The sequence below is a fragment of the Alistipes montrealensis genome (genome assembly GCF_018362775.1).
In the GTDB taxonomy this organism is placed as follows: Bacteria; Bacteroidota; Bacteroidia; order Bacteroidales; family Rikenellaceae; genus Alistipes; species Alistipes montrealensis.
Window position 1 is genome coordinate 566,873 of record NZ_JAGYXY010000003.1, and the last position, 115,343, is coordinate 682,215.

The following is a 115,343-nucleotide window of genomic DNA, read 5'->3' on the forward strand; positions in this document are numbered from 1 at the left end:
AGCAGCCCCATGTCGAGGCTGTCGACATCCAGCCGGGCGTAGTAACGGTTGCGGTCGGGAGCATAGAAGCCGCGGATGAGCGTGTCGCGTTTGACCCGGTTGGTCACCGTCACCCCGGCGCGGCTGCGGGCAAAATCCCAGCGCGAATCGAGGCGCATCGGCGGCGCGGGAATGTCGTTGACCTCCACGCTGTCGAGCAGGATGTCGGCCGTGACCTCACCGCCCCGAAGCACCGATTTCATCGTCGCCGAACCGTTCGTGCGGCCTTCGATCGAGTAACCCATGTGGGCGGCAAGCTGGGCGAAGGGCGCCAGGTCGAAGTTGCGCAGCGAGAGCGTCACCGAATCCTCGCGGCTGCGCGAAGCGACGCCGTTGAGCAGCAACTCCTGCTCGCGGTTCATCACGTAGAACTTGTCGATCACGACCTGCGCGGTATCCAGCAGGATTTTGTGGGCGAAAATCTGCCACGTCTTGTTGCCGCGGGTGATGTGCGAGGGAAGTATACGCAGATCGACGACGCGGCCGTTCGGACCGTACTCCTCAGCCACCGAAGCGCGGAACCCGACGAGTCCCGAGACGCTGCGCGTCGTATCGTCGAAGCCCGCCGAAAGCTGCATGCGGCCCTGTCGTGCGCCGCCCGTCAGCGAGAGGCGCGGGAGGTGCAGCACCCCGGCATAAAGGTCCTCGGCCGAGGCGTAGACCGCCAGCGAGTCGCCGCGGTTCGAGGCGTTGACCGACAGGCGCGTGGCAAGCATGCGCCTGCGCTCGATGTATTCCGACGTGGCTTTCAGCGACAACTGGTCGCTGGCGGGATTGAACAGCAGTTGCAGCGACGAACCGTCGGCAATCTGCAGTCCTGCGGAGACGGCGTCGGCCACCGGGTTGAAATTACGGATATTGACCGACAGCAGCGAGAAGTCGTTGGCCACGGCGGCTTTGCGCTCCGAAGGGCCCTCTTCCAGCCCTTCGCGGCTCAGCATGGGCAGGTATTTCCACGCGCTCCGGCGCAGGTACTCGAAGACGGTACGGTAACTGGTTTTCGACCGGAACGTGACATCGGCGAAGTCCGAACGCAACTCCACGAGTTTGCTCCGCTCGGAGTTCTCGCCCGTAACGGTCATGTTCGAAGCCGTGATCTCCTTGTCGTTGTATTTGTAACGGGCGTCGGTCACCTGGATACGGCCGTTCAGGTCGTCCAGCGAACGCCCTCCGGCATTGGCGACGATACGGGCCGAGAGCTGCGACACCGAGTCGCGGCGGTTGACGTGCAGCCGGGCCAGGTCGGCATGCCGCAGGTCCATCGTAAAGTCGTAACGCGGCACGGAATCGTTCAGGTCGACCATGCCGAAGAAATCGAAGTCGAGGTTGGGGTCGCGGGCCGTGATGCGGCCGTCGAACTCCCGGTTGCGCAGGCGGCCGTCGAGGCGCAGCGAGTCGTAAACATAGCCGTTGAAACCCAACTGCGAGATGTTGCCCACAACCCGGGCGTCGGCTGTTCCCTTTCCGATCACGCCGTCGACATAAGCCGTGAGAGTGGCATTGCCCAGCAGGTCCCGGCGGTCGAGCAGGTCGCCCAGCCGGAGGTTGCGGGTCTCGACATCGCCCCGCACGCTGCTCAGGCCTCCCCGGACAGGGGCCATCTTCAGGTTGCAGGAGATGTTGCCCACGCCCGTCGCCGCGCCCAACTGCATGTCGAACGACGAGAGCAGACCCCGGAAGCGGGCATTGAGGTCGATCTGCCCCGAGTTGCCCAGCACATCGACCAGTTTATCCGAAAGTTTGCGCCCTGCGATGCCGAGGGCCAGTTTGTCGACCGCATCGGCCGTGGAGCGCAGGCGGGGAACCGACAGGTCGAAATGGGTTTTCCGGATGTCGGGAAGCCCCTTCACCGCAGCGTCGGCCACAAGCGTCGTCCCCTCGCCGATCTGCATGCTCTTGATCTTGCCCGTAAAATCGGACACCACGCCGGCAACCTCGATGTTGACGTTCGTGAAATCCACATGCCAGTCCCGCAGTTTAGGCGCGAAATAGGCGATGTCGTCGGTTGCGACCGTCGTATTGCGCATCAGGGCGTCGATGCGCACCTCGCCGATAAAATCCTTATACTGAGACCACGAGTCGCCCACCAGCGAGACGTAGGGAAGGTTGACGTTCGAATACGGCGTGATGATCGAAGCGTTCTCGAAGCCCAGGCAGCCCTGCGTCATGTAGAACCGCCCGGCGAGGTGGTCCAGCACGAACCCGCTGCGTTCCCGGGCCGAGAAGGCCGCAATGGAGGTATAGATGGCCGAGCCGTCGATCGTGAAGTCGTCCACGCGGGCCGTGATGCCGTAGAGGTGCATGTGCGAAAAGTCGATGCCGTATTCCGGGTCGCGGCGGTCGAGGCGTTCGAGGCAGAGGTCCATGTTCTCGATCGAAGCCTTCCGGAGCGAGAGCTTGAAGTTGCCCTTCTTGGGCTTGTCGGGGTCGGAGATGCGGTCGACGATCTGCTTGATGTTCATCTCCCCGTCGGGCGTCTGCCGCAGGTAAAGCCTCGCGTCGGCGATCTCGCCGCGGCTGAGCTCCAGCCCGCCGCCGAAGATGCCGAAACTCGTGATGTAGGCATCCAGCTTCCCGACATACAACAGCGTATCGCGCTGGTAATCCTCGACATAGAAGCCCTTTACCTTGACCTTCGAGAAGATGCCGATGTCCACGCGGTCGATCGCCACGGTGGTCTCCAGCTTGCGCGAAATGACGGCTGCGGCCTTGTGCACCACGAAGTTCTGCACGACGGGAATGTCGAGCAGCAGCGAGAGCACCACGGGAACAATTATCAGCAACAAAACCGCCGCCGAGAACACCTTTCCCAATATTTTTATACCTTTGCGCATCAGGACTTCTATATAACCTGCAAATTTAGCTAAAATAGTTAAAAAATAACGAAAAACCGGATGGATATTACAATTCTCGGCATCGAATCTTCGTGTGACGACACCTCGGCGGCCGTACTGCGCAACCACGTATTGCTGTCGAACGTCATTGCCTCGCAGGCCGTTCACGTCAAATACGGCGGCGTAATCCCCGAACTGGCGTCGCGGGCCCACCAGCAGAACATCATCCCCGTCGTAGACACGGCGCTCAGGGATGCGGGCATCACCGCCGACCAGATCGACGCCATCGCCTTCACGCGCGGCCCGGGACTGGTCGGCTCGCTGCTCGTCGGCGTGTCGTTCACCAAAGGGCTTTCGATCGCCCATAACATCCCGATGGTCGAGGTCAACCACCTGCAGGGGCACATCCTCTCGCACTTCATCGACCTGCCGGACCGCGCGCTGCCCCATCCCGATTTTCCGTTCCTGTGCCTCCTGGTAAGCGGCGGCCATACGCAGATCGTGCGCGTGGATTCCCCGCTCGAAATGGAGATCATCGGCTCGACGATCGACGACGCCGCAGGCGAAGCCTTCGACAAATGCGCCAAGGTGATGGGACTCCCCTACCCGGGCGGCCCGGTGATCGACCGCCTCGCCAAGGAGGGCGACCCGAAGGCGTTCCGTTTCGCACACCCCCGCGTCGACGGTTACGACTACTCGTTCTCAGGACTGAAAACCTCGTTTCTCTACACGCTGCGCGACGCCGTGGCCCAGGACCCCGACTTCATCGAAAAACACAAGGCCGACCTCTGCGCATCGCTGCAATCGACCATCATCGAGATACTTCTGGACAAACTGATCCGCGCCTCGAAGGAGACCGGCATCCGCGACATCGCCATTGCGGGCGGCGTTTCGGCCAACTCGGGCCTTCGCAACGGCATTACCGAAACGGGCCGCCGGCGCGGCTGGCGAACCTTCATCCCGGAGTTCAAATTCACGACCGACAACGCCGCGATGATCGCCATGGCGGGGTATTACCACTACCGCGAAGGCGAATTTGCCGCATTGGACGTTTCGCCCGTGGCACGCCTCGAAGAGTTGTAAGCTACTCACTCACAAAAAAATAATTTATGCAAACATCCAAATTCATGCGGGTCCTCGCGGGCCTGTTGCTGCTGGCCTCCGCCTCCGTCCTGCCCACCGCCTGCGGCAGCGACGACGACAAGGAAACGGCCACACTGACCGTCAGCACAGACAACCTCGTACTGGGCGGCGAGGCCGGGGAGTCCGAAACCTTCACCATCACTACGACCGCCGCGTGGAAGGCCGTCCCCTCGGGCGAAGGCTTCACGCTCGACAAGACCGAGGGCACGGGTGACGCTACCGTCCGCGTAACCGCCGCGGCGGGCAACTGGGACGGCTATGTGAAGCAGCTGGGCAGCATCGTGATCGCGGCCACGGGCGTCGACGGAGTGAAAACCGTCAGCGTCAGCCAGGACGAAATCACCCCGGTGCTGCCGGCCGAGGTAACCCTGATAGTCGATTTTACGCTGGGAGTTTCGGTCGCCACGCCGGCACTGCCGAACCAAAAAGCCGAAGCGGCAACCGGCCTCAAGGAGTACACGATCCAGGGCCACACCTTTACCTTTTTTGCCGACACGGAGGAAAACGGAGTCTTCTACTGGATCGACAACACCGTGTTCCAGCCCTCGCTCCCCGAACCGAACAAGGGCCTTTACATCAGCAAACTCGGTGCATACGTCAAATTCCCGGTCATCGCAGGCAAAATACTGACCAAAGTAAGTTACCTGTCCACGAGCAGCCAGAGCGGCGACACGCAGATCGACCTGCTGGGCGCTGACGGCGAGGATATTCAATATACGTTCGACGCGACCACCTCCACCTATGAACTGATCGACGCGGTTCAGACCGCGCGGCTCGAAATCACCAACTCGAAGAACGCGCAATTCGCCAAGTTGATGCTTACCTACAACGCTGAATAGGGCGCGACCGACCCGGCCAGCAACACAAACCCCTCCCGGCCAAATGGCCAGGAGGGGTTTGTCATTATAGTAGACGGCGGTTATTTCGCGCCGAAGAGCTTTTCCTTGAGCGAGAAACCCTCGCACCGGGCCGAAAAGTTGTCGTACTCGGCACGCAGCGAGGCCATCAGGTCCTTCACCGACTGGATTTTCTCGGCCCGCCAGGCATTGGCGCCGCAGAAGGCATAGCCGTTGCGGAGTTTACCCTTGAAAGCGTTGTAGAGGGCCAGCATGATACAATAGGGGCTGTGCGTCACGTCGCACGTCTTGATGCAGTCGAACGGGCACGCCCTGGGGACCTTCAGCCCCTCCTTCACCCGGTCGAGGAACGAGTTGTGGATAGCCCGGCCCGGCATGCCGACGGGGCTCTGGATAATCTCGATATCCTCCTGCCGTGCCTCGATGTAGCTCTGCTTGAAAGCCGGATCGGCGTCGCATTCGTCGGTGGTGACGAAACGCGTACCCATCTGCACGCCGTCGGCGCCCAGTTCCATGATGCGGTAGATGTCCTCGCCCGTGTAGATGCCGCCGCCGGCGATCACCGGAATATGGCAGTTGTGCTCGGCCTCGAAGGCGCGGACTTCGGCCACGATCTCGGGAACGATTGCTTCCAGCGAATAGTGTTCGTCGGTGAGCTGATCGGCCTTGTAACCCAGATGGCCGCCTGCCTTGGGGCCCTCGACCACGATGGCGTCGGGAATGTATTTATACTCCGAAAACCATTTCTGACACAACACCTTCGCTGCGCGCGCCGACGAAACGATCGGGGCCAGTTTGGTCTTGGCGCCTTCGGTCAGGAACGACGGCAGGTTGAGCGGAAGCCCCGCGCCCGAGAAGATAATGTCGGCCTTCTCGGCGATGGCGGTCTTCACCATATCAGCGAAGTTCGACATGGCGACCATGACGTTGACGCCGATGATGCCGTGCGTGGCTTCGCGGGCCTTGCGAAGTTCCTCCTTCAGTCCCCAGATCGAAGCGGCGCGGTAGTCCTTCGAGTAGTTGTTATAAATTGCCCCGAGGCCGGCCGACGAGATAACGCCGACGCCGCCCTGCTCGGCCACGGCCGAAGCCAGGCCCGCGAGGGACACTCCTACGCCCATGCCACCCTGGACAATGGGCATCGAAGCGCATAAATTTCCGATTTTCAGTGATTTCATTTTGCTTGCATTAAGATGGAAGTAACGATCTTCCGCGCCAAAGATAGGTAATATCCAACGAAAAGTTGCGCAAAACAGCACAATTTAACGAAAACATTACATTGCCGCGGACCGGAGACGCGGCCGCGGCGCACATACGGCACATCCGGAGCTTCGGCCGCCGGACGCTCCGCTCACAGAAACCGCACGCCGCGGACCCGTTTGCGGTCGCGGCCCGGGGCCTCGCGCTCGACGATGCCCGTCACCACGTCGGCCGCATCGTGCCAGCGGTTGACGCGGAACTTCCGGCGGTAGGTCGTCAGGTGGGCGTAGAGTTCGGGCCAGCGGAGGTTCCAGCCGCGGGGGAAACGCACGAGGTGGAGCGCCGTGGCCGAATTGGAGAGAATGCGCGCCTCCTTGTTGCCGCCCTGATGGAACCACTCGACGCGCACGCCCGGCGCAAGGGCCTGCACGGCCCGGGCGAAACCGCGGCCGCCGTTGTTGCTCTCGACGGCCGCCTGCCGCGTGTCCGAACGCACGAGCATCTCCGCAACGAGCGGCTCGGTCGCCTCCATCGGTTCGCGCGAGTAGACCGCATCGGTGATGTAAACCACCCCGTCGGCATCGACCGCATACGAAAGCGAACAGAGGTAGTCGTCGCCCGTATCGGCGGTGTCGGTGTAATTGGCCCGGCGGACGATCTCGTGCGGCAGGTCGTCGTATTCGCCAAAATTCAGCCCGTAGAGCAATCCCTCGCGGGCCGAAGGACGGCCCTGGTACATCGCCTCGAATTGCAGCGGGTCCAACCGCCGTTTGGCGGCCAGCAGCGCGGCGCCGTGCTGCTCCTCCCAGAGCGCCTCGCCCGGCCGGCGGGGATCGACCTCCGTGGGCGGCGAAGTTTTGAGGGCTTCGAAATTGAGATGCAGCCACACCCCGGAAGGCAGCGCGTCGACCTGCGACCACGTGCGCAGCTCCTCGACCGGCTCGCGCGCCGTGAGCGTGCCGATCAGGTCCTCTTCATGCCAGCGGGTGAAGACGATGAGCTCGCGCGAAGCGTTGTGCATGCGGGTGCGGACCACCGAAGTATACCACTCCCAGCAGTTGGCGCGGACAAGCGGCGAATTGGCTTCAAGCGCATCTTTATATAAATCGTCCAAAATAAAGCAGTCCACGCGGTTGCCCGTCAGCGAACCCTCACGGCCGACGGAGAGCAGACTGCCCCGGCGGCCGATGATCTCGACCTCGTCGGCCGTGCGGATGTAGCTGGGCGGCTTCGCACCCTTCTTGATTGTCGTTTCGGGAAAAAAGGCCGCATATTCCTGCGATTCGAGGATGCGCTGCACGCGGCGGTTGAACTTCGAAGCCAGCGTCCCCGAATAGGAAGCGATGGCCACCCGCTGGTCGGGATCGAGACCCAGCACATAGGCGGGAAGCAGGGTCGTCGCCCCGACGCTCTTGCCGTGCTGGGGCGGCATGGTGACTATCAGCCGCCGGATACGCCCTGCGGCAAAGGCCTCCAGCACACGGTAGTAGGCCCGGTGGAAGAATTGCAGTTCGAGGAAGGGATAGACCCCGAGGGCGAAGTCGGCGAAAGGAGGAGGTGCAGCGGATTCCGCGGCATCGGGGAGTACCAGCCCCTCGGGGAACGGCGAATCGCCGGAGAAAACCGAAAAGTCCGGGAATGCGGCATCGGACTCCAAAGGTTCCGGAGAGAGGTCGAAGGAAGATACTGCCGGGGAGCGGTTTTCGGGGCAGGACACCCGCGAAAGGCTCTCGGCAGCAGCCAGAGAAGTGTTTTCGGGGCAGGACGCCGGGGATGAATTGCCGCACGAAGAGGCTGAAACGGTGTTTCCGGGACAGGCTGCGGCGTCAGGGAACACCGCCCCGCCGTTTACAAAAACCTCTGCGGAGGAAAGCTCCGCAGAGGTCGATTCGGTTGGTTTGACCATTTTACTGATTTTTTTAGAAAAACCCTTGCGCGGCGCCGCGGCGGGCAGGTTTTTTGTCGGGGTGCGCTCCGGCGGCAGCGCCGTGCCGGGAAAGGAGGGCCGGAGCGCGGGCGGGCGTCAGAGATACGCCCGCAGGCCGGCGAACGAAAAGTCGTTCAGCACCTCGCCGCAGTCGCCGGCGGTGTGGAACTCCCACCAGACGGGGACCAGGTCCGCAATCGCGTCCCGGTCGCCTTCGGGGAGCCGCTCACGCCGCCGGTAGACGATCACCGAGGCCGTAAGCCGGCACTCCATGTCGCCGAAAGGGAACACGAGCGAGCCTGAAAAGTAACTTTCGCCGCCGACGGCCTCCGCAAGACGCGCGGCCACTTCAAGGTAAAGTTCCGATGAAACCGAATACATCATTGATAATTAATCGTTTTTTTGCAAAAGAGTTTGCAGAAGAGAATAAATTGTTTAACTTTGCAGAACAAAGATAAGTTCAAAATTTGAATTTCACGCAATAAAGTTCAAATATTTTATATAGAAAAATCCGATAACAAAGCGATGAACGAACGGGTAAAACTGATACGCAAACAGCTCGGCATGACGCAGGAGCAATTGGCTCAACGACTTGGGATCGGCAAGGCGGCCCTGTCGATGATCGAAACCGGCAAGGCGGGACTCTCGGCCCGCAACCGCAACATACTGGTTCAGGAATTGAACGTAAATCCCGAATGGCTCGAAGCCGGAAAGGGCAATATGTTCAACGCCGAACCCGACCTGACGGCCTACATGCACCGCACGGACAATTCGCTGCCGCTGCAAAGCGTGCCCCTCTACTCGATCGAGGGCACGGCGGGACTGGTTCCGCTGTTCGCCGACCAGGCGCAGACCAAACCGGTCAACTTCATCCACATCCCCAACCTCCCGAAATGCGACGGGGCGATCTACATCGTCGGCGACTCGATGTACCCGCTGCTCAAGAGCGGCGACATCGTACTGTACAAGCAACTGCGCGACATCGACGACATTTTCTGGGGCGACATGTACCTGCTGTCGATCGACATCGACGGCGAAGAGTACGTGACGGTGAAATACATCCAGAAATCCGACCGCGCGGGTTATGTGAAACTCGTGAGCCAGAACCAGCACCACGCCGACAAGGACGTGGAGATTTCGCGCATCCGCGCCATTGCGCTCGTGAAGGCAAGTATCAGGATGAATTCGATCCGTTAGCAAGAGCAGCGAAAAATCGCGCAATCTTCGATTGCCGGAAATACGGGGAGCGACAGCGGGCTTGCACGCAATGTCGCTCCCCGCTGTTTCCGGGTTCGCCGTGCGACGCGATTTTTCTTTGCCGCCGCCAGGACCGAATCGCCGACGCGGGGCGAGCGGGAACGCGAGCGAAGCAAGGTAATTCGGAGAAACACACCGCCGCCCGCAGGGAAAAGGCGAAGCGGTGCGAAACGGATGTGCGGCGAAGCGAGGCAAAAAATCGGGTCCAGTCCTGCATTTTCCCGCCCGAAGGCCCGCAAAACGCAATCAAACGGGACAACACAAATAAAATCCGATTTTGGGCAACCAATTTCGGATTTTTTTAATATCTTTGCAAAGATGAAATTGGTTTGCCAATTTAAACGCCGGTAAATATCCGCTATTTCAGCATATGACAATTATAATATAACGACCAATTATGAAAACCAATTATGAAATCCGCTATGCGGCGCATCCCGAGGATGCGAAAAACTACGACACGGCGCGCCTGCGCCGCGACTTCCTGATCGAAAAGGTATTCGCTGCCGATGAAGTGAACATGGTCTACTCGATGTACGACCGTATGGTCGTCGGAGGCGCCATGCCGGTTGCCGAGACACTCCGCCTCGAAGCCATCGATCCGCTGAAGGCCCCGTTCTTCCTGACCCGCCGCGAGATGGGTATTTACAACGTCGGAGGTCCCGGCGTGGTAAAGGCCGGTGACGCCGAATTCGAGCTCGGCTACAAAGAGGCCCTCTACCTCGGTTCGGGCGACCGCGAAGTGACCTTCGCGAGCAAGGATGCCAAGAACCCGGCGAAATTCTATTTCAACTCGCTGACGGCACACCGCAACTATCCGGACAAGAAGGTGACGAAAGCCGACGCCGTGGTGGCGCACATGGGTTCGCTCGAAGGATCGAACGACCGCAACATCAACAAGATGCTCGTAAACCAGGTGCTGCCGACCTGCCAGTTGCAGATGGGCATGACCGAGCTGCTGCCCGGAAGCGTGTGGAACACGATGCCCGCGCACGTGCACTCGCGCCGCATGGAGGCTTACTTCTATTTCGAGGTTCCCGAAGACCAGGCCGTGTGCCACTTCATGGGTGAAGTCGACGAGACGCGCCACATCTGGATGAAGGGCGACCAGGCCGTGCTGTCGCCCGAATGGTCGATCCACAGCGCCGCCGCCACGCACAACTACACCTTTATCTGGGGCATGGGCGGAGAAAACCTCGACTACGGCGACCAGGATTTCTCGAAAATCACAGACCTGAAATAACGGTCAAAAGTCCATTCCGCCCCGGTTCACAGCCTTAACATAGCAGTACGTCCCGGCCGACCGGACAAAACGTACGCCATCTCCCTCCCCGAGGGAGGGTCGGGGTGGGGTCGGCATTTGCAAATGCCGCCAAAGGCGGCAAAAACGGCGGTCCGAAACAGGATTGCAAAGAGATATAGACTGACAACCGAATAACAAAACCTAACAAAATTCTGTAACAATGGTAGACTTTTCTTTGAAAGGTAAGGTAGCGCTCGTAACGGGCGCCTCCTACGGCATCGGATTCGCGCTGGCGACGGCTTTCGCCAAGCAGGGCGCAAAGATCGTTTTCAACGACATCAAACAGGAACTCGTAGACAAAGGCCTGGCCGCTTACAAAGCCGAGGGAATCGAAGCCCACGGATACGTCTGCGACGTGACCAACGAGGAGCAGGTAAACGCCATGGTGGCGCAGATCGAAAAGGAGGTCGGCGTGGTGGACATCCTCGTGAACAACGCCGGCATCATCAAGCGCATTCCGATGATCGAGATGACCGCCGCGGAGTTCCGCCAGGTGATCGACATCGACCTCAACGGTCCGTTCATCGTTTCGAAAGCCGTCATCCCCTCGATGATCAAGAAGGGCAAGGGCAAGATCATCAACATCTGCTCGATGATGTCGGAGCTGGGCCGCGAGACCGTGTCGGCGTACGCAGCAGCCAAGGGCGGCCTGAAGATGCTGACCCGCAACATCGCATCGGAATACGGCGAATACAACATCCAGTGCAACGGCATCGGCCCGGGCTACATCGCAACGCCCCAGACCGCACCGCTGCGCGAGCGTCAGGCCGACGGATCGCGCCACCCGTTCGATTCGTTCATCGTAGCCAAGACCCCCGCAGCGCGCTGGGGCACGCCCGAAGACCTGATGGGTCCCGCGGTATTCCTCGCATCGGACGCTTCGGACTTCGTCAACGGCCACATTCTCTACGTCGACGGCGGTATCCTGGCTTACATCGGCAAGCAGCCGCAGTAAACCGGCCCTTCCTCAAGGAGAAAGACGGCACACTCCCCGGACAGTAATACATGCCGTAAAGAAACCCCTGCCTTTTCGAGGCAGGGGTTTTTACATATCACGCGCCGCGGCTTCAGGCCCACAACGCTTCGAGACGCTGTGCGACGATCTCGTCGGTGATGTAGTCGTCGTACTCCATATAGCGGTCGACCATGCCGTTGGGTGTGAGTTCGATGATGCGGTTGGCAACCGTATTCACAAATTCGTGGTCGTGGGAACTCATCAGCACATTGCCCTTGAAGTTGATCAGCGAGTTGTTGAACGCCTGGATGGATTCGAGGTCGAGGTGGTTGGTCGGAGAGTCCAGCACGAGCGTGTTGGGCTGCTGGATCATCATCTTCGAGATCATACAGCGGACCTTTTCACCGCCGGAGAGCACGCTGACCTTCTTATAGATCTCCTCGCCGCTGAACAGCATCTTGCCCAGATAACCCCGCAGGTACAACTCCGTGGTGTCGGACGAGAACTGGGCCAGCCAGTCGACGATCGAAAGCTGGCTCTCGAAATAGGGGGCATTGTTGAGCGGCAGGTAAGCGTAATTGATCGTCGTTCCCCATTCGACGACACCCTCGTCGGCCTTATCGTCGCCGACAAGTATATCGAACAGGGCCGAAACCGCACGCTGGTCGCGCGCAAGGAACGCTATTTTATCGCCCTTCTCGACCGTAAAACTGATATCGCTGAAAAGCCGTTCGCCATTGACCGTCTTGCTGAGAGAGTCGACCCCGAGAATTTTCGTGCCGGCTTCGCGTTCGGGCTGGAAAATAATGCCTGGATATTTACGCATCGAGGGCTTGATCTCCTCGATATTGAGCCGCTCGATCATCTTCTTGCGCGATGTCGTCTGCTTGGATTTGGCCACGTTGGCACTGAACCGCTGGATAAATTCTAACAACTCCTTTTTCTTCTCCTCGGCTTTCTTGTTCTGCTGCTGCTGCTGGCGCAGAGCGAGCTGGCTCGACTCGTACCAGAAACTGTAATTACCCGAGAAAAGGTTTATGTCGCTGTAATCGATATCGACCGTATGCGTACACACCGAGTCGAGGAAGTGGCGGTCGTGCGAGACGACGAGCACCGTGTTTTCGTAATTCGACAGGTAGTTTTCCAGCCACGCAATCGTCGTCCGGTCGAGGTCGTTGGTCGGCTCGTCGAGCAGCAGGTTGTCGGGTTTGCCGAACAGGGCCTGCGCCAGCAACACGCGCACCTTCTCCTTGGCGCTCAGATCGGCCATCAACTGATAATGCAGCGCCTCTTTGATGCCCAGGCTGCTCAACAGATTGGCGGCGTCGCTCTCGGCGTTCCAGCCCTGCATCTCCGCAAACTTTTCCTCCAGTTCGCCGGCCCGGAGCCCGTCCTCCTCCGAAAAATCGGGTTTGGCATACAACTCCTCTTTTTCCTTCATCGTATTCCACAACGGCTGATGCCCCATCAGCACCGTGTCGAGAACCGTATATTCGTCATACTCGAAGTGATCCTGTTTGAGCACCGACAACCGTTCGCCGGCGCCGAAAGCCACGCTGCCCCGCGACGGGGTCACCTCGCCGCTGAGCACTTTCAGAAACGTCGACTTCCCCGCACCGTTGGCGCCGATCACACCGTAGCAGTTGCCCGGCGTGAATTTGAGATTGATATCTTTGAAAAGAACCCGTTTTCCGTACTGTACCTCTAAATTTGAAACTGTAATCATCCTGAAATTCTAAATTTGAAGCTACAAAAGTAACCCAAAAGAATGAGTAAACCGAGCCGAAGCGGAAAAATCGGCAAAATTAAATCCCCGCTGTATGCCGGAATACACCCGAAGACCCCGAATCTCCGACGGAATCGGGGCCGGCGTTTGCAAAAAATTTTAATAAAGTTTCCGGTTTCAGTTGTGACGCCGGGAACGGCTTTTAATTAACGGCCGGCCGGAAAAGGTTTTATTTGAATTACAAACTGTTAGCATTCCGGAACAAAAAGAATTTGCAAACAGCCGGCAAAAACCTAAAAAATCGACTGAAAAAGACTAATTTAACAATTTATTTAATATATTTGCATAATATAGGATGCGGTTCGGCATAGAGTGCGAACGAGTTCGCCGCTTTGCCCTTACCTTTCGCTATATGTGTGAAATCGTTGTTATAAACATCTAATCTGAAACCAAAAATCATGGAACAATCAAAAGTGCGGGAGTTGCAGGATGTCGTTATACGCTTTTCGGGCGATTCGGGCGACGGCATGCAGCTTACGGGCACGCTCTTTTCCGACACTTCGGCACTGCTGGGAAACGGTATCTCGACCTTCCCCGACTACCCCGCCGAGATTCGCGCCCCGCAGGGAACCGTTGCAGGCGTTTCGGGCTTTCAGGTACATTTCGGCGACCACCGCGAGCTGAATCCCGGCGATTACTGCGACGTACTGGTGGCGATGAACCCCGCGGCGCTCAAGGCCAACCGCAAATGGCTCAAACCGGGTGCGACGGTCATCCTCGACGGCGATTCGATCACCGAAGAACATCTCAAAAAAGCGGGATTCGCAACCCTCGACCCGCTGGCGGAGCTCAAGTTAGACGAATATAACGTCGTGATCCCCGACATCACTTCCATGACGCGCGAGGCGCTCAAAGAGACCGGGCTCGACAACAAGGCGATCGTCAAGTGCAAAAACATGTTCGCACTGGGCATCTGCTTCTGGCTGTTCGACCGTCCGGAGGAGTACGCCCTCAAATACCTCGACGGCAAATTCGCCAAGAAAAACCCCGCCGTGGCCCAGGCCAACAAGCTGGCCATCGCGGCAGGTTACAACTATGCGGCCAACACCCACCAGTTCGCCAATAACTACACCGTAGCCCCAGCTCCCCGGGAGAAGGGAACCTATCGCTCGATCAACGGCAACGTAGCCACGGCATGGGGCCTGTGCGCCGCCGCCGAAAAGGCGGGGCTGCCGCTCTTCTGCGGTTCGTATCCCATCACCCCGGCCACGGTGATCCTCGAAGAGCTGGCCAAGCGCAAGGATCTCGGGGTCAAGACCGTGCAGGCCGAGGACGAGATCGCCGGCATCTGCACCGCCATCGGTGCGGCGTTCGCGGGCAATTTCGCCGTGACGACCACTTCGGGCCCCGGCCTGTCGCTCAAGAGCGAGGCGCTGGGCCTGGCGGTGATGACCGAACTGCCGCTGGTCGTCGTGGACGTACAGCGCGGAGGTCCCTCGACGGGTCTTCCGACGAAAACCGAGCAGAGCGACCTTTCGCAGGCCCTGTACGGCCGTAACGGCGAATGCCCGGTAATCGTCGTAGCGGCATCGTCGCCCAGCGACTGTTTCCACTACGCATTCGAAGCCGGACGCCTCGCCATGGAGCACATGACGCCCGTTATCCTTTTGACCGACGGATTCATCGCCAACGGTTCGGAGCCGTGGCGCATCCCCGAGATGAAGGACTACCCCGCTATCTGCCCGCCGATCGTCGACGAAGCCCCTGAAGGCGGATTCATGCCCTACGTGCGCAACGAAAAACTGGCCCGCGGCTGGGCATTCCCCGGCAAAAAGGGACTGGAGCACCGCGTGGGCGGCCTAGAGAAAGACTGTGTGAAGGGCTGTATCTCGCACGATCCGTCCAACCACCAGAAGATGACCGACACCCGTTCGGCGAAGGTGGCGAAAGTGGCCGAGGACATCCCCGCACAGGGAGTCTGGGGCGACGCAGAGGGCGACCTGCTGGTCGTAGGCTGGGGTGGTACGCGCGGCCACCTGCAGAACGCCGTGGACGAGATGCGCAAGGAAGGCAGGAAAGTTTCGCTGTGCCACTTCAACTACATCAACCCGCTGCCGAAAGGCGTGCGCGAGATTTTCGCCCGGTTCGGGAAGATCGTGGTCTGCGAACTCAACGAAGGCCAGTTCGCCAACTACCTGCGCCAGAACTTCCAGGAGTTCAGCTACGAACAGTACAACAAGTGCGAGGGACTCCCCTTCACGGTTGTAGAACTTAAAAAGAAATTCGAATCCTTACTGAAGTAACCATGGCAGACTACAAATACACCCCTGCGGATTTCAAAAGCGACCAGGAGGTACGCTGGTGTCCCGGATGCGGCGACCACGCCATCCTGAGTGCCGTGCAGCGCGCACTGCCCGAAATAGCCGACGCGCTCGACACGCCCCACAACCTGTTTACGTTCGTCTCGGGCATCGGATGCTCGTCGCGTTTCATCTACTACATGAAGACCTTCGGGTTCCACTCCGTGCACGGACGCGCCAATGCCATAGCGACGGGCGTGAAGACGGCGAACCCGCGCCTGAGCGTCTGGGTGACGACAGGCGACGGCGACTCGCTGGCCATCGGCGGCAACCACTTTATCCACGCCATCCGCCGCAACGTGGACCTCAACGTCATCCTGTTCAACAACGAGATTTACGGTCTTACCAAAGGCCAGTACTCGCCCACGTCGAAACTGGGCAAGATCACGAAGACCTCGCCTTACGGAACGGTCGAGAAGCCGTTCAACCCCGGCGAACTGGTGATCGGCTCGAAAGGCACGTTCTTCGCCCGTTCGATCGACATGGAAGTCGGGCTTTCGAAGGAATGTATGATCGCCGCAGCCAAGCACAAAGGCATGTCGGTGATCGAAGTCCTGCAAAACTGCGTGATCTTCAACGACAAAACACACTATGCGTTTGCGGCCGACAAGGCTACGCGCGCCGAGCACACCGTGACGCTGCGCCACGGCGAGAAGATGCTGTTCGGGGCCAACAACGAAAAGGGAATCGTCTTCGAGAACATGAAACTCAAAGTCGTGACCGTAGGCCAGGACGGCTACACGCTGGACAATGTGCTGACGCACGACGCCCACGAACGCGACACGACGCTGCACTCGATGCTCGCAGGCATGAAATACCCCGAATACCCGGTTGCCCTGGGTGTAATCCGTGCAGTCGAGGACGACACGGTTTACGACCGCGCCGTAGAAAAGCAGGTCGAGGAGGTCAAAGCGGCCAGCAAGATTCACTGCATGGACGACCTGCTCCGCTCGGGAGCGACATGGGAGGTGGAATAAACACCCGATATATCGATGAAAAAAGCGTCGGAACTTCTCGGAGTTCCGGCGCTTTTTCAAATTTCAAATTTCAAATTTCGGATTGTCCGGATTGTCCGGATTGTCCGGATTGTCCGGATTGCCGGTTACCGTTTGCCGGCGGTTGCACGGAACCCTTTACCCGGTAACCGCGTTACTGTTTTTTGCCGAGCAGAGTACCGTCGATAATCTTGCGCATCTCCTCGATGCCCATGGCCCCGTTGGCATGCTGCGGCTCGCCGTTCATCGGGATAAAGATAAAGGTCGGGATGCTGCGGATCTTAAACAGTGCAGCGAGACGTTTTTCCTTGTCGACATCCACCTTATAAACCCGCACGCGGCCCTCGTACTCCCCGGCCAGGGTCTCCATAACCGGAGACATCATCTTGCAGGGACCGCACCAAGTGGCATAAAAATCAATGACGGCAGGCAGGTCGCCGTTGTACTTCCAGGCTTCGTTTGCGGAGAAATCGAAGATTTGCGTCTTGAACTCCGCGGTCGTCAGTTCGATTGCTTTCATATTTTTCGTTTTTTGAGTGTCGTCGGATCGTTGTGCGGCAACAGGCAGGCCAAGCAGCACAGCCGCCGCAAGAAAGGTTGTTTTCAGGGTTGCGGTTATCCGCCGCCGTAAGGTCGCGGCTCCGGGATTCAGCTCTTTTTGCGTTTTCATAATCATATCGTTTTTTGATAATGCAAAGATCGTGACCGAATGCCCTGCGGGAAATAGCCAAACCACCGGAAAGATTGGCAAAATTTCCTTTGCGGCCATTTCACGGCATTCCGACAACCCTTCCGGAGTATTGCGGAAAGTGGTTCGGAGCGTTTTTTCGAAAAAAATTCGTCAATAAAACGGATTTTCCGGGCCGAAAATTGTGGAAATAAAAAAATCCGATTATCTTTGCACCCACAACAAGGGGGATTAGCTCAGTTGGCTAGAGCGCTTGCATGGCATGCAAGAGGTCACCAGTTCGACCCTGGTATTCTCCACCACTCAAAAAGCCTCGAAATATAGCCTTCAAAGGCATATTGAGGAGATTTCAGGAGAGATCATCGGAAGATGGTCTCTCTTTCTTTTTCCAAAATGGAGTAAAAATTTCGCCATTTTTCATATATTTGTTTTACGATTGTTTTACGAAAACGGGGGAAATCTATGCCAACTTTCAAAATTTCTGTACTAAAACATCAGTTGCGACGTGATGGGAAACTACCAGTGTCAATCAGGGTAACACATAATCGTGAATCTGCATATTTAAAAACTGATTTCTACGTTTTACCCAAACAAGTATCTCCGGACTATAAAAGTATACATGATGCTAACGTAGTGCGCCAGATTGATCGTGATATTATTGAATATGAGAGAATTTATTACTTAGTGGAAAAAACGGCTAAAGTGACCCCTTAAAAACGGGGAAAGATGACCTCCTAAAGTTGCTGAGCAAAAATAGTAAAAAGTTGTTGTCCGGATTGGGGTCTAAAAGGATGTGATTTTGCCCGGGTTAAACAACATTTTTCTGTAGGTCTTTTATCCCGGTTTATTGCGAGAACCCTACTTAGTTCTCGCCCATAAAACGGTCGGGATTGTGTCGACCAACACTACAAAGATAATAATGGGCTATAAAAGAACAAGAGTAGATCTTTTACACGTCGCAGGCGTCTATCCATAGGCATTTTCTGATTTAGATTTTCTTTTCCTTATCGACTCGCCGAAGAGTTCGACGCGAAGCGAGTGGTGTACGATGCGGTCGAGTACGGCGTCGGCGATAGTCTTCTCGCCGATCACGTCGTACCAGTCCTTGACTGGGATCTGCCATGTGATCATTGTCGACCGACGCTGATGCCGGTCTTCGATGATGTCCATCAGTATGCCGCGCGACTGAGCGTCGAGCGGTTGCATACAGAAGTCGTCGAGGATCAGCATGTCGACCCGCTCGATGCGTTTGAGGTCGGCCAGTATAGTGCCCTTAGCCTTGGATATCTTGAGTTGGCTCATCAGTTTGGCCGTACTTGCATACATTGCCCGGAAGCCGTCCTGGCAGGCCTTATAGCCGAGCGCGGTGGCCAGATAACTCTTACCTGTCCCGGTTGGACCGGTAATGATTAGGTCCTTGTGGTCGCGCACGAACTCCATAGCGGCAAGCCGCTCGACCTGATTACGGTCGAGGCCCCGTTCGAAGGTATAGTCGACATCATCCAGTGCAGCGTTGTAACGGAACTGGGCGGCTCTGACCGCACGCTCCACAGCCCGGTTTTTACGATTATCGAACTCGCTTTGAACCAGGTGCGATACGAACTGGTCTTGGGTCATCTTTTCTTTGATGGTGTTCTCCAGCGAGGTCTTAAAAGCGTCATGCATGCCGAACAGGCGCATCTGGCGCAGTTTCTCTAAGGTCTGATTGTTCATAGTTTTATGGATTAAGTATTTATTTATAGTACTCTTTGCCTCTGATGTTCTCGTGTTCAGGCATATCGGCAGGCTCCTCCGGAAGGTCTATCGCTTCGGATTTATTCTGAAGTATATCCTGTATCTCCCGGAAACTGTACTTGCCGTAACTGTCGGCCAGTCGGCAAGCCGCTGCCAGACGGTCGGGCCCCACTTTACGGGCGAAGTTCAGGATGCCCGAACATATCTTGTTGGCCTGATCCTGATAGCGGGTTTTCTCCAGTATTCTGCGGATATAATGCTCCACGTCTTCATGTATGGCGGCAGCCTGCTGGATGAACCGCTCGGGCGACCACTCCATCACCGCGCGATGCTTTGGACAAAGGTGTTCGGTAACGGTAGTGTAGCGGTAGTTATGGCGGTCGCGGGTATGATGGGCTATGATGTCGTAGTTGTAGCGAATCTCCACGTCGGTAGCTGTATAAGACAACTGTACTTTCTTGCCGATGTAGGTGTGTGGAACGCTGTAGTAGTGGATGTCTTCGTGAAGACGAGCATAGCCGTATTTGTCGACCGTAGTCATGATATGCTTCTTCATCTGGTAACGGATAGGGTTCAGAGGCCCGAGAGCTTCCTGTTCTACATCCTCGAAGTAATCCCGACGGGAGTAGTTGCGCCGTGGACGGTTCTGGTTGTTATGTTTCTCAAGAGCCGCACGGATAGCTATGTTAAGTGACCGCAGATCGGGACAGTTTGCTCCGTTTTTGGTGGGTCATTTTCGACCGTTTTATAGTGGTCACTTTTATCCGTTTTCGGCGGGTCATTTTAAACCGTCGCTACTGGGTCAATTTTACCGTGTTTTCCACTTACGGACTTGCAGGCCAAGTTCTTTAGCCTGCTTGAAGGTTACGAATACAGGACTCTGGTAGCCCTTAACCTCCGTAAGCATGAGCAACGTCAGAATGTTCGCGCCAGTATAATTCCTTCCGGAAACAATGTTGTAGGGAAGAATACCCTGCCCGAAGATCCACGGTTTCTGCCAGGATTCGGTCATGGACTCGATCTTTGCGATCATCAGCTCCGCGAAATGAGAAGAGATCTTCTCGATAACTTCAGAATGTGACATAACGTAAATGCAGACTTTATCCTCCTGCGCTGGAGTTCTACACTGCCTGAAACGCTCAGAACAGCGATGCGGCTCCAGCCGATCCGGGCGACTGCTCTGAAGGCAAGGACCCGGAAGGAAATATTTGCCGTCGAGGCATCGACGAGCGTAGCGGACCAATATTTCCGCATCGGGCCAGGCAACCAGCCTTACCAGGCTGGTCGATCCTTGCCGCTGTCGCCGGGATTTCGGTTACCTTCGCATCTATGTTGTGAGTGAGTAATACCGCTCTCCCCCGGACGACGAGTTCGCTTGCCGATCGCTGTCGGCCGCGAGCTGGGCCCGGCAGCATGGTCGCCGGGCTGCGCGAGTTCAGGGGGCTCGGAGGCCGTGCATCAAGATCGCAGATCCGAACGGCAAAATAACCGGCAGTTGCCGGCAGCCGGTCATGGCCAGAACCGTTGACTAACACAAACAAGCATAATATACCCCACACAAATCTTAATAAATGAACCCATGAAATTTGGCTATATCAGTTCTTAGCAAATAAAACTGTAAAAAATACGACTCATTTGTATGTCTATTATTAGAGTTAAAGGTCTTTTATAAAACAGATAAAGTATTTTTAGGTAAAATACTATTTCAAAAACCACAAATAACCTAAAAACATTTGCCTATGAAAAACATTTTACTACGCATGTCATTGATAATTTGGACTGCGTTGCTGATTTCATGTTCTGAAGACAGAACAGAAATACCCGACAAGAAAAAAAAGAAAGATCGGGATAATATATCCCTAACCATTGAGGATGCACATGCTTGTTTCTCACAAACTCTTTTAGGTTTAAAGGCTCAAACACGAATTTCAACTCATTCAATAGAGAGTTCCGCTCAAAGCTTTGAGCCTGGAAATTATACTCCAGACTGGTCTAAAGCTATTATTTCCGCTAATGATAGTATAGAAAGTGTTGATGTGCCTATCCTTGCAGAATATTTATATACTGTTACCATTTATGACAAATTAAGAGATTCGGTGAAACACACAAAATTATACAATACAGCTATCGCTCAAAAGCTAGTTACCGTTCGGAATAAAAAAGATAGTGTTACAGGTTGTTATATTATGACAATAATTCCGGCTAAAATATCTGCTAGTTCTGATTACAATAAAGTAAATGATTCTTTTTTTAACGGCGGGGTTAACTCAAGTTTTTCCGGGTTAATTCATTACGCATCAATAAAAGACAATTCAACAGTAAGGGTGGATTATTACGAACAAGGCGATAAAAGGCTTGCGGCATCCTGCTACGATACAGAAACAACTGAAACAGATAAAATAACTTTTATATCATCAATACTTTCAGGAGCTGAGTTTTATCAATTAAATTCCACTCCTATCGAAGAAGTTGTTATCCCCGGGTGGCGGCCCCATAAACCAGATATCGTATTACCATGGCACCCAACCTACCCTGATCCAAACCCAGGCGGTGGCGGCGGAACGACTGGCGGGAGTCTGGTCGGAGGTGGTGGTACTGGCTCTGGTAGTGAAAATGAAGACGACTATAATGACGATATTAAACATCATACTGACTACAAAATTCAGTTCTCCGTTTCTGCTACTACAATTGAAGTTCTTGACAAAATGTATTTATCTGCAACTGTAGAACCCATTAAAACAATAGAACAGTCAGTACCCTCGAATATTTACTACGATTGGCAGATTGCGTATAATAATGATTGGAAATCGATACTTGGTGATGGTTCGAATTGGGTAAGGTTTGCCCCTCCTTTGCCTGGCAAATTTCGTTTCCGGGTTATCGTTACTATCGATTACACTGATAAATACGTCAGTGATCCTATTGAGGTAGATGTAATTTTCCCATCATTCGATGACATCATAGGAGCAAATGCTCAACTTATTGATGAATTGTGGACTAAATCAAAAAACGCATGCAATCCAAGAACATTCCGTGAATATGGAACTGTCATATACTTAGATACTCGCACCGAAGAAAAAGGATTATATGATTACGAGCTATTCACAGGTCCAGAGGCTCCATCCGATGGTACACAAGGAGCCCATGTTCAAGTGAAGTATTCAATATATACAAATCCTGATCCTCGGAATGGGATGCGGATACCAGTCGTGGCAATCCATACTCATCCGCCTTTAGTTTATGTCAATTCTGCAATATATAGAACCCCTGGTCCCTCACCAGCCGATATTCAAGAAGGAGATGTCTCTGAAATATCACAGATGGTATATGATTATACAAGTGGACAAGGAGGTACACCAATAGACGCTCCTGCAAAGTTGTATGCTTACGGCAAACATTATAATGGAAGACCGGTTATGCCTAAATATTAATATATTATAATTTATAATCCTCAAGAATATGAAACGTCATTACTTCCTTTTACTATTGTATAGTATCACAATTTTTAGCACAAAATACATCATCGCGCAGACGATGAACACACCTTCTGAAAGAACGGCTCTTACAGATAGCATCCTAATTGTCAAAGCACAGACAGCTTTACTAAAACATGGCCCCGACTATTATCAAAAAGGACAAAAACCATCAATTGCGCAAGAACCGATATCAAATGATATAACTCAATCATTATTGTATTGTGTTACTTTTCCAAATGATAAATTTGTTACGAAATACGGTGCAAAAGTTTATATTCGGGCAAACGGGAATGTAACAAATATCCTTTTCGGAAATGGCTTAGGATTCGATTTCACACGAGCGACTCCCCAAGAAATCGATAAACTTTACATGCCATTTCATCTTGGAGAGCGAGCCGCTATAGAAAGAATTGATAAAGGTCAAGCACCCGTTTCCGAGAAATCAATAAAATGGGACTCTATGGCGAAAGAACGAGAAAATCAACGACTTCAAAAGTTGAACGAGATTAAGAATTGATATAATGCTATGGGATAACTATATTAATCGAAGTATTACATGCTTTTTTTGCATTGTATTAATGGCATTTCCCTTAGCAGAAAAAATTAATCAGAGTATTATTTTCGGGAATTATCAATTTGTACTTATATTTTGGTGTTTCTGTGGATTATTATGTGCGGGATTACTCATCCCGCACTTTTTTCAAAACATAAGACCCAAGGTTATACATATTACACTCACTGATCTTTGGATTATTTGTTTTTTCACTATTGGAGTTATAAATGCATTTTACTCTTGCACTTCAGAAAATGATCCAGTTTTATATTGGACATGGGGAACTGTGCTCATGGGATATATTTTCATCCGCAATAATAATATTAACTCTCATCTTATTTTACATGTAATCGTCTGGGCTGGTATTCTGCAGGCCATTACTGTCATAAGTCAACAAATTGGAATAATATCCAGTAATCAAAAAATTTTTAAAATAACGGGCACTTTCTATAACCCAGGACCATTAGGAGGATTTCTTGCAATTTGCACTGTCATATCAAGTGGGATGGTTTTGGAATACCGGAAAAAGAATAAGATATTGGCAGCAATCTATATCATTGCATTTTTTTTTAATGGTTATGCATTGGTCCTTGCTGATTCTCGCGCTGCATATTTGGGGCTCATTACAGGTTTTTTGATTTTATTTTGGAATTTTTTGCCCAAGAAGATAAAGTATATGCATACTATTACAGGATTCTGCTTATCTGCATTATTCTTTATGCTGACTATATTTCTATCATATTATCGGCCTGATTCTGCAAAAGCTCGGTTACTAATTTGGAAAGTCTCGGTCAACATGATTGAAGATAAGCCAATTACAGGACATGGCATCGGCTCATTTAAGCAAAAATATATGCTTTATCAAGCAGACTATTTTGCGAAACAGCCAACCTCAGAATATGTTCAAGTCGCGGATAATGTGGCATATCCATATAATGAATTCATTCATATTTTTGTCGAGTTAGGAATCATCGGGGCTATACTTCTAATCATATTGTACGTATTTCTTTATTTGACTCCTGCTCTAAATCTGTCACAACGAATCATTCGCGGGGCATTTGCCTCTTTATCTGTATTTGGATTGTTTTCTTATCCAAGCGAGGTATATACACTATTATTTCTATATTTCGCATTAATAGGACTCATGCATAACAAAGTTTTGTTTTCGGTTTCTATATCATCTCGGTTACAAATAGTATTGCTTACAATGCCACTTTTACTATCTACCGTTGCTCTGGCAGATCTCAAATTCTATCATTCTGTATCCAAAATAATGAATCTATTTTTCTCGGGGTCAACGAAATCGGCAAATATTTTTTTTAAAACATATTACGAAAAACTAAGCCAAAACAAGACATTCAATTATTATTGGGCGACATATCTACAAGACAATCCTTCTTTAGAGGATCTACAGAAACTTCCAGCTAGTTGTGAGACATACTGTACGATCGGAACCCATTATACACTTGATTCTCTTTATAATAAAGCTGAAGAATATTATAAAATTGCCCATAATATGATTCCAACCCGACAACGGCCTTTATATTTATTGTGGAGACTCTCAATACAACAGAATGATTCACTACGGGCCATATCTCAAGCAAAAGCTTTGCTTGAGCAACCGTTAAAAACCGAATCATCACTTAACTTGAAAATAAAAGGCGAAGCTTTGCTTTTTTTGTCTCAAAAATCCGATAACTACAAATATCATGAATAAGCTACTACCACTTTTGACCATTGTTATTTTGGCCGGATCTTGTTGCAAAAAATATTCTCCTGAGATTCAGCAGGCATTGGTTGCAAGCCAGGATAACAGGTCAGAGATTGAATCGGTCCTTGAGCATTACCGAAATACTTCCAATCCTCAAAAATTGAAAGCTGCGGAGTTCCTCATCACCAATATGCCCGGTCACTATAGTTACAAAGGGGAACTATACGAATCATACAAAAACGAGTTATCCGGATTATATCCTGATATGAAATTTTATATACTGCATTACTTTGATAATCAATACCTATCATTTTATACCCGTACGTTGCAATTAGAGAAAATTGAAGATATCAAGACTCTATCTGCAGAATATATTATACAACATATCGATAATAAATTCAAATTAAAAGAGGTCGTTCCTTGGGGTAAGGATATATCATTCGAGAACTTCTGCGAATATGTACTACCTTATAGACAAAATAAAGAGAGCATTGACATATCCGATAACAATTCGCTGAGCGTATATATAAACAAAATTCAGGAGGCAGTTAAATATCCGATTTATAGTAATTACTCGATTTTATCACATCGAGGAACTATTATCAACAAAGTATTTGCATCTGATCAATATTATTATACCGAAACATTTCAACTACCAGCTCCCATTGGATTCTATAAAAAAGATTGTATATACACCGCCTATATTACTCAAGCTCGATTAAATTTACTTTGTATCCCAACAACCTTAGATTTTGCCTATTGGCCAGATCAAAACGGAAGTCATTACTGGAATTCAATTTTAGATCCTGAAATGGATCATCTTACCTTAAACGAGATAAATACAAAACATGCGGCTAAGGTTTATCGTATGTCGTTCTCGCATAATCCTTATCCAAACGACAAAATTAATGATGTCCCAGCGTTTTTTCAATCCCCGTTTATTAAAGATGTCACAGAACTATATTCTAAAAATGTCAGTATATCCTGCAATCTTCACATCTTGGACAAACAAAAACCTCAATATGCCTATCTGTGCGTATTCAATGAGTCGCAATGGATACCAATTGCATGGGGCGAAATTAAAAACAAAAATGCGACATTCAATAAAATGGGAGTAAACTCATTATACCTACCAATATACTATCATAACAAAAATGAAATTATTGCTGGTTATCCGTTTCATTTAACAGCCCAAAAGACAAAAACTAATTATATTCCGCAAAAGAATAAATTAATATCTGTTAAATTGAAAAGAAAATATCCTTTGAATGCAAATAAGTTAAGTTGGGCAGAATCCCTCGTTGGAATGAAACTAGAAGGTTCAAACCGTCCCGATTTCAAAGATGCAGAAACTATCGATTCTATAATTGCCCCTTTGTATGAACCCTTTTACGAATTAAAAAATTCAACAAGGAAAAAGTATCGTTATTGGAGAGTTAAAACCGACAAAAATACAAATGAAATTGCAGAACTATCCTTCTACAATCAAAATGATACGGTATATGGAACTCCAATATCAGCACTTATTAACTTATATTCAAAAGCTTATATAAAAACCGTTTTAAAAAAACAGGATTCGGATATGATTATGATAACAGGGAAAAGTCCAATAGGCCCGGCATTTGATGGGAATCAGCTCACATATATGAGAAATTGCGACTGGATAGGAATGGATATGAAAAAATCTGTTCATATTACTCATGCTCGATGTTCTCCTCGAAATGATGAGAATTATATCTATCCTGGCGATGAGTATGAATTATTTTATCAAGATTTAACCGGCTGGATTTCATTAGAAAAGAAACGGGCTACGAATTTTTACATCACTTTTGATAATATACCGTCTGGAGCCTTATATCTTCTTAAAAATAACTCACGCGGAAAAGAAATTCGTCCATTCATATACGATGAAAATATAGGGCCGATCTTTTTGTAATATTAATATACCAACGGCCTGAATTCTTCATTTGGCATAAAAACTCAGCAACTCATATTGTGCAATTTTTCAGAAATCTGATAATCAATTACGATAGCAATGGTATTAAAATAGAATATTATCCCAATTCGAAATTGTTGTTTGTTCCTTCAGCGTATTGCGAGGGAGAGGCAAAAACCACCAGGCAGGCGTAGCTGACAAATATTTCCGAACCGGGCTCCGGGCGTCCGGACCTGGAACTAGGCCGACGATCCTTGCCGCTGTCGCCGGGATTTCGGCTAACTTCGCATCCTTGTTGTGAGTGAGTAATACCGCTCTTCCCCGGACGGCGAGGACGCTTGCCGGACGAAGCCACCCGCGAGCGGTGATCCGGCGGCCAGGTCGCCGGGGCCTGCGCGAGTTCAGGGAGGGGGCCGTGCAGTAGGATCATAGATCCGCACGGCGATATGGCCGGGGCCGTTGTGAGCCGTATGCAAAGAAAAGGCCCTCGGAGCAATAACTCCGAGGGCCTAATGTTGAATAGTGAAGGGAAGAAGATCATCATGCACTCATACATCGGCGGATCTGGTCCATGTTTCGTTCCACCAGGTCAATGATCCTGTCATGGTATTTCGTCAATTTATTGCAGACTCCACGACTTTGCACGACCTGGAAGGTCTCCAGTGAGACCTCGACGGTCTCGATGTGCTCCTCGCCGATTTGCGCGGTAAGGATCAGTGAATGGGGCCGCGAATAGTAGTCGTTAGTGAAAACGCAATGGTGCATCAGCACTCCTTCCTGCAGATGCTCTGCGACGCTCTCGAGGACCCGTACCCGGATCGTACCATCCGCGAAGCTGATGCCGAAAAACCGGGATTTCAACTCCCGGAACTTTTCTTCAGCCTCCTGGGCCTGCTGCATCTTGCGCTGCAGCTCCTCTTTCTCCAGCCGTTCGTGCTTCTTACGCATCAGGCGGTCATGCTCTGCCTTGAGGTCCGCCGGGCAGACATACTGGACACTTAATACGTCTTTGTTGAAATACCGCAACAAGTCGATGTAGTCGCACCACATCGATGCATCCGGAATCATATAGCCCTGACGCATGCAAATCCGGATCGACGGCCAGTATCTCACATCGGAACATACATGACTCCGAATCTCGTGGGCCAACATCGGATACTGACCGTCCTTAAGTAAAGTCCCGGCCCGGCAGTTACCCAAGAGTGTCAGGAACAGGCGCAGCGGCGAAATCCCGTGCAGATCGCCACGGAACCCGTTACGCCTGAGCGCCGGGATAATCCATTTTCGGGGATAGATAAACCCCGGATTGATGTCGTAGCACATCTTATAGGGCCGAACCTCGAAATCGCTGCTCCAGCACCAACTATCCTGATACGTCGAGAACATAGGCCGCAGCCGGGCAATGGATACCACCTTACCGTCCGGCGTGATCCATAGCTGGACAACCTCTCGGCAATCATACCAGGCTTCGCGGCCAACATGCCGGATAACGTATATGTCAAAGAAGTGGATTACCTGACAGCCTCCGCTGGTTGTCAGGATGCAGTAATAGGCTTCGTCCCGCTTAAACCGGCGTTTTCGGGTCTCGATGATCTCGATCTTTTGACCGCAATGCGGGCAGACATAAGGGCCAGGCTTGAGAGCCTTGTCAAACCATTCGTAGCCGCACTCAAGGCAAGACGCCGTACCGGTTATCGTGTGGGATTAAATTTTTGTAACGACTCTATAAATTAGGATGTTACATCTTTGCATAAGAGAATAGGTAACGAGATAGCAACGGTTTATTTTCAACATCTTGCGCCCAAATACCGCAGTTCAAATAACCAATTACCTTATTAGTAAAAAATACGGATTTGACACCTGCAAAGCCTCGTCATTCGTATACGTAAGCACGCAAACGCTTCCGCGAAGTTCGGTGGATAGAATATCTTTCACCAGCGGCTCAATAAGATTTTCACTCTTATAACGGATCACTTTAATTTTTCCGTTATCAGTCTGTTGGGCGATAATCGGATTTTCTTTCAGTCGATGACGAATGCGTGTAACGAATTGATTCGTGAAATCGACGAGGTTGCTTTTGCTGCGAAAATTCTCAACCAGTTCGTATTTCATGGCTCCCTATTCCCGAATAAGCCTTTTGAAATATCGGGGGCTCGCATGCCGGAATTCATAAATACAATCATGGTGTAACGATTACCTCTTATCTTTTGGAGGAAATAAGACAAGAGTCCCATCTTTCAGTTTACGCCATGTTCCGGTTTGTTCAAGTTGCTTTCTTAATTGCTCAAACACCGTACGAGCCTTACGAAGTTCATTTTCTGCCTTTTCAAGCGACTCCTCTGATCCGCCTTGTCGTTTGATCTTTCCAACGGCATCTCTGGCAACCTTGCGAGCCTTATTCTTTGCGGTAAGCTCAGCCGGGAAAAATGCTTCTTGAATAACATGCGGTTTCACGTAAGTCTTTTCGGCCCATTCCAACCATTTTTCCTGTAAATCATAAAGTATCTGCGGATATTTCGCCGAAAGGTCATTCCGCTCGGAACGGTCGGCTTCAATGTCATACAACTCCCAATACAGGCCGTCAATATCCTTTACAGCCTTCCATTGTTTCCAACGCACATAACAATTGCTCTCATGTTCGCCGTAGATATATTCGTGAATCTCTGCTTTAGGGTCATAGACAGTGGGTATCATGCTCTTGCCGACCATAGGCTGTATCCGATTACCCGAATGGAATGTCTGCGGGTATGTCGCTCCGGACACATCAACCAATGTGGCCATAATGTCGGGCAGGAAACAGGTGTTGCGGCGGATTTCTCCATTGTATTCACTCAGTTTCTCCGGCCACGACATGATAAATGCCGTCGATATTCCGCCTTCGTATGCGCGCACCTTATATTTGCGGAATGGCGTATTGCTCACCTGAGCCCATGGCTTACCATAGGATATCACACCCGATTTTTCGGGATTATTGATTTGGCCGAAGGCTCCGCCACCACTCTCAGAGTAATTCTCGGCACAAGCACCGTTGTCCGTAAAGAATATGATTAGGGTATTATCTAATTTCCCGCTTTTTTCGAGGTAGCTGATGAGTTTGCCGACATTCTGATCCACACAACTGATCTGGGCGCCATAGACAGCCATGCGGTAGGCGCTCTCCTTGCGCTGCCGGGCGGTCAGTTCTGCCCATGAGCGGTTTTCCCACTCGGCAAGTCCCCAATTCTTATCGATGATGCCAAGTTTTACCATTTTGTCATAACGGGCCTGACGTATGGCTTCCCAGCCGACATCGTATTTGCCGACAAATTTGTCGATATCCGATTGTTTGGCATGAAGCGGCCAATGCGGAGCATTGTAGGCAAGGTAGAGGAAGAAAGGGTTGTCGTCCTCGCGGCTATCGATAAACTCCAGGGCTTTGTCAGTAAAAGCGTCGGTCGTGTAGTATTCGCTCTCGGGCGGTGGGAGCTGCTCGTTGTCGAGTGTCAGTCCGCGCTCTCCCGAAGGACGGAAATAACTCGTAGCGCCGGCCAGAATTCCATAAAAACGGTCAAATCCGCGTTGCAAAGGCCACTTTTCCTGCCCGATAAGGCCAACATGCCATTTGCCCGTCATATAGGTGTGATAACCTTCGGTTTTAAGCACCTCGGCAAAGGTCACGCAGTCGCGGTTCAGAGCGCCGCGGTATCCGTAGACGCCGTGGTCCATCTTCGACTTCTCACGGTTCATATCCTCACCATCTTCGGACATGCCGCCGATACCGGCCTGATGCGAATAGAGTCCTGTCAACAGGCTTGCTCTCGACGGACACGAGCGCCCCGTGTTGTAAAAATTCGTATAGCGCACACCTCGCTCGGCAAGACGGTCGATATTGGGCGTGGGAATCTCACTGCCGAAACAACCGATGTCGGAATAGCCCATATCATCAAGCATGATGACGATGATATTGGGCTTCCCGTTCGTTTGGGCGCTCTTCGCTGCCGCGGCTCCCAAAGGGAGAGTCACGGAAGAGAAGAGCGCCGCTCCCATCAGCATACGATTTTCTTTCGTAATCATAGCTTTTTCAAGCGTATGCAATTAATAGGCGCAAAGACAGAAGTCGAATTCGCCCTCTCTGTTAGGACCGCTACCGGTCTGGACCTCGATGACATTCTCACCCACAACAAGATGTTTGATGTGGTTGCTCAGATTGAAATGATTCAACTTGCTTGACCCCTTGTCATAGTTAATCCGTTCATAAGAACCCACCTCAACACCGTTAATCCATACGGTAAGGTGTCCCAAACCGCCGATAAACAACGATAGCACCTGCGGCATCTTCTCCACTTTGAAGGTTGACTTTGCCGTTATGGACGAATTGCGGTTCACGGGCAAAGGAAGTTCTCCGGGGACAAATTCAGTGGCACGGTCGCGGCGTGTGGGCGAATAGGCGGTCTTTGCCGTACCTACTCTCGAATCGGGAGTAAGCATAACAGGCTGTGCGGGTTGCAAGGAGTAGAGCTTGTTATGAAGGTTCTTTGCCTTTTCGACAGGAAGCTTGATGACTTCGCGGTCGTAGGTAATCATACCGTTGACCTCGCCCTCGACATCGGTAGTCTGCGTATATATGGCACCGCTCAACCCCTTCAGGACAAGGGGCTCAAGGTCGAAAATCAATTTGGCGTAGTCACGTGCCAAATCATCCTGTCCGTTCATGTTAGCATAACCCCAGTTCTGCATTTTCGGGTTCCACAGGTGACCCTCGACAGGAAGTCCCAAACCTCCGAACTCACCAATCACCTGTACTCGGTTGCCGATCTTCTCACGCGCGCACATTGCCACGTTGGGATAGTTGTGTATGTCGTACATAGGACCTGCATTGCGGTCTACCCATCCGCTAACACCATTTACAAGACGGCTCTTGTCGTAGTCTACAACCATGTCGACAACTCCCTTGGTGTTGTACTGCCCCCAGCCCTCGTTAAAGACACCCCAGCAGATGATACTGGGGAAAAAGCGAAGCCCGTCAATCATTGCCTTTAGCTCTGTCTCCCACTGTTTGGCACTCTTGGCCGGGCGATTCCAGTCGGTTTCACGACCTTGACGGACATGGGCTTCCGGCTTTTCCGAAAGGCGGAAGCCCGAAGGCATATCCTGCCAGATAAGCAGACCCAACTTGTCGGCGTGGTAGTAGTAGAGCGCGGGCTCGACCTTGATATGTTTGCGCAGCGTGTTATATCCGAGCAATTTGAGTACCTCCATGTCATACTTCATGGCATCGACAGAAGGTGGCGTGCAGAGTCCGTCAGGCCACCATCCCTGGTCGAGTGTACCCATCTGAAAGAGGAACTCGTTGTTCAGATACATGCGATTGGTGCCGAACTCGTCCTCTTGTGCAGCAATCTTGCGCATGGCAAAATAAGAGGAGACCTTGTCCGTCTGCTTGCCTCCCGAGGTGAGTGTCATGTCGAAAGTATAGAGGTTCGGATGAGAGGGACTCCACAGCTGCATGTCCGAGATGGAGAAAACCAGCTCCTCATCTGCAGCAAACTCCTTGTTTGCCACGGCCTTGCCTGCAGGGTCATAGATGTTGACAGCCACTTTGTCGCCGGTCGTTGTGCCGATAAAAGTTGTTTTAAGAGTTATGCTCTTGTTGTCGATATCGGCCAGGGGAACAATCTTCTCGATACGGCTGTTTGAAACGGGTTCGAGCCATACGGTCTGCCAGATACCCGAAATCGGCGTGTACCATATACGGCCGGTCTTTATCTGTTGTTTGCCGCGAGCCTGATCGCCCTCTTCGGTGGGGTCGATTACGGCAACGACTATTTTCTGTTTCGCTCCCCTCTTCAGGAATGGCGTGATGTCGAAACTGAATGAATCGTATCCGCCTTTATGGCTACCCACAAGACGGTCGTTCACCCAAACGGTTGCCTGATAATCGACCGCACCAAAATGAAGGATTATGTTTTTATCTTTCCATGACGCATCGATAGAGAATTCGGTACAATACCACAATTTATCGGTGGGATTGAAGCGTTTGCCGACACCCGACAGAGCCGATTCAATCGCAAATGGCACCAGAATATGACCATCCCAGTAAGACGGAGTTTTCTTGACGAATTCATCCGTTACTGCATAATCCCACAGACCGTTGAGATTTTGCCACTGTTCGCGTACCAGCTGAGGACGCGGATATTCTTGCCACACGTTTTCGGGTGTCACTGACTTTCCCCAGCGAGTCATCAGCCGATTCCCGGCAGGAGCCCAATCATCGGCAGAAACAGTCGAAAAGGCAAAACACAAAATGGCTGATATTAAAAGAATCTTCTTCATTGTTTTAAGGTATTTATGTTTAATGTGTCAGGCGACTTATGTATGAAATCACTATTTATCCACGCCCCACTCTTCATTCGGTGTCTCACCCATAAAGAGTTCCAGTGTTGCGCCTGCCGCAATGTCTGAAAAGTCGAGGTAGCACTTTTTGTATTCCACTCCATTAAGCATGGCCTTTTGTATGTATATGTTTTCGGGGCTGTTGTCATATGCTATAACGGTAAACTTTTCACCCGAAGCATATCGGTTGTCGAGCGAAAACTCCACCCTGTCGAACACGGGACTGGTGATTTCCATACGCGTATCACCCGGACACCATGGGTGTATTCCCGATGCCGCCAGGACATACCATGCCGACATCTGTCCGGCATCCTCGTTGCCTACGATACCGGTTGCGACATCGTTCAAATAGGCATTCCGGCATATCACGCGACTCCATTTCTGTGTATTCCATGGCTCCCCCAAGAGGTTGAAGAGGAATGGGACGGCGTGTACAGGTTCGTTGGCGTGATTGTAATAGTCGTTCCATCTAAAGTCCGGCGGTGTCTTTTCAAAGAACTCGGTCAGATGCGCCAAAGTCCTCTCTCGTCCACCCATAAGTTGCTTCAATCCCTCCAGATCGTGTGGAACAAACCACCCTTGCTGATACGGAGTGCTTTCTATACACCCGTACCACTCTTCAGTGATTCCTTTTTCCGGCCACGGTTCCCACGAACCGTCTGCCTTGCGCGGTCTGAACCACCCCTTTTCGGTATCAAAAAGGTTTCTGTAAGCCAGACTCTTTTCGGCGAAGAGGACAGCATCGTCCTCTTTACCCAAAGCGGCAGCCAAACGTGAAATACACCAGTCGGTATAGGCATATTCAAATGTCATTGACATACTGCGGCGAGGAGGTGCTGCGGTGTAACCCAGCGAATCGTTGCCGAAGAGTGCCGATGTTTTGACGGCATAGCGATATGCCTTTTCAACATCAAATGTGCGTATTCCCTTTACCCAGGAGTCGGCCAGTAGCGAGAGAGCCGGATTGCCTATCATACAACCTGAATAGGAATTGGCTATTTCCCAACGCTCGAAGTATTCGCGGCCACTCTGTTCAGCCATTGTAACAAGCGAGTTGATCTGGTCACTGACAAGTTCGGGATTGATAATGGTCTGCAGCGGGAATTGACTGCGGAAAACATCCCACCCGCTGAAAATAGTTCGCTTTGTGAATGTCGCATCCTTGGGATATATCTTCAAATCTCCTCCGATATATCGTCCGTCAACGTCGGTATAGATTCTCGGATCGATCATCGTACGATAGAGGGCGGTGTAGAAAATCACCTTCTCGTCGTGAGTACCCCCCGATATCTTTATCCGGCTGAGTTCCTTGTTCCACAACTCATGCGCTGATGCTTTCACACACTCGAAATCGAGATCGGCAATCTCGGCGTTAAAGTTTTTCTCGGCACCCTCGGCATCGACATAGGAGATACCCACCTTCAGATCAACCTCCTCGCCTTCGGTAGTTGAAAACTCGGTGTAAAAGCCCAGATGCTTGCCTTGAATCTCATCGACACCGGTAATCCGCGGAGCTTGTGAAACGCGCGTAAGATAGGGAATACTTACCACTTTATTACGCTTACGGCTCCAATTATCAGGAATTTCAGCACTCCAGAAGCCATACTTTTCGAGCGGCTTGCTGAAGCGTGCAAAGAAGTGGAGCGTATAGTTCACGCCGCCTTTTCCGTCACCCCATCCGCCACCTTCGGGCGTACATTTTATCCACCCTCGGATTGTATGGTCGTCGACCACCTTAACATACTGCTCGGTGGATGTTCCGCCGACACGGCGTGCCAGGTCGATCTGTATGCGCGAGCAGTCGTTTCCGGGGAAGGTGAATTTCAGCATACCGCAACGTGGTGTGGCTGTTGTCTCTACGCGAATATCGTAGTCGGTCAACTTCACACTGTAATATCCTGCTGTGGCCGTTTCGCTCTTTTTGTCATAGTGCGAACGGTAACCGCCGATCGAACCGTCCTCCTTGCCTGCTATGGTTTGGAGCTCGCCGGTTGTCGGCATCACCAGAAAATTGCCCAAATCACCGAACCATCCCACGCCGCTCATCTGATTCACGGCAAAACCCTCGATGGTCTTGTGTTCATAGCTGTAACCCGGGCTGTTGTCGCCCCCGGTTATGGTGTTCGGGCTGACCTGCACCATGCCGTAGGGCGTTGTCGCCCCCGGAAATGTCTTGCCCATACCGTGATAGACACCCGCTGAACTGGTGCTGGTGCTCGCTCCGATAAAGGGGTTCACATAATCGGCCGGAGAGAGTGTCTCACTTTTCGCTCCACACGCCGAAAATGTCAATGCAGAGAGCAGCAAAGCCAATGTCTTAAAACATTTCATTTTATTCATAGGGTTTGTTCAACAACTCTTTCGTAATGTCGTACATCGTCTTTCCCTTATACGGACCTGTGATAAGCGTGATGGATTCACGCGCATCCCATTCGTCCTGGATAATAGGATAAACATACGTGAACCCCATTGTCAGCTGCTTGGGATAGATCTCGTTGCAGTAGACATCGGCCTGCTGATCGGGCGACAACTTCATGAACGTATGCATCGGCTCGGGATAGTCGATATAGAAGTGATACTCCTTTAAGTTCTTATAACTCTTAAACTTCTCGAGTGATGTTTCATTGACCGTCCAATTATCTTTATTTATATTGAAATCGCCATAGTCGATGTTCGGGTCATTTGTGTTGATGTTTCCCGTGAAGTTCACGCCGATCTTCTCGTATCCTATCTCGCGCAGGCGCTTGAACATGGCATCACGCTGCTCGGGAGTAGTCTCGTCGCAGTAGAAGGTCCATACATCAAGGTTTATGTTGCGTATGGGGCGCACCAGGGGCAAGTCATAGAGATTCTGCGCCGAATCCCAGAAGAGCTTCTCGCTGTTCCATGCCTTTGTCAGCCAGTTCAGGTTGAGTTTCGGAATGATGTAACAGTTCTCGCCGCCGGCCAGAATCGCCGCATTGAGAAACTCGAGAATCGTCATCGGCGGATATCCCCGGCGCACAGGGACGAGTTCGTCGGGGTCCTGTTTTCCCGTTACGAAACGCTCCAGGCAGTCGGGTTTCAGGTCCTCGATAATTTCGAGGATGTCCTGCGCCGTGTAGTCTTTTCTCAATCCGTGGGCCTTGTTGGCCATCCAGTGCTCCGATTTGTAAGGGTCGCCCAGCACAATCATGCGTACAATCTTTTCGGGCTTGTATGTCGGCTCAGGAGTAGGTTTTTCGGGTTCGGAGGGCTGCTCCGGATTTTGCTCCTCAGGCGGAGCCGGTTCACTGTCGGACGAGCCGCAGCAGGTCAAAAACAGCAATGCAGAGAACAGCAAAGCTAATGTTTTAAAACATTTCATTTTATTCATAAGGTTTGTTCAACAATTCTTTTGTGATGTCATACATCGTCTTGTCTTTATACGGACCTGTTACGAGCGTGATATGCTAATATCCTGCGCCGTATAGTCCTTTTTCAGTTCACGCTCCCTTGTCGGCCATCCAATGATGCTCCGGGCAGCAGTTGCCCGACACGATCATGCGGACCTCCTTCTCCGGCTTGTAGCCCGGTTCCGGAGTTTCACCTCCGGAACCGGGCGGTGTAGTCGGAGTCAAATCTTCATCCGATGAGTATCCAATTTTTTATCGTTCTTACACAACGGATGGCAACAGGGTTGTTTTTCGAATAATCGGTTTTTATTTTGTTTTACTTTGCCTCGACTCTCACGCAACGGATGGCCTTAGAGTGTTCGCGGGCATGGAATCCGAATATGGTTTGTGACTTGGCGTTACCTGTTGCACCTTGGCCAATTTGCAGCAGGCCAACCTTTCCTGCGTCGTTAACACATCCGTCCTTCGTGTGCATGAAGGCAGCCGTCGGACCGCATTCATTACCACCGGTATTACCGTTGTTACCCCTCTGTGCAGAGGTGGGACCCATACGCATCGCGCTCCAAACATCGGTGAGTGTTATGGCGGATTCAATATTGGTTGTCGGAACTGTATTTTCCACAAGTGTTTTACCTGTAACACGCTCGATCATATCCTTCCATTGAGCCTTGGTCGGAATATCGTATCCTGCGGGGCAGGGATTCTCCGACCATGCCGAACCGGTCTTATTGATATTGATGGCAGTTGTCCATCCAAAAGGCGTAAGCTGAGTCCAGGCAGGCATATTCCATGTGTAGGACGGCGTTGTATAACCCCACTGATAAAGACCTCCGGCCTTTTGCCACAGATAGGTCTTGTCCAAAGTATTGTTTTTCGGGTCGAGCGAATCTTCCGCTTCTGCCTGCGTGTAAGGTGCACGCGAGTTGAGGTTGCGGTCGAGCAGGTAATAGATGCCCGATGTTCCCTCGATCGGGTCGAGCTCGTGGTAAACCAAGTCGGTGCAATCTTTCACGGTCGACGATGTGCGGTTCACAAAATAGGGGTCCGAAATATTCACATCGAAGAGATACTCGCGGCCTGTGACAGGTGTGCGGAACGAAGCCTCCTTGTCGTAGACACTTGTACCCTTGTCATTCGTGGCCTCGGGGCGAACCCAATAAACAGTCCCGGGAGTAAGACCGGTGAGCAACACGGTGAAGGAGTTGTCATCGACAAGTTCCGTATCCGACGTAACAACCACATTGGTGAGAGCATCGGGAGCAGTTCCCCAGTAAACCTTGCAAGAGGCAAGATCCAGCGAGGTGTCGATACCGGCTGTCAGCACACAGGTGACGAGTGCCGAAGTCGGGGTTACATTTGCCACACGATAGTCATACTTCAAGGATGTAAACTCCACTGCGGGAATGCTTAAATCCATGGTCGAGAAAGACATCGTAGCACCATAGGCTGTCTCGGCGTCAGGCTCACCCTCGCGGACACTAACCCAACTCTTGTAGTAGTAGGTCGTGTTGAAGTCCAATCCTTCAAGGGCATAGACGAACAGACCTGCCTCGTCGCACTCGGTGACCTCGTAGACATGTTCCTCCAAATCGCTCTCGCTCGTCGAGAAACAGAATCCGAAACGTGCATTTTCATCACCGGCATCGGAGTCGATTTTACCGTTCAACTTTCCGGTACGGGTCGTAACGGAGGTAGCCTCAAGGCTCGATACCATGGCCGGAGGTGTCGGTGCGGTGGTGAAAGAGTCCTTATTACCAATGGCTTCAGGCATCAGGTAGACGTAATCGGCATAGGGGCGATAGATGCCTATCTGAACATAGGGTACATAGTTATAAGTTGTGGCTCCGCGAAGTCCCAGAACGGACACGGTGATGCTCTCGCCTTCGGTTAGTGCCTGCTTCTCCTCCTCGGTGGCGTTGTAGGAGGTTTTGGTTGCCGTTTCCAGCGAACCTTCGCCGTCCTTCCAGTAGTAGACACCCAGGTCGTAAACCTTGAACATCTGCGATTCGAGACCCATCAGATTGTCGGTTCCGAAGTTGCCGAGTTTCAGAGTTACGGTTGCCTCCTTATAACTCTCGACAGCTGCACTCGCAACGGGAGGCATTGCGGACTCGACATCGAGGTAGTCGGGCAGGAAATTCATTTCCTCGCCGATGCGCCATGTGCCGTCAGACAGCTCGACAAAAGCCACATAATGACAGGGTGTTCCGATTTCAAGATCTTTGAGCGTGCAATCGAACAGACCGTCCTCAACACCTTCGACATCAATGCGCGTAACTTCATCAGGATCGAAATTGCCGCTCGCAGCCTGTTCCCGATCTATCGCGGAGTTGGAGAACAGAAAACCCCGACAGGCAACCGTCTCGCTGTTTTGGCGCAATCGTCCCTGCAATACGGCATTTTCCAAAGATACACTCACGGGAGCCAATGTTTCGACTGAAGCCGCGCTCCAGACCTGCTCACCATCCGTAGTGTCATCGCTGCATGACCACATCATCAGAGCGGCCGCAGCAAACAGGATGAATAAAAATCTATTTTTCATGGTTGGTTACTTCTTAAATGTCCTCTTCTGTTGTAATCTCTTCCTTGCGGATACACCTTACCGGTCGGGCGGAGTAGCGGTTGGCATTGCCAAAGGCAACCGTACCTGTGGGCGGCGTCTTGATACGCATGATTATTCCCTCTTTATTGCCGGTAGGATGCGGACCCTTAAGCCAGATTTCACAAGCCGTGGGGTCGGTGTTGTTGAGCAGGTTTCCATTGGCATGGGTACGACCTCCTGTTGCTCCGAAACGCATGGCCTTAAAAAGTTTGGGCATGGTCTGGTCGGCTTCAATCGGTTGGAGAGTCGCAAGAATGTCGGTCATCTCCTCCTGCGTCGGCAGGTCATAACCCGGAGGGCAGACCTTCTGTTCCCAAGTCGTTCCCGTTTCATTCATCACCGGATCGGTGAAATAGGATGCCGTATTGGTCCAGTTGTGAGGTGATGCCGTTATCTGGCCGGTGACTTTCATGTCGGGCGTCGAAGAAGGAATCGGACGGTCGAACTGATAGTAGTAACCGGCTGCCTCGAAGAGCTCGGGATACTCTGCCGACTGGGCGAAAGATTTGTTATAGAACGATTCGCCGTATGGCATTGTAGCTCCGATATTGCGGTCGAGTATGTAGTAGACGGCAGTCGACGATGTAACGGGGTCGAGTTCGTAATAGAGCAGGTCGGTATTACTCAAAATCATGTTGTTATAGGTCGGCGTGAGTCTCTTCGAGGCATCGAAACAATAGAGTTTTCCGCCATTGATAGCCGTGTGTGCCGCGTATACCGCGTCCGTAACAGCTTCACCCTTGCTATTGACTGCAAAGGGCTTGTAGTAAACGACTCCTCCACCCTCTACGGATGTGAGTTCGGCGGAGAAAGCGTTATACATACCGTCAAGAGCTGCCTCTGCTGTCACCTCCAGCTTGTTGGTCACGGCATCGGGTGTAAGACCCCAGTAGAAGCCCTTCGAGGTAACGACGTCACCGCCATCGGAGATCATTTTGGCGCGCAACCGGAGCGATGAGGTTGAGAAGTGCTTCACGCGGAAATCATATTCATAGGGATAGTCGCCCAAAACAGGGACACCGGGAGCGGCCGTCGTGAAGCTCTTCACGATGCTGCTGACAGCACGACCCGCATTGTTCTCTGCAAAGGAGCTGAAATAGTAGGTCGTCGAGGGTGTAAGATTCTGAATAAAGAGGCTGAACAGCTTGACTACTCCTGCCGAAAGATTGTCGGCATAGAGGCTGTTTTCCAAATTATCCGCACTTGTGCCGTACACGATGCCATACTTCACCAGCGGGTCCTTGCCGTTGTCATCGAGCATACCGTGGGCCGTAAACGATGTCGGCGTAATATCCATCGCTTCCAACGTCGTAGCAGCGGGAAGCTCAAGCTCTGCGGTGCGGAAAGCAGCCTGGTCGGACTTCACCTCTTCGCCATAGGAAAACCACTTGCCTGAATTGAAATTTACGAGTGTCCGAATCGCAATACGGTAGTTGTATGTCGTATTGGGTTCGAGGTTTTCCAGCGTATATGTAATCTTGGCCTTCGGGTCGGCATAGGATGAGGCGACAGCCTCACCAATCGAGTAGAATTGTGCGCTCTCCTCGACATCACCCTCCAGCCAGTAGTAGATACCGCAGTCGGCCAGTTTCACAGCAGCGAGCCTCTTCTCTGCATTGGTCAGAGCCTCGTCGCCGATTGTGGAGGCCTTCGACTCGACAGAGACCGTACGGCCGTCGACCGCTGTGACGGTTCCGGTCGGTTTGCCGGGAGCAACAATCATAATCGAGTCGGTCATGAAGCGGATTTCGCGGCCGAAAACACGCTCACCCGATGTATGCTCAACAAAAGCCTTTACGTAATAGTCGCTCTTGCGTTCCAGATCCTTTACGCGCAGAGAGAAGATACCGGGGTTGACACCATCTGCCAGATATTCCGTTCCGGGGTTGGTATCCGTAAGCGGGTCCTCCGAGAATACAAATCCCAGAGCCGACGCACCTTTTGGTGTGGAGGTGTATTGTCCTTGAAGGACGGCACTGTCGTAGAAGACATCTTTTGCCTGCAAAGTAACAATCTCGGCAGAGGAGGAAACACCACTCAAATCCTCATCCTCCGCGCATCCCCACAAAGCGAGGATTGCCAATGTATAATACAAATATCTTTTCATAGCCTTATGATATTAATAACCCGGGTTTTGGTAAAAGGTTTCCTTGTTGGCCGCCATATCAATCTCGCGAATCGGTATGGGGAACAAATAGTGGCGGTTGAAGTCGAATTGCGGCGGAAGCAGACTCGATGAACTCAACAGACGATTGGGTACCAGCGTGTGCAGCTGTCCCGTACGCGAGAGATCGAACCAACGCTGGAATTCAAAGCACAACTCGCAGGCACGCTGTGTCAGCACTTCGTCGTAGGTTAGTGTCTCAACCGTGTAGTCCACCAGACAACGGGCTCGCTTTGCATCGCAATCCTTTTCTGCCCATTCCAGGTGTGCCAGCAGCTCCGCATTGGAGGGGTCCTGTTCCACAGCCAGTTTTGCCTGTTCGACAATCGCCTCGTAAGGTGCCATTGTCTTTTCAAGCATTTCCGCTTCGGTATAGAATTGACCGGTAGCCTCGTTCACACCCCGGGCTCGTGGCAGCAGCATGGTGTTCATGATGTTGAGTGACTCTTGGGTAGCGACGCCATGATTGTAGAGAATGTCTGCCTCGATGCGCATGAGCAGAATATCGGCATAACGCATCAGAATCAGATTGTTGGGGCAGTTGTTGTTGGCGAACTCCATCTCCTCCTGCCAATAGGTCGAGGGGTCGCTGCTTATACCCCAGCGATACTTGCTGACACCCATATTCATAGCCGCCGAACTGAGCAGACTGCGTTGCAGTGAATCGGGATCGTCGGAATCGAGGTTCACGGGTTCATTGGTGTTATTAATCTTTTGAGTGCTGATGTAATTCAGCGATTTGGGAAGCAAAGTGCCGCTCTCGAATGTCACGCGATAGTCGGCGATGCTCCACAAGCGGCGCGAATCTCCCAACCTGAAGTAGCGGTAGAAACCCGGAACAGGACGATATGTGCTCTGACCTACCAGGCAATTGGTCTGGTTGGCATTGTTATTACCTTCGGGAACCACGCCGAAGAGCTTGGACCAATTGCTGCCCATGTTGGATTCGCTGCTGAACTGCAACTCCCACATCGACTCCGCACAGTTCTTCTTTGTGATAAGGAAGATGTCGCTGTAATTCGGCATCAGGGAGTATGCACCAGAGGCAATGATTTCATCGCACAGCGAACGGCAGTTGGCAAAGAGTATCTCCGGGTCCCAGGGGAGGGTCCGATACTCGTCGATGGGTTGCGGACGTCGCAGTATCGAAGTACCCAGCGTAAGGAACACTTTGGCAAGTAAGCCTTTGGCTGTCCATATACTTGCATGAGAGGGATGGCACGATTCGGGCAGTACACCCTTTTGCGTGGCAAATGCCAAATCGTCAAAGATTACCTGATAAATTTTCTCGATAGGCTCACGCACGGCGTTGAAATTAAAATCGTCCCCCTCCGTCTCATCGAGAATCAAGGGGATGCGACCGAAGAACTGTACCAAGCGAAAATAGCAGAAAGCACGTATCGTCTTCGCCTCGCCAATGACACGGTTTTTGTCCTCTTCGGTTATTCCGGGAACAGTCGGAGCGCGGTTGATGATGATATTCGCACGCTGGATAACCTGATAGTGGAAACGCCAGGTTTGGCTTATAGGCGTGTAACTCGACGAGTGTTCGTAACGGTCGGCCAATGACTGGGTGTTATTAGCCATGCTGACATAGATTTCGTCTGTTCCGACGGCACCAAGAGTGCGGGAATCGTTCATATAGATGGAACGCAGGTTGTGATAAACGCCCAGCAAACCGGCATTCAATTCATCCATATTATTGTAAAAATCACGCATGGCATACTTGGAGAGTGACTCCTCTTCAAGCCAAGAAGTACACGATGTGGAGAATACCATCATCGCAGCCATCGCAATAAAGCCTTTTATGGAAGATATTATATTGATTTTCATATCTGTAATTGTTATCAATTAAAATGTAAGATTTGCACCTACAGTAAAACTCCGCATGCGCGGATAAGAACCGGCATCGAGTTTCGGCAAGAGGTCAGCATAGATACCCGAACCAACGCTCGTATCCGGGTCATAACCGGTATAGTTGGTGAATACATAAGCGTTACGCACGGAAACGAAGAGCGAAATCTGGCTCATCTTCAGGGCTTTGACGATTTTGTTCGGCAAATCGTAGCTTAACGAGATATTGTCGATTCTCAAATAGGAAGCGTCCTCGAGGAAACGGTCCGTACAATACTGCTCCCATTGCATTTTGGGCATACGGAGCTTACCATTCTCATTACCCTTGATGACAACCTCACCCGTGGTGGTGTCATAAAGGGTCGGCCACCAGTGGTTGCCGGCTGATGCCAGCTGGTTGCGACCACCGTTACTGTTGAGTTGGGTAAGGCTACGGGCCGTGGCATTGAATATCTTGCCTCCGAGGCTGTATTCCAGACCCAGCGTGAAGGTGAAGCCGTAGAAACGTACGACATTGGTAAGACCACCCGTAAATTTAGGTTGCGAATTGCCTAGAATTACACGGTCTAATTCGTTGATTGTACCGTCGTTGTTGCTGTCGACGAATTTGGTGTCACCGGGACGCATATCGTCACGCAAAGTCACCATCGAGGCATAGGTGTCAGGCAGGGCATCTATCTCGCGTTGGCTCTTCCATACACCATCGGTGCGATAGCCATACCAATTACCAAGCGGCAAACCTACCCGAAGAATACCGAAATTGGTACACTCTGATGCCGAGCCGGGGCTTAGAATCATTTCGTTAGCCCCTCCCAACGAACGAACCTTCGTACGGTTGAAAGCGATATTCGCACTGATTCGCCAATTCACCTTTCTGGCACTGACAATCAAGCCATTGAGCGTAATCTCCAAACCCTTGTTGTCCACAGAGGCGATATTGCTCCAACTGGTATTGTAACCGAAATGGGACATCTGCGGCTGCTCGAAGAGCAGATCTCGGGTCTGCTTGTAGTAGAGTTCCACAGTACCCGACAAGCGGTTGTTGAAGAATCCGAAATCCAAGGCTCCGTCATACTGTACGGATGACTCCCACTTCAAATCGAAATTTTCGGGACGGTCGGTTCCGATACCGTACCCCGCGTTGCTGCCATCCTCCGGATAGAGTACTCGCGACATAAGGTCGAGGGTCTGAAGGTCCGGAATCGCCGCATTGCCTGTTGCACCCACCGAAAGACGGAGTTTCAAATCGGAAATGGCTCTGACATTGCGTAACCACCGTTCGTTTGAAATTCTCCACGCGAAAGCTGCGGAGGGGAACATACCCCATTTATTGCCGCTTCCGAAGCGTGAAGCACCGTCGTAACGAATCGTGGCGGTAAAAAGATAGCGGTCGTCATACGAATAGTTGGTACGTCCGAGGAAGGATACCATTCGTGACTTTATGTTGTTCGTCGTGGGCGGCATGGCTATCAGACCGTCCTGCAACGAACCGGTATTAAGACCCTCCAGGACGAAGTTCTGCACTTCGTTGTTGAGTTGCTTGCTCTGCGACTCCTCCATGATGAAACCGCCCATGATGTCGAACTTGTGACGTCCCCAACGCTTGGGAGCATAGGTAATCAGGTTCTCGCTGTTCCAGGCGAATGCCGACCTGTTGTTGACGATTGCCTTACCATTCACGTTACGGCCTCCGGCAACATCCTTGGGGTAATACTCCTCATTACGACGCTCGTTGAAATCGAGGTTACCGGCAATACGCAGTTTGAGATCCTTCGTGATTGCCGCTTCGACATAGGCACGCAGAGTGGCGCTGGTTCGTTTCGTCTCACGTTTGATTCGTCGTGCCTGATAGAGAGGGTTGTTGTTGATGAATTGGTCCTCGTTACCCTCCGCTTCCCAGTCTCCGGATGAGAGTTGCTTCGTGGGGGCCTGATTCAACATGTTCATCGTAACACCGGCGTTACCATTAGCAACACCGTTCTGTGCAGAACGCATACCGTTGATGTTCAATCCAAACTTGGAACCTCGTTTGTTGAGCGTACGTTCGTAGTTGGCACGGAGAGAGTAGCGCTCGAAATCACTGTATCGGATACTTCCCGGTTGGTTGTAGTAACCGGCCATAACGGCATAGTTGTTATTCTTGTCGCCACCGGTCAAATTGACACGATAATCCTGAATCACCGTATTGCGCAACATCGCACGCTGCCAATCGGTATCGATATAATTCGACGTAGGGTCGTTGTACATCTCCTTGTTGGACGACCATCTGCCTGTCGTGTTCCACTTCCAGTAGTTACCATCTCCATCCTTGAGAATACGGAAAGCCGAAGTGCCGAAATTTTTATTCGGCTTGTCGTATTTGAGATACTCGAAATCTCCCCAACTGAGCATCGAGGCAAATTCGTAGGAGTTCATCATGTCCAATAAACGTACCGGCTGCTGGACGGTGACGTTGGCACTGAAGTTCACGCGGGCTTTTCCTTCCTTTCCCCGTTTTGTGGTGATGATAACCACACCGTTGGCTCCCTTTGCACCATAGATGGCGGTTGCCGAAGCATCTTTCAGAATCTCCATCGACTCGATGTCACCGGGGTTGATTTGTGCCTCTTCCATCATGATTCCGTCAATCACATAGATAGGAGAGTTGCTGGCGTTGAGCGAGCCTGTACCGCGGATGCGGATGTTGAGAGTCTCACCCGGAGCGCCATCATTGGAGAGAACCCGCACACCGGCAATCTGGCCACGCAGAGCATCCTCCATACTCGTAATCATCTTGTCAGCGAAGGCCTCCGAAGAGAGCGATGCCACCGATCCGGTAAGGTCACTGCGGCGGGCTGTTCCGTAACCGATTACGACTACATCGTCCAGACGGTTGTCGCTTTCGGCGAGTGTCACGTTCACAGTCGTGCGTCCTGCCACCTTTACGTGAAGCGTCTCGTAGCCGATAAACGAAAACAAGAGAACGGCATCTGATTTGGAAACTTTCATGGAAAAATCTCCCTTGTTATTGGATGTCACGCCGTTTGAGGTGTTTTCCTCAACGATAGAGACTCCGGCCATGGGATTTCCTTCCTCATCGACAACCTTACCCTTGACCGTCAACGCCCTTGTTTGGGCTGCGGCGGATAAGCCGAAGAGCACACAGCAAAGCAATAAGATTGCATTGCAGAGCAATTTTCTGCTCGTAATTGTAAAAAGGTTCATGTAGGTTAATTTAGGTTATGTTGGTTTGTTCTAAATGGGCTTTTTGCGTGTCTTCCACCATTTTCGCAGTTCGCGCTTCAGTTGTTTGACCAGAGATGCATGCTCCGAGGCTACATTGTGCCTTTCATTAACATCCTCGGCCAAATTATAGAGTTCCACCTGACTGCCGTCGGAATTCATCAGCATCTTCCAATCTCCGCGACGTATGGCCAGATGGGGACTGCGGTTATCGTTTTTGGGCCTGGCAAAGGCGTTGTTACGCCCGAAATCCCACATCATATCTTTTTGGCGCACAGCACCCTGCCCTGTCAGCGCCCGACTCATATCCTCGCCACAGGGCTTGTATCCTTTCGGCAGCGGAATGCCGGCCATGGCACAAAGCGAAGGGAAAAGATCGAGGGCCGTAACTACACTCGACGTATCTTTTTGCCCGGCCTTGACGGCTGCAGGCCAGCGCAGGGCAAAGGGCATACGGATACCGCCTTCATAAAGGGAGTTTTTCTGACCACGCAGTCCATTTGTGCGTACTTGTTGGAAACTCGGGGCAGGGCCGTTGTCGCTGGTGAAAATAACAATGGTGTTATCCGCTAGCCCCAACTTTTCAAGCCCCTCCATGAGTCGTCCTATTTGACGGTCATATTCAGCCAGTACTTTTTCAAAATAGGGTTGAGTCTCCCAATTTTTGCGTCTTCCCTCACCTTGCGCATCTTTTCCAAACACCCAGGGTGTGTGTACATCGTCTGGCCAGAAATTCACAAAACAGGGCTCTCCCTTATGGCGTTTAAGAAAGTCGAGAGTCAGATCAACAAAATAGGCTGTTCTGTCCCATCGCTTGATTTCGTCCGAATTCTGCCATATCCAGTTGCCGCTCGTGATGCGCGGATCGGGGTCGGGGCTTTCATAGGTTGATTTATACTCGTCAAAACCATATTCTGTAATCTGTGGAGCGTCTGTCACGTCGCGTCCGCCTCCCATGTGCCACTTTCCGAAATGGCCGGTGGCATAACCGTTCTCCTGAAACACCCTTGCCATCGACGGAGCATTTGAATCAAGGTAATCGCACTGCTCCATTGCCGCATTCTTGGCCCGCGTGGCAAGGAACGAATTGATGCCCCACTGAAGCGGGTATTGCCCCGTGGTGATACCTGTACGGGACGCAGAACTTACGGGGGCTGCGGAGTAGTATTGGTCGATGACTATTCCGGCCTGTGCAATCAGGTCGATATTCGGGGTTTTCACCCAGCCCGAATTGGCAAACGAGACATCACCAATGCCCATATCGTCGGTATAAATTATAAGCACATTGGGCTTCTCGAGAGGTTGCTTTTCCTGAGCAGCAAGCGTTGCAGGAACGGTCAGGCACATGGTCATACCTGTCAATCTGTTGAATAATACCTGGCTCATTTTCTCGGGTTTCAGTCGTTTTTACTTGAATTTATTTCATATTATTTGCGCTTGTTCCAAGCTTCCAAATTGAATTTTGATTCATCAATGCCAAGTTCATCCCTCTTGGCGGACAACCGTTTTTTCAGCTCGGCGACATGTTCGGCATAATCCGGATTCCCATAGATATTGTTCGACTCCGAGGGATCCTGGCTCAAATCATAGAACTCCCACGCATCAATGGGCGCATCCTTGCGGTTGTTTCCACCACCCAGGTCGTTGAAGTGTATCAATTTGAAGTTCCCGGTTATGATGCCGTCATGACGACGAACATTATGGATTGCAGGATAGTCCCAATAATGGTAATAGAGTTCGTCGCGCCAATCATCGGGAGCCTGTCCGTTGCCAAAGAGTGGCGACAGGGGAACTCCGCACATCCGGTCGGGGATATCGACGCCTGCCACATCGAGCAGCGTGGGAGCATAGTCGATATTTTGCACCAGGGCATCGCAACGGCTCCCCGGGGAGATATGTCCCGGCCAGCTGATTATGAGCGGAGTGCGGAACGACTCTTCATACATGAAACGCTTGTCGAACCAACCGTGTTCGCCCATATAGAAACCTTGATCAGAGGTATAGACAATCATAGTATTGTCGAGCAGATTGTTTGCCTCGAGGTAGTCGAGCAAACGTCCCACTTCATCGTCGAGCGAGCGCACGCAACGCAGATAGTCGCGCAGGTAGCGCTGGTATTTCCAACGTATCAACTCCGCACCTTCGGGACGGTTGGCCAAAAAAGCCTCATTGTCTGCACCGTAAGCATCCATAAAGAGTTTCTGCTCTTCGGGCGAAAGGCGTGAAAATTCGAGTGCAAGGTCATTCTTCCTTTCATCCTTCGGCTGGAGTTGCCAGACTTTCAGGTCGCTTGCGAGCGTCATCTCCTTTTCGATGGTCATCGTCTGCGTGCGTGCGGCATCACAACGGGTTGCATAGTCGTCGAACAGGGTCGCCGGTTCGGGGAAAACGGTATCGGAATAGAGGTCGAGATACTTCATCTCCGGACACCAGTTGCGGTGCACCGACTTGTGATGCACCATCAGACAGAAGGGCTTGTTTCGGTCACGTTCTTCAAGCCAGTTTATGGCATCGTTCGTGATTATGCTGGCAACATAACCATCTTCGCGTACAAATCCGTTACTCTCGGGAGTGCGGAATTCGGGATCGTAATATGTACCCTGTCCATTGAGGATTTTATAGTGATCGAAACCGCGCGGATCGACATTGAGATGCCACTTGCCGAAGAGTGCGGTCTGATATCCGGCTTCGTGCAACAGAGCAGGGAATACCGGCTGTTCGGGGTCGAATGTCGAGCGTCCCAACTTTATCTGACCGTGCTGATGGCTGTAACAGCCTGTAAGCAATGTGGCGCGGCTGGGTGAGGAGATTGAATTCTCAACATAAGCCCTCGTGAAGAGCATTCCGCTGGCTGCCAGACGATCGAGATTGGGCGTCGGAGCCACCTGGGAAACGGCACTGCCATAGGCACTCAAAGTCTGATAGGAGTGGTCATCCGTCATAATATAGATGATGTTCACCTTGTCAGAGCTATCGTCTGCTGCTGTATTGGAGCAGGATGCGAGGCCGGCAACAAGCGGAGATATCATTATCAGTTTACGGTTCATGTTATATAGGTATTTTTAAGGTCTATTTTTTGCCGTCAAGCAGTTCTTTTGTAATCTCGTACATCGTCTTTCCTTTGTAAGGACCATCTTTACTGGTGGAAACGGCGCTGGCATCCCACGAATCCTGAATGATGGGATAGACAAACGTGAAGTCCAACTCCGCCTGAGCAGGATAGATTGTTTCGCTGTAAATCTGAGCCTGCCTGTCGGGAGAATTGAGCCTGAAAGCATCCATGGCTCCGGGATAATCGATATACATGAAATACTCTTTCAGATTAGGATATCCCTTAAGCATATTCAATGCGTCCCGGTTTATCTCCCATCTGTGTTTGTCGATATTGAAATCAGCATAATCCAGTTGAGGATCATTCACTCGGTACAAACCGGTCAGATTCACCCCTATCTCCTCATAACCGATCTTGCGCAAGCGTTTGAAAAGGCGTGCCCGCTCCTTGGGTGTAATATCGATCTCTTTGCAATAGATGTCCCAGACATCGAGATTAATGTTACGAATGGGTTTCACAAGAGGAAGTTTGTAGAGCAACTCGGCCGCCCTCCAGAAATAGGCTGCGCCACGGTCGTTCTGTAGCCATTGCAGATTGAGCTTCGGGATAATATGACAACCTTCTCCTCCGGCCAGTATCGCCGCATTGAGGAATTCCAGTACAGTCATCGGTTCACAACCCTCTCGAACAGGAACCAGCCCGTCCGGGTCGGGGTAGCCCGTGATAAAACGCTCCAGGCAGTCTGGATTCAGCTCCTCTATCATTTCCAGAATATCCTGCGCTGTGTAGTCCTTCGCCAATCCGTGTGCCTTGTTGGCCATCCAGTGATTCTTCGCAAAGGGGTCTGCAAGAGCTATAAGGCGAATATATCTCTTCTCATGGCTCTTTTTTTGCGGTTTTGCAACCTCTTGGGCGGTAACTCCATTAAGTTGGACAAGCATTATACAACTCATCGCAATCAGTTTCAAAAAGTGTCCGACACGTCTCATTTTCGTATAGTTTTTCAAGTTGGTATTCTGTATTTGTGAACCATTTTGCCTTATCGTACGTATAAGCATTATGATCTGAATAGCACGGAATAAAAAAATATATCACTGGTGTATTGAAGCCAGTGATACAAAACTATAAATAAGAGGGGTGCTTACAAACGGTCGCAAAAAGTAAGTAAACGCATGTACAATACAATGCTCTGATTACACGCATATTACACACATAACACAAGAGGGTGTTGGTAAATAGCAAGCCTCGATGTGAGTATTGTTGCACGCTCGGCCGATGGGAGGGGAAGCCCATTACAAGCGTATGAGTCAGTCACGCTTCAGCCATCGGCTTATAAAGTTACGGGATGACCGAGGAGCAAGACCAATCCGCATAATGTCTTCATCAAGGGTTTGTGGATTTTTGGCCTTCATACGCATTTGACTGCGATTATTATAGACCGTGCGGATGGCGTAATGGAGGAACAGAGCTATCTTCTCGGTGTCAGTTATTCCCAAACGGATAACTGCGGCAATACGTTGTTCCGTGGTCAATTTTTCGCCACTCGGTTTTTGGTCCTTATCTTCTTCCATATCAGTCATCAACCGATTGAACTCTTCGGGGAAAGAGGGGAATATATGGAGAATCGTGGCATCGAATTTACGATACAACTCTTTCAAGTGTGCTGTTGTATTGAGTGCCTCATCGAGGAATTGTTCCATCGTCGACAAATTGGCCGTCTTTACCAACTTGAAGGATTTCATTCGGTAGGAGTTCATGCGGGAGAGGTAGTTTGAATACTCCTCGATGAATACACCTAAATAGACCTCTTTTACACGGTTCGCTTCGTCAAGATTGCGCTTCGTAATCAGCAACTTGGAATATTGCGAACTGACAGCCATCAGAGAGAAGAGAAGCAACACTCCGACAACACCTATTATACACAGGTAAACAATCACCTCCTGCTTTTGGTGGATAATCTTTTGCTTATACGATTCATCCGTCAATACAAACATTTTTGCCGCTTCCTGAGCCCTGATACGGGCGCTGCTCATGATAGCATCCTCGATTGAACACTTAATATAGTAATAGCCTCGGTCTATATCACCATCGTTATACATGACCGAAGCCAGATGTTGCAATGACTTGTAACCGCGCACGCCGTTTTGAAGGTCGGCAATAGCGGAACGGACAAGGTAGCGTTTGGTATTAGTTGCATCACCCATAGCCTTGTAGCACGTGGCTATCTTGTAGGCCAGTGTGCCGGCTCGCTTTGAAAGCGGATTGAGTTTGTTGTAATTTTCAAGAAGGAGGTCAAGACCTTTTTCAGGATTTTGTTGTGTCAGAAAACGGTCTACACGAAACAGTAACCCATCATTAGGATCGATATATGTGAAGAGCGAATCCCTGTAGACCTCAACCATCTTATTATAGTGCGTATCATATTCGTTACTACTGGTATTGTCTCGTAAAAACGTATAATTCGTGATGCGCTCTGAAAGATATTTCAGATAAAGCGGTCGCGGAAGTTTGTGCTTCATGACCTCATTCAGGATCTCAATCGATTCCTTCAACTGACCGGTGTAACGCAGCAAACTGGCTTGGTCGATCTGTGCAGAGAGAAGATATTCGGGATTCGTTGTTTTCAGCAACTTGCCTATTTCACACATCCGGACCACATAATCCATCGCATAATCGTTCTGAAAGTCGAAATAGTCGTTGTATATGCTGTGACACAGGTCATACTGCCTCTCTATTCGTGTTTCTTTGGCAAGCTTTCTTTTAAGAGAATCGATACGGTTTTGTCGCAACTGTATATAAGTAGACTTGTTTTTAATTGTTGCATCCAGCACTATAAGCAGTGAATCAATATCCTTATCATCTGCGACACGTCGGTTTGCCATGCCGTAGAACAAGGCAGAACCAAAGGCAACCAATAACAACAATACTATAACTACTTTCGTTCTCATAGATAATTTGGCAATGTCGAAATATATAATTCAGAAACCCGTCTTCGGTTCTCGCCCATAAAACGGTCGGGATTGTGTTGGGCAACACTACAAAGATAACTATTTGTTCTAATAGAAAAGGACTTTGAAAGTGCTACGTTGCATAAAAACTTGAACTTTGAGGATTTGTTAAACGTTAAGTCAAGTTATTTGGTATGCGGAAATTCAATGCAAGAATCTGAAAACAAACACCTTAATGCAAATCAAAGCATTTCGGGCAGGTAACGGATAAGTAACACAACTTACCGTTAAACCTGCCCGCATTTGCTGTTTTATTGCTCGGAGCATATGCAGAACAGGGAATTAAACACCAGTAAATAAGACATTTACGCCCTTATACATAATACTTCTCCTACTAAAACCGAACCTTTCGTTGGTACGGCGTCCATAGTGGTCAAAGCAATGCTGGAAGGCCCATTCTTTCTGTCTCTCCGAGATCGGCGCGAGACGCCGGCTCAAGGAGTAGATACGCTGCTGAAGTTTCGTTTTCGCTTTCATGTCAGAAAAGGCTGGCTTGTTCGACTTTCTCGGCGGGTTCCGGCTGCGCGACCAGTTTCTTTTTCTTGGACTGCGTAAGTTTAGCGTAGGCCTCGTTCTCGGCACGCTTCATAGCAGCCTGGCGGGCCTGCGCCTTTTCCTCCTCGGTCAGCTCGACGGCATGGTCGATGCGAACATCGCATTGCAAGGGTTTGCCGATGTCGATGTTTTCCTCGTCAAAATAGTGGACAGCCATACTGAAGATCTCATCATCTTCAAAGCCCGCGCACTCCGACTGCTTTACGCAGTTCAAAATGTAGGTAATGCAGTCGTCGATCTTCTTGTTCGGATTCCAGAATTTCACGGCGAACCGCTCATCCACTTCGGACAATTCTTCCAAATACGCTTGAATGCGTTGCTTGAATCTTTCAGATCCGTTCATACGATATGTGCAGACTTTATCCTCCTGCGCTGGAGTTCAAACTGCCTGAAACGCTCAGAACAGTGATGCAAGCACAGCCGATCACGGCGAACTGGAGCAAGGAGACGGAAGGAAATATTTGCCGACGGCGTGCCGTCGGGCGCAGCGGACCAATATTTCTGCACCGGACCTCCGGACGGCCAGCCAGTGCTGGCCGATCCTTGCGTTGTCGCCGCGATTTCGGCTACCTTCGCATCTATGTTGTGAGTGAGTAATACCGCTCTCCCCCGGACGACGAGTTCGCTTGCCGATCGCTGTCGGCCGCGAGCTGGGCACGGCGGCATGGTCGCCGGGCTGCGCGAGTTCAGGGGGCTCAGAGGCCGTGCATTAGGATCGCTGATCCGCAGGGCGATATAGTCGGTGATCCTCCGGCAACCGGTCATAGCCGGGTCCGCTTTAACGCGGATTTATTACAAAAGAAAATAAATTTTGGCTACAAAAAAAGCGTAGATAATTTTATCTGCGCTTCATAAAATATCACATACCATCTGTCTTGAATACCATTTACAGATAATCAGACTAACATTTTATATAAAAAAGATGTTTCACGATTGTTTTACGGATACAAAATATTCAAAGCAGTAAAATATTGATTATAAACTATATATATATTCATTTTAAGCTCTACTATGGCATGCAAGAGGTCACCAGTTCGACCCTGGTATTCTCCACGCGTTAAAAAAGACCATCTTTCGATGGTCTTTTTGTTTTTACGCCATGCAGAAATCAAACTCCGGTTCTGAATCTATCGAAAAAGAGCTTCGCAGCAATACAATCGCAACAAAATATTCGTATCTTTCGGATAGTACGAAACCCTCGGCGACGGATGCCGACGGCAACAGGCTTTATTACCTCGATTCTTTGGTATACAGTTCCCGGAACGGAGATTTATCGTTGGAAAGCCCAGCTTTTAACGGCGGTCGTTTTTCGGTCACTTCCATCGGAATCGAGTCTCAATCCGGATTTATACAAAAAATACGAATAAGATGAAAAAACACGCTTTTTTCTTACTGTGCATGGTACTTTCAAGTTGTTGCAAAATGCCGAATTTCGTCGGTAAAACGTATATACAACCCAAAAACTGGCAGAGTGAACTGACCTTTTTATCCGACAGTACCGTTTCATATCATCGGGAATATGGATGGGGAGTACCAAAACAGGAAGGCTTTGCAAAATGGGAAGTTATCGATAACAAACACATCAGGCTGACCTCGGACTATACGCACCAGAATATCCCGATAGATGTCACCGAATCAAAAAGCCCGGTCGATAGTCTTCAATTTATTTTGATGGACAAAGTGTATCCCGACATAACAATATGGCTATGCGTCGGAGATGAAAAATATAAATTCAACGGCCAGCAATTAGCTGTCTCGCTACAAAATATTTATGATTTTCAATCATTCAATCTCGTTGCTGATGCAAATACGGATAAATATGCCCCACTTCTGAACAACGATCAGATCCGAACCGCGATATATACAGTTCGGAATCCTGGTAACAACCTGTTTAAAATAACGTTACCTCTTTCGGATAGTCCGTGGATAGATGTTTTTTACTATCAAGAATTAAACTATGTTTTAAAAATCAAAAAATGCAAGGGATTTCCGAAATGGAAGAATCCGCCTTTATGGAACCGGCATCTGGAGTAGGAATAGCGCCTCTTCAACACATAAATCGGAAAAACGAATCCTGCCGGAATCGGCAGGATTCGAAGCGCAGGAACGAAGTCATTAACAGAACCAGGCCTCGTTCAGGGGAATCGTAGCGACCCAGACACCCCAAACGATAACATAGTATAATACGACAAGATATCCCTGTTTCAGCCGTAAATCGACCGGTTCATTTTGCCATCTGGATTTTACAGTTTCGCCCCGTTTGCGAAAAAAGGCCCCGAACGGAAACCACAAAAGTAAAATAAAGTGGCCAAAAGTCCCTGATATCCACCACATCCAATTAGGAAACAAGAGGGTTCCATAGGTGCGATTGTATATAACGACGCTATATCGACAATCAATGCACCTAACGTTATATCAATCGATTTTTCTACATTCAAGAATAAGAATCCTGCTGAAAATCAGCAGGATTCCAATCTAACGGTATCACTTATAGAAATCAAATGCTTCTTTCAATGCTTCGGCAAATTCTTCATGAGACGCTTCCAACGGGCGTTTTATCGTACATTGATAAGCGCCTCGTTCTTCCTTTTTTGCCGAGAAAACATCTATACAGAATTCTTTATCTGTCAAATAAATCTTCAAAACTGCTGATGATGCTTTCTGTAACCCCAACACGCTAGGCCACAATTTAACCTCCGTTTTAAACCGGGCTTTCAGTTCTTGTGTCGCATTGTCATAAGTCATACTCCGACAGTATCGCATCAGGTCCAATGCTTCATGGATCAACGTTATACAATCCGTAGAGACCACATTGAATTTCTTCGCCGGTAAACCTAGAATATAAAATCCTCGTTCTATCGTATTCTTCGGGAATAACCAATACAAATTATTTTTTGTATCTCTATATAAGGATACGGATTTTTGAACATAATTATCAGCCATAATAAGTCAGATTATTTTATAAAATTAATCGTCATGCTAATATTATTTTGTAAAGCGTATTTCATAGCCCGCTAATGGAAGATGCCTCATCGTTATCCACCCGAAAGAATCATTGATACGAAAGATCCTTTTCAGGCTTACGCCGTCTTTGCACAACGGTTCCACGGTAGGCAGAAGCGAAAAATAGTGATTACGTCACTTATAGAAATCAAATGCTTCTTTCAATGCTTCGGCAAATTCTTCATGAGACGCTTCTAAGGATCGTTTTATCGTACATTTATACGTGCCCTGTTCTTCTTTTTTCACAGAGTAAATATCTATGCTAAATTCATCATCCTCACAATAAATCTCCAATATTGCCGATGATGCTTTCTGTAATCCCAAAGAACTATACCATAATTTGGTCTCTTTTTTAAATCGCGCTTTCAACTCTTGCATTGCGTCATGATAAGTCACACTCCGGCAATATTGCATCAGATCCAACGCTTCATGGATCAACGTCATACAATCCGTAGAGACCACATCGAATTTCTTCGCCGGTAAACCTAGAATATAAAATCCTCGTTCTATCGTATTCTTCGGGAACAACCAATATAGATTGTTTTTTGCATCCCTATATAAGGTTACGGATTTACTAACATAATTATCAGCCATAATAAGTCAGATTATTTTATAAAATTAATCGTCATGTTAATATTATTTTGCAATGCATATTCCATAGCCTGCTGAATTTGCTCCCATTGAGCAGCACTACCGCTCCCTGAGGGCAATGCCAGATCCAACTGTTTCCCAACAATCTTGCTACCTCTGACATTAATGGTCCTCCAAGTAGCTCCATTGAATCCGACTAAATCATCTATATACCTTTTGAGTGTATTAAACACCCTGTTTGAATTTTGGTATGATTTTGCATTCAAGTCCAGACTTTTGATACTTGTCGCAATACCTTTCTCAAACTTATCAATAACCGGGAAATTATTTCCCCAGCCGCCCAATTGCTTTTCTATCGCCCAACCTCGTTCAAAAGGATGCAATTTCCATACGCTGGATGAAGTTGAAGTCGCCAATCTCCGGACCGAATGCATCGTCCTTTGAGGAGCCTCGCCTGCACCCATTGCGATCCCCAAAATTGCGCCCATATTATCCGGAGAGAAAATGCTCATCATAGCCTTGCCCTTTTCCTGTCGGGCTTGGTAAGCGGCATAATTGTCCCTGATTTCACCTACCGTAGCATCATCCGAACCTAAATAGTGATAGCCAACGGACGACAAATCCTGATCACCGGGGATATTGACAATATCACCACTTCGACTCGCAACGTAAAAACCAATCAATCTCCCCTCATAATCAATATGATTTATGGGATTTCCCGCACAATAAGCATACGGACTGACCGGATAATATTTCTCTGCGAGCGGATCGACAGATAACCATTTGCCATAACGGGGCTGATAGAAGCGAGCTCCGTAATCGTACAGGTTTATTGCGTCCTGGGCCTGCCACTCCTTTCCGTTGAACAGGTAATTATTGTCAGAAACCGGATGCCCGGCGTCGGTCCATGACATGCCGTAAGGGTAATAATCGAATGTTGCATCGACCTGCAATCCGTCGACGACCACACGCGTACTGCCCAGGTGATCCTGCAGAAAATACAACGGCACAGCCTGCCGGGAACCACCTCGGTCCACACCCCGAAAACGACCGGAACCGAAAGGTGCGCTCTCGAAACTCCGCAAACCTTCATTATTGCGATATACCAAAGAACCCACATAATCGTAGCCCAGATCGTAATTACCGATCAACCCGCATTTAGTTCCGTCGGCCAGATAAGTATAATAATCGACTGCAGTCTCGCCCTCTGTCTGGATTGTAGTACGGGACACCAAATTAAGGAAATTATAGTTCAATTCCAAATTATTATATTCATCCCGGATCAGATTGCCGCGTTCGTCGTAACTCAGCGGATAACTGGTATCATCGTGAGCGTGATCCGTCAACCGCCCGGGTCGATTTCCTGCCGTAAAGGAGAAATCGTCGATACAATCGCTGTCACCGTTATAACGCCGGACGGCCTTTACATTCCCATCCGGATAATAATCGAAATATTCGCAGTAATCATCCCGTTCGGGAATATCCATTCCGCCGCTGTACAAATTCGAACTCAACAGCCGGTCCTGTCCGTCATATTGGAAAACGTAGGCATAGCTCGATTTATCCCTGTGCTGCCACTGAACACCCGCTATGTTTCCGGAATACAGGGGCAATGTGGGTAGTTGTCCCACCGTGTCGTAGTAGATCAGTTGCTGATCGAAATAATCGCTTCGGCGACGGGTTTGCCACCCCTGCAAATTGTAATCATACGTTTCGGGAATTACATTGCCGTCGACGTAATAGATTTTCCGCTCCAACCGCCCCAGGTCGTCGTATTCGTAAGAAACGAGTGAATTACCGCCATTCCGCATCTCGGCCGACTCCTGAGTTATACGGTTCCGGGAATCGTATGTGCAGGATATTCGTATTCCGTCGTCGAACTCTCCGTCTTTGGTATGCAGTTCATCCGAAACCAACGTATTACCCACAAAATCGTATTTATAGCTCGTGCGCAAAATACTCCCAAGGTGGGTTTTCTCGACCCGTTGGACCACACGGCCCTTATAATCGTAATAATAAGCCCGCTCCACATATTCCGGCAATTCCGGCAAAAGCGTACTGTCCCGAACCACCAGTTGTTTTTCATAGGTTTTCAGGCCGCGAACCTTTTCACTCAAATCATCCTGAGAAACAACCCCTTCGACAGGAAGAAAAGCCAACTCGCCGCTTCGCACGGTTCCGTATTCATAGGAGGAAATCAGCGTTCCTCCAAAATTCAGAATGGGATGCTCGCCAGGAGCACAGCGCGACAACGAATCCATCATCGAATCATAATTATACCAGATACCGGGTTTGGCATATATGTTCGCTATCCGGCCGAAATCATCGTATTCGTATTTGAAATGCGTGCCACGGGTTCCTTTGTAAACAATCCGGTCTTCGTCGTCGTAAATATCGATTTCATCCCGCGCACCGAGGATTCTCCGTTCTGCAATATGGCCCAAGCTGTCGTATTTATACATAAACCCGGTACTGACCGACGAAAGCCGATCGAGAACGTCGTAAGCATAATGGACATCGCGAACCGTATTTCCATTCGCATCCATTTCCCGCTGCACACGGATTTTGTCCGTCATATCTTTGAACTCAGCAGACATTTTACCGTCTTCATTTTTTACGACATGTTTCAACAGCGCATTTGCAGGGTACGGATTACCGGCCATATCGCACACTTCGTTTTCAGCGTTAAATCCATACGAATGCTCCGCATATTTCGCATGATCGCGGAACACCCGGCCGGCATTCATCGCCCGTAGGATGCGGGCGCGGGAGGAAGCCTCGAATTCATTCGCGACATACGCATATCCGCCTTCTTCCGGGCCATACAACTGATCGTAAAATCCGGGCTGCGCCTCTTCGGGATTATCCCCGATCAAAACACATTCGGCCTCGACGGCATAAGGCAGGCAGACGCGCACCTCGGGATTCAGCATATTGTCATAATAGATGGGCGTCACAATATTTTTGAAACCATCTCCCGATGCCCGGCCGAGAACGGTTTGAAGCGGATAACCGAGGCCGTTATAATACGTTGCATCGACAATATAATCCCCGCTATCCGATGTAAACGAATAAGCTCGCACATAATTCTCAGACTCATGCGGATCTTCGCTGTCAAAATCAGGCAACCGAACAGGCATCCGCGCCTTACCGATCATTTCCAGTTCTGCAAAGTTTTCCATATCCTGATAACGGGCCAGAACCGTATAGACGTTCGTAGTATCCACCCCCTCGAAACGCAACGGCTTGCCCGTTCCTTCGAGGGTGCGGATTCTCGCTCCCGCATCGTCGCGCAAATAATATGTAACCGCAGGCTGTGACCCGCTGAGACAGACCGTCAAGGCCGTACGACCGGCATCCGTCCGGGAGGTAACCCGGTATGGAACCAGGACGCCGCCTTCGGGTTGAACGAATTTTATCGTCGTCTCGAAATCCCCGTTTTTATACACAAACTGCGTATCTCCGATACGCGGACTGTCCGAAACGTTAGGTCCGCATTCGATCCGGTAATACATTCGCGTATGATCTTCACTGAATCCGACAAGCGCAAACCCGAGATATTCGTTCCACAAATTCGTAAACTCCCCGGAAAGCATTCCCATGTAAAACTCGGTTACTTCGGCTGGGATCTCCTCCTTTGCTTCGAACATTCCGGAATATACCCCTCCGTTGGCCGGAAGTTCGATTTCCCCCGTCATCGAGCCGGATCTAAAAAAATTCGGAGAAAAGATAACGGCCTCATAGGCATGGACCACTCCTTCACACCATGAAGCTCCGTTTCCTACGACATACGTGCCGGGGCAATCGATTACGCTAAAATAGAAGGTCTTCTTATTCGCATTCTTCGTTTCGACCTCCAGCACCTCAGTCCCCTCACACCTGTAAAGCGTATACCATGCACCAACCTCCGCATCGCTGACAATGATATTAAACTGCTGCCCCGGAAACATATTTTCACAATTATCGCCCGAAATCGTTCCCTGAAGGGTTTCACCACCCTGCGACACGACGACAGCATCACGATCTTCGGCTCCACGGAACGTAATTTCCCGCCGGAATTCCTCGACTGTGATGGCTCCGATTTCGAGCCGGGCTTCATAGTTTGCATAATCGGAGGAGCCTCCGGCTTTGCGCACCTGCGAACAGACGATTCCGGATGACCACACATGTGTGTTAATAATATTCTGGATATCGCTGCCGATCTGAAAATCCTTCTCCCGGGTGACTTCAAAGGACATAACCACCGTACCACCGGCCCGGGCCACGAAAGGAGGCGACACATCGATGATATGGGCGATATCTCCGAATGTAAACGAGAGATTTCCGGCAGATACGATTGAATGCACGAACAGGAACAAAAATAAACTTACGATCTTTTTCATGGCTCTGATCTTTAGTTGTTCTTAACATTGTATTTATAGGCCTTAACCAGATGCAGTTTATCATCCGCGACAAGAATCAGCTTCCCGTCACGGTCATAGTTGTAATAGGTGCAACGTTCGGCCGGATCTTGGATGCAAGAGACTCCGACATTCGGTATATATTCATAAGTAGTCATTTCCATATCATTCCGCTGATAAATGGAATATTGATAATAACTCGGAAGTCCTGCGTCGAACGGGCGGCTTAGAACACCGGGATATAGAATCGCAACGAAATCCTCGTAGGAACAATTCTCGATTTTCGCCACCGGATACAACCCGTTATATCCCCATACGATGCATGTCGGCCTGTTTGCCCGGTTACGAATCTCTATCGGGTAATTGTAATTATTGTATCGATAAGACGTGGCAGTAGTCAGCAGATGATCGAAATCGAATCCGCAAAATACATGAGCCGCAACTCCGGCCGGCGGGATTTTGGCCTTTTTCACACTGCCTACACAAATCAGGCTGCCGTTTTTCTGAAATTCATAACAGGTTCCGTCGGTCAATTTGTATTTCGACCGGCTCGGATTCACCGACTTATGAAAAGCTGACAAGGTTTTGACCGGGAACTGAATTATATTCCGGCTCTTCATCATCGTATGCACCGAATCGGTATCATCGGCAATATCGTTGAGGTACAGATTCTCCGAGATCGTCGAAGTTCCGAGTCCATAATCGGTCACACAGACACCGGTCTGCTGATTCAGATTATTATAGACATACTTTTTATGAATCGTCAACGAGTCCTGATTTTCAAAATACGTACAGGACCACTCGTCCACCAAACAATTGTCCAGATAGTTTTTCGAAACGTAAAGTTTGCTGATTGCATTTTTCACACAACTGCAATAAGGAGGCGTCGGCCCCTGAACCTTGTATTTATACCGCTCTACCGACCAGGGCTGCAACTGGTCTTTTGCATAACTTTCCTTACGCAGCAATTTTCCCCGGAGAGCATCCCTCGAATCGGGATCCATATAAGCCGCGTGCACCGACTTGTTATACTCCACCCCCTCATTGACCGTTCTCATTTCCGTCTGTTCGTCCGGAAACAAATCCCGGCATTCAGGATCCAAATAGCTGCTGAAATGATATTTCGTAACGGCTCCGTCACAGGTCGTTTCGCTGACATCGGAATAACAGATATAAGAAGCATCCTGCGTATGCGCATAAAAACCGTAAGATGCACGCGTGGCCGCCAGTTCATAAGTCGTCTTGCCCGAATTCGCATATTTATAAGCCACGATCTGGTAGTATTGCGGATAACGTAAAACAATCCCGGAACAGAGGCCCTGTTTTTCATACGTATAGGTCCGGACGGTCGAATCCGACGTAATGGGATGATCGACGATTTTACGGATCCTGACACCGCCTGCCGGCGAAGATTCGATATATTTCAAATATGGCAGGTTTTTACTGCTCAGGTCCCGGGTAAGAACAACAGAATACCGGTGTTGCTCATATTCAAATCGGGTATAGCCACCCGCAGGATACCTGATTTTCCGCAATGTTCCCATGAGGGCTCCCGAAAAATCGGGTTCTCGCACATCGTTGGTCACAGTCTGGACCAGATTCTCATCAAGGGATATTTGGGGCAAAAAATCATTGATTTCATAATTTCCGCGACCGTTGTAATACCCCCAATGATCGACAGACGTAGTTCCCTGATAGGGAAACGCTCCGTCCTCGCCGTTATATTCCATCGCATAATCGCCGTCTCCGGAAATGTAAATATTTTTCAGCATCAGAACGGGATTGCTCCGTGTATTCTGAGGATGTTTATAGAAGAGAGAGATTGTTTTCAGCGGCCGGTCGCGCAAGACATCCCGGATCAAAATACTGTCCAATTTCTTTACAACCCGTAACGAATCAATTTGCAGGGCATTGCTCAACCGCTGTGATTCGGCCCGCAATCTGTCGCTGTACATATTTTTAATAACCACTCCGCTATCTTCGACAACGATAGAATCGGGAACCACATAATTATTGCTATAGATGTTATGCGACGCATCCCGGACATCATTTAAGGATTTTTCGAAATCCCTCAGCCAAGAGGTGCTGCCCGACGGTTCTTCCCGGCTGTAATGGATCGTGCCCTGCGAAACCGACGGTTTGACACTCATCGCATAGGGAAACAGTTTGTATGTAAACCGGACTTTCCGGCCGTTAGGAGCCTCGATCGACACGAGAGACCAGGTGACAGGCGTATCCGACGACGACGGCATATCGTCACCGCCACCCCACGACCTCCTGAGAATTGTGCAGTAATCCTGATTTTCCATCCGGTCGAAATGGTATTTATACCCATCGCCGGTCACAATCGTAAAAAGGAAACTGTCTCCGTTCAGTTGTTCGACATCTACCCGGTACTCGCCGGCCGGTTGTGTCGTACCGTAGACAAACGCTTTCACACGAGAGGAACTCTGGCCTTTCTCCCGAACCCTGGCAAGGATGAATTTTCCGGAATGACCATTGAATTTGAAGGAAAAAACATCGGGTTCTGATTCGACATTCTTTTGCATGGAACCAGAGCTTTTCGGAATGACATAACAAAACGTTCCTGTCTCCCAATGAAGGTTATTCGGAAGGCGTTCGAATGGATTCCCGGTTAATGTATCCAGGGTATATTCCAATGATCCGAATACGCCGTTGCCGCCTCCGACGCCATCCGAATGCTGCCTTACCTCACGGGATATGCAGCCTCCGACATTCAGCGTCCAGCCCATTCCGACGGTTCCGGTCGTCGTATTGGGCATGAGCCCGGTCGTCGTATAATCGAGCGAGAGCGGGATTTCGAAGTCCCGGTCTTTGTAAGTATACAACGGAATGCTGAGGTGAAGTGTCCCGGTATACAAATCGGGAGCGGTATATCCTCCGTATTTCATAAAACTCCAGGCATCGGGAGCTATCGGAATTATCTCACGGCCATCCCAAGCCTGAGCATAACAAGGCGAGACTGCGGTCAGCAATCTGAACACACAGAATGTAGTTGCGATACGTAAAATCAGTAATGAGGTTTTCATTCTTGGAGGTTTTGAAGATTAAAATTCAAGTTCCCATAATTCCACCGAGTCGGAACATGGGCATGTACATGGAGATGAGGATTACGGCGACCAGAAGGCCGACGAGCATGATCAGGGCGGGTTCGAGCAGCGAGCCCATGCGGCAGATTCCGTATTCGAGTTCGTCGGTGAGGGCGTCGCCCTGGCGGCGGAGCATCTCTGCAAGGCGGTTGGTCTCCTCGCCGACACGGATCAGGGCCGTGAGTTTGCGGTCGTACAGCGCGGGGAAGCGCGCCACGCACGCCGAGAAGAGTTCGCCGTGCTCCAGGCCGCGGCAGATCGAGGCGAACGACTGCCGGTAGGGATAGAAGCCGATTACGTCGGAGAGCATCCCCACGCCCGTGAGCAGCGGAACCCCGGACGTGCAGAGCAGGTAGAGCAGTTTACAAAACTGCGCCTGGTGGTTTTTGCGGATAATCGCGCCCGCAACGGGCAGGCGCAGCATGAGTTCAGAAGTCCATCGTTGTACCTCCTTTCGGTTTCGGTTGGTGTATAGAATGATATATGCAGCACTCCCGGCAACCGCGATTGCGGCGGCATAAGCGGGAAACGATTTCGAGAGCGAGATGATCCAGCGCGTCAGGGCCGGCAGTTCGCCGCCCATGCGGGCGTAGACCTGCTCGAACATCGGGACGATCACGGCCAGCATAAAGGCCACGACCGCTACGGCCGTGCAGAGGATCACCAGCGGATAACTCACCGCCGAGGAGACCATCCGCCGCTGGGCGGTCCGCTTACGGTAATAGCCGCCGAGGAATTCGAGCGTTTCGGAGAGGCGCCCCGTCTGCTCGCCGATGCGCACCACGCCGCAGTCCAGGGGCCGGAACGCCCCGCTGCGCTCCATGGCCTGCCACAGGGCCGAGCCGCCCACCACCCCATCGTAAAGCCCCTTCAGAAGCCCTTTCATCCGCGCATCCCGCTCGCCCTCGATCAACAGTGCAAAGGCGTGCGAGAAATCCAGCCCTGCAGTCAGCAGGGCGTGCAGTTCGGCGTAGAATACCTCCCGCCGGGCATCCGTTATCTTATTCTTCGTAGTCATAGCCTTCTTCAATAATCGCCAGCGACCTCCTGTACTGCTCCGCCGGCGGAGGTTCCACCAGGAATCGAACCACGAACCCTTCCGCAAGAGCCACCTCCAGCGTATCGGGGTCGGTCCCGGAGAGCCGCAGCCCGGCAACGTCCGACAGCAGCGTATCCCGGAACTCCCCGGTGCGGTAAACCAGCGCCGAATCGCATAAAGCCAATACCGACTGCCTGCCGCTGCAAAAGACAGCCACCCCTTCGCGCCCAGTGCAGATGCTGTCGGCGCCCGCGGTCAATGCCTCCAACCGGAAATACCCGTCGCGGCGGCGTCCGTTCTCCAGCAACACCCCGGCGCGCCGGGTTTGCAGGCGGGTAAAAAGCGTCAGGCCGTCCATCACGGCAAGGAAGACGACACCCGCCACGAGCATCATCACCAGCGTCTCGACCAGTGTCGAGCCTCGCAGCGTATGGTTCAGTCCCGGCATTCGACCAGTTGCTTGAGGGTGATTCGTTTGCGGCTGCCGCCGATGCGCGCCGAGACCGTCACGATTTGCACATCCGAAAACCCGCGATAGGCTTCGACTAACACCGTGACCGCTCCCCAGTCGTAGGCCTCGGCATATTCGCCCGAGGGCCATAGCCCGGTGGCGTACTTGTCGAAAGCCCGTCCGGCACAGTAATCGGCCTCGGCCACGAGCAGCGCGTCGTCGTCGCGCACCGTCAGGCGCGGCAGCAGTTCCATGACCGCTGCAAAAACCGTCAGAAACAGCACGGCGGCGACGATCGCCTCCAGCAGCGACGCACCCCTCAGTCTGCGCATGCCGCCTCCTTTCTCCGCGCGGATGCGAGCCAGAGCGGCTGCGCCGTCACGGGATTTTCAAGCAATGTCACCCCGTAGAACATGTCTTTGTAGTAGCCCTGGGGCGAGAAATAAACAGCCTGCCGCAATACCGCCCGCCCCGCGACGATGCCCTGCACCTGGGCCACGCCGTCGACCCAGAGCAGTCCGCGGAGCCGCGCCGTGCGCGACTGGCGGTAAGAAGCCGTCACCTTTTTGCGGCGCACCGTATCGCGAACGACCGCATAACCGTTGACTTCGGCCCGGTCGCCGACCTCGGCATACTGCCCGGCATAGATTCCCGAAGGGTATTCCAGCACGGCACGCGCTTCGACGACGACCGTGTCGCGGGCGAACAACTGCGCCGCAATGCGCGCACCGCCGCCCACCGTGATCTTACGCGCCACGACGAGCAGGTGCTCCATGCGGCAGGTCGAGTCGATGCGCAGGCAGTCGGCGTAAAGCACGATGCGCCCCCGGAGCGAACAATCGCCGACCTCGGCGCTGCCGAGCCGGAAAACAGCGGCGGAATCGCGCAGGAAAGAGTGGAAAAGGCTGTCGGGAAGCGTATCCGGCGATAGTTCCGACCGGGTAAACAGCGCGGCAATGCGCCGCAGGACGGCCGGATCGGGCTGCGGCAGTCCGCCCTCGGCATGCAGGATGGCCGTGTGCGGCAACTGCGGCCCGCGGTAGAAATCGGAACCTACGCGCCCGTAGACCAGTCCGTTTTGAGGCAGGCGCAACGTCCCCTGCAAGCGGGTTTGCCCGGCAAGTGTCACCGCCGAACGGTTGTCGGCATAAAAAAGCGTATTCGGGGCATCGGGTTCTGCGCCGTACAGGCGGCAGACATGCAGCAGCGAATCGGCAGTCCGGACCCGCACGGCCTCGTACAATCCCCACGGCTGTGTCCGGACGAAGACCCGCGACCGCGACAGGGAGTCGTAGAGTCGGCAGCCTTCGGAAGCGACCAGCGAGGCATCGTCGGGATGCAACCGGTAAAGCGTATAGGCCGATTCGGCGTCGGCCCGGGCCTGGCGGAGCCGCTGGCTGCGGACGAAGAGCAGCGACTCCTGTTCCCACAGCATCATGAGGCCCAGCAGCGCCATCAGCATCACCACCGACACCACGACCGCCGTAGGCAGTACGTTCCCGCACAGATATGTGCCCGGGGGTTTCATGGCCCGCACCGTTTTACGCCGTACGTCACGCCGTCCTTACACAGATAAAGCGAATCCCCGTCGCAGGCCGTGAGCGCGAACCCTCCGGCCGAATCGCCGCGGGTCAGTTCATACTGGGTATCTCCGACCGTCAGGATATAGAGGGGACCGCCCGCCGAGGTAATGGTTCCCAGGTGGGCAATCTTCACCCGTTCACGCCTGGGAGCGGCGGCCTTCGGCGCCGGGAGGCTCCGCACCGCAGGACGCACGGCAGCCACATGCCGCGGCGCGCCTTTCAGGAACGGATCCGGATAGTCGAGCCGCAGCGAGTCGGCGGCGGGCGGCGCGGCAGAGACCTGCGCGGGCTTCGGACGGGCTGCCGGAACGGCATCGCCGGCGGGAGCGAAGATTTTCCACGCCACGACGCCCCAGACCGCCGCAACGGCCGCCAGCAGCAGGCAGGTCGTCCAGCGGGACTTCATGGCTCCGGGGTTTCGGTGTCCGCAGGGGCCGTAACGGTAAGTCTCCGGACCTCGGTACGGGTCCTGTAACCGCCGTTGAACCCCGTGACGGACCATTCGTATTCGCCGGCCGTGAGTTCCACGCGGCAGCCGTAACTGCGCGCGAGCGAATCGGCGTAGATCACCGTATCGGCCACGATGCGCCCGGCGGCAGCGAACGAGGGCTCGACCACCGTAAACTCATAGCCGACGGCATACTGTGCGGCCGCCCAGCGGAAGCCAACGCCTCCGGCGGCCACCGAAACCCGGTCCGAAGGAGCGGTGATCCGCACCTGCACGCCGGAAATATCCTCTTCGAGCACCTCGCAGCCGACGGCCAGCAGGGCAAATAAAAGGGGCAGCAGTTTGTTCATGGCATTATTTTTTAAGTACGATTTGCTGGATATAAAGCGTCAGCGTCAACCGGATTTTCCGCGTCCGCCGGTCCGGCACGGCCTGCCAGACGAGCGAACGCAGGCGGCAGGCGGGAAGCGTGCGTTCGAGCGTATCGACAACCCGCAGCAGGGAGGCGTAGTCGCCCGTCAGGGTCAGTTGCGCGGTATGCACCGCCACGCCGTCGTGTTCCGCCGTGACGAGCGGTTCATAGCCCGCGACCTGCACCGAGCGTTCCGCGGCGGCCCGGCGCACCGTGTCGAGCAGTCCGCCCGAGAGGACCAGTTCGCACTCCCCGGCTCCGACCGCCGCGGGCTGTGCGGTTTCGGGCGCGAGGGTTTCCAGCCGTGCGGCCATGTGCCGGCAGTCGCGCAGCGCCGCGCAGGTATCGCGCAGGGCGAAATGCCATGCAATCCACGGCAGGGCCACCGCCAGTCCGGCCAGCAGCACGATTCCACGGTATTTGTAGGGCAGCGTCATAAGGCAGTCTCGATGCGGAACGAGAGCCGGTCGCCGTCGCGTTCCTTTTCCACATTCATAAGCCGCACGCCGCGGCAGCAGGCCTCCTCCGAAAGCCGCCGCACGAATGCCGACACGTCGGAAGCCTCCGGAGCCGTTCCGCAGACGACGACCCGGCCTTCGAGCCGTTGCAGCGGTTTGCGGGCTTCGAAGCGTTTGGTAGGCGGTTCGACGGCCAACTGCGTCAGCACGACCCGTTCGGGAACCGCTCCGGCGACCCGGTCGCAGACGACGGCCCACGGCGCAGCCGGACGTTTCGAGAACTCCGCCAGCAATTCCCGCTGCCGGGCTCCCGCCGATGCGGCGTTCGAGGCCGTACGTTCCCGCGCCGTGATCTGCTGCTGCAACGCCTGCCGCCGGGCATTCAGCCGCGGGGAGAACACGGCATTCGCGGCCAGCACGCACAGGAACAGGCCCAGCACCGGAAGCGCCGCACGCCGCACCACGGCCTGTGCCGCCGCCGAAGACTCGGCGCCCGGACGCACGAGCGAGCGCCAGCGCAGGCCGGCATAAACCTGCCGGGCAAACTCTTCCGCCAGGGTTTCGAAACCGGCCCCGGCGTCCGCACAGAAAATGCGCACCGGAACGATGCCCTCCGCCGCGAGTTCTTCGGTCAGTGCGCCGAGCCGTTCCCGCCGGACAAAGGAGGTCCCGCCGCCGGCCGAGCTCCACAGGAAGGTCTCCGGATCGGCCTTGATACGGGCGGCGATCTGCGAACCGTCGGGTTTCGTTACGACCCCGTGGCCGCATACGACCACGGCCGCGAGCAGGCCCTTCGCCGCACTCCGTTCGGCCGGAGCCACGCCGCCCGTCCGCCACAGGAAAACCTCCGTGCGGCAGTTCCCGTCGGCGGCAAAGTCCGCCCGGACAAAGGCAATGCGGTTCAGGATGCGGGAAAGCAGTTTCATTCGATAACCGTAGGTTTGATAAAAACGTTGAGCGTACGTTCGACCTTGTTGCGTTTCTCCTTGCCGAAGAACCACTTGATGACCGGGACACGCGCCAGGAACGGGATGCCCCGCGAGGACTTTTCCATCGAATTACGGTCCAGGCCGCCCAGCAGGACCATCTCCTCGTTCTGGACCTTGACGATCGACTTGAAACTGCGCGTGGCGGTTCCCGGAGGGGCGTTCTCCTGCTCGCGGCCCGTAAACTCGGTCTGCTCGAACTCGATTTCCAGCGTGATCTGACGGTCGGTCGAAACGTAAGGCGTGACTTTGATCGACAGGTTCGCATCGACCGATTTCCACTGGTACGATTCCGACGAAATGGGGTTTTGGGTCCCGTAATAGTTATTCTGCACCTCCTTGTAGTACTGCGTCTCGCCGCTGGTGAGCGTCGCCTCGTGGCCGTTGAGCGTCGAGAGTTTGGGCGTGGATTGCAGGCGGATCGTGCCGTTCTCTTCGAGGGCCTGCAGGCTCAGGTAGAAATTCGGCGTCACACGCCCCAGGTTCACCGTTCCCTGCATGCGTTGCAGCAGGTTGTTGACGGCTCCCGCGCTGTACATCATATCGACGCCCGGCCCCAGCGTCCCCGAAGTCTGCGCGGGCGACTTGCCTACCCCGCCGCCGATGCCGATCTCCCGGATATTGCTTTTCGTGATGTCGGCGATGATAATCTCCATCGTGATCAGCGGCACGGGTTTGTCCACCGACCGAAGAAACGTCTCGACACGCACCACGTCCCTCCGGTCGCCCGAGAGGACCAGGCTGTTCAGGTCCGGAAAGGTTTTCAGTTCGACCCCTTGTTTCAGGGCCGCAGGGATGATCTCCTCGACCTTCGAAACAGCCCGGAAAGCCAGCGGAACGATCGTCGCGGAGGAGAGCCCGTCGCCCTGCGAGGCCCCGAAAACCCAGATGCCCCGCTCGCAGTAGTAGGAATACTGCGAACCCTTGAGCAGCACGGCCAGCAGCGTCTCGAAATCCGTGTCGTCGACCCAGATGCCCGTGGTCAGGCTCACGGGGGACTTGAAGTAATAGTTCAGCTCCAACTGCTCGCAGAGGTCGAGAATAATATCCTGCACATTGCCCCGCGCGATATGCGCCGTGATGCGCCCGAGCGAGTCGGCCAGCAGTTCGTTCTGCGAGAACTGCCGCCGCCGCGTATACGACGGCCCCGCGCCGCCGCCCTCCTGCGGTGCGGCCTGCTCGCGGTAAAGGGTCCACACCTCCTGCGCATCCTTCTCGGCTGTAAGGCCGTTGACCGAGGCCAGCGTATGAAGGGCCCCGTCGAAAGGCATGGCCCGCACATAACCCGAGACCTTGTAATCGTACAAAGGCTGCGGAACGATGATGTTGCGGCCCGAGAAAGTCGTGATCTTCTTCGCCACGTCGATCAGCCGCTCACCCCGCAGGTCGTAGAACAGCGTCGTGTCGGCGGCATTGTAAAAGACATCCGGATCGGGCTGCGGAGCGGGAACAGGCGCGGCGGGAAAGACCGAGAGGATATTACCCGTGGTCTCCACGTCGAGCCGGTACTCGCGGCAGAGGAACCGCACGAGGTCGTCGACACGCGCCCGGGTGAAGTTGCACGAAACGGGCACGTTCTCGACGCTCCGCACCGAGAGGTTTACGCCGCTCGCGCGCGCGATATTGCGCAGCAGTTCCGCAAGGGGCAGACGCCCCGCCGTAACATCGACCGTACGGGCGAAGGTCGAATCACGGTCGACCAGCGTTTCCAGCGTGCGGTCGACCGCCGCAAAGCGGGCCGTGTCGCCCTGGGCGGCGCAATAGGCGGGAAACAGCAGGAGAAGCAGGTAAAAGTATTTCATAGGCTAGTAGTTCAGCAGGGGAATCAGTTCGTCGAGCGAGGTTTCACCCCGCAGAAAAAGGTCTACAACGGCGTCTTTCAAAGACGGGATACCGCGCGCGGCAAGCAGCGGAGCCACGTCGGAGAGTCCGTCGCGCGCCGCAGCCGAGAGGCTGTCGTCCATCGGGATCACTTCATACACGGCGCGCCGGCCGCTGTAACCCGTATAGAAGCATCGTTCGCAGCCCACGGCCTCGAAGTGCATCCCGGCGTCGGGAACCAGCCGCCGCACCTCGTCCGTCGCCGCAGTCTCCCGTTTGCAATGCGGGCACAAGAGGCGCACCAGGCGCTGCGCGACGGTCATAACCAGCGTATTGGCCACCAGGTAGGGATGCACGCCCATGTCCGACAGGCGCGCCACGGCGCCCCATGCCGTATTGGTGTGGATGGTCGAAAACAGCAGGTGACCCGTCAGCGACGAGCGCACGGCCATCTGCGCCGTATCGCCGTCGCGGATCTCACCCAGCATGATGATGTCGGGATCCTGGCGCAGGAACGTGCGCAGCGCGCTGCCGAACGTCAGCCCGATCTCCTCCTTCAACTGCGTCTGGTTGACCCCTTCGAGCGTATACTCGATCGGGTCCTCGATGGTGAGGATATTCTCCGAAACGGCATTCAGCCGCCGCAGTGTGGCGTAGAGCGTCGTACTCTTGCCCGAGCCCGTCGGTCCGCAGATCAGCACCATGCCGAACGGGCGCGCGATGGAGCGGCAGTAATCGTCGTACTGCCGCGGCGAGAAACCCAGGTTTTTCAGTTCCAGCAGTTCGACATGGCGTGTCAGCAGGCGCAGCACGACTTTCTCGCCGTAGATTGTCGGAAGCGTCGAAACGCGCACGTCGAACTTGCTGCCGTCGCGGTCGTAGAGAATACGCCCGTCCTGCGGAAGACGCTTCTCGGAGATGTCCAGGTTCGCGAGGATTTTGATCTGGTTCACGAGCGGCGTGTACTGCGTCCGTTCGACGACGTAGCGTTCCGTGAGTTTGCCGTCGATGCGAAGGCGTACCCGGCAGCGCTCCTCGTAGGGTTCGAGGTGGATGTCGCTGGCATAATCGCGCAGCGCCTCGCCGATGAGCGACATCAGGAAGCCCTGCCCCGACGAAATGTCCGTCAGGCGGTTGCCCGCCGGGGTTTTAGGCCCCGTATCCGGGCGGTAGTATTGCAGCAGGAGCCGCTGCAAAAGCTCGTCGGCGACCGGCTCGATCGTGACATGCCAGCCGTAGAGCACCTCCAGTTCGGCGCAGGCATCCCCGTAATCCCGGCCCGCGGCTCCATAGCAGCAGATATCCGCACCCTGACGCCGAACCGGAACAAGGCGGTATTCGCCCGCTTCGGAAGCGCTCAGAAGCTGGATGACCTCCGTGGGGATCGGGTGCGTCAGTTCCATAATCCGAACGTTTTACAAAGGACAAAAGCCGCAAGTACGAGGGCAAGGATTCCCGCAAACGGAAGCGTCGCAGGGCGTTTCACGCACCACCACGCCAGTGCCGCCAAGCATCCCGCAAGCAGAAAACGCACATAGCCCGCAGGGCTGAAAAGCGGCGTCGCGGAGAACATCATCGCCACATCGCCCGCACCGAAACTACGGCGAAAGAACGTTCCGAAGGATTTGCCGCGCAACAGATGCCAGCCCGCCAAAGCTGCGCAGAGAACCGACAGCAGGACCGTATTCAGGACCGTGCCGAGCAGCGCCGCATCGAAGCCCTGCACCCGCCACGACACGCCGAAACTCCCGACTCCGAGCACCGCAAGCCACACGACGGCGACACGGCGCAGCCGGAAATCGTCGTATGCCAGCGGCGCGGCGGGAACCAGCAACAGCAGATAAGACCAGGAAAACGGTAGCATGGGCTCAGTCTTTGACGGTTTCTTTCAACTCCTTGTCCTGGTTGATCTCCCAAACGTTATACGTCCCGTCGCCGTCGAAATCGACAACTGCCGTAGCCGTAGCCCGGAAACCATGCTCCGTAGCCTCCACGATCTCGATCAGATAGTTAGCCTGACCGCCGTCCGTGACCAGCTTCGACTGTTCGAAACCCAACTCGTCCAGCGACAGCGAGTAGCGCGAATAGGTGTAGAAATTACTCTTCTGGAGCGTATGCAGGTAGGTCAACTGCTGCTGCGCCTCCGTGGCCTTAGCCCGCGATATCAACGGCATCAGATTCGGCAAAGCGATCAGAACCAAAATGCCGATAATAACCAGAACGACCAGCAACTCAGGCAAAGAAAAAGCGCGAAGCCGTTTTAATCCGGCATAGGGAAATTTTCTCATAAACAATATTTTAGCACAAAATGAAAGCAAACGTTAAGGTATTTTTGCAAGGGAAGCCATATCTTCGACCTTTGCTTTTTTACAGAATTTACGGATACGCGAATAGCGGACGTAGATCGAATTGTAGTTGGTCATCCCGTACATGACGCTCAGTTCCTGCGGCGTAAACCCTTTATTGATCAGAATGCACAGCAGTACATCCTGATTCTTGACCGCCTGGCTGTTCGTCCGGACAGCTTCGAGCTGGCGCTGCTCGGTATAGTTGCAGATAACATCGCAGCACTCCAGGTGACCGATGCTCACCTCTTCCTGGAACTTCTTCAGGAAAAGGGCCGGATTAGGCCCATAGACATAAGCCAGCCTGAGCAAACGGCGCAGCAACTGCATGCGCTGTCTGGCAAGGTGGCTGCTCCGACGATAATGTCTCACGCGCCCGATTATGTACCGACAGGACATAACAAGGGCCGTTGCCGTAATCAGTACGGCAATAATGCACAGCAAAATCATGGCAGGAAAGTAAAATGGAGACGCGACGCGGCGGAACAGGCCACACCCCCGGGTCCGGATTTTATTCGATCATAACGTCACCGTAAGTCCAACAGGCCGCTCCGGGGATCGGAATACCGCAGGCCCCGGCATCGGGGTTCGCAGCATCGCGGCATGCGGCGCATCCGGACATATCCGCAATGGGAATCGTTAATTCGTCCGGAGAAACAGCCTCGTTAACAATAGAGACGGTCGCGGCTGAAAGCGCGGAACGAGTCGGCTCCGAATTGGAAGGAAGGACGGCTTCTTTAATCTGAACGTCCTGGCGCGTTCGGTCCGAGACACTCCGACCGAAAACGCCGGCCAACGCAGAACACGAAAAGCCCAAAGCCAGAAGGAGGAGAAGTTTTTTCATAAAAGAGCGGGTTAGTTTGGTGGTATTACAAAGTTATATACAAACAACTCCTTTCAGTACGCATCCGGGCTTAAAAATCATATAAGCCCTACGTACATAATACATTGATAATCAGCAACATAAAAACACCCAAATATAACCCCGGTCCCGGCGGAACAAAGACAATCTCGCGAACGACTGACAATCAGCATTTTAAGATTCAATCCGGCCGGCCGCCGCTATAACGCCGATCTTCTTTCAGCCGTTCGACCTGTTCCGATAAAAAATCCTCAAGACGGCAGCCGGACGACAAACCCAGTTTCTTGTGCAGTTTGGTCCGGCGGGAATAAAGGCTGTACACATTCTCGTGCTGGTAGAGCAAACGGATGCAATTGAACGGAAACTTCAACTGCAGCAGACACAACAGGTCCAGTTCATAGCCGGTCAGCTCCGGATAGGTTTTGCGCAGGTGGTCGATCAGTCCGTAATACTGTTTGTTGACGATGAACTGCCAATCGGCAAACAGCGACTTATCATTCCCGATCGATTTTGCATATTTCTTAAATTCGTTGATCAGGTTCCGGGAACTGCTCGTCCCATAGCCTTTATCCAGTAAATGCTGGAATTGCGTCAGCAGCCGGCCGAGCACCCCCAGCAGGTTCGCCTCTTCGGCCGACGTGCGGTCCAATTCCCCGGCGAGTTGCAGACAGCGGTTCCTGAACGCATCGTAATCCTCGTTCAGGGTCTCGACAAACTGCCGGTATCGACGACCTCGCCGGACATGTATTGCGACAAAAACCGCCAGGCATAAAACAAGAATAGCACCCCAAATGATACTCGCGGACCGGGTTCTGCGCCGGAGTAATTTATCGGCGCCGGCAAATTCCCGGTTGCGGTATCGCTGTTCCGCCTCCTGAACGAGCTGCTCCCGTTCGCAACTCACGACCGAGTCGAACAAATCGTAATAGGCGTGCCAATACTCCGTCGCCGTCCGGTAATTGCCCGAAGATTCTTCGATACGGCACATCTGCAAAATCATACCGCATCGTTTATTGCCGGACACGGAACTGTCCGCCAGCGCCGACATCCCATAATGACGGGCCGAATCCAGTTTCTTTTCCCGCAGGCAGATCGCTGCCCACATCGGATAATCGGCACAAGGGATGCGGTCGAATCCGGAAACCGAATAGGCCCGGCACAAAAGCCGCCTGAGGGAATCCGGGGCAACATCGTTCCTGTCCAGCATTTCACGGACGATATCCCGGGTCATTTCCGACGCCCGCATGCTGTCGCCCATCCGCTCGAACAGATTCCGGGCCCGCAGATAACCTCCGACAGCCTCCGCAGAACGCGCCGTCAGCGAATGGATCTCCGCCCTGTTCATCGCCGCATAGGCCATATTGAGCGTGTCGCACAGGGCCTGATAATACGTTTCGGCATTCCCGAACATGATTCCGGCGTCTTCAAAACGATGCTGGTCACAATACATATTCCCCAGGCAATTGCATATCCGCGCCAGAAGGCAGGTATCCTTCGTTCCGGCCGCATGGGTTTCAGCAGCCAGCATTGCCTGGACAGCCCCGTCGATATTCCCGGTATTATAACGAATAGATCCCAGGTAATAGTTCGTATATGCACGATCCTCCGCCCGGCCATGCCGGGAGTAATAGGCGACAGCAGGAGCTATGACCGAATCGCTCCGCAGATCAACACGACTATTATCCAGCGCCTGGGAGTAAAGCAGGGCATAACGCGCCCGGAGCGCCCGGCGGCGGAGCTTTTTCGGATCGAGGGTCTTCAAAACCAGCAATGCGCTGTCCGGGTGTAAATCTATCCGGGAGTGTGCATCCCGAAAAATCTCACGGATCGGGATCGACGATTGGCACGCAATTTGGATAATCGCAGCCACAAGAACAAAAGAGGCGGTCGTTCTTTTCATACGCTGATTTAAAAAACAGCACGACCACAACTATGTTCAATCTTCTGAAGGTATCTCACCACCTTATATAGTTGAACAGAGGCAGGCCGTGCTGTACCAATACACGGTCTCCACCTGTTCATTCTCCTATATAATATATTGATTGTGAGATTTTCAGAAGAAAGAATAAACAGCGTAAAGCTAGCTTAAATATTTACTATAAATTCGTTTCTCTGCTCAGGAAAATTGATATTTTTTTCAGCGTACAAAGATATATAAATTCGAGAAAAAAAGAAACCCGGAACATTGGTTTCGGGTTTCTTTTTACAACCTTCTATACAAAAACGGATCGGCTGCCCTCTGTAAATATACTTCATAGAAAAAAGGCATAGTCCAACGCCGGTATCGAACCAATTACCTGAATGTCCGATTATTCGGGTCTGATTATTCTTAGTATTTCACGTTTCTCCTTGGCATGTTCCGCTTTCTTCGCATCATTCACACCGGAAACATAAAACATCAATCCGATGACAGTCCCAATAGAAACAGCGACATAAATAAACATCCTCGTCCTGTTCCTCAATCGTTTTTTCTCGGGAAGCGCATTGTGTCTTTCCGCAATACTGTCGAGTCGCCGTTCATAAAAGATCACATTGAATATTATCAAACAGGCTAAGATACCAACATCCACCCACTTAGAATAAGTAATATTCAAATGGAAGATCACGATTATCGATCGCCATATTACCTCAAAATTACAAAACTGGAAAAATGCTAAATATACACCGGGAGGCCCTTCAGCAGGGCCCCTCCCGGAAAGAAATTTATATTTTATAGTGTATATGTAGATCCAAATATACACGGACTCAAAAAATGAGAGTTTCGGATATTGAGAATTTTTCATATTACATATACTATATAAACCTCCATTGCCTGTTGCCTAGTTTATATTCAAAGATACGAATAATTTACGATACGAACATCGAGGCGATTAAGTTGATCGCCTCGATGCATTAATACCGAATTCTGCTGTAAATTAACAGGAAGCGAAACTTTACAATGATTCGATCCATTCGAATAAAGGCGAATCAAAGCCCATAATATAATAGCGGATATAATCGGAAGATATGGACATAAAGCCATAAATCACAAGTAAATGAACAATATTCAGCACTTTATAGATTTTCTTTTTCTTAGGTTCCATATTCGCTACTTCATCATATATCTTGGAATGCTTGCCCGTAACACCCAAATAAATCGCAATTGCCAATGGAATAATAAGAGGCAAAATCTTTCCCCATAACGTAAAATTGCAGTCCAGCAATTCCGGCTTCCATAATATTCCCAATAAGCTATATATGTCAAAAATAAGCGTATCAATAGCCATCCCGACAAATATAGCACCCCCGACATAGTAGGTTTCGCCTACATTCCAGAGATTATCGTATTTTTTGACATAATACGAAACACCGTAAAAGAGATATTTATATAGCATTAGCATAAACTTAAATTATATCTACTTCAACCAAGACGCACAGACTTTCCCCATATCCCAGCCAAATGCCCACGCTGTACCATAGAATGGAACCATTGAAACCGCATTAGAGGCCTGTTCAATATAATACTGTTCTTTACATATTTGTCCCTTACGGTACATTAATTCAATATTATATGCGCTAGCTGCCGTAGCTGCAAAACCTGCCCATTTGAAATATTTTGCATATTTTGAAGCAAATTTAATCTTTCCTCCCGTATATTGATTCCCACCCCAATTTTGCGATCTTATCTTAAGATCCCGACCCATCCAGGTCTCTAATTTACTGCTGAATAACAACTGCTCTCCAACCCCGGCCGTTATGCCAACCCCAGCAATCAAATTACTAGCAATATCTAAATCTTTATTATTCAGTGATGCATATAAATCAAATGAGGTCGGAATATCAGGCAACTTGTACGAATTAACATATACACCATTTACATCACTGGTTTTCCAAACAAAAAAACTATTTCCAGAATCACTCCGCCACAAATAAGAATTTGACTCCGGATCATCATTCAGAAACTCATCATCCGTAAAATGAGTCCATCCATCCGGACTAAATGAACCAGATTCAATCAACTGCTGAAGGAATTGATTGATTAACCTTGGATCTGTTGTAGTCCAAAAATCTAGTCCCAAAATATCTATTCTGGAAATTGGATTTCCACCGCAATACAAATAGGGAGAAAGAGAATGATGCTTTTCCAAAAGCTGGTCAATATTAAACCAATTCACCCGATACTTCGAATCCAGCATCCTCGCGCCGTAATCCGTATACGGCACATCGACAAACGACTGTGTCTCCTTGCCGTTGTAACGGTAGCGGTTGTCCGACAGTTCGCCTGCGTTCCACCGAAGGCCGAAAGGATAGTAGTCGTTGCGTTCGATAACCTCCCCGTCGTTATTGACAACTGCCCGCACGCTCCCCAAATGGTCTGTCACGAAATAATGAGACTCGATCCCGTTGGAAGTGACAATAAAACGACCGCCGTTAAAAGCTGCGCTCTCCAGCGATAAATCGCCGTTCCGGGAACCGTATACCAAAGAACCGAGGTAATAAAGCCCGTTGCCGTCGGCATCCGTCGCCGAGAGTTTCGTGCCATCCGAAAGATACGAATAATTCCACGGGTTAAATAGTAATGGGCAGAATAATCTGCCCATTATCGCTAAACATTATCCAAAAGGTGATAGTTTTTGATTAATTCATTCCTTAAATGAGGCCAACCCTCATATTCCAGACTAATAAAATCATCCTGTTGAGCAAACCCATTGCCTTCCAACTCGTAAACTTGCCTAAAGACAGGTACATATTCTTCAATACAGCCAATTATTAAAATCGTCGGATATTCACATATATAGATACCCCAATTCGGATTATCACCATATACAAAGATATTTACCATGCCCCATCTTCCTTTTGGCTCAAGATTATCTGCCATTTGCAGAAGAAGGCTATGATTGCTGTCCGTTGGCAATTCCCAGTCAAATGGAAACTCTTTGTCTTCCGTTTGTTTATGCTCCAGAATATGTATGCTGGTTTCTCCGATATTTTTAAGAGCAACCATTAGTTTATCATACTGTTGGTCATTGTCGACTAACCACCCACCCATTGCTATTAAAAATTTAAAATTCTTATTAGCAAACATTTGAGAGGGTGGAAATATGTCGGCTCTTCCATCTTGATTGGTACTGAAAACGACGCTGATATTTTTATTCATGGGACTATCAATAGGTTTTATTAGTCAAATCGTATTTTATATGCCTGACCGTCAGGCCTATGTATCCAGATCGAGCTTATTCCATTCGTAGATGAATTATATCTGGTTACATATGTGCCATCAGCCAAGCGAAAAGTTTTTTCGCTTGTTCTGACTCCCCCTTCAACGAGAGACGAGAAAGTTTTCTCAATATTACCACCTTTAATTACAGCTTGTCTTACACCGCCTGCTTTGCGTTCCAGTTTTCCGACAGTTACAATAAATTTATCAATTTTGGCCGTGGCTTTTGCAATCTTAGTAGTGGCTACCGACATTTTTACGTATCCGACGAATCGACTGCTTTGTCCTATAGTTACATAAAACGCCGCCCCCTCTAAAGCTCCCAACACCAGATTTCCGGCATATGCACCCCATCTTCCATCTGCCGCAGCTTGCTGTGCTGCATCATTGAAAGAAACCATAGGAAGCATATAATATGCTATTGTGTTAATTGTTGTTCCACAACGTTCCGTAATAACTACCGGTTCGATTTTGTTAACTACTAGCGTATCTTCTGCCTGTAATCCAAAATGATCGACAAATCTTGTTGGATTATTATTACAGAATGCAAACGGGCTGAAACCAGGAGTTGCTTCCGCCAACGGATCGTTCCCGTTCCAACCCAGACGATACTTCGAATCCAGCATCCTCGCGCCGTAATCCGTATACGGCACATCGACAAACGACTGTGTCTCCTTGCCGTTGTAACGGTAGCGGTTGTCCGACAGTTCGCCTGCGTTCCACCGAAGGCCGAAAGGATAGTAGTCGTTGCGTTCGATAACCTCCCCGTCGTTATTGACAACTGCCCGCACGCTCCCCAAATGGTCTGTCACAAAATAATGAGACTCGATCCCGTTGGAAGTGACGATAAAACGACCGCCGTTAAAAGCTGCGCTTTCCAGCGATAAATCGCCGTTCCGGGAACCATATACCAAAGAACCGAGGTAATAAAGCCCGTTGCCGTCGGCATCCGTCGCCGAGAGTTTCGTGCCATCCGAAAGATAAGAATATTTTGCCACGATTGTAGCGCCGCGAAGCACTTTTTCGGTAAGGTTCAGCGAATTATAGGTAGTATTAAAATTATTAAGGTGCTTTTATAAAAAATGGTCTCACGCATGTTTTTACGTAAGACCATAACAATTTCAGGCTACCTAAAATTTATTGACGAAAGACTTGAATATAATCCGATGTACCCATTATTAAATCTTCAATAACAATAACAATCCATTTGAAATTTAATATTACGTAGGCCAAAAACAGAACATAAATTATTATGATTGTTATTTTATGATTTCGTATCCATTTTTTATGAATTAAAATATCAATAGTAAATGATAATACGACAATTAAGGGGGCAACAATCAGCGCATCAACAATAAACACAAGGGGAGTTTCCGAAATATCTGGAATTAAAAAGAAAGCTATAATCATAGATAAACATAACCATGAAAATAGAACCATCAATGTTCTTGTAATTGGATTCATCCTATTTAAATTTTAATACGACTTTATTACCCCGTTTACTATTTTGTAATTCCCAGTCGGAAGTTTCCAGATTTGCTGCCAGAAACTTGATAATCGATGCCCTTGGTTATCATCATCCTCAGTACTCATGAAATCGGCTCCTTCCATTGGCATATCAAGCGCAAGACGATCTTTCGAATGAGAAAATTGAAGTGTATATATACCTTCTACGGCTGTTTGCTTTGTCGGCTGAAATGGCGCAAAATCAGCCTCAAAAGCAATAATATCTCTATTTAAACCTCTTTTTTCCAGTTATCCATAATCGTCGTTTTATGATACAAATACAGTAGATATTTTAGGCACTCCATTATCAACAAAACCTCTGACTATCACTATAAATTATTATTTATCCTCAGTATTTCACGTTTCTCCTTGGCCTGTTCCGCTTTCTTCGCATCATTCACACCGGAAACATAAAACATCAATCCGATGACAGTCCCAATGGAAACAGCGACATAAATAAACATCTTCGTCCTATTCCCCAATCGTTTTTTCTCGGGGAGCGCATTGTGTCGGTCAACGATACTATCGATTTTTCGTTCATAGAAAATCGTGTTGAATATCGTAAAACCGACAAAAATGCCGACATCAATCCATATTGAATAGGAAATATTCAGATCAAAAATCAGAATTATAGATCGCCATATTACCTCAAAATTAATGCATTGCAAAAAGGCCAGATTTACGCTCGCAGCACCCTCCGCATCTCCCCTACCTGTCAGGAATCTGCTTTTCGAAGTATATACATATATCCACAGATAAAGAGATTCAAAAAATGAGAGTTTCGGATATTGCAGATTCTTCATATTACATTATATTACATAAATCTCCACTCAGTACTGAATAACAACTGCTCTCCAACCCCGGCCGTTATTCCGACTTTAAAGCAGTCGAATAGTCCATAATAATACGTTCCAATTCCGGAATATCATGACGCGCCGGATCATCCTTAGCAACATCGTGAATCAACTCATCCAGGCGGCTGTGGACCAACTCGTATTCATCCCGGTTCCTGATGGAACCTCGCTTTATAATCGTCTGAAGTTTTTTCAAGCGTTTCTTTTCAACTTCTTCTACATTAATACCAACCTCAGCCTCAATACGTCTGTTAATCTCACGACGATATTCCAGAGGATATTCATTAATTTCGACCGTCAGCTCCCGATCCAACCTGTGCAAATATCGCTCATTGTTAGATTTATACGCATCTTCATACAACGCAGCAACTTCTTTTATAATTTCATGGGATTCTTCATCCTGAGTATCCAAAATATAATGAAAATATGCATAAAACCGCTTTCGATAATAATCCATTTTTTCAGAATTTACTTCTTTTTTCATATCAATTAGTTAAATTTATTTACTTGGCAATGGTCCAAATATCGAATATGCGGCATTCATATATATCGGTCGATTCGGATTTGTCGGAGAAATTCCATTTATCCAATTCAGCGTTTGCCCTCCTTTCAATAAAGGGTCTCCAAAGAAGTCAATTCATTGCTGCTACGGCTTCTAATGCAGATTGTAAACAAGCAACATTCAGTATTAGATTTATTATATTAATGAGTTGCCGACAAGTCGTATTTAATATAATTTTGCATAGCAACCCCTAAAACTGATTTTTCAGATAACTCATGAAATACACTACTATTAATCACGGCTAAATCATTTTCACGTAAAAGACCTCTATCTCTCAAACAAAATAGAGTATATCCCCATCTATATAATATATTTTCAGGATGTTTAATATATAATGTCTGCATATAACGTTTTAGATCATCCATCGTTAAATCCAGAAACCACTCCGACATTGAGGCTATAAAACAAACATAAAACAAATATTTATCATCGTTTTTATATATATCCGAGGCCTGTTTATAACATTGCTTTATTTCCATTTCATATAAACGAAAATACTCCTTATTATCAGCAACATCCACCAAGTAGTACATATAAATATACAATAAATTCAAGTACATGTCCATATCATTGGAATGCCGTAATTCACCTTTCAGATAGTTGACACATCCGATCCAATCATCTCTATCAAACCGTCGCTCAACCTCTTTTCTCCAGTTAATCATAATTCAATTATTCCGAAAGGTCAATCGTTCTAACATCTCTAATCAGACAGCACGCACAATACGATAAATCTTATATCCCCGAGGTCCTATATTTTATACCATTCAATATATAAGTCCCCAACAAAGACCGATTTGACAATTCATTAACAACATCTATATTATTAATTATGGCCCAACAATATTGGGTCGATAATTTTTCATCATTCATGCAAAATAAGCTATACCCCCATTTAAACAATAGATTATCAGGATGTCTCCGATATATCGTCTGCATAAATTGTTTTATATCCTTCATGGTTAAGTCCATGAACCATTCCGACATTGAGGCTATAAAACAAATATAAAACAGATATTCATCATTATCTGCGTAAATATCGGAAGAGCGCTTGTAGTACAGCATTAATTCATTTTGATAAATATCCCAATACGCCTGATTATCCTTGACTTCAACTAAATAATACATATAAACATATAGTATGTTTAAATATAAATCCATATCATCGGACTGATTTATTTTTTCTTTCAGAAAATTAATACATCCTGTCCAATTCTCTTTATCGAAACGTTGTCCCAATTCTTTTTTCCAGTTATCCATAATCGTTGTTTTATGGTACAAATACAGTAGATATTTTAGGCACTCCATTATCAACAAAACCTCTGACTATCACTATAAATTATTATTTATCCTCAGTATTTCACGTTTCTCCTTGGCCTGTTCCGCTTTCTTCGCATCATTCACACCGGAGACATAAAACATCAATCCGATGACAGTCCCAATAGAAACAACGACATAAATAAACATCCTCGTCCTGTTCCCCAATCGTTTTTTCTCGGGAAGTGCATTGTGTCTTTCTGCAATACTGTCGAGTCGCCGTTCATAAAAGATCACATTGAATATTATCAAACAGGCTAAGATACCAACATCCACCCACTTAGAATAAGTAATATTCAAATGGAAGATCACGATTATCGATCGCCATATTACCTCAAAATTACAAAACTGGAAAAATGCTAAATATACACCGGGAGGCCCTTCAGCAGAGCCCCTCCCGGAAAGAAATTTATATTTTATAGTGTATATGTAGATCCAAATATACACGGACTCAAAAAATGAAAGTTTCGGATATTGCAGATTCTTCATATTACATTATATTACATAAATCTCCACTCAGCACTGAATAACAACGGCTCTCCAACCCCCTCCGTTATTCTGACTTTAAAGCAGTCGAATAGTCCATAATAATACGTTCCAATTCCGGAATATCATGACGCACCGGATCATCCTTAGCAACATCGTGGATCAACTCATCCAGGCGGCTGTGGACCAACTCGTATTCATCCCGGTTCCTGATGAAACCCCGCTTTATGATCGTCTGAAGTTTTTTCAAGCGTTTCTTTTCAACTTCTTCTGCATTAATACCAACCTCAGTCTCAATACGGCTGTTAATCTCACGACGATATTCCAGAGGATATTCATTAATAGATATAGTAATTTCCCTATCAAGCACTTTAAAATATTTCAGATCTTTTTTTTTCAAAAGCAGCATCAAATCCGGCTTTCCAGGTATTATTCATATATATTTTAGTATCTTCCCCCTCTAAAATAGACAAAGCATTATAAAAAGCATAAAACCGTTTTCTATAATAATCTAGTTCATCCATAATATAAATTAGGTTAAAATTTTCACTTAACAGGCAAAAGAAATCAATCCATTGCTGTTCCCGACCGCGGTGGGCATCTTGGTAGATTAGATTAGGAGTTGCCGCTGTCCTGGCTCTGTTAAGACTCTAAAAACTATATAATCCAAATGATTAGATATATTAAGGTAATACCGAATAATACCCAACCGCTAATCCTCAGGTATTGCGATATAGAATAATCGGTCTTTTTAAAATATCTTACATATAGTAAAAGGGTTATAAGATATATCGCCCATATTTTCAATGCAATATAACCAAAAAGAACCAATTCTTCAAAGGTCCCGCCTCCACTTCCATTATAAATAATACGATACAATAGCAGGCTAAATTTTATAATATAAACCACGGTTAGAGTGATTATCAATATTTTAGAAAATATTCTCGACAATTTATCAATCATAAGCCATTAGTTTTTCCGTACCCATTTATCACCGCACTTTATATATGTTCCCTGAGGCAATTTAAATACATCGTTCCAAAAACTCATGATTCGATGTGATTCTTCTTGATTGTCTTCAAAATAATTACTATCTGGAAGGTCTTTTTGACGCTGATCGGCAAGACCTCCAATATGAGTGAACTGCAATGTATAAATATCGGGATTTGCGATTAATCCACTAGCTTGATATGGATCAAAATCAGCAACGAGTGAGATATATGCTTCATCTATATTATTTTCTTTAAAATAATGTTGCAAAGCTTTTGCATATCCTTTCCCGTATGCAGCACCCATACTATGAGTAATTATTTTAATCGTTTCAACAATATGTCCATTTTCATCCGAAATTAATTCAATAATTTCAGCAACATCTATTAATGCCTGTTGATATCCTTTCGAATATCTGATTCTAAGATCAATGGAATTTCCACCATGTTTATACAATGACTTATAGTCATTCAATCTGGACATAACAGCCCCTGCAAAATCAGAACTCATAGTCTTATACGTTTTTCTCCAATACGCAGCTTTTCCTTGCTCATTTTTATCTGTCGTACGACCATTAATAAAAATAACTAAATTGCCATCTGGGTCAATAGCATTAACAGGATTATTCAAACAGTATGCAAACGGACTGGCATAATAATACTTCTCGGCCCGTTTATCCATATTTTTAAACCGACCAATCCGAGTGTCGAACATTCTGGCTCCATAGTCTAAACTTGGGAAATTCACAAAACTCTGTTCTTCTTTGCCGTTGTAACGGTAGCGGTTGTCCGACAGTTCGCCTGCGTTCCACCGAAGGCCGAACGGATAGTAGTCGTTGCGTTCGATAACCTCCCCGTCGTTATTAACAACTGCCCGCACGCTCCCCAAATGGTCTGTCACGAAATAATGAGACTCGATCCCATTGGAAGTGACGATAAAACGACCGCCGTTAAAAGCTGCGCTTTCCAGCGATAAATCGCCGTTCCGGGAACCATATACCAAAGAACCGAGGTAATAAAGCCCGTTGCCGTCGGCATCCGTCGCCGAGAGTTTCGTGCCATCCGAAAGATACGAATATTTTGCCACGATTGTATCGCCGCGAAGCACTTTTTCAATCAGATTCAGGTGGTTATATCGAATATTCAGTCCTTCCATGGGATCGTACAGCATATTCCCGTTCACGTCGTAGACATATTCGGAACCGCTGTAAATGCTGTCTTGCCGAATCCCGGGTTCGGTCGGTTCGGTCGGTTTGTCCGGATCACCCGGACGTACGACCACGGATGGTATGTCGGGATCAATGCCGCCTCCGGGATTGGGGTCTGTGGGGTCTGTGATTCCCGGGGGAACGACGATACCCGGACCCGGATTATCCGGACCGATCGGGCCTATGGGATCGGTGGGGTCAACGGGCTCGACAGGATCGATAACCGGAGGAATAATCACGCCCGGATTCCCGGGATCGACCGGATCGATGGGCCAGATCGGAATTCCCGGATCAATCGGGTCGGGGCGAATACCCCCGAGGGAATCTGCAGAACCCCAATTTGCGAAAGAACGTGATCGCGGAGAAGCCTGCATATCGGAAATTGTTTTCAGCCGATTCCCGGTATAGGTATATGCAAAATTACTTTTCAATTCGCCGTGTTCATACCGATGCAGGCTTTGGATATTGCCGTTCCGGTCGTAGGACAGGTTGCGTTCGACGAATTGATCGACTTCCAGCCCGTCGATATACTGGCGGGTATCGGTCAGACGCGATTGGCTGTCATAGGTGAAGGAATAGGTGTTTTCTTCCCCGGAATCTGCGTGGGTCCAGTTCCATTCGGTAATGTTGCCGGTGTAACTGGGGGCGACCTGTGGGTGGTGCGGAGCGTTATAAGCCAGCGTCATCGAGAACTTCTCATTCGACTTGGAGGTCAACCAGCCCCGGAGGTTGTACGACAGTTCTTCGGCAAGCAACTGGTTGTCTCCGCCATATCGACGAGTTGTCAAATTGCCCAGTTCGTCATAACCGTAGTTCATACAGGCCTCCGCCCCATCGTTCAGACACGCACTCTCGGCCAACAAACGTCCCCTGGAATCGTAGGTGAACCGCCGAATCAACACATCCTCTTCCGCATCGCGATTCTTCCGGTGGGACTCGGCACTCAAAAGCACATTGCCGCAAAAATCATAGCGATAGCTGACCCGGTCGACACCGCCCGACTGATTCCGGATAACTGTCTGGATAACCCGACCTTTCTTATCGTAATAGAATGCCCGCTCCACATATTCGTCTACGGAGGAATCGTTCAAAATCCGGATTTTCTCATAGGCGCGCAAACTCGATCCGGCAATATCCCCCGCCGACACAATATCCGGAACTTCGGCAAATTCCAACTCCGCAGGAATCAGGGACGAATCGTAGAAACACTGCGATTCCAACTGCGCCGATGGTGAATCGTAAAGCGCAGACTCCCGGCCTTCGGCAAAAACCTCCGTCAATCCGGCACGGTCCAACGTCGTCGGAAGAATCCGACGGGTCGATTCCCGGTCAAAAGCATCATAACCGATCAACGTCCACCGGTTACCGGCAGCCCGCAGGTTACCGTCCTGGCTCATCACCAGACGATCGCCGCGGTCATAAACCAGGTACTCGGCCGCGCGTCCGGGAAGTTTCTTTTCGATCACATTCCCCCGACCGTCGTACTTGTAAACATAACAATACTCCTGCGCGGCGGCCGCACTCTCCGGAAGAACCGATGAAGCACCCAGGCCGGCAGCGCCTTCGGGAGAAACAACCCAACGAAGACGGCCCATATCATCATATACGCTGTAAGTATCGATCGCATTACCGTTGCTATCGAACACACGGTTCAGAAGCATCAGTCCTTCCTGATTGGCGAAAACCCGGGTAACGTTCCCGTCTTCGTCCAGCGTCTGGGTTTTACATAATGTCCCTTCGGGATAATACCCTGCCGCAGAAAGGATATTACCCGAATCGTCCACTTTCAACCGAAGGACTTCCCCGGAACCATTTCCAAGATATTCGACTGAAACATATTTCACACTGCCGTCGGACGTGAGCATACCCGGACCTGCCGTACGCCGTACGCGTCCCAAAGGAGACGGTTCGTACTCCTTCACAGAATAGGGTCTCGCCCCTTCCGCGCCGAATTGCGCCCGATAGAATTGCGACTGGTCCCCGATTGCATTTCTGCGGAAAACACCTCCGTGTCCCTCAGCAGGATAAGGCAGGTAACTCCGGGCGTCATCACGCAGCACGGCATCGTATTCAATCGGAGTAACCAAATCCCTGCCCTGAGGTGTGTTCTGTACGCTAACGTCCTGAACGGGCAGGCCCAGGCCGTTGAAATAGCGAATGTCGCTCACCATCCCCGCACCACCGGGCGCCGTAGCCGTACGGGTCTCGATCCAGTTCGCACCTTGGCTCATATCAGGGCCAGTAACCGACACCTCGGCCTGAAACGGTGTCGTACGGGCTGTAATCCAATCCGTATTCGAACCGATCGCACAGGCATTATCGTCAAAGTCCGCAGTTATGCGCTGTAACGAGCTACACTCCGATCCATCCCCGATCGTATCGCTGTTGGCGGCCTCCAGCCGATCGGGTTTCTTGCGGTTGGACGTACCGTCGTAATAAATCCGGTCCTTGATAACTCCGGATTTATCCGACAATTGCACCTCTTCGCCACCGTTGGCAAGGATAATCTTATTTTGGTACACGATACCGCGCACCGCCGAAGCATCGAGCCCCGAATAAAGATCGGTCAGCAGGAAATTACTGCCCGCATAGCAATAGGCAATAACCAACGTGCCCCGACCGGGAATCACCGTACCATCCGGCAGTCGAAACTGTTCTGTAACCCCGGAGCCTTTAAGCATCCAGCCACTGATGTCAGCCTCTGCGGACTCGCAGTTATAAAGTTCGAGAAATTCGCCGTTGCTATACGGACGCGTAGTCACTACCTCGTTCAACGGGGTATCGTACATGATCTCGCTGATGATTACCCGGGGCGAAAACCGGGGCTGGGCGTTGAGGGTCGACACCAGTACCAGCAAGATGCAGATTGTTGCTATCTGAGCTTTCATAGGGCATTTACAAGTCTTGTGAGTAGCTGTATTGAGTTTCGATATTCCCATCTCCGTCTTCAACCCGAAGCAGACGGCCGGTCTCCGTATTGTACACATACGACCTGGTACGTCCATCAGGATCGGTCTGGGATGCCATGCCGTACAGAGGCCGGTAAGTCGCCGTCGTAACCTGCAGTTTTTTATCTGTCCGCAGGTTATCGATCTGCTCCAGGTCGGCGACGGCAGGAACAGCCGCTTTCCGAACACGGCTGAGCAGGGCGCTGCCCAGTTTCTGCTGCACCTGCTCGTAGGTTGCATTCCGAATCTCGGCAATCAGATACTGGCCGTTATATCCCCACAGGTAGCAGACCGGACTTTTGCCCGGGGATACGATCTGGCGGATATTGTCATCTTCATCGTAAAGGATGGCAGCCCGCTGTACATAGCCGGAGTCCGGCGTATAAGCCGAGGTTCCGGAAGGGCCGAAATCATTCGCGGCACTCTTGTTCGACAGGCGGAAAAGAGATTCGGACAAGTTATCCGTTTCCAGCATATACGCACTGACGATCCGGCCATAGAAATCATAGCGGTACGACTCCCCGGAGACAACCCGGCCATTGCGGCGAACGACCCGCTCCATCGGCAGGGCGACCTGATTCCGCGTCCGGAGGGACTGCACGTAGGAATCCCGAACATAATCTTCCGGAAAAAGCGTATGTTCAGTCACGATATCCCCGGTCGGATAGGTCGTCACCTTGCGCCCTGGCAGGTAATGACCGGGATTATCGTAGTAATAGCGGGTCCGCGTGGTTTGGACCCGGCCATCGTCATTGCGGACATATTCGTCTTCCTGAGCCAACTGCATACATCCGATCTGAATAGCAGAAGTCCGGTAAGAAAAAACATTGTAATCCTTTACGAAAGAACTGGATAAATAGCCATCAACCAGAACGGCAATGACGCTCTGCCAAACCCGTCCCTGGAAAATCCGCTCCGGCTCCATATGGCATTCATAACGGTAACCGGTTTTCTTCACCCATTCGTACTTTCCGTTATCATACCTGTAATAAATCGTGGAATCGGGAACCCCGATCCACCACGCGTCATCGCCGATCGGGTACGGCGCCTCCGGATCGGCATACTGCCCCATCATGCCGTACGGGTCTTCGAGATTGTATTTATAGACGGTTTTCCCGGTCTCAATACCCCTGTCTTTATTATATTCGGCAACCTCGCTGTAATTGATACGACTTCCATCAGAATAGTTCATCTGATAAATCGTATTGGGCAGGTAACTCCGCAGGCGTGCCGTAGCGTCCAGCGAATATGATCCCAGGTAGGGCGTATAGTACCGGACCTCCTGACAGGTATGACAGGTTCCGTACTCTTCGTCGAAAGTGGGCTCACGGCGAATAATGCCGTAGCCGTTTTCATTTTCTCCGTATTTATAGATTTTCTGCTTGACTAGCGTTGTATCCGTATCGAAATAATTGATCTCATTGACGCGTAATCCGCCTGCATCGATTATGTAACCAAAATAATTCCCGTCATTGCACAGGTAATTGTTTCGTTCACATGAAAACTGCGTTAAGCCACCGGTGGGATATTTAATCGTAAGGAAAGGACTACCTTTCGTCGCCGTAGTGCTATACGCCGCGACGGATTGCAATCCGACCGGCAGGCCGAAGTCCGTATTAAAGAAGTTCCGATCATTGATCAGGCGACCGTCCGGTCCGGGTTCAACCGTGATGAAATGCAGGGGAACGCCGGCACACCCATTGAGAAAAGTACCCATGCTTTTATACCCCCAGAAATCCGGAAAGCATTCGCCTTCGTGTTTCGTCCCATATGCAAATGAATAGGTGTCCCTGCCGACTGTCAGGGTTCTGAGCGTCCGCGCATAGCCACTGCCCTCCTGCGCCAGGGCGACGACCCGGACAGGTTCGGCCTGGCCCTCAGAAAATAGCTTTATCTGCGTCAGGACCTCATTATCGTCATAGACGAATTCGACCCGCCCGTTTTTGAACCGAATACCCGAAAGGTTATGGATAACCAGATTCTGATAATTACGTAAATCATCGACGGGGCCGACGCTTTCCCAGAAATAAGCATATCCACCGTCTTCTTCTACCTGCACAAGCTCCATGCGTGACGTGAGTTCACCCCCGTATATAAGGTGTTTCGGTCCACGTACCATGTTTCGGACAGCATTCGATGCGGCGCGGTTCGTGATACGGATCCGATCGTAAACTTCTTCTTTCCCGTTACACATTTTGACCAATGATTTTTTATAGCTGACATAATCGAAAGAAATGATATCAGCCCCGGAAGCACTGACTATCCGGTCACATTTCCAGGACATGTCAAGAGTCGTTCCCGCATTCGGACTGCACTGATCCTTGGCACTGGACGAAAAGTAATATGTCGTTCCATCCGTATCGACCGCCTCGAACCGGCCCGATGAATAGGAAACCTGTACTCCGTTCAAGGGGACCTGCTTCGGAATGGATGAACCGTTCTGCTGCCGCATAAAATAGAACGAACCTCCTTTCCCAAGCAACCTGTAATAAAATTTATCCGGCTCCTCGTCTTTCTGTTTTATATGCATCAAGTAAAGGTCTGTCTGACTCTTTGCCGGTGCAATTCCTTTATAATCGGGGTAATAAAAACCAGTAGATAAATACCCGGATGGCGCCAGGTCGTCCAATCCGTTAATCGACCGGGAAATCTGAATATCGGAACTCAGCGTCCAACCGGCTCCGGCCGCCCCGGGCAGTTGATTTACTTTTGCATAGTCGTCGATATGAAAAGAGAGCGTAAGCGGCAATTCCAGTTTACCCGAACGAATCGTGAAAAGCGGGATGCCAATATCCGGAATGCCAGTGCGGGGACTTACCGGATAATCGATATACTTCATCATGGAGGCAACCGAAGGCGGGTAGAAATTCACCCGGTTGTAATCGTTTTGGGAGAAGGCTGTTTGAGATATGACAACGGCAAGCGCGAAAGAATAAAGTTTTTTCATCGTTTCAAGGTTTGTGGTTTGTAGCAGGAATCTTTTACGTCACGCCGAAACAGAATTCCGGCATATAAAAACCGGAACAACACGCTCAGGACGGGAATCGAGACCTAATCGCGTCTTTCAGAAATTTTTCTATCGACACATAACTCGGACCCGCAATTCGAAAAAATCGGCAACGTATCAGCAAAATTAGCCTAAATGTCTCTCTGATATCCTGAAAACCAACGGATTCCAAACCTTTCAAACTGTGAATCAACGCACTGATTATCAATACAATATAAAAAAAAGTGCCTAACAAGGCACTTACACAAATATACTACACTGATTTACTGCACATTACGATACAGGCACAAAGCATCACAGTCCAGCCCAAAGGTCATACGCCCCAGGCTAAAACAAAAACGCCATCGAATTAAAAGTTTCGATGGCGTTGAGCATTGCGGCTTATTTCCTGAATTGGGGGACTTTCGCGCGGAGCGACGGCGAAGAGCCTTCGACGCAGGGCCAGCCGTCGGTCCAGTCGACCCGGTCGGCCATCAGCACGCGGCCCCGGGGATCGGCGCGGCTCACGGCATGGTAGAAAATCCAGTCGCAGCCCTTGTCGTCGGTCACGATTTCGGAGTTATGCCCCGGCCCGACAAAATCGGGATTGCCATGGATCAGCATTTCGTGGTGGTTTTCCAGCATCGGGCGGCCCTGCCGGTCGGTATAAGGCCCGAAGAGACTTTCGGAACGCCCCACAACCGTTGCGTAGGTACTTTTCAGCCCCTCGCAGCAACTGCCTGTCGACGCAAACAGATAATAGTATTTACCCCGTTTGTGGATATACGTCGCCTCGTAGGCATCCCCCGCAATCCGCACAGGTTGGGCATCCGGATCGAGGGACAGCCCGTCGGCAGCCAGTTGCGCGCCGTAAAGGCCGTGAAAACTGCCCCAGAAAAGGTATTTCTTCCCTCCGTCCTCGATATAGAACGGGTCTATGCAATTCTGAATACCGATCTCATTGCTACGAAACAGCTTGCCCAAGTCCTCGAAAGGGCCTTCGGGACGCTCAGCCACGGCAACGCCGATGCCGCAGGTCCATTCGCCGCCCCAGCGCGACATCGAATAATAGAGGACGTATTTATCCCCGATCCGGTTGATGTCGGGCGCCCAGACGCGGCCTTTCGGCTCGAACGTCGGGCGGGTCCGGTCCGTAAACGCCGTACCGATAAACTCCCAGTCGACCAGGTTTCGCGAACGGAAGATCGGAACGTTGCGGATGCTCTCCGTCGCATAGAGATAGAAACAACCGTCATCGCCCCGGATAATCGTCGGGTCGGGCAGGCTCTGGTTCACAACGGGATTGAAATACTCGCCCTGCGGCGCTATCGGGCGCGCTCCGACGCCCTCGAAGGTCATCCGCACGGGTTTGATCCGCCCGTCGGCATCGAACCAAAGCCGGTCGATACAGGTCGCACGGCTGTCGCGGCCTGTTTCGGTCAGCGGACGACGGTGGTAAACGATATACCACTCATCCTTGCCCGGAACCTGGATCAGGGAGTGATGCCCGGCGCTCGTGGCCACTTCGGGGTCCTGCTCCAGGATCGTCCCGATGCGTTCGAAAGGTCCGAACGGCGAGTCGGCAATGGCGTAGGCAACCCGGTAATCGGGACCGCCCCAACCGCCTTCGGACCACATGAAGTAGTATTTACCCTGCCGTTTGAACATGAACGGGCCTTCGGTGTAGCCCTTCGGCGTGACTTCGCGGTAAATCGTTCCGTCGTCGAACGGCACGACGCTCAGCAGGTCGGGAGCAAGCCGCACCATATTGCAGTGGCCCCAGCCGCCGTAGTACATATAATAGGTTCCGTCGTCGTCCCGAAAAACGAACTGGTCGATAGGCTGTGCACCGTTCACGATCCGGTCGATCAGCGGTTTGCCCAGCGCATCGCGGAACGGCCCGGCCGGAGAATCGGCCACGGCGACGCCGATGCCGCCCACCTCGTTCTCGTGGATGTCGTTACCCGCAAAAAAGAGGTAATATTTGCCGTGGGCCTGAAGGATCGCCGGGGCCCACATCGCCCGTTTTACCCACGTGACATGCTCCGTCGTAAGGACCCGGGGATGCTTCTGCCAATGCACGAGGTCTTTCGAGGAAAAAGCATCGAAAAACGTCTGGTCTTCATAAAGAGCCGAATAAGTGGGATAAATCCAGTACTCGTCGCCGAAAACCACCCCTTCGGGATCGGCATACCACCCTTTGAAAAGCGGATTGCCGCTTTTTTCGCCCGCTTCCCCGGCCGTTTGCGCCCGGACTCCGGTGCAAGCCCACAGGCAGGCTGTCAATAACCAACAGTAACGCATATTTTCATATTTTTAACAAACAGGAAACGGGAATCACAACCTCAAGGAGTATCCTCAAATCCCCGCAACAGTGCTGTTTGAGGCGTAAAGTTAGCGATAATTTTACGGAAAACACACGTCCTCAACCAAAAACAGCCGGAGCATTTTCCGGCTGTCTGGATTAGCGGCTCCGGCCACAGGGTTATTCCCGGGCGAAGCGGATACCCAGTTCGTAGAGCAGGTAAAGCGGCAGGAAAACAGCCAGCAGCACAAAGGGATCGCCCGAAGGAGTTACCAGCACGGTCAGCAGGAGCAGAACGACGGCGGCCTGCCGCCGGTATCTGCGGAAAAAAGTCCGCGTAGCCAGTCCTGCCCGGGAAAGCGACCACGTCAGCAGCGGCAGTTCCAGCGCCACCCCCATCACGAAGACCAGCAGCAGGAAACTCCGCATATAGGAGTTCAGCGATATCTGGTTGACGATCGACGAACTCAACTGATACTCGGTCAGGAACCGGAACATGAAGGGAAAAACAAACAGGTAACCCACGGCGCACCCCACGAAAAACAACCCCGTTCCCCCGATGAATGCCAGCCGCACGCTGCGCTGCTCGTCCCCGACCAGGGCAGGCCGGACAAACCGCCAGGCCTCGAAGATCAGGTAGGGAAACAACAGCACCAGCGCAAACCAGAACGATGCGCTGACGTGCGTGAGCAGTTGGGACGAAACGTCGGTGTTGACGATCTCAACGGCATGGCTGCCATTACCGAAATCGGGAAAAACCGAAGCCGGGACCCCTGTTTCCGACAACCACCGGTAAAGGGGAAAATCGGGTGAAGCGGGCGCCAGGACAAAACGGTCGAACAGCCACGGCATAAGGCAGAAGCAGAGGACCGCCAGGGCGAAGAGTACGCCGCCGACACGGACCAGCGTCCAGCGCAGGTCGTCGAGATGTCCCCGAAAAGTCATTCGAAGTTCTTCCATAGTCAAATCAATGCGGATTAAATGGGTACGAAAACCGGGGTCCGCCGGGTTTTCCGGCCGGACCGGAAACAAAATATCCGGCCGTCTCGACAGACAGCCGGATATTTCCAACTCTCCAGGAGGCGTTATTTACGGTAGGAAGCCTCGACGAAAGGCGCTTGTTGCAAGTACTCGATGCACTCGCGAACGCTGCGCACAATGTCGTCGTAACTCGATCCTTCGATCTCGACGATGATGTTCTCCACACCGGCGGTCTCAGCATTGGCGAAAATGGCATCGAAGCCCACCATGCCGCTTTGTCCGATCTCGCGGTAATCCTTGATATGCAGGAGTTTGAAACGGCCCGGATACTTCTTGAAATACGCTACGGGGCTCGCTTTGCCGATCACCGTCCAGTACACGTCCATCTCGAACAGCACTTTGTCGGGATCGGTGTTCCGGAGCATGTAGTCCAGCATGACCTGATCCTCGATCTTCTCGTATTCACGCGAGTGGTTGTGGTAGCCGAACTTCATGCCGGCGGCCTTGCACCGTGCTCCGATTTCATTGAAATAGTCACAGTAGGTCTTCAGGTCCTTGAGGTTGTCGATACGGCGCATCGAAGGAACCACGATGTACTCCGCACCGGCGGCCTTGTGCGCCGCGATGCACTCGTCCCACCATTGGAGGGCCTTCGAGAAATCGCCGCTCGCCAACTCTTCGTCGGAGAGGTTGAGCGTACAGTGCGTCGAAAGAACCTTCATGCCGGCAGCCTCGACATCCTTGCGGAACTGCTCGGGATTCTGCCCGTAGAGCAGTCCGTCCTTGTAGCTGGCGGCCTCCACCGAAGTGTAACCCATGTCGGCGAGCTGCTTCAGCACGGGCTTGTAGTCCTGCTGGTTTTTGCCGAAGCTGCCGATCAGGCTGCGTACCGAGTAGAGCTGGATGCCGATCTCCTTCTTCGGGGCCTTCTTCGCCTTGGCGAATGCTCCGCCGGGGAGCATCGCCAAAGCCAGAAGGGCGCAGATCGCTGCAAATAGCTTGTTTCTCATAATCCGGGACTAGTCGAGAACCTTGATGCGGATATTGCGGAACCAAACATCGTCACCATGGTCCTGAAGGCCGATATAGCCTTCGTGGTTCTCGCCGCCGCAGTTGTTGAGCAGTTCGAATGCCAGGGGCCACTTCTCGGGGCTGAACTTGCTGTTCTCCAGCATCTCGGTCCACTGGGGAGTCCACAGGTGGTATTCGACCACGTTCTTATCGTTCTGACCGTGTACGACAGTACCTTTGTAAACCATGATTTTGGCCTTGTTCCACTCGCCGAAGGGCTTCTGGTTCTGCGGAACGGCGGGAATCATGTCGTAGAGCGACGCCGACATGCGGTTGCCGTCCACGCCCAGCTTGGCATCGGGATGGTTCGCGTTGTCGAGCACCTGATACTCGGGGGACGAGATATAGATCGGCTCGTACTTGGTTTTACCGTCCTTCTGGGTCGTAACCTCCTGGGCCAGGTAGAAAATACCCGAGTTACCGCCCTTCGAAACCTTCCACTCCATTTCAAGTTCGAAGTTCTTGAACTTCTTGGCGAAAATCAGGTCGCCGCCCTCGCCGGTCTGCGCTTCGCCGCCGCCCGAGCCGTTGAACTTGATGGCTCCGTTGTCGACCGTCCAGCGCGAAGGCGCCTTGTCCTTGCCGTAGCCGCGCCAGCCGTTGAGCGTCTTGCCGTCGAAAATCACGTAGTAACCGTCCTTGTCCTGCGGGAACGAGGCAAGGTCCACCTGTGCGTTGTTCACGACCGTGTATTCGGGAACGGCCTTCTTTTCGGTTTTGGCATCGGCCGTCTTGTCATCGGCCGTCTTGGCTTTTCCGCCCGGGCCGCCACAGGCAGCCATCATTGCCGTCAGAGCGGCGCACGCTGAATACAAAAGGATCTTTTTCATTATTCTTTCTGTTTTTTAAGTTTTCGTAAATTCGGTTCCGTACTTTCGCTGCACGGGATTAACGCGGCATGTCGGGAAGCGCCCAACCTTCGCGGTAGTTGTGTTTGATAAGTTCCTGGGCGAACTGCTGAGCGTTCACGGGATCGGTCCAGGTCTTGTCGAAGGTCGGGTGTCCGTCCTTGATGTGGAAACCGTCCTTGATAACCGTCCGGATCGTGGCATCGTCCGGAATGTTCGTGAAGCGCATGTTCGGGCCGTCCCACTCCAGCACCTGGTTGAGGCCCTGCAGGCGGACTGCCAGCACGCCCATGACGACCATTTCGTTGAACGGTCCGGCCTCGCTGAAGTCCGATGCGGAAAGCACACGGTCGTCGGCGTCCTCCTTGCAGGCACGCACCCAGTCCATCTGGTGCGACTCGGTGATCTCGCGCAGCACCTTCGGAGCCTCGGGAACACGACCCGAAACCAGGTAGGGATCCTTGCCGTAGCAGCCGCAGATCAGCGTATCCTTCGTACCGTAGAAGATGGCGGCGCCGCCGCTCACGTTGAGGTTCTTGCCAGCGGGAAGCCCTGCGGGACGCTCCGGCATCAGACCGCCGTCGTACCAGTGAACCTCGACTTCGGGCATGGCCACTTTCGGCATGTTGTCGCGGGCCGGGAAGACGAACTTCACGCGCTGCGCCGAAGGAGCCGACTCGTTCAGCAGCAGCGTCGAACTGCCCTCGACCTTGGTCGGATAACCCAGTTTGAGACCCTTGAACACGGGATGCAGGATGTGGCAGGCCATATCGCCCAGCGCACCCGTACCGAAATCCCACCATCCGCGGAAGTTCCACGGCGTGTAAGCCGAATTGTAGGGACGGTAAGGAGCCGGGCCGATAAACGAATCCCAGTTCATCGTCTTGGGAATGCGCATGTCCTCCTCGGGACGTGCCAGCCCCTGCGGCCAGATAGGACGGTCGGTAAAGGTATCCACACGGGTAACCTCGCCGATTTCGCCGTTCCATATCCACTCGCAGACCTTGCGGACGCCCTCGGCCGAAGCACCCTGGTTACCCATCTGCGTGGCAACCTTGTATTTGTCGGCCAGCTTGGTCAGCAGACGCGACTCGTAGACGGTATGGGTCAGCGGTTTCTCGCAATAAACGTGCTTGCCGGCAGTCATCGCGTCGGCGGCGATGATTGCGTGCGTGTGGTCTGCGGTAGCGACCATCACGGCATCGGCCGACTTGAGCATCTCGTCGTACATCTTGCGGTAGTCGTTGAACTTCTTGGCCGCAGGATAACGCTGGAAAACATGGTCGGCATACTTCCAGTCGACATCGCAAAGGCCGATGATGTTCTGGCTCTCCAGCCCCTTCAGCACCGAAGCGCCGCGTCCGCCGACACCGACGCCCAGGATGTTGAGTTTGTCGCTGGGGGCCGTGTATCCGAACTTCTTACCCAGAACCGTGCTGGGAACGACCGCTAAGCCGATCGCGGCAGCCGCTCCCTGCTTCAGGAACGTTCTTCTTGACATTTCTTTTGCCATCGTTTCTCGAGGTTTAAATTTAAGTTAGTATTGAGGTTATTTGATGTTCTTTTCGATGTTGTCGACCTCGTCCTTGAAAATCTTGTAGCCCTTGCCGAGGCCCTTCATCAATTCCGGGATCTTCGTGCCGCCGAACAACAGCAGCACCACGAGTGCGATGACGACAATCTGTCCCACGCCGATAAATAGCAGATGATTCATAGTTCAGGTAGTTTTAAGGTTATGTGGATTTATGCATGTTTACGAAGCAGTCCGTAGCCGTTTTTCATCGTCCGGCGGCGTTCGCGGATCTGCCGGAGGGTCTCCAGTTCGCCGATGGCCGGGAGGTCGTGCCCCCGGGCATCCTGCAAAAAGCGCCAGGCGTACTCCGAAGCGATCGCCGCATCGCGGAACTCGGGAAGCGCCTCGCTGCGGCGGCCCGTCTCGATCGACTCGGCGAAGAGTTTGCACAGCGTGTCGATATTCTTGCCGCCGTAGGGCTGGATCAACCGGTGGGTCTGCGTCACGCCGTGCAGTTCGACGATCGCGGTCTTGAAGTCGTGGGTCATACGAGCGATACCTTTCGTACCGATGATGTCCACATAGGAGTTGTGGGTCTGCGTCTCGGCGAGCTGGCCGTAGACATGCCCCTGCGTGATGTCGAACACCACCCCGTTTTCGAACGTTCCGTGGCATTGCAGCCACCACGGGTCCTTGTAGTTCCACATCCTGACGGCCTGGGCGTTCCAGGTTTTGAATTCCGATCCGGCATACCAGCGTGCGATGTCCACATAGTGCATACCGCAGTCGTGGAACGAAGGGCCCTCGTACTCGTGGCCTTCGCCGGGAGCCAGTCCGGGAGTCATATGGCAAACCCGCACGATAGCCAGTTCGCCGATTTCGCCCTGGGCGATAAAATCTTTGATCGTATTATGATACCAGGAATTGCGCAGGTAGAGATTGACCGTCGAGAAAAGCGATGTATTTTCAGCCAGGTCCACGGCCTGCCATTCGTTTTCGATACTGTCGGAGATGGGTTTTTCGGCGATGACATGCTTGCCGGCGGCAAAAGCCTTTTCGATTTGCAGCTTGCGCGAGTCGGCGAGGGCGAAAAGGCCCACGACCTGCACTTCGGGATCGTCGAAGATAACCTGTTCGTCGTCGATCACCTTCGCCCCGGGGGCCAGCCTGCGCGCCAGTTCCCGCGATTCAGCGCAGACATCGCAAATGTAAGCCACGTCCCATTTGCCGCTTTTCTGCATCTGTTCGAGGTAGAAACCTCCCATTCTGCCGAAGCCGATAAGGCCAACTTTTACAGGATTCATTGTGTAGTCAATAAGGTCGGTTAAAAGTAGGTTCAATGTCGCGGCGGTCGTTCCCGGATGGTAAAACCGGCAGGAGCGCCGCGTCGATTACAAAATTAACCGGAATAGGTATCGGTTTGAAAACTGAATCGGAAAATGTAGAACCTGATTTGACCCATATAATTAATTACCAATATTTTACATTTTAAAACGACCTGAAAAATGTAGACAATCTGGAATGACTCAACTGTCTGTTTTGTGCGCCGTGCCAATCTTCATGACCATTTTTTCGAACTCTTCGCGCGAAATGGCGGCCTTGTTGCGCACCTTGGTCCGGTAGTTATACACGGTCGACAGCGAACAGCGCAGGAACGAAGCGATCTTCACGCTGTCGGTAATTCCCAGGCGCAGCAGGGCGTAAATCCGAAGCTCCTTGTTCAGCAGGTCCTCCTGCTTGAGCACGATCCGTTCGTCCTCGGTCAACAGGGCATTGAAGTCCTCGACGAACGACGGATAGAGGTTCAGGAAAATGGCGTCGAAATTCTTGTAGAGTTCCTCCTGCTCCTCTTCGAGCATCGAGGTCGATTTCAGCCGCTTGTAGAGGTCCTCGAACTTCCGGTCCTGGGCCAGCTTCTTCAGCGACTTGCGGTAGTCGTCCATCTTGTCGATATACATGGAGCAAAGGTCGAAGAAACGCGCGATGTACTGCACCTTGACGGCATTGGAGTCCGACAACTGCTCGTTCTTCTCGGCGAGTTCCTCGTTGAGCCGGGCCAGCTTTTCGTTGGTGTCCGAAAGCTCCTCCTTGATGCGGTTGACCCGCCGAAGCTGCTTGTAGAGATAGACGAACAGCAGGACCAGGACCACCGAAAGTACGCTGATCAGCACCAGGTAGTGCTGCAGTTTGTGTTTGATCTTCGACTCCTTGGCCTGGTGCGAAGCGATGATGATCGAATAAAGTTCCGACATCTGCACCGTGCGGAACTGCACGTTGCTGAACAGCGCGTCCTCGACGGCGGCCTGGGTGTATTTGAAGGCCCGGAAGAGGTCGTCGTGGCGGTAATAGAGCGTCGCCAGCGCCTGGAAGGCCGCGTTCTCCTTCGTGGAGTTCCGGACATCGGTCATCGCCGAAATCATGTAGTATTTGCGCGCCAGCCAGTCGTCCCCGCGGCGGCGGTAGAAACTGCCCACCGAATAGGCGCACTCGGCGTAGACCTGCGAATCGGGTTCGAGGCTGTTCAGGAAATCGAGCAGCCGGACCTCCATTTCGTGCGACTGGTCCCGGCGGCTCATCTGGTAGAGCAGGTCGAGTTTGTAACGCAGCGAAGCGGTGTCGGCCGTCATGATCACCGAATCCTGGTAACGTTCCTCCAGTTCGCGGAAATGCTTCTGCCCGCTGAAAGCCACATATTGCTGGTAGAAACGGTTGTAAGCCTTGTAATAGACCGGCAGCAGGTCGCGTGTGACCGAACGGCGGTCGATCGAATCCAGCATCCGCTTCGCCTCGATGGACATGCCCGTCGACGAATAGAGTTCGGCCAGGCGGATGCCCGAAATGCAGGCGTTGCGGCGGTTGCCCAGCCGGCGCGCAAGAACGACATTGCGCTCCATGTAGCGGATGGCCGAATCGAGTTTGTATTTGTGAAACTCCGCGAACAGTTTGTCGTTGATCTCGTACTCCTGCTCCGGAGTCAGGCCGCTCACGCTCAGCAGGTGACGCAAATCGACGATCCGCTGCTCCTTTTCGCAGTCGTAGACCTGCCGGTTGGCGATCATGTGATCCAGTTGCTCCGACAGCGATTTGGTTTCGTTCTCCTCACAGGCGGACAAAACAACCGTCACGGCCGACAGCAGCAGCAACATTTGCAGCAGGTATGTAGGTTTCAGCAGTTTCATAGGGTCGGGTCCGGCCGCCGCGGAAAGGCGTCCTTAAACGTCACGAAGTTACAACTATTCGTCGAATTAAAATTGCCTTTTTTAACTTTTTATTGTCCTGTTTTCGATTTTCTTATTTGTTTATTGCCATAAAGGAAATTACTCCGTAGCACGAATCGAAATGACGGGGGTATTCCGGCCTCCGGTCCGGGTTTCGAAACACATAAATCCGTTTTTCCGGTTCAAGATACGAAAAATCGCCGGAATACCGAGCGTCCCGGGCAAAAAAAAGAGGCCCCGGCGACAGAATCGCCGGGGCCTCAGCCATTATCCGCCCGTCCGGCGGAGTGCCCCGGGAGGCAATCCGAAGCGTAATTTACAGACAATGAGGCCGGGCTATCCCAGTTTCATCACATCGTCGATGCCCATATCCTTATAGGTGCTTTCGAGCTCCTCGCTGCGGTCCGAAATGACCAGCAGTTTATCGCCCAGCTTAAGCTCCGTTTTACCCTGCGGCACGAAGTACTCCCCGTCGCGGCAGACCATCATCACCAGTGTATTCTCCGGCAGGGTGATGTCCTTGAGCGTCTGCCCGCTGGCGAGCAGGCTTTCGTTGACCTCGACCTCCGTAAGCGCCGATTTCATCTCCTCGTGCATCTCGACGTTGAAAGCCGATTCCCGTTCCTCGTAGGCCAGTCCCAGCAGGTTGGCCATGCCGCTCACGGTCGTACCCTGCACCAGGAGGGAGATGATCGTCGAAAGGAAGACTACATTGAACAACAACTCGGCATGCTCGACACCCGCCATCATCGGGTAGATGGCGAACAGGATCGGCACGGCGCCGCGCAGGCCCACCCACGAAACATAGAGGCGCGCCTTGGTCGTGAAATGCCGGAAAGGCAGCAGGCAGGCAAGGACCGTGACGGGACGCGCCACGAGGATCATGAACGCACCGACCGCACAGCCGAGGATCAGCACCTCGGGACGCAGCAGTTCGTCGCTGTTGACGAACAGGCCCAGCGTAAGGAACATCACGATCTGCATGAGCCACGTGAAACCGTCGAAAAAGACCGTCAGCGAGCGTTTCTGCGCCAGTTTATGGTTGCCCACGACCAAGCCCGCAAGATAAACCGCGAGGTAGCCGTTGCCCTTGATCAGGTCGGTGAAAGCGAAGGCAAAGAAGATAAATGCCAGCAGCAGCACCGAGTAGAGCGAGTGGTTGGCGAGGTTGATCTTGTTGATCGTCCACACCGCCAGCCGCCCGATCAGGTAGCCCGAAAGCGCTCCGACGACCATCTGGATCACGAAATAAAGGATGCTCATGCCCATCCCGGTACTGCCCGACGAGTTGGTCACGACGCCGATCAGCAGGATCGTGAGCATGTAGGCCATCGGGTCGTTCGAACCGCTCTCCAACTCCAGCAACGGGCGGAGGTGCTGTTTGAGCCCCTGTTTCTTACTTCGCAGGATCGAGAAAACCGACGCCGAGTCGGTCGAAGACATCGTGGAGGCCAGCAGCAGGGCCAGCGTGAAGGAGATTTCCAGGTCGAGCCACGGAGCGACGAGCCATACGAAGCCCGCCAGTACCACGGCCGTCATCACCACCCCCACCGTAGCCAGCACGACGCCCGGCCCGATGACGGGTTTTATCTCCTGGAAAGAGGTGTCCATACCACCCGTGAAGAGGATGATGCACAGCGCGATCATACCGACGAACTGCGTCATTTCGACCGAACGGAACGAAATGAAATTCAGTCCGAACAACATGCCGACCCCCAGGAAGAGCAACAACGCCGGGGCGCCGAAACGGTAAGCGACCTTGCCGGCCATCACCGCCACAAAGAGCAGCAGCGCACCGACCAATACTACATTTTCACCACTGATGTCTATCATTCTTTAAAATTAATTTTTTGCCGTTTGCATCTCCGGCCCGTCGACGATCTGCAACCGGGTCAGCGGCCTGTATTCCAAATCGGTATACTCGAAAGCCTGCATGGCGGCAAAACGGCTGTCGGGCGTACGGTATACAACCACGGAGATCGCCGGAACCTGCGCGTGCGGCATCGTCAGCAAACGCTGCACATCGCCTTCCGCCACGAGGTCCACGACAGCATGGCTCTGCGAACGCTCGAAATAGAGCTCTTCGTAACGCAGGTAGCTGTGTCCGGGACGGTAGTAAGGCGCACCCTCGGCGCTGAAATAGCGCGCAGCTAGCGTGATCATCCCCGCCAGGGCCAGCGAACCGCCGATAAACACCGCCGACGAGCGGAGGTTATTGGTCATCGAAGCTCCGTAAATGTGATTCAGAACCAGTATCGCCACGCCGGCTGCAAGCAGCACGGCAGGTATTACGAGGGATTTGCGGCGGCGTACCACGACCTCCCCGGGCAAGGCGTACATCGCCTCGCAGATTTTAATCTTATCCATATCTTTTTCATTATTTTAACGTTGGTATTTCAGGCAAAAAAAACGGTAAACCGTCCGGGAAATACGCTACGCTAAATAATGAGCCGGCGCAGGCGGTAAACATAATAGTCTACGGCATGTAGGCCAGGCGAAAGATAAAGAGATCGAAACGCTGAGGTTAGTTTGACAACTCCCGTGCCGCAATGGCACGACGCGACGCAATGCAGCGCCAGGCGAGCCGCCCATCCGGGCCCGGTGCGCTGGAACGTGGGGGCCGAGGGGGACGCTTCCGCCTCTCCGGAAACACGGGGTTGATTTAAATCCGAATTGTAAACACGCTCACACTGCCATTGATCGACATGCATATCGCTGCTGGAAAAGACCGCCGAATGCACGGCCTCCCGGGCATGCACATCGCCGCTGCCCTCCGAAAAAAGCAGACATCCCGCCAGGGCCAACAATATGAACAGTAATTTACGCATTTTGGATTCGGAACAGAGACAAAGATATAAATAAAATCTGAAAATAAAAAACAGTATTTCTGTTCAAAATGCCGCAAATCGACACCAGGCAGGGGTCGCCGCCGTATTCCCGCAAGCCGGCCGCAACAGATGCAAGGCTTACTGGGGAATAAAAATATAAGTGATCGTCCCGGTCTGCTTGGCGGGAGCCGAATTGTCGATGTTGAACAGCGAGTTGCGGGCCGCACGCAGGGCCGATTCACGCATGCACTCGTCACCGCCTTCGGAGACGCGCGCACCGACGACCTTACCCGCACGGTCCACGGTAACGGCAACTACGACCTCACCCCCGCCCTCGCACAGGTAGGCCGGGACCTCCAGATAACGCGACGTGCGCACAGGATTGGAGATCGAAAACGACACCGTCACGCGGCCTTTGACCTTGCGGTCCTGACGCTCGGCGCCGTCCTCCTTGCCGCGGCGTTCGCGGATAGCCCGTTCCTCGGCAAGCCCCTGCTCGTATGCCTCGCGGTTGGCGCGCATCCGCGCTTCGGCCTCGGCGGCCGCTTCGTTCAGCGCTGCGGCGTTGGTCCCGCGGTCGTCGCGGAGCTTCTCGTTCAGGGCATTTTCGTTCGACGCCTGGTTGCGAATGCTGCGCCAGTCGATCTCTTCCTGCTGCTGGCGCTCGCGCACCTCGCGTTCCAGCCGGTCGCGTTCCTGCTCCATTTCGGCCAAAGTCTGCAGGTCGATGTACATGCCCTGCTGGTGCGAACGGCCGCCTACGACGATCTTCGACGACACGAAGACGATCATCAGCACCAGATAGGCTATAATCGTGACGCACAAACCGATACGATGGTCGTAGGTCCACGATCCGACATCCTCCCGGCGTTTGTCGAAAGGTAGTTTGATACGCGGCCGCCGGGCAGGGCGGGGTTTGTTGTCACGGGGTGTTTCTGTCATTGCTGTCTGTCGGAATTTTGAGCAAAAGTAACGTTTTTTACCGAAATTTTTCTATCTTTGCGCGCAAATATTAGAACTCCGCTTATGTCAACCAAACAACAAACGCTGAAGGCGCCGATCTCTTTTTCGGGAAAGGGCCTGCATACGGGCGTCCGAGTTACCATGACCGTGAATCCTGCCGAAGCCGGAACCGGAATCGTATTCCGCCGCACCGACCTCGAAGGACAACCTATAATTCCTGCCTTGTGCGACAACGTCGTAGATACTTCGCGCGGTACGACCATCGAAGCCGGCGGTCACCGCGTATCGACCATCGAACACATCATGTCAGCGCTCTGGACCCTCGGCGTGGATAACGCCGTGATCGACATCGACGCCCCCGAAACCCCCATCATGGACGGCTCGGCCCGCGAATACGCCCAGGCCATCACCAAAACCGGACTCACGGACCAGGACGCCGAACGGCAGTTCTACCACGTGACCGAAAAGATGGTCTACACGATCCCCGAGAAGGGCGTGGCGATCATCCTCTACCCCGACGACGAGTTCTCGGTCTCGGTGCATGTGGACTACAATTCGAAGGTTATCGGCAACCAGTACGCCACCTTCAACCCCGGCGACGACTTCGCCGGCAAGATCTCGCCCTGCCGCACGTTCGTCTTCCTGCACGAACTGGAGCCGCTGATCAACATGAACCTGATCAAGGGCGGCGATCTGGACAACGCCATCGTGGTCGTGGAGAACCCCGTCCCCGACGAGCAACTGGACAAACTCAAGAAACTCTTCAACAAGCCCGATATCGAGATCAAGGCGGGCTACCTCAATAACCTCGAACTGCGCTGCAACAACGAGTTGGCGCGCCACAAACTGCTCGACCTGCTGGGCGACTTCGCACTGCTGGGCGTACGCATCAAGGGCCGCGTCTGGGCCACCCGCCCGGGACACTTCGCCAACACGGAGTTCATGAAGCAGCTCAAGCAGACTATCCGCCGCGCGGGCGAAAAGCCCCGCTTCACTTACGACTGCCGCAAGCCGCCGCTGTACGACATCAACGACATCCGCCGCATGCTGCCCCACCGTCCGCCGTTCCTGCTCGTAGACCGCATTTTCCACTGCGACCCCGTGTCGGTGGCCGGCATCAAGAACGTGACGATGAACGAACCGTTCTTCGTGGGCCACTTCCCCGAAGAGCCCGTAATGCCGGGCGTGCTGATCGTCGAGGCAATGGCACAGTGCAGCGGCATCATGGTGCTGAGCAACGTCGCCGACCCGGAAAACTACTCCACCTACTTCATGAAGATCGACGGCGTGAAGTTCAAGCGCAAGGTCGTTCCGGGCGATACGCTTCAATTCGAAATCCACCTGCTGGAGCCGATCCGCCGGGGCGTCGCCCTGGTCGAGGCCAAAGCGTTCGTGGGCGAAACCCTTGCCTGCGAAGCCGTGATGATGGCCCAGGTAGTCAAAAACAAAAACTAAAGGAAATGATCAGCAACCTGGCTTACATCCACCCCGACGCAAAGCTCGGGGCCAACGTCACGGTAGAACCCTTTGCATACATCGCAGGCGACGTAGTTATCGGCGACGACTGCTGGATCGGCCCCGGAGCCGTGATTCACGACGGGGCACGCATCGGCAAACGGTGCAAAGTACATACGGCGGCTTCGGTCTCCTGCCTGCCGCAGGACCTGAAATTCGCCGGTGAAATCACCACCACCCAGATCGGCGACGACAACGACATCCGCGAATACGTGACGATCAGCCGCGGAACCGCCTCGACAGGAACCACGATCATCGGCTCGAACAACCTGCTGATGGCCTACGTGCACATCGGACACGACTGCATCATCGGCAGCAACTGCGTGATCGCCAACCGGGTATCGCTCGCCGGCGAAGTGCATGTCGGCGACTGGGTAGTGATCGGAGGCCATGCCGCCATCCACCAGTGGACCCACATCGGGGCCCACGCCATGGTGCAGGGCGGCGCGCTGCTGGGACAGGACCTTCCGCCCTACGTCATCGTGCGCAACGACACGCTGCGTTTCGCGGGCATCAACAAGATCGGCCTTGCACGGCGCGGTTTTTCACCCGAGCGCATCGCCGAAATCCACGACGCCTGCCGCATCCTCTTCCAGAGCGGACTGAACTACCTGAACGGCTGCGACGAGGTGGAAAAACAGATTCCCCAAAGCCCCGAACGCGACGCGCTGATCGATTTTATCCGCACGTCGAAACGCGGCATCATCAAGCCCTACGAATCGAAGACAAAAGAGGAGTAAATTTTGCATATAAATATTGGTATATCGAAATTTTTCACTATATTTGCGGTGTCGAAAGGCAGCGTGAAGGGTAAGGGGACGGGTAGTCCCCTTATTTTATACTTATACTCGACCGAAATTCAACACTATGATAGATACGAAAAAGATAATCGAAGCGGCGGAACGTCATTTGGAAGGGACGGATATGTTCGTTGTGGAGTGCACCTCGACGCCAGGCAATGAAATCGAACTGACGATCGACAGCGACACGGCGGTCGGCATCGACGCCTGTGCGGAGTTGAGCCGCGTCATCGACGCGCAGTTCGACCGCGAGGAGGAGGATTTTTCGCTCACGGTCATGTCGGCCGGCATCGGTTCCGAGCTGAAGACCCTGCGTCAGTACCGCAAACTCACCGGCAAGTCGGCCGAAGTGCTGCTCATGAGCGGCGTGAAGGTCCTTGCCAAGCTGGAAGAGGTTACCGAAGAGGGCATCACGCTCTCTTACGAAGAGAAGCAGCTCATCGAAGGCAAAAAGAAAAAGCAGTTGGTGAAGGTCACCCGCTCATACCCTTTCGCCGAGATCAAGTACACGAAAGAGTATCTGGACTTCAAATAATCAGACAGGCAGAATTAAGAATTAAAACAAGATAAAGCACACAATGGACAATCTCAATCTCATTAGCAACTTTGCCGAGTTCAAAGAGCTGAAGAACATCGACAAGTCGACGATGATCGGCGTGCTGGAGGACGTTTTCCGCCACGCACTGCAAAAACAGTATGAAACGGACGAGAATTTCGACGTGATCATCAACCCCGAGAAAGGCGACCTCGAAATCTGGCGTAACCGCACCGTCGTCGAAGACGGCGCCGTCGAAGACCCCAATGCACAGATTTCCGTTTCGGAAGTCAAGGCCATCGACCCGACCTACGAAGTCGGCGACGAGTATGCCGACGAGATCAAACTCGCATCGTTCGGCCGCCGCGCCGTGCTGTCGCTGCGCCAGAACCTCGCCTCGCGCATCCTCGACCTGGAGAAGGCCAGCCTCTACGAGAAATACTCGGAGAAGGTCGGCGACATCGTCACGGGCGAAGTGTACCAGGTGTGGAAAAAGGAGGTGCTGATTCTCGACGACGAGGAGAACGAACTGATCCTTCCCAAAGCCGAGCAGATTCCCAACGACTTCTACCGCAAGGGCGACACGATCAAAGCCATCGTCAAGTCGGTAGAGATGAACAACAACCAGCCGCGTATCATCCTTTCGCGTACGGCCAACCAGTTCCTGGAGCGCCTGTTCGAGCAGGAGGTTCCCGAGATTTTCGACGGACTGATCACCATCAAGAAGATCGTCCGCATCCCCGGCGAGCGCGCCAAGGTCGCCGTGGAGTCCTACGACGAGCGTATCGACCCGGTAGGCGCCTGCGTCGGCATGAAGGGTTCGCGTATCTACTCGATCGTCAAGGAACTGCGTAACGAGAACATCGACGTGGTGAACTACACGGCCAACCCGACGCTGATGATCCAGCGTTCGTTGAACCCCGCAAAGGTTTCGTCGATCACCATCGACGAGGAGAAGATGACCGCTTCGGTCTACCTCAAGCCCGACCAGGTTTCGCTGGCCATCGGCAAGGGCGGTCTCAACATCCGCCTCTCGAAGATGCTCACCGGCTACGACATCGACGTTTACCGCGAGGTCGAGGAGGAGGACGTAGCCCTCACGGAGTTCGCCGACGAAATCGACGGATGGGTAATCGACGCCCTGAAGGCCGCCGGCTGCGACACCGCCAAGAGCGTGCTGGAACTCTCCGTCGAGGAGGTTGCCGCCCGCGCCGATCTGGAGCAGGAGCAGGCACAGAAGGTCATCGACATCCTGAAGGCCGAGTTCGAATAATCAAAACCGCAAGACAAGAAAGGAAAAGAGACAGATATGGGTAATGAAAGAAAATTAAGGCTCATTCAGGTTGCAAAGGAGTTTAACGTTGGTCTGAACACCATCACGGACTTCCTGCAAAAGAAGGGCATCAAGAGCGACGGGTCGCCCAACACACTGGTCGACACGGACACTTATGCCGTTCTGGAGAAGGAATTCGGGGCAAATCGCAGCGCTGCCGGCGCACGCGATTCGATCCGCGAACGCATCTCCCTGAAGCAGACGACCGTAACCCTCGAAGAAGCCAAGAAGCAGGAGCGCGAGGAAGAGAAAGAGGTTGTCATCAAAAGCAACGTCATCAGCGTCAAGGACGAAATCCAGCAGCCGAAATTCCTCGGCAAGATCGACCTCTCGCCCAAACCCAAGGCCGCTCCGGCTCCCCAGCCGAAACCCGAACCCGAGGCTGTGAAGCCTGCGCCCCAGCCGGTCGCTCCGGCCCCGGCCGTGAAGGAGGAGGCTCCGAAAGCCCCCGAAGGCGTGAAACCGGCGCCCGCTCCGGCTCCCCAGCCCAGGCCTGCCGAGGCCCCGAAACCCGCAGTGGCCGAAACTCCGGCTCCCGTGAAGGCCCCGGCCCACGCGCAGGAGGCTCCGAAGGCGGAAGTTCCCGCCCCGGCCCCGCAGCCCAAGGCCGCAGAGACTCCCGCAGCCCCCGCTCCCAAGCCCGTTCAGCAGGCGGCTCCGGCCGTGCAGGCAGCATCCGCGCCCGCTGCCGAAGAGCCGAAGGCCGAGGCTCCGAAAGACAATATCTTCCGCCCCCAGACCGTGACCCTCGCAGGTCCGCAGGTGCTCGGCACGATGGACGTGTCGGGCTTCGTCGCAGGCGGCAAGCACAAACGCAAACGTCTCCAGAAGGAGAAAGTCGATGTCAGCAAAGCCCCGAAGGGCAATGCGCAGGGCGGCGGCAACCGTCAGGGCCAGGGAGGTCCGGGCGGACAGAACAACAACGGCAACCGCCCGGGAGGCCCCGGCCAGAACCGCGGCGGACAGGGCCAGAACCAGCCCCGTCCGGGCGAAGGCCGCCGCAACAAAGGCAAGAACCTGCCGCCGAAGCCCATCGTGCGCCCCGAAGTGAGCGACGAAGAAGTTTCGAAGCAGGTAAAGGATACCTTGGCGCGCCTGACGGCCAAGGGAGCCAAGAGCAAGAGTTCGAAATACCGCAAGGACAAGCGCGAAGCCGTCGCCGAGCGCATGAACGAGGAATTCGAACGCGAAGAAATGGAACGTTCGACGCTCAAGGTCACGGAATTCGTGACCGTCAGCGAGTTGGCGACGATGATGAACGTCTCGCCGACGGAGGTCATCATGGCCTGCATGAACCTCGGACTGATGGTGTCGATCAACCAGCGCCTCGATGCCGAAGCGCTCGTGGTCGTTGCCGAAGAGTTCGGTTACAAGACCGAATTCGTCTCCGTGGAGATTCAGGAGGCTATCGCCGACGAAACCGAAGACAAGGAGGAGGACCTCGTTCCGCGTCCGCCGATCGTAACGGTCATGGGACACGTCGACCACGGTAAAACCTCGCTGCTGGACAACATCCGCAAAACCAACGTCATCGAAGGCGAGGCCGGCGGTATCACCCAGCACATCGGCGCTTACAGCGTGGTGCTGAACGGACAGAAGATCACCTTCCTCGACACCCCGGGCCACGAAGCCTTCACGGCCATGCGTGCACGCGGCGCAGCCGTTACGGACGTTGCCATCATCATCGTTGCGGCCGACGACAGCGTCATGCCGCAGACCATCGAGGCGATCAACCACGCGCAGGCCGCAGGCGTGCCGATGGTTTTCGCCATCAACAAGATCGACAAACCCAACGCCAACCCCGACCACATCAAGGAGCAGCTTTCGCAGATGAACTACCTCGTGGAGTCGTGGGGCGGTAAATACCAGGACCAGGAGGTTTCGGCCAAGAAGGGCATGAACCTCGACAAACTGCTCGAAAAAGTGCTGCTGGAGGCCGAGATGCTCGACCTGAAAGCCAACCCCAACAAGAAGGCGCAGGGTACGGTCATCGAGTCGACGCTCGACAAGGGCCGCGGCTACGTATCGACGATCCTGGTGCAGAGCGGCACGCTCCGCGTCGGCGACGTGATCCTCTCGGGAACCTACACGGGCCGCGTGAAGGCCATGTTCAACGAGAACGGCAAGAAGGTGGACGAAGCAGGACCCTCGACGCCCGTACAGGTATTGGGCCTGAACGGCGCCCCGCAGGCCGGCGATACGTTCAACGTCATGGACGACGACCGTTCGGCCCGCGAAATCGCCAACAAGCGCGAACAGTTGGCCCGCATGCAGGGCATCATGACCCAGAAGCACGTGACGCTCGACGAAATCGGCCGCCGCATCGCCATCGGTTCGTTCAAGGAACTGAACATCATCGTCAAGGGCGACGTGGACGGATCGATCGAGGCTATGTCCGGCTCGCTGATCAAGCTATCGAAGGAGACCGTACAGGTCAACGTCATCCACGCCGCCGTGGGACAGATTTCGGAGTCCGACGTGCTGCTGGCCGCCGCTTCGAACGCCATCATCGTCGGCTTCCAGGTACGTCCGTCGGCTTCGGCCCGCAGACTGGCCGAGAAGGAGGAGATCGAAATCCGCCTCTACTCGATCATCTACGACGCCATCAACGACATCAAGGACGCTATCGAAGGCATGCTGGAACCGGTGATGAAGGAGGAGATCGTCGCTTCGGTCGAAGTACTCGAAATCTTCAAGATCACGAAGGTCGGAACCGTCGCCGGATGTATGGTCCGCGAAGGCAAGCTGCAACGCTCGACCCCGATCCGCGTCATCCGCGACGGTATCGTCATCTACACCGGCAAGCTGGGTTCGCTCAAGCGTTTCAAGGACGACGTGAAAGAGGTCGTGATCGGCCAGGACTGCGGTCTGAACATCGAATCTTTCAACGACATCCGCGTCGGCGATATCGTCGAGGGATACGAACAGGTGGAAGTAAAACGCAAGTAACACATAAAACTAACTACTTACAATTTTTTGGCAGTAATGACTAACCCAATCCATTTTACAACTGCGGAAGAGGCCGTCAAGGTCATCAAGTCGGGCGACCACGTCCACCTGAGTTCGGTGGCATCGGCTCCTCAGTGCCTGATCAACGCCATGTGCAAACGCGGCGAGGCCGGTGAACTGAAAGACGTACATGTCCATCACCTGCACACGGAAGGTCCCGCACCTTACGCCGATCCCAAATTCGAAGGCGTCTTCCAGCTCGACTCGTTTTTCGTAGGCTCGAACGTCCGCAAGGTAACGCAGAGCGGCTATGCCGATTACATTCCCATCTTCCTGAGCGAGACGCAGCGTCTGTACCGCTGCGGAGCCGTACCGTGCAACGTGGCGATGATTCAGGTCTGCCCGCCCGACAAACACGGCTATGTATCGCTCGGAACCTCGGTAGACGCAACGCTGGCTGCCGTGGAGTGCGCCGACCACGTGATCGCCGTGGTAAACAAACACGTTCCGCGTGCCTTCGGCCAGGCCATGATCCCCATGTCGAAGATCGACCTCTTCGTCCAGGACGACACCCCGCTCATCGAGGCCAAATTCTCTGAGCCGAACGAAGTCGAGACGGCCATCGGTAAGCATTGTGCCGCGCTGATCGAGGACGGGGCAACGCTCCAAATGGGTATCGGCGCCATTCCCAACGCCGTGCTGGCACAGTTGGGCGGCCACAAGAACCTCGGTATCCACACCGAAATGTTCGCCGACGGCGTACTGCCGCTGGTACGTTCGGGCGTAATCAACGGCGAAGCCAAAAAGACCGACCCGGGCAAGATGGTCTCGACCTTCCTGATGGGTTCGAAAGAAGTTTACGACTTCATCGACGACAACCCCGGTGTACTGATGATGGACGTGGGCTACACGAACGATCCTTATATCATCTCGCAGAACGATCGCATGACGGCCATCAACTCGGCACTTCAGGTCGACCTGACGGGCCAGGTGTGCGCCGACTCGCTGGGCACGAAATTCTGGTCGGGCGTAGGCGGTCAGATCGACTTCGTTTACGGTGCTTCGCTGTCGAAGGGCGGCAAGGCCATCATCGCCATGCCTTCGATTACCAACAAGGGTGTATCGAAAATCTGCCCGACGCTGTTGGACGGAGCCGGCGTCGTGACGACCCGCAACCACATCCATTGGTTCGTAACGGAGTTCGGCGCCGTCGATCTCTACGGCAAGACCCTTCAGGAGCGCGCACGCCTGCTGATTTCGATCGCACACCCCTCGGCACAGGAAGAACTGGACCGTGCGGCTTTCGAGCGCTGGGGCGAGCATCACCACTACATCAAGGGATACATGAAATAATCAGCCCGATGCTATTCGTAAAAAAGTCTGTTTTAATAAAACAGACTTTTTTTATACATTATATTTAACTATATTTGTTTTATTACTCACCGGCCTAAACTGACTTCTCCATGAAAAAACTACTCATCGCAATTCTGCCGTGTCTGTTCTGCATCCCGGTTCTGGCGCAAACGGTATTCCCCTATTCAAAATTCCTCTCTTGGTCGGATGAGCAATTGAGTGAAAACCGATTCAAATACAACAGCAACAAAAATCAATGGGTCCTGGGCAGGGGCTTTGTTCTCGATAAAACCGAGGCCACGCTGGTCGCCCTGAACAATATGTCCAGAAATTACCGTCCCCAGGAAGACAACTACCAGATTACGATCCAGAACGGAACGGACGGCATTGCATTTATCGATGTACTTTTCTACAAAGACGACACTTTTCACGAACTGCTCGCCTTCGCCAAGGATCACGGAGAAAACCTGGTTGAAACGAATTCGCACAATCTGCAAAAGTACCAATTCAATTTCGAGGGGTTTACGATCGAGCTGAGCGTCCATACCCAGGAAATAAAAGCGACCTCGGACAAGGACAAAGCCATTGCCCAAACGCAAGACATATCTTACAACATCTATAATTACACGATCTACACGGGAATCGAACCGGCATCGCCCTGGCTTACCAAACAAC

Annotated in this window: 89 protein-coding genes and 1 tRNA gene (2 of these 90 running past the window's edge); 21 read left to right on the forward strand and 69 right to left on the reverse strand. The window is 51.9% G+C overall.

What is annotated here, in order from left to right; all coding sequences use genetic code 11:
• Positions 1 to 2,873, reverse strand: the 5' portion of a protein-coding gene (locus KG007_RS08530) for a translocation/assembly module TamB domain-containing protein (protein ID WP_213348158.1). 1,723 nt of this gene lie to the left of the window's left edge; 2,873 of the gene's 4,596 nt are visible here — the first part of the coding sequence; it begins with the start codon at positions 2,871 to 2,873; its stop codon lies beyond the left edge, outside the window.
• A 60-nt stretch (positions 2,874 to 2,933) separates the two neighbouring features.
• On the opposite strand from KG007_RS08530, the gene tsaD reads away from it, so the two are divergent.
• Both tsaD and KG007_RS08540 read left to right on the forward strand, forming a co-directional pair.
• Positions 2,934 to 3,956, forward strand: a complete 1,023-nt coding sequence (gene tsaD / locus KG007_RS08535) for a tRNA (adenosine(37)-N6)-threonylcarbamoyltransferase complex transferase subunit TsaD (protein ID WP_213348160.1) — start codon at positions 2,934 to 2,936, stop codon at positions 3,954 to 3,956.
• A 26-nt stretch (positions 3,957 to 3,982) separates the two neighbouring features.
• Entirely contained in the window at positions 3,983 to 4,855 is an 873-nt protein-coding gene (locus KG007_RS08540; RefSeq protein WP_195461716.1) for a BACON domain-containing protein, read from the forward strand.
• Positions 4,856 to 4,935: 80 nt separating this feature from the next.
• Here KG007_RS08540 and KG007_RS08545 read toward each other — a convergent pair whose 3' ends face one another.
• The 3 genes from KG007_RS08545 to KG007_RS08555 form a co-directional block, all read right to left on the reverse strand.
• The gene (locus tag KG007_RS08545; RefSeq protein ID WP_195461715.1) at positions 4,936 to 6,051 is read right to left on the reverse strand and encodes an NAD(P)H-dependent flavin oxidoreductase; all 1,116 of its coding nucleotides are present in this window, start codon (positions 6,049 to 6,051) and stop codon (positions 4,936 to 4,938) included.
• Positions 6,052 to 6,224: 173 nt separating this feature from the next.
• Positions 6,225 to 7,979 carry a phage terminase large subunit gene (terL, locus tag KG007_RS08550; protein ID WP_249413285.1) on the reverse strand — a complete coding sequence of 585 codons (1,755 nt, stop codon included), beginning with the start codon at positions 7,977 to 7,979 and terminating at the stop codon, positions 6,225 to 6,227.
• A 117-nt stretch (positions 7,980 to 8,096) separates the two neighbouring features.
• Positions 8,097 to 8,384: a hypothetical protein gene (locus tag KG007_RS08555; RefSeq protein ID WP_195461714.1), complete on the reverse strand. Its 288-nt coding sequence runs from the start codon at positions 8,382 to 8,384 to the stop codon at positions 8,097 to 8,099.
• A gap of 141 nt (positions 8,385 to 8,525) precedes the next feature.
• Between KG007_RS08555 and KG007_RS08560 the strand changes: the two genes are divergently transcribed.
• The 3 genes from KG007_RS08560 to KG007_RS08570 all read left to right on the forward strand — a co-directional run bounded on the left by KG007_RS08560 (position 8,526) and on the right by KG007_RS08570 (position 11,512).
• Entirely contained in the window at positions 8,526 to 9,197 is a 672-nt protein-coding gene (locus KG007_RS08560) for an XRE family transcriptional regulator (protein ID WP_195461713.1), read from the forward strand.
• 457 nt (positions 9,198 to 9,654) lie between these two features.
• Positions 9,655 to 10,497, forward strand: coding sequence for a 5-dehydro-4-deoxy-D-glucuronate isomerase (gene kduI, locus KG007_RS08565; RefSeq protein ID WP_213348162.1), 843 nt, complete (start codon positions 9,655 to 9,657; stop codon positions 10,495 to 10,497).
• Positions 10,498 to 10,717: 220 nt separating this feature from the next.
• Positions 10,718 to 11,512 (forward strand): gluconate 5-dehydrogenase, encoded by a 795-nt coding sequence (locus KG007_RS08570; protein ID WP_213348164.1) that lies wholly within the window; start codon positions 10,718 to 10,720, stop codon positions 11,510 to 11,512.
• Between the two features lie 112 nt (positions 11,513 to 11,624).
• Here the strand turns inward: KG007_RS08570 and KG007_RS08575 are convergent, their stop codons facing one another.
• Positions 11,625 to 13,238, reverse strand: a complete 1,614-nt coding sequence (locus KG007_RS08575) for an ABC-F family ATP-binding cassette domain-containing protein (protein ID WP_213348166.1) — start codon at positions 13,236 to 13,238, stop codon at positions 11,625 to 11,627.
• Between the two features lie 458 nt (positions 13,239 to 13,696).
• Here KG007_RS08575 and KG007_RS08580 point away from each other — a divergent pair, with 458 nt between their 5' ends.
• Entirely contained in the window at positions 13,697 to 15,541 is a 1,845-nt protein-coding gene (locus KG007_RS08580) for a 2-oxoacid:acceptor oxidoreductase subunit alpha (protein WP_213348168.1), read from the forward strand.
• A gap of 2 nt (positions 15,542 to 15,543) precedes the next feature.
• Positions 15,544 to 16,575: a 2-oxoacid:ferredoxin oxidoreductase subunit beta gene (locus KG007_RS08585; RefSeq protein ID WP_213348170.1), complete on the forward strand. Its 1,032-nt coding sequence runs from the start codon at positions 15,544 to 15,546 to the stop codon at positions 16,573 to 16,575.
• 172 nt (positions 16,576 to 16,747) lie between these two features.
• Here the strand turns inward: KG007_RS08585 and trxA are convergent, their stop codons facing one another.
• Positions 16,748 to 17,362 (reverse strand): thioredoxin, encoded by a 615-nt coding sequence (gene trxA, locus KG007_RS13955; RefSeq protein ID WP_249413286.1) that lies wholly within the window; start codon positions 17,360 to 17,362, stop codon positions 16,748 to 16,750.
• 144 nt (positions 17,363 to 17,506) lie between these two features.
• Here trxA and KG007_RS08595 point away from each other — a divergent pair.
• Positions 17,507 to 17,583 (forward strand) — tRNA-Ala (locus tag KG007_RS08595).
• Between the two features lie 160 nt (positions 17,584 to 17,743).
• The gene (locus KG007_RS08600) at positions 17,744 to 17,995 is read left to right on the forward strand and encodes an Arm DNA-binding domain-containing protein (protein ID WP_213348172.1); all 252 of its coding nucleotides are present in this window, start codon (positions 17,744 to 17,746) and stop codon (positions 17,993 to 17,995) included.
• Positions 17,996 to 18,247: 252 nt separating this feature from the next.
• Here the strand turns inward: KG007_RS08600 and istB are convergent, their stop codons facing one another.
• The 3 genes from istB to KG007_RS08615 all read right to left on the reverse strand — a co-directional run bounded on the left by istB (position 18,248) and on the right by KG007_RS08615 (position 20,099).
• Positions 18,248 to 18,994, reverse strand: coding sequence for an IS21-like element helper ATPase IstB (istB, locus tag KG007_RS08605; RefSeq protein ID WP_213348174.1), 747 nt, complete (start codon positions 18,992 to 18,994; stop codon positions 18,248 to 18,250).
• A gap of 19 nt (positions 18,995 to 19,013) precedes the next feature.
• Complete coding sequence (locus tag KG007_RS08610; protein WP_394369667.1) at positions 19,014 to 19,715, reverse strand: Mu transposase domain-containing protein; 702 nt, start codon at positions 19,713 to 19,715, stop codon at positions 19,014 to 19,016.
• A 108-nt stretch (positions 19,716 to 19,823) separates the two neighbouring features.
• The gene (locus KG007_RS08615; RefSeq protein WP_213348178.1) at positions 19,824 to 20,099 is read right to left on the reverse strand and encodes an ArdC family protein; all 276 of its coding nucleotides are present in this window, start codon (positions 20,097 to 20,099) and stop codon (positions 19,824 to 19,826) included.
• Between the two features lie 655 nt (positions 20,100 to 20,754).
• On the opposite strand from KG007_RS08615, the gene KG007_RS08620 reads away from it, so the two are divergent.
• The 4 genes from KG007_RS08620 (at position 20,755) to KG007_RS08635 (ending at position 26,691) form a co-directional block, all read left to right on the forward strand.
• Positions 20,755 to 22,446 carry a hypothetical protein gene (locus tag KG007_RS08620; RefSeq protein ID WP_213348180.1) on the forward strand — a complete coding sequence of 564 codons (1,692 nt, stop codon included), beginning with the start codon at positions 20,755 to 20,757 and terminating at the stop codon, positions 22,444 to 22,446.
• A gap of 28 nt (positions 22,447 to 22,474) precedes the next feature.
• Entirely contained in the window at positions 22,475 to 23,008 is a 534-nt protein-coding gene (locus KG007_RS08625) for a hypothetical protein (protein ID WP_213348182.1), read from the forward strand.
• Positions 23,009 to 23,069: 61 nt separating this feature from the next.
• Positions 23,070 to 24,761 carry an O-antigen ligase family protein gene (locus KG007_RS08630; RefSeq protein ID WP_213348183.1) on the forward strand — a complete coding sequence of 564 codons (1,692 nt, stop codon included), beginning with the start codon at positions 23,070 to 23,072 and terminating at the stop codon, positions 24,759 to 24,761.
• Entirely contained in the window at positions 24,754 to 26,691 is a 1,938-nt protein-coding gene (locus tag KG007_RS08635; RefSeq protein WP_213348185.1) for a hypothetical protein, read from the forward strand. Before KG007_RS08630 ends, KG007_RS08635 begins: the two co-directional genes overlap by 8 nt.
• 540 nt (positions 26,692 to 27,231) lie before the next feature.
• On the opposite strand, the gene KG007_RS08640 is transcribed toward KG007_RS08635, so the two are convergent.
• The 16 genes from KG007_RS08640 to KG007_RS08710 all read right to left on the reverse strand — a co-directional run bounded on the left by KG007_RS08640 (position 27,232) and on the right by KG007_RS08710 (position 53,237).
• Positions 27,232 to 27,804, reverse strand: coding sequence for a PcfJ domain-containing protein (locus KG007_RS08640; RefSeq protein ID WP_213348187.1), 573 nt, complete (start codon positions 27,802 to 27,804; stop codon positions 27,232 to 27,234).
• A gap of 714 nt (positions 27,805 to 28,518) precedes the next feature.
• Positions 28,519 to 28,803 carry a 3'-5' exonuclease gene (locus KG007_RS08645; protein WP_213348190.1) on the reverse strand — a complete coding sequence of 95 codons (285 nt, stop codon included), beginning with the start codon at positions 28,801 to 28,803 and terminating at the stop codon, positions 28,519 to 28,521.
• An 81-nt stretch (positions 28,804 to 28,884) separates the two neighbouring features.
• On the reverse strand, positions 28,885 to 30,744 hold the full coding sequence (locus KG007_RS08650) for a sulfatase-like hydrolase/transferase (protein WP_394369661.1): 1,860 nt from the start codon (positions 30,742 to 30,744) through the stop codon (positions 28,885 to 28,887).
• 21 nt (positions 30,745 to 30,765) lie between these two features.
• Positions 30,766 to 33,003: a glycoside hydrolase family 2 protein gene (locus tag KG007_RS08655; RefSeq protein WP_213348192.1), complete on the reverse strand. Its 2,238-nt coding sequence runs from the start codon at positions 33,001 to 33,003 to the stop codon at positions 30,766 to 30,768.
• A gap of 51 nt (positions 33,004 to 33,054) precedes the next feature.
• Positions 33,055 to 35,403, reverse strand: a complete 2,349-nt coding sequence (locus KG007_RS08660) for a GH92 family glycosyl hydrolase (protein WP_213348194.1) — start codon at positions 35,401 to 35,403, stop codon at positions 33,055 to 33,057.
• Entirely contained in the window at positions 35,396 to 36,409 is a 1,014-nt protein-coding gene (locus tag KG007_RS08665; RefSeq protein WP_213348195.1) for a hypothetical protein, read from the reverse strand. The genes KG007_RS08660 and KG007_RS08665 overlap by 8 nt, the downstream gene beginning before the upstream one ends.
• 118 nt (positions 36,410 to 36,527) lie before the next feature.
• Positions 36,528 to 36,662, reverse strand: a complete 135-nt coding sequence (locus KG007_RS14050) for a hypothetical protein (RefSeq protein ID WP_262897746.1) — start codon at positions 36,660 to 36,662, stop codon at positions 36,528 to 36,530.
• A 91-nt stretch (positions 36,663 to 36,753) separates the two neighbouring features.
• On the reverse strand, positions 36,754 to 38,979 hold the full coding sequence (locus KG007_RS08670) for a fibronectin type III domain-containing protein (RefSeq protein ID WP_213348197.1): 2,226 nt from the start codon (positions 38,977 to 38,979) through the stop codon (positions 36,754 to 36,756).
• 13 nt (positions 38,980 to 38,992) lie between these two features.
• Entirely contained in the window at positions 38,993 to 41,044 is a 2,052-nt protein-coding gene (locus tag KG007_RS08675) for a fibronectin type III domain-containing protein (RefSeq protein ID WP_213348199.1), read from the reverse strand.
• 114 nt (positions 41,045 to 41,158) lie between these two features.
• Positions 41,159 to 43,036 (reverse strand): RagB/SusD family nutrient uptake outer membrane protein, encoded by a 1,878-nt coding sequence (locus KG007_RS08680; protein WP_213348201.1) that lies wholly within the window; start codon positions 43,034 to 43,036, stop codon positions 41,159 to 41,161.
• An 18-nt stretch (positions 43,037 to 43,054) separates the two neighbouring features.
• Positions 43,055 to 46,261 carry a SusC/RagA family TonB-linked outer membrane protein gene (locus tag KG007_RS08685; RefSeq protein WP_213348204.1) on the reverse strand — a complete coding sequence of 1,069 codons (3,207 nt, stop codon included), beginning with the start codon at positions 46,259 to 46,261 and terminating at the stop codon, positions 43,055 to 43,057.
• A 30-nt stretch (positions 46,262 to 46,291) separates the two neighbouring features.
• Complete coding sequence (locus KG007_RS08690; RefSeq protein WP_213348206.1) at positions 46,292 to 47,665, reverse strand: sulfatase family protein; 1,374 nt, start codon at positions 47,663 to 47,665, stop codon at positions 46,292 to 46,294.
• A gap of 41 nt (positions 47,666 to 47,706) precedes the next feature.
• Positions 47,707 to 49,326 carry a sulfatase family protein gene (locus KG007_RS08695; RefSeq protein WP_213348208.1) on the reverse strand — a complete coding sequence of 540 codons (1,620 nt, stop codon included), beginning with the start codon at positions 49,324 to 49,326 and terminating at the stop codon, positions 47,707 to 47,709.
• A 22-nt stretch (positions 49,327 to 49,348) separates the two neighbouring features.
• Positions 49,349 to 50,320 carry a radical SAM family protein gene (locus KG007_RS08700; RefSeq protein WP_213348210.1) on the reverse strand — a complete coding sequence of 324 codons (972 nt, stop codon included), beginning with the start codon at positions 50,318 to 50,320 and terminating at the stop codon, positions 49,349 to 49,351.
• Between the two features lie 318 nt (positions 50,321 to 50,638).
• Positions 50,639 to 52,279, reverse strand: coding sequence for a DUF6377 domain-containing protein (locus KG007_RS08705; protein WP_213348211.1), 1,641 nt, complete (start codon positions 52,277 to 52,279; stop codon positions 50,639 to 50,641).
• Positions 52,280 to 52,817: 538 nt separating this feature from the next.
• On the reverse strand, positions 52,818 to 53,237 hold the full coding sequence (locus KG007_RS08710; RefSeq protein WP_213348213.1) for a PcfK-like family protein: 420 nt from the start codon (positions 53,235 to 53,237) through the stop codon (positions 52,818 to 52,820).
• Between the two features lie 1,025 nt (positions 53,238 to 54,262).
• Here KG007_RS08710 and KG007_RS08715 point away from each other — a divergent pair.
• Positions 54,263 to 54,928: a hypothetical protein gene (locus tag KG007_RS08715; protein WP_213348215.1), complete on the forward strand. Its 666-nt coding sequence runs from the start codon at positions 54,263 to 54,265 to the stop codon at positions 54,926 to 54,928.
• Between the two features lie 450 nt (positions 54,929 to 55,378).
• Here KG007_RS08715 and KG007_RS08720 read toward each other — a convergent pair whose 3' ends face one another.
• The 44 genes from KG007_RS08720 to KG007_RS08935 form a co-directional block, all read right to left on the reverse strand.
• Positions 55,379 to 55,837 carry a hypothetical protein gene (locus KG007_RS08720; protein WP_213348216.1) on the reverse strand — a complete coding sequence of 153 codons (459 nt, stop codon included), beginning with the start codon at positions 55,835 to 55,837 and terminating at the stop codon, positions 55,379 to 55,381.
• 195 nt (positions 55,838 to 56,032) lie between these two features.
• A complete protein-coding gene (locus tag KG007_RS08725; protein WP_213348218.1) occupies positions 56,033 to 56,491 on the reverse strand; it encodes a hypothetical protein in 459 nt (152 codons plus the stop codon).
• 11 nt (positions 56,492 to 56,502) lie between these two features.
• Complete coding sequence (locus KG007_RS08730; protein ID WP_213348220.1) at positions 56,503 to 60,870, reverse strand: DUF6443 domain-containing protein; 4,368 nt, start codon at positions 60,868 to 60,870, stop codon at positions 56,503 to 56,505.
• Between the two features lie 11 nt (positions 60,871 to 60,881).
• Positions 60,882 to 63,938, reverse strand: coding sequence for a hypothetical protein (locus tag KG007_RS08735; RefSeq protein ID WP_213348222.1), 3,057 nt, complete (start codon positions 63,936 to 63,938; stop codon positions 60,882 to 60,884).
• 25 nt (positions 63,939 to 63,963) lie between these two features.
• Positions 63,964 to 65,016 carry a type II secretion system F family protein gene (locus KG007_RS08740; protein ID WP_213348224.1) on the reverse strand — a complete coding sequence of 351 codons (1,053 nt, stop codon included), beginning with the start codon at positions 65,014 to 65,016 and terminating at the stop codon, positions 63,964 to 63,966.
• On the reverse strand, positions 65,000 to 65,485 hold the full coding sequence (locus KG007_RS08745) for a hypothetical protein (RefSeq protein ID WP_213348227.1): 486 nt from the start codon (positions 65,483 to 65,485) through the stop codon (positions 65,000 to 65,002). Before KG007_RS08745 ends, KG007_RS08740 begins: the two co-directional genes overlap by 17 nt.
• Positions 65,473 to 65,820 carry a hypothetical protein gene (locus tag KG007_RS08750; RefSeq protein ID WP_213348229.1) on the reverse strand — a complete coding sequence of 116 codons (348 nt, stop codon included), beginning with the start codon at positions 65,818 to 65,820 and terminating at the stop codon, positions 65,473 to 65,475. Before KG007_RS08750 ends, KG007_RS08745 begins: the two co-directional genes overlap by 13 nt.
• Positions 65,808 to 67,016 carry a hypothetical protein gene (locus KG007_RS08755; protein ID WP_213348230.1) on the reverse strand — a complete coding sequence of 403 codons (1,209 nt, stop codon included), beginning with the start codon at positions 67,014 to 67,016 and terminating at the stop codon, positions 65,808 to 65,810. The genes KG007_RS08750 and KG007_RS08755 overlap by 13 nt, the downstream gene beginning before the upstream one ends.
• Positions 67,013 to 67,477 (reverse strand): hypothetical protein, encoded by a 465-nt coding sequence (locus tag KG007_RS08760; protein ID WP_213348232.1) that lies wholly within the window; start codon positions 67,475 to 67,477, stop codon positions 67,013 to 67,015. The genes KG007_RS08755 and KG007_RS08760 overlap by 4 nt, the downstream gene beginning before the upstream one ends.
• Positions 67,474 to 67,869, reverse strand: coding sequence for a hypothetical protein (locus KG007_RS08765; protein WP_213348234.1), 396 nt, complete (start codon positions 67,867 to 67,869; stop codon positions 67,474 to 67,476). Before KG007_RS08765 ends, KG007_RS08760 begins: the two co-directional genes overlap by 4 nt.
• A gap of 4 nt (positions 67,870 to 67,873) precedes the next feature.
• Positions 67,874 to 68,368: a hypothetical protein gene (locus tag KG007_RS08770; RefSeq protein ID WP_213348236.1), complete on the reverse strand. Its 495-nt coding sequence runs from the start codon at positions 68,366 to 68,368 to the stop codon at positions 67,874 to 67,876.
• Positions 68,365 to 69,315, reverse strand: coding sequence for a hypothetical protein (locus KG007_RS08775; protein ID WP_213348238.1), 951 nt, complete (start codon positions 69,313 to 69,315; stop codon positions 68,365 to 68,367). The genes KG007_RS08770 and KG007_RS08775 overlap by 4 nt, the downstream gene beginning before the upstream one ends.
• Positions 69,312 to 71,177: a type II secretion system protein GspD gene (locus tag KG007_RS08780; protein WP_213348240.1), complete on the reverse strand. Its 1,866-nt coding sequence runs from the start codon at positions 71,175 to 71,177 to the stop codon at positions 69,312 to 69,314. The genes KG007_RS08775 and KG007_RS08780 overlap by 4 nt, the downstream gene beginning before the upstream one ends.
• Positions 71,178 to 71,180: 3 nt before the next feature.
• Complete coding sequence (locus tag KG007_RS08785) at positions 71,181 to 72,599, reverse strand: GspE/PulE family protein (protein WP_213348242.1); 1,419 nt, start codon at positions 72,597 to 72,599, stop codon at positions 71,181 to 71,183.
• A complete protein-coding gene (locus tag KG007_RS08790) occupies positions 72,590 to 73,060 on the reverse strand; it encodes a hypothetical protein (protein ID WP_213348244.1) in 471 nt (156 codons plus the stop codon). Before KG007_RS08790 ends, KG007_RS08785 begins: the two co-directional genes overlap by 10 nt.
• Before the next feature lie 4 nt (positions 73,061 to 73,064).
• Positions 73,065 to 73,484 carry a type IV pilin protein gene (locus KG007_RS08795; RefSeq protein ID WP_213348246.1) on the reverse strand — a complete coding sequence of 140 codons (420 nt, stop codon included), beginning with the start codon at positions 73,482 to 73,484 and terminating at the stop codon, positions 73,065 to 73,067.
• 33 nt (positions 73,485 to 73,517) lie between these two features.
• Positions 73,518 to 73,913 carry a hypothetical protein gene (locus KG007_RS08800; protein ID WP_195462049.1) on the reverse strand — a complete coding sequence of 132 codons (396 nt, stop codon included), beginning with the start codon at positions 73,911 to 73,913 and terminating at the stop codon, positions 73,518 to 73,520.
• 139 nt (positions 73,914 to 74,052) lie between these two features.
• Entirely contained in the window at positions 74,053 to 74,385 is a 333-nt protein-coding gene (locus KG007_RS08805) for a hypothetical protein (RefSeq protein ID WP_213348248.1), read from the reverse strand.
• Between the two features lie 199 nt (positions 74,386 to 74,584).
• Positions 74,585 to 76,333, reverse strand: coding sequence for a hypothetical protein (locus KG007_RS08810; protein WP_213348250.1), 1,749 nt, complete (start codon positions 76,331 to 76,333; stop codon positions 74,585 to 74,587).
• A 1,003-nt stretch (positions 76,334 to 77,336) separates the two neighbouring features.
• Complete coding sequence (locus KG007_RS08815) at positions 77,337 to 77,783, reverse strand: hypothetical protein (protein ID WP_195462045.1); 447 nt, start codon at positions 77,781 to 77,783, stop codon at positions 77,337 to 77,339.
• 15 nt (positions 77,784 to 77,798) lie between these two features.
• The gene (locus KG007_RS08820; protein WP_249413287.1) at positions 77,799 to 78,983 is read right to left on the reverse strand and encodes an RHS repeat domain-containing protein; all 1,185 of its coding nucleotides are present in this window, start codon (positions 78,981 to 78,983) and stop codon (positions 77,799 to 77,801) included.
• A gap of 5 nt (positions 78,984 to 78,988) precedes the next feature.
• The gene (locus KG007_RS08825) at positions 78,989 to 79,540 is read right to left on the reverse strand and encodes a hypothetical protein (protein ID WP_213348252.1); all 552 of its coding nucleotides are present in this window, start codon (positions 79,538 to 79,540) and stop codon (positions 78,989 to 78,991) included.
• Positions 79,541 to 79,560: 20 nt separating this feature from the next.
• Entirely contained in the window at positions 79,561 to 80,598 is a 1,038-nt protein-coding gene (locus tag KG007_RS08830; RefSeq protein WP_213348254.1) for an RHS repeat domain-containing protein, read from the reverse strand.
• Positions 80,599 to 80,737: 139 nt separating this feature from the next.
• On the reverse strand, positions 80,738 to 81,064 hold the full coding sequence (locus tag KG007_RS08835) for a hypothetical protein (protein ID WP_213348256.1): 327 nt from the start codon (positions 81,062 to 81,064) through the stop codon (positions 80,738 to 80,740).
• Between the two features lie 371 nt (positions 81,065 to 81,435).
• Positions 81,436 to 81,909 carry a hypothetical protein gene (locus KG007_RS08840; RefSeq protein WP_213348258.1) on the reverse strand — a complete coding sequence of 158 codons (474 nt, stop codon included), beginning with the start codon at positions 81,907 to 81,909 and terminating at the stop codon, positions 81,436 to 81,438.
• A 64-nt stretch (positions 81,910 to 81,973) separates the two neighbouring features.
• Entirely contained in the window at positions 81,974 to 82,444 is a 471-nt protein-coding gene (locus KG007_RS08845; protein ID WP_213348260.1) for a hypothetical protein, read from the reverse strand.
• A gap of 218 nt (positions 82,445 to 82,662) precedes the next feature.
• A complete protein-coding gene (locus tag KG007_RS08850; RefSeq protein WP_213348262.1) occupies positions 82,663 to 83,187 on the reverse strand; it encodes a hypothetical protein in 525 nt (174 codons plus the stop codon).
• 70 nt (positions 83,188 to 83,257) lie between these two features.
• Entirely contained in the window at positions 83,258 to 83,782 is a 525-nt protein-coding gene (locus tag KG007_RS08855; RefSeq protein ID WP_213348264.1) for a hypothetical protein, read from the reverse strand.
• A 72-nt stretch (positions 83,783 to 83,854) separates the two neighbouring features.
• Complete coding sequence (locus tag KG007_RS08860) at positions 83,855 to 84,328, reverse strand: hypothetical protein (protein WP_213348266.1); 474 nt, start codon at positions 84,326 to 84,328, stop codon at positions 83,855 to 83,857.
• Between the two features lie 64 nt (positions 84,329 to 84,392).
• Positions 84,393 to 84,734 carry a hypothetical protein gene (locus KG007_RS08865; RefSeq protein ID WP_213348267.1) on the reverse strand — a complete coding sequence of 114 codons (342 nt, stop codon included), beginning with the start codon at positions 84,732 to 84,734 and terminating at the stop codon, positions 84,393 to 84,395.
• Complete coding sequence (locus KG007_RS08870) at positions 84,697 to 84,849, reverse strand: hypothetical protein (protein WP_213348270.1); 153 nt, start codon at positions 84,847 to 84,849, stop codon at positions 84,697 to 84,699. Before KG007_RS08870 ends, KG007_RS08865 begins: the two co-directional genes overlap by 38 nt.
• A gap of 445 nt (positions 84,850 to 85,294) precedes the next feature.
• Positions 85,295 to 89,410, reverse strand: a complete 4,116-nt coding sequence (locus KG007_RS08875; protein ID WP_213348272.1) for a DUF6443 domain-containing protein — start codon at positions 89,408 to 89,410, stop codon at positions 85,295 to 85,297.
• 7 nt (positions 89,411 to 89,417) lie between these two features.
• Positions 89,418 to 92,417 carry a hypothetical protein gene (locus KG007_RS08880; protein WP_213348274.1) on the reverse strand — a complete coding sequence of 1,000 codons (3,000 nt, stop codon included), beginning with the start codon at positions 92,415 to 92,417 and terminating at the stop codon, positions 89,418 to 89,420.
• A 441-nt stretch (positions 92,418 to 92,858) separates the two neighbouring features.
• Positions 92,859 to 94,760, reverse strand: coding sequence for a family 43 glycosylhydrolase (locus KG007_RS08885; RefSeq protein WP_213348275.1), 1,902 nt, complete (start codon positions 94,758 to 94,760; stop codon positions 92,859 to 92,861).
• A 181-nt stretch (positions 94,761 to 94,941) separates the two neighbouring features.
• Complete coding sequence (gene tatC / locus KG007_RS08890; RefSeq protein WP_213348276.1) at positions 94,942 to 95,721, reverse strand: twin-arginine translocase subunit TatC; 780 nt, start codon at positions 95,719 to 95,721, stop codon at positions 94,942 to 94,944.
• Positions 95,722 to 95,846: 125 nt separating this feature from the next.
• Complete coding sequence (locus KG007_RS08895) at positions 95,847 to 96,752, reverse strand: sugar phosphate isomerase/epimerase family protein (RefSeq protein ID WP_213348278.1); 906 nt, start codon at positions 96,750 to 96,752, stop codon at positions 95,847 to 95,849.
• 9 nt (positions 96,753 to 96,761) lie between these two features.
• A complete protein-coding gene (locus tag KG007_RS08900) occupies positions 96,762 to 97,643 on the reverse strand; it encodes a 3-keto-disaccharide hydrolase (RefSeq protein WP_195462010.1) in 882 nt (293 codons plus the stop codon).
• A 58-nt stretch (positions 97,644 to 97,701) separates the two neighbouring features.
• Positions 97,702 to 99,174, reverse strand: a complete 1,473-nt coding sequence (locus tag KG007_RS08905; protein WP_213348280.1) for a Gfo/Idh/MocA family protein — start codon at positions 99,172 to 99,174, stop codon at positions 97,702 to 97,704.
• Positions 99,175 to 99,210: 36 nt separating this feature from the next.
• Positions 99,211 to 99,375 carry a Sec-independent protein translocase subunit TatA/TatB gene (locus tag KG007_RS08910; RefSeq protein WP_195462008.1) on the reverse strand — a complete coding sequence of 55 codons (165 nt, stop codon included), beginning with the start codon at positions 99,373 to 99,375 and terminating at the stop codon, positions 99,211 to 99,213.
• A 29-nt stretch (positions 99,376 to 99,404) separates the two neighbouring features.
• Entirely contained in the window at positions 99,405 to 100,478 is a 1,074-nt protein-coding gene (locus KG007_RS08915; protein WP_195462007.1) for a Gfo/Idh/MocA family protein, read from the reverse strand.
• Between the two features lie 222 nt (positions 100,479 to 100,700).
• Positions 100,701 to 102,353, reverse strand: coding sequence for a DUF6377 domain-containing protein (locus KG007_RS08920; protein WP_195462006.1), 1,653 nt, complete (start codon positions 102,351 to 102,353; stop codon positions 100,701 to 100,703).
• 375 nt (positions 102,354 to 102,728) lie between these two features.
• Positions 102,729 to 104,225, reverse strand: coding sequence for a potassium/proton antiporter (locus KG007_RS08925; protein WP_195462005.1), 1,497 nt, complete (start codon positions 104,223 to 104,225; stop codon positions 102,729 to 102,731).
• A gap of 9 nt (positions 104,226 to 104,234) precedes the next feature.
• A complete protein-coding gene (locus KG007_RS08930) occupies positions 104,235 to 104,759 on the reverse strand; it encodes a hypothetical protein (protein ID WP_229095556.1) in 525 nt (174 codons plus the stop codon).
• A 599-nt stretch (positions 104,760 to 105,358) separates the two neighbouring features.
• Positions 105,359 to 106,162, reverse strand: a complete 804-nt coding sequence (locus KG007_RS08935; protein ID WP_195462004.1) for a TonB family protein — start codon at positions 106,160 to 106,162, stop codon at positions 105,359 to 105,361.
• Between the two features lie 84 nt (positions 106,163 to 106,246).
• Here KG007_RS08935 and KG007_RS08940 point away from each other — a divergent pair, with 84 nt between their 5' ends.
• The 7 genes from KG007_RS08940 to KG007_RS08970 form a co-directional block, all read left to right on the forward strand.
• Entirely contained in the window at positions 106,247 to 107,638 is a 1,392-nt protein-coding gene (locus tag KG007_RS08940) for a bifunctional UDP-3-O-[3-hydroxymyristoyl] N-acetylglucosamine deacetylase/3-hydroxyacyl-ACP dehydratase (protein WP_195462003.1), read from the forward strand.
• A 5-nt stretch (positions 107,639 to 107,643) separates the two neighbouring features.
• Complete coding sequence (lpxA, locus tag KG007_RS08945; RefSeq protein ID WP_195462002.1) at positions 107,644 to 108,438, forward strand: acyl-ACP--UDP-N-acetylglucosamine O-acyltransferase; 795 nt, start codon at positions 107,644 to 107,646, stop codon at positions 108,436 to 108,438.
• A gap of 127 nt (positions 108,439 to 108,565) precedes the next feature.
• Complete coding sequence (rimP, locus tag KG007_RS08950; protein ID WP_213348282.1) at positions 108,566 to 109,033, forward strand: ribosome assembly cofactor RimP; 468 nt, start codon at positions 108,566 to 108,568, stop codon at positions 109,031 to 109,033.
• A gap of 43 nt (positions 109,034 to 109,076) precedes the next feature.
• Complete coding sequence (nusA, locus tag KG007_RS08955) at positions 109,077 to 110,306, forward strand: transcription termination factor NusA (RefSeq protein ID WP_195462000.1); 1,230 nt, start codon at positions 109,077 to 109,079, stop codon at positions 110,304 to 110,306.
• A gap of 36 nt (positions 110,307 to 110,342) precedes the next feature.
• Entirely contained in the window at positions 110,343 to 113,315 is a 2,973-nt protein-coding gene (infB, locus tag KG007_RS08960) for a translation initiation factor IF-2 (RefSeq protein ID WP_213348284.1), read from the forward strand.
• Positions 113,316 to 113,351: 36 nt separating this feature from the next.
• A complete protein-coding gene (locus KG007_RS08965; protein WP_213348286.1) occupies positions 113,352 to 114,668 on the forward strand; it encodes an acetyl-CoA hydrolase/transferase family protein in 1,317 nt (438 codons plus the stop codon).
• A 110-nt stretch (positions 114,669 to 114,778) separates the two neighbouring features.
• Positions 114,779 to 115,343 carry the 5' portion of a hypothetical protein gene (locus KG007_RS08970; RefSeq protein WP_213348288.1) on the forward strand. 65 nt of this gene lie beyond the right edge of the window, so the window shows 565 of its 630 coding nt (coding positions 1-565); its start codon is at positions 114,779 to 114,781; its stop codon lies off the right edge, out of view.

Coding starts and splice junctions, on each gene's coding strand:
- KG007_RS08925 (WP_195462005.1), bottom strand. CDS start 104,225: ATGATAGACATCAGTGGTGAAAATGTAGTATTGGTCGGTGCGCTGCTG.
- KG007_RS08620 (WP_213348180.1), top strand. CDS start 20,755: ATGAAAAACATTTTACTACGCATGTCATTGATAATTTGGACTGCGTTG.
- KG007_RS08540 (WP_195461716.1), top strand. CDS start 3,983: ATGCAAACATCCAAATTCATGCGGGTCCTCGCGGGCCTGTTGCTGCTG.
- KG007_RS08760 (WP_213348232.1), bottom strand. CDS start 67,477: ATGAAGTCCCGCTGGACGACCTGCCTGCTGCTGGCGGCCGTTGCGGCG.
- KG007_RS08685 (WP_213348204.1), bottom strand. CDS start 46,261: ATGAACCTTTTTACAATTACGAGCAGAAAATTGCTCTGCAATGCAATC.
- rimP (WP_213348282.1), top strand. CDS start 108,566: ATGATAGATACGAAAAAGATAATCGAAGCGGCGGAACGTCATTTGGAA.
- KG007_RS08725 (WP_213348218.1), bottom strand. CDS start 56,491: ATGGCTGATAATTATGTTAGTAAATCCGTAACCTTATATAGGGATGCA.
- KG007_RS08845 (WP_213348260.1), bottom strand. CDS start 82,444: ATGAAAAAAGAAGTAAATTCTGAAAAAATGGATTATTATCGAAAGCGG.
- KG007_RS08965 (WP_213348286.1), top strand. CDS start 113,352: ATGACTAACCCAATCCATTTTACAACTGCGGAAGAGGCCGTCAAGGTC.
- KG007_RS08835 (WP_213348256.1), bottom strand. CDS start 81,064: ATGAATCCAATTACAAGAACATTGATGGTTCTATTTTCATGGTTATGT.
- KG007_RS08785 (WP_213348242.1), bottom strand. CDS start 72,599: ATGGAACTGACGCACCCGATCCCCACGGAGGTCATCCAGCTTCTGAGC.
- KG007_RS08765 (WP_213348234.1), bottom strand. CDS start 67,869: ATGAACAAACTGCTGCCCCTTTTATTTGCCCTGCTGGCCGTCGGCTGC.
- KG007_RS08695 (WP_213348208.1), bottom strand. CDS start 49,326: ATGAACCGTAAACTGATAATGATATCTCCGCTTGTTGCCGGCCTCGCA.
- KG007_RS08880 (WP_213348274.1), bottom strand. CDS start 92,417: ATGAAAAAACTTTATTCTTTCGCGCTTGCCGTTGTCATATCTCAAACA.
- KG007_RS08875 (WP_213348272.1), bottom strand. CDS start 89,410: ATGAAAGCTCAGATAGCAACAATCTGCATCTTGCTGGTACTGGTGTCG.
- KG007_RS08680 (WP_213348201.1), bottom strand. CDS start 43,036: ATGAAAATCAATATAATATCTTCCATAAAAGGCTTTATTGCGATGGCT.
- KG007_RS08630 (WP_213348183.1), top strand. CDS start 23,070: ATGGCATTTCCCTTAGCAGAAAAAATTAATCAGAGTATTATTTTCGGG.
- KG007_RS08720 (WP_213348216.1), bottom strand. CDS start 55,837: ATGGCTGATAATTATGTTCAAAAATCCGTATCCTTATATAGAGATACA.
- KG007_RS08665 (WP_213348195.1), bottom strand. CDS start 36,409: ATGAAATGTTTTAAAACATTAGCTTTGCTGTTCTCTGCATTGCTGTTT.
- KG007_RS08615 (WP_213348178.1), bottom strand. CDS start 20,099: ATGTCACATTCTGAAGTTATCGAGAAGATCTCTTCTCATTTCGCGGAG.
- trxA (WP_249413286.1), bottom strand. CDS start 17,362: ATGGCCGCAAAGGAAATTTTGCCAATCTTTCCGGTGGTTTGGCTATTT.
- KG007_RS08555 (WP_195461714.1), bottom strand. CDS start 8,384: ATGATGTATTCGGTTTCATCGGAACTTTACCTTGAAGTGGCCGCGCGT.
- KG007_RS08865 (WP_213348267.1), bottom strand. CDS start 84,734: ATGCTGCTTTTGAAAAAAAAAGATCTGAAATATTTTAAAGTGCTTGAT.
- KG007_RS08660 (WP_213348194.1), bottom strand. CDS start 35,403: ATGAATAAAATGAAATGTTTTAAGACATTGGCTTTGCTGCTCTCTGCA.
- istB (WP_213348174.1), bottom strand. CDS start 18,994: ATGAACAATCAGACCTTAGAGAAACTGCGCCAGATGCGCCTGTTCGGC.
- KG007_RS08745 (WP_213348227.1), bottom strand. CDS start 65,485: ATGCCGGGACTGAACCATACGCTGCGAGGCTCGACACTGGTCGAGACG.
- KG007_RS08735 (WP_213348222.1), bottom strand. CDS start 63,938: ATGAAAACCTCATTACTGATTTTACGTATCGCAACTACATTCTGTGTG.
- KG007_RS08600 (WP_213348172.1), top strand. CDS start 17,744: ATGCCAACTTTCAAAATTTCTGTACTAAAACATCAGTTGCGACGTGAT.
- KG007_RS08825 (WP_213348252.1), bottom strand. CDS start 79,540: ATGAATAAAAATATCAGCGTCGTTTTCAGTACCAATCAAGATGGAAGA.
- KG007_RS08855 (WP_213348264.1), bottom strand. CDS start 83,782: ATGGATAACTGGAAAAAAGAATTGGGACAACGTTTCGATAAAGAGAAT.
- KG007_RS08935 (WP_195462004.1), bottom strand. CDS start 106,162: ATGACAGAAACACCCCGTGACAACAAACCCCGCCCTGCCCGGCGGCCG.
- KG007_RS08910 (WP_195462008.1), bottom strand. CDS start 99,375: ATGAATCATCTGCTATTTATCGGCGTGGGACAGATTGTCGTCATCGCA.
- KG007_RS08670 (WP_213348197.1), bottom strand. CDS start 38,979: ATGAAAAATAGATTTTTATTCATCCTGTTTGCTGCGGCCGCTCTGATG.
- KG007_RS08635 (WP_213348185.1), top strand. CDS start 24,754: ATGAATAAGCTACTACCACTTTTGACCATTGTTATTTTGGCCGGATCT.
- terL (WP_249413285.1), bottom strand. CDS start 7,979: ATGGTCAAACCAACCGAATCGACCTCTGCGGAGCTTTCCTCCGCAGAG.
- KG007_RS08655 (WP_213348192.1), bottom strand. CDS start 33,003: ATGAAGAAGATTCTTTTAATATCAGCCATTTTGTGTTTTGCCTTTTCG.
- infB (WP_213348284.1), top strand. CDS start 110,343: ATGGGTAATGAAAGAAAATTAAGGCTCATTCAGGTTGCAAAGGAGTTT.
- KG007_RS08920 (WP_195462006.1), bottom strand. CDS start 102,353: ATGAAACTGCTGAAACCTACATACCTGCTGCAAATGTTGCTGCTGCTG.
- KG007_RS08770 (WP_213348236.1), bottom strand. CDS start 68,368: ATGACGCTGCCCTACAAATACCGTGGAATCGTGCTGCTGGCCGGACTG.
- lpxA (WP_195462002.1), top strand. CDS start 107,644: ATGATCAGCAACCTGGCTTACATCCACCCCGACGCAAAGCTCGGGGCC.
- KG007_RS08900 (WP_195462010.1), bottom strand. CDS start 97,643: ATGAAAAAGATCCTTTTGTATTCAGCGTGCGCCGCTCTGACGGCAATG.
- KG007_RS08940 (WP_195462003.1), top strand. CDS start 106,247: ATGTCAACCAAACAACAAACGCTGAAGGCGCCGATCTCTTTTTCGGGA.
- KG007_RS08575 (WP_213348166.1), bottom strand. CDS start 13,238: ATGATTACAGTTTCAAATTTAGAGGTACAGTACGGAAAACGGGTTCTT.
- nusA (WP_195462000.1), top strand. CDS start 109,077: ATGGACAATCTCAATCTCATTAGCAACTTTGCCGAGTTCAAAGAGCTG.
- KG007_RS08930 (WP_229095556.1), bottom strand. CDS start 104,759: ATGGATAAGATTAAAATCTGCGAGGCGATGTACGCCTTGCCCGGGGAG.
- KG007_RS08795 (WP_213348246.1), bottom strand. CDS start 73,484: ATGAGAAAATTTCCCTATGCCGGATTAAAACGGCTTCGCGCTTTTTCT.
- KG007_RS08560 (WP_195461713.1), top strand. CDS start 8,526: ATGAACGAACGGGTAAAACTGATACGCAAACAGCTCGGCATGACGCAG.
- KG007_RS08790 (WP_213348244.1), bottom strand. CDS start 73,060: ATGCTACCGTTTTCCTGGTCTTATCTGCTGTTGCTGGTTCCCGCCGCG.
- KG007_RS08740 (WP_213348224.1), bottom strand. CDS start 65,016: ATGACTACGAAGAATAAGATAACGGATGCCCGGCGGGAGGTATTCTAC.
- KG007_RS08775 (WP_213348238.1), bottom strand. CDS start 69,315: ATGAAACTGCTTTCCCGCATCCTGAACCGCATTGCCTTTGTCCGGGCG.
- KG007_RS08870 (WP_213348270.1), bottom strand. CDS start 84,849: ATGGATGAACTAGATTATTATAGAAAACGGTTTTATGCTTTTTATAAT.
- KG007_RS08895 (WP_213348278.1), bottom strand. CDS start 96,752: ATGAGAAACAAGCTATTTGCAGCGATCTGCGCCCTTCTGGCTTTGGCG.
- KG007_RS08885 (WP_213348275.1), bottom strand. CDS start 94,760: ATGCGTTACTGTTGGTTATTGACAGCCTGCCTGTGGGCTTGCACCGGA.
- KG007_RS08915 (WP_195462007.1), bottom strand. CDS start 100,478: ATGAATCCTGTAAAAGTTGGCCTTATCGGCTTCGGCAGAATGGGAGGT.
- KG007_RS08585 (WP_213348170.1), top strand. CDS start 15,544: ATGGCAGACTACAAATACACCCCTGCGGATTTCAAAAGCGACCAGGAG.
- KG007_RS08570 (WP_213348164.1), top strand. CDS start 10,718: ATGGTAGACTTTTCTTTGAAAGGTAAGGTAGCGCTCGTAACGGGCGCC.
- KG007_RS08820 (WP_249413287.1), bottom strand. CDS start 78,983: ATGGGCAGATTATTCTGCCCATTACTATTTAACCCGTGGAATTATTCG.
- KG007_RS08700 (WP_213348210.1), bottom strand. CDS start 50,320: ATGAGACGTGTCGGACACTTTTTGAAACTGATTGCGATGAGTTGTATA.
- KG007_RS08710 (WP_213348213.1), bottom strand. CDS start 53,237: ATGAACGGATCTGAAAGATTCAAGCAACGCATTCAAGCGTATTTGGAA.
- KG007_RS08545 (WP_195461715.1), bottom strand. CDS start 6,051: ATGAAATCACTGAAAATCGGAAATTTATGCGCTTCGATGCCCATTGTC.
- KG007_RS08690 (WP_213348206.1), bottom strand. CDS start 47,665: ATGAGCCAGGTATTATTCAACAGATTGACAGGTATGACCATGTGCCTG.
- KG007_RS08625 (WP_213348182.1), top strand. CDS start 22,475: ATGAAACGTCATTACTTCCTTTTACTATTGTATAGTATCACAATTTTT.
- KG007_RS08905 (WP_213348280.1), bottom strand. CDS start 99,174: ATGGCAAAAGAAATGTCAAGAAGAACGTTCCTGAAGCAGGGAGCGGCT.
- KG007_RS08780 (WP_213348240.1), bottom strand. CDS start 71,177: ATGAAATACTTTTACCTGCTTCTCCTGCTGTTTCCCGCCTATTGCGCC.
- KG007_RS08750 (WP_213348229.1), bottom strand. CDS start 65,820: ATGCGCAGACTGAGGGGTGCGTCGCTGCTGGAGGCGATCGTCGCCGCC.
- KG007_RS08645 (WP_213348190.1), bottom strand. CDS start 28,803: ATGAAATACGAACTGGTTGAGAATTTTCGCAGCAAAAGCAACCTCGTC.
- KG007_RS08805 (WP_213348248.1), bottom strand. CDS start 74,385: ATGAAAAAACTTCTCCTCCTTCTGGCTTTGGGCTTTTCGTGTTCTGCG.
- KG007_RS08650 (WP_394369661.1), bottom strand. CDS start 30,744: ATGATTACGAAAGAAAATCGTATGCTGATGGGAGCGGCGCTCTTCTCT.
- KG007_RS08815 (WP_195462045.1), bottom strand. CDS start 77,783: ATGCTAATGCTATATAAATATCTCTTTTACGGTGTTTCGTATTATGTC.
- KG007_RS08850 (WP_213348262.1), bottom strand. CDS start 83,187: ATGATTAACTGGAGAAAAGAGGTTGAGCGACGGTTTGATAGAGATGAT.
- tsaD (WP_213348160.1), top strand. CDS start 2,934: ATGGATATTACAATTCTCGGCATCGAATCTTCGTGTGACGACACCTCG.
- KG007_RS08860 (WP_213348266.1), bottom strand. CDS start 84,328: ATGAAGAATCTGCAATATCCGAAACTTTCATTTTTTGAGTCCGTGTAT.
- KG007_RS08730 (WP_213348220.1), bottom strand. CDS start 60,870: ATGAAAAAGATCGTAAGTTTATTTTTGTTCCTGTTCGTGCATTCAATC.
- KG007_RS08840 (WP_213348258.1), bottom strand. CDS start 81,909: ATGAAGAATCTGCAATATCCGAAACTCTCATTTTTTGAATCTCTTTAT.
- tatC (WP_213348276.1), bottom strand. CDS start 95,721: ATGGAAGAACTTCGAATGACTTTTCGGGGACATCTCGACGACCTGCGC.
- KG007_RS08705 (WP_213348211.1), bottom strand. CDS start 52,279: ATGAGAACGAAAGTAGTTATAGTATTGTTGTTATTGGTTGCCTTTGGT.
- KG007_RS08580 (WP_213348168.1), top strand. CDS start 13,697: ATGGAACAATCAAAAGTGCGGGAGTTGCAGGATGTCGTTATACGCTTT.
- KG007_RS08715 (WP_213348215.1), top strand. CDS start 54,263: ATGAAAAAACACGCTTTTTTCTTACTGTGCATGGTACTTTCAAGTTGT.
- kduI (WP_213348162.1), top strand. CDS start 9,655: ATGAAAACCAATTATGAAATCCGCTATGCGGCGCATCCCGAGGATGCG.
- KG007_RS08755 (WP_213348230.1), bottom strand. CDS start 67,016: ATGAAACCCCCGGGCACATATCTGTGCGGGAACGTACTGCCTACGGCG.